99 protein-coding genes, 2 tRNA genes, 1 pseudogene and 1 riboswitch are annotated in these 107399 nt (G+C 38.1%); of the genes and pseudogenes, 63 read left to right on the plus strand and 39 right to left on the minus strand.

Annotated features, from left to right (window positions below):
* Window positions 1–2403, plus strand: a 2403-nt coding sequence (locus tag F928_RS10835; RefSeq protein WP_005075185.1) for an ABSDF2314 family large adhesin, incomplete at its 5' end; no start/stop codon positions are given.
* A 218-nt stretch (window positions 2404–2621) separates the two neighbouring features.
* Complete coding sequence (locus F928_RS10840) at window positions 2622–3830, plus strand: IS256-like element ISAba26 family transposase (protein WP_004832869.1); 1209 nt, start codon at window positions 2622–2624, stop codon at window positions 3828–3830.
* Between the two features lie 32 nt (window positions 3831–3862).
* Here F928_RS10840 and F928_RS10845 read toward each other — a convergent pair whose 3' ends face one another.
* Genes F928_RS10845 through F928_RS10860 form a run of 4 tightly spaced genes read right to left on the minus strand, consistent with a single transcriptional unit; the run spans window position 3863 to window position 8938 of the window.
* Window positions 3863–4897 (minus strand): hypothetical protein, encoded by a 1035-nt coding sequence (locus F928_RS10845; RefSeq protein WP_005075188.1) that lies wholly within the window; start codon window positions 4895–4897, stop codon window positions 3863–3865.
* The gene (gene tagE / locus F928_RS10850) at window positions 4897–6438 is read right to left on the minus strand and encodes a glycosyltransferase (protein ID WP_002118332.1); all 1542 of its coding nucleotides are present in this window, start codon (window positions 6436–6438) and stop codon (window positions 4897–4899) included. Before tagE ends, F928_RS10845 begins: the two co-directional genes overlap by 1 nt.
* Before the next feature lie 47 nt (window positions 6439–6485).
* Window positions 6486–7235 (minus strand): CatB-related O-acetyltransferase, encoded by a 750-nt coding sequence (gene vat, locus F928_RS10855; protein WP_002118329.1) that lies wholly within the window; start codon window positions 7233–7235, stop codon window positions 6486–6488.
* Between the two features lie 44 nt (window positions 7236–7279).
* Entirely contained in the window at window positions 7280–8938 is a 1659-nt protein-coding gene (locus F928_RS10860) for a glycoside hydrolase family protein (RefSeq protein ID WP_005075191.1), read from the minus strand.
* 739 nt (window positions 8939–9677) lie between these two features.
* Between F928_RS10860 and F928_RS21950 the strand changes: the two are divergent.
* Window positions 9678–10302 (plus strand): annotated as a pseudogene (locus F928_RS21950) (hypothetical protein).
* Window positions 10303–10924: 622 nt separating this feature from the next.
* The gene (locus tag F928_RS10870) at window positions 10925–11332 is read left to right on the plus strand and encodes a hypothetical protein (protein WP_002117339.1); all 408 of its coding nucleotides are present in this window, start codon (window positions 10925–10927) and stop codon (window positions 11330–11332) included.
* A 76-nt stretch (window positions 11333–11408) separates the two neighbouring features.
* On the opposite strand, the gene F928_RS10875 is transcribed toward F928_RS10870, so the two are convergent.
* Window positions 11409–11795: a hypothetical protein gene (locus tag F928_RS10875; RefSeq protein ID WP_005075196.1), complete on the minus strand. Its 387-nt coding sequence runs from the start codon at window positions 11793–11795 to the stop codon at window positions 11409–11411.
* Between the two features lie 600 nt (window positions 11796–12395).
* Window positions 12396–12983: a recombinase family protein gene (locus F928_RS10880; protein ID WP_025469665.1), complete on the minus strand. Its 588-nt coding sequence runs from the start codon at window positions 12981–12983 to the stop codon at window positions 12396–12398.
* Between the two features lie 831 nt (window positions 12984–13814).
* Between F928_RS10880 and F928_RS10885 the strand changes: the two genes are divergently transcribed.
* Both F928_RS10885 and F928_RS10890 read left to right on the plus strand, forming a co-directional pair.
* Window positions 13815–14399: a recombinase family protein gene (locus F928_RS10885; RefSeq protein WP_005075201.1), complete on the plus strand. Its 585-nt coding sequence runs from the start codon at window positions 13815–13817 to the stop codon at window positions 14397–14399.
* A gap of 216 nt (window positions 14400–14615) precedes the next feature.
* A complete protein-coding gene (locus F928_RS10890; protein WP_002120070.1) occupies window positions 14616–14909 on the plus strand; it encodes a hypothetical protein in 294 nt (97 codons plus the stop codon).
* A 120-nt stretch (window positions 14910–15029) separates the two neighbouring features.
* Here the strand turns inward: F928_RS10890 and F928_RS10895 are convergent, their stop codons facing one another.
* The 3 genes from F928_RS10895 to nrdA form a co-directional block, all read right to left on the minus strand.
* Window positions 15030–16313 carry a ribonucleotide-diphosphate reductase subunit beta gene (locus F928_RS10895; RefSeq protein WP_005075203.1) on the minus strand — a complete coding sequence of 428 codons (1284 nt, stop codon included), beginning with the start codon at window positions 16311–16313 and terminating at the stop codon, window positions 15030–15032.
* A gap of 138 nt (window positions 16314–16451) precedes the next feature.
* Window positions 16452–16586, minus strand: a complete 135-nt coding sequence (locus tag F928_RS10900; protein WP_002120013.1) for a hypothetical protein — start codon at window positions 16584–16586, stop codon at window positions 16452–16454.
* A gap of 56 nt (window positions 16587–16642) precedes the next feature.
* The gene (nrdA, locus tag F928_RS10905) at window positions 16643–19477 is read right to left on the minus strand and encodes a ribonucleoside-diphosphate reductase subunit alpha (RefSeq protein WP_002120003.1); all 2835 of its coding nucleotides are present in this window, start codon (window positions 19475–19477) and stop codon (window positions 16643–16645) included.
* Between the two features lie 353 nt (window positions 19478–19830).
* On the opposite strand from nrdA, the gene F928_RS22620 reads away from it, so the two are divergent.
* The 3 genes from F928_RS22620 to bfmS are packed head-to-tail and all read left to right on the plus strand — an operon-like array spanning window position 19831 to window position 22408.
* Window positions 19831–20013, plus strand: a complete 183-nt coding sequence (locus F928_RS22620) for a hypothetical protein (RefSeq protein WP_031944149.1) — start codon at window positions 19831–19833, stop codon at window positions 20011–20013.
* The gene (gene bfmR, locus F928_RS10910; RefSeq protein ID WP_000076440.1) at window positions 20010–20726 is read left to right on the plus strand and encodes a response regulator transcription factor BfmR; all 717 of its coding nucleotides are present in this window, start codon (window positions 20010–20012) and stop codon (window positions 20724–20726) included. Before F928_RS22620 ends, bfmR begins: the two co-directional genes overlap by 4 nt.
* A gap of 32 nt (window positions 20727–20758) precedes the next feature.
* Entirely contained in the window at window positions 20759–22408 is a 1650-nt protein-coding gene (bfmS, locus tag F928_RS10915) for a sensor histidine kinase BfmS (RefSeq protein ID WP_002120020.1), read from the plus strand.
* A 21-nt stretch (window positions 22409–22429) separates the two neighbouring features.
* On the opposite strand, the gene F928_RS10920 is transcribed toward bfmS, so the two are convergent.
* Window positions 22430–22783: a hypothetical protein gene (locus F928_RS10920; protein ID WP_002120022.1), complete on the minus strand. Its 354-nt coding sequence runs from the start codon at window positions 22781–22783 to the stop codon at window positions 22430–22432.
* Window positions 22784–22875: 92 nt separating this feature from the next.
* Window positions 22876–24294: a sensor domain-containing diguanylate cyclase gene (locus F928_RS10925; RefSeq protein WP_002120054.1), complete on the minus strand. Its 1419-nt coding sequence runs from the start codon at window positions 24292–24294 to the stop codon at window positions 22876–22878.
* Window positions 24295–24719: 425 nt separating this feature from the next.
* Here F928_RS10925 and ndhC point away from each other — a divergent pair, with 425 nt between their 5' ends.
* From ndhC to F928_RS11000, 15 genes are all read left to right on the plus strand, one after another.
* Window positions 24720–25271, plus strand: coding sequence for an NADH-quinone oxidoreductase subunit A (gene ndhC, locus F928_RS10930; protein ID WP_002120061.1), 552 nt, complete (start codon window positions 24720–24722; stop codon window positions 25269–25271).
* Between the two features lie 6 nt (window positions 25272–25277).
* Complete coding sequence (gene nuoB / locus F928_RS10935) at window positions 25278–25955, plus strand: NuoB/complex I 20 kDa subunit family protein (protein ID WP_002120034.1); 678 nt, start codon at window positions 25278–25280, stop codon at window positions 25953–25955.
* 84 nt (window positions 25956–26039) lie between these two features.
* A complete protein-coding gene (gene nuoC, locus F928_RS10940; protein WP_002120052.1) occupies window positions 26040–27827 on the plus strand; it encodes an NADH-quinone oxidoreductase subunit C/D in 1788 nt (595 codons plus the stop codon).
* Between the two features lie 13 nt (window positions 27828–27840).
* Window positions 27841–28350 (plus strand): NADH-quinone oxidoreductase subunit NuoE, encoded by a 510-nt coding sequence (gene nuoE / locus F928_RS10945; RefSeq protein WP_002120040.1) that lies wholly within the window; start codon window positions 27841–27843, stop codon window positions 28348–28350.
* Complete coding sequence (gene nuoF, locus F928_RS10950; protein ID WP_002120030.1) at window positions 28347–29678, plus strand: NADH-quinone oxidoreductase subunit NuoF; 1332 nt, start codon at window positions 28347–28349, stop codon at window positions 29676–29678. Before nuoE ends, nuoF begins: the two co-directional genes overlap by 4 nt.
* 11 nt (window positions 29679–29689) lie before the next feature.
* A complete protein-coding gene (gene nuoG / locus F928_RS10955) occupies window positions 29690–32374 on the plus strand; it encodes an NADH-quinone oxidoreductase subunit NuoG (RefSeq protein WP_002120017.1) in 2685 nt (894 codons plus the stop codon).
* 3 nt (window positions 32375–32377) lie between these two features.
* The gene (nuoH, locus tag F928_RS10960; protein ID WP_002120063.1) at window positions 32378–33394 is read left to right on the plus strand and encodes an NADH-quinone oxidoreductase subunit NuoH; all 1017 of its coding nucleotides are present in this window, start codon (window positions 32378–32380) and stop codon (window positions 33392–33394) included.
* A gap of 18 nt (window positions 33395–33412) precedes the next feature.
* Window positions 33413–33955 (plus strand): NADH-quinone oxidoreductase subunit NuoI, encoded by a 543-nt coding sequence (gene nuoI / locus F928_RS10965; RefSeq protein WP_002120012.1) that lies wholly within the window; start codon window positions 33413–33415, stop codon window positions 33953–33955.
* Window positions 33955–34473: an NADH-quinone oxidoreductase subunit J gene (nuoJ, locus tag F928_RS10970; RefSeq protein WP_014205902.1), complete on the plus strand. Its 519-nt coding sequence runs from the start codon at window positions 33955–33957 to the stop codon at window positions 34471–34473. The genes nuoI and nuoJ overlap by 1 nt, the downstream gene beginning before the upstream one ends.
* Window positions 34473–34781, plus strand: coding sequence for an NADH-quinone oxidoreductase subunit NuoK (gene nuoK, locus F928_RS10975; protein WP_000529822.1), 309 nt, complete (start codon window positions 34473–34475; stop codon window positions 34779–34781). Before nuoJ ends, nuoK begins: the two co-directional genes overlap by 1 nt.
* Window positions 34778–36667 (plus strand): NADH-quinone oxidoreductase subunit L, encoded by a 1890-nt coding sequence (gene nuoL / locus F928_RS10980; RefSeq protein ID WP_002120008.1) that lies wholly within the window; start codon window positions 34778–34780, stop codon window positions 36665–36667. The genes nuoK and nuoL overlap by 4 nt, the downstream gene beginning before the upstream one ends.
* Window position 36668: 1 nt before the next feature.
* Window positions 36669–38267, plus strand: coding sequence for an NADH-quinone oxidoreductase subunit M (gene nuoM / locus F928_RS10985; RefSeq protein ID WP_002120006.1), 1599 nt, complete (start codon window positions 36669–36671; stop codon window positions 38265–38267).
* Window positions 38268–38269: 2 nt separating this feature from the next.
* Window positions 38270–39763 carry an NADH-quinone oxidoreductase subunit NuoN gene (nuoN, locus tag F928_RS10990; RefSeq protein WP_002120035.1) on the plus strand — a complete coding sequence of 498 codons (1494 nt, stop codon included), beginning with the start codon at window positions 38270–38272 and terminating at the stop codon, window positions 39761–39763.
* 100 nt (window positions 39764–39863) lie between these two features.
* A complete protein-coding gene (gene upp, locus F928_RS10995) occupies window positions 39864–40499 on the plus strand; it encodes a uracil phosphoribosyltransferase (RefSeq protein WP_002120045.1) in 636 nt (211 codons plus the stop codon).
* 115 nt (window positions 40500–40614) lie between these two features.
* Window positions 40615–40908 carry a cold shock domain-containing protein gene (locus tag F928_RS11000; protein WP_002120026.1) on the plus strand — a complete coding sequence of 98 codons (294 nt, stop codon included), beginning with the start codon at window positions 40615–40617 and terminating at the stop codon, window positions 40906–40908.
* A 19-nt stretch (window positions 40909–40927) separates the two neighbouring features.
* On the opposite strand, the gene gigC is transcribed toward F928_RS11000, so the two are convergent.
* Complete coding sequence (gene gigC / locus F928_RS11005; RefSeq protein ID WP_002120024.1) at window positions 40928–41812, minus strand: LysR family transcriptional regulator GigC; 885 nt, start codon at window positions 41810–41812, stop codon at window positions 40928–40930.
* 86 nt (window positions 41813–41898) lie between these two features.
* On the opposite strand from gigC, the gene F928_RS11010 reads away from it, so the two are divergent.
* Window positions 41899–42660: a ferredoxin--NADP reductase gene (locus F928_RS11010; RefSeq protein ID WP_002120057.1), complete on the plus strand. Its 762-nt coding sequence runs from the start codon at window positions 41899–41901 to the stop codon at window positions 42658–42660.
* Between the two features lie 48 nt (window positions 42661–42708).
* Here the strand turns inward: F928_RS11010 and F928_RS11015 are convergent, their stop codons facing one another.
* Window positions 42709–43128 (minus strand): hypothetical protein, encoded by a 420-nt coding sequence (locus F928_RS11015; protein WP_014205905.1) that lies wholly within the window; start codon window positions 43126–43128, stop codon window positions 42709–42711.
* 290 nt (window positions 43129–43418) lie between these two features.
* On the opposite strand from F928_RS11015, the gene F928_RS11020 reads away from it, so the two are divergent.
* From F928_RS11020 to F928_RS11030, 3 genes are all read left to right on the plus strand, one after another.
* Window positions 43419–43646: a hypothetical protein gene (locus F928_RS11020; RefSeq protein ID WP_002120072.1), complete on the plus strand. Its 228-nt coding sequence runs from the start codon at window positions 43419–43421 to the stop codon at window positions 43644–43646.
* Between the two features lie 225 nt (window positions 43647–43871).
* On the plus strand, window positions 43872–45575 hold the full coding sequence (locus F928_RS11025; RefSeq protein WP_002120042.1) for a mechanosensitive ion channel: 1704 nt from the start codon (window positions 43872–43874) through the stop codon (window positions 45573–45575).
* Between the two features lie 126 nt (window positions 45576–45701).
* Window positions 45702–45872, plus strand: coding sequence for a hypothetical protein (locus F928_RS11030; protein ID WP_002120038.1), 171 nt, complete (start codon window positions 45702–45704; stop codon window positions 45870–45872).
* A gap of 12 nt (window positions 45873–45884) precedes the next feature.
* Here F928_RS11030 and F928_RS11035 read toward each other — a convergent pair whose 3' ends face one another.
* From F928_RS11035 to F928_RS11055, 5 genes are all read right to left on the minus strand, one after another.
* Entirely contained in the window at window positions 45885–47084 is a 1200-nt protein-coding gene (locus F928_RS11035; RefSeq protein ID WP_002120047.1) for a BaiN/RdsA family NAD(P)/FAD-dependent oxidoreductase, read from the minus strand.
* A gap of 117 nt (window positions 47085–47201) precedes the next feature.
* Window positions 47202–48083 (minus strand): 1-aminocyclopropane-1-carboxylate deaminase/D-cysteine desulfhydrase, encoded by an 882-nt coding sequence (gene dcyD / locus F928_RS11040; protein WP_002120010.1) that lies wholly within the window; start codon window positions 48081–48083, stop codon window positions 47202–47204.
* 65 nt (window positions 48084–48148) lie between these two features.
* Window positions 48149–49267 carry an HlyD family secretion protein gene (gene hlyD / locus F928_RS11045; protein ID WP_005075213.1) on the minus strand — a complete coding sequence of 373 codons (1119 nt, stop codon included), beginning with the start codon at window positions 49265–49267 and terminating at the stop codon, window positions 48149–48151.
* A 39-nt stretch (window positions 49268–49306) separates the two neighbouring features.
* Complete coding sequence (gene emrB, locus F928_RS11050; protein ID WP_005075215.1) at window positions 49307–50950, minus strand: MFS transporter; 1644 nt, start codon at window positions 50948–50950, stop codon at window positions 49307–49309.
* Window positions 50947–51516 carry a TetR/AcrR family transcriptional regulator gene (locus F928_RS11055; RefSeq protein WP_016806050.1) on the minus strand — a complete coding sequence of 190 codons (570 nt, stop codon included), beginning with the start codon at window positions 51514–51516 and terminating at the stop codon, window positions 50947–50949. Before F928_RS11055 ends, emrB begins: the two co-directional genes overlap by 4 nt.
* 179 nt (window positions 51517–51695) lie before the next feature.
* On the opposite strand from F928_RS11055, the gene F928_RS11060 reads away from it, so the two are divergent.
* The 3 genes from F928_RS11060 to F928_RS11070 all read left to right on the plus strand — a co-directional run bounded on the left by F928_RS11060 (window position 51696) and on the right by F928_RS11070 (window position 52986).
* Window positions 51696–52319 (plus strand): LysE family translocator, encoded by a 624-nt coding sequence (locus F928_RS11060; protein WP_005075218.1) that lies wholly within the window; start codon window positions 51696–51698, stop codon window positions 52317–52319.
* Window positions 52320–52481: 162 nt separating this feature from the next.
* A complete protein-coding gene (locus F928_RS22515; RefSeq protein ID WP_005075219.1) occupies window positions 52482–52670 on the plus strand; it encodes an NF038215 family lipoprotein in 189 nt (62 codons plus the stop codon).
* Window positions 52651–52986, plus strand: coding sequence for a CREC-EF hand family protein (locus tag F928_RS11070; RefSeq protein ID WP_005075220.1), 336 nt, complete (start codon window positions 52651–52653; stop codon window positions 52984–52986). Before F928_RS22515 ends, F928_RS11070 begins: the two co-directional genes overlap by 20 nt.
* Before the next feature lie 82 nt (window positions 52987–53068).
* Here F928_RS11070 and metG read toward each other — a convergent pair whose 3' ends face one another.
* On the minus strand, window positions 53069–55135 hold the full coding sequence (gene metG, locus F928_RS11075) for a methionine--tRNA ligase (protein WP_005075221.1): 2067 nt from the start codon (window positions 55133–55135) through the stop codon (window positions 53069–53071).
* A 284-nt stretch (window positions 55136–55419) separates the two neighbouring features.
* On the opposite strand from metG, the gene F928_RS11080 reads away from it, so the two are divergent.
* The 3 genes from F928_RS11080 to F928_RS11090 all read left to right on the plus strand — a co-directional run bounded on the left by F928_RS11080 (window position 55420) and on the right by F928_RS11090 (window position 58272).
* Complete coding sequence (locus F928_RS11080; RefSeq protein ID WP_002120385.1) at window positions 55420–55920, plus strand: hypothetical protein; 501 nt, start codon at window positions 55420–55422, stop codon at window positions 55918–55920.
* A gap of 145 nt (window positions 55921–56065) precedes the next feature.
* Window positions 56066–57256 carry an iron-sulfur cluster carrier protein ApbC gene (gene apbC / locus F928_RS11085; RefSeq protein ID WP_002120320.1) on the plus strand — a complete coding sequence of 397 codons (1191 nt, stop codon included), beginning with the start codon at window positions 56066–56068 and terminating at the stop codon, window positions 57254–57256.
* A 143-nt stretch (window positions 57257–57399) separates the two neighbouring features.
* Window positions 57400–58272: a 5'-methylthioadenosine/S-adenosylhomocysteine nucleosidase gene (locus F928_RS11090; protein ID WP_002120400.1), complete on the plus strand. Its 873-nt coding sequence runs from the start codon at window positions 57400–57402 to the stop codon at window positions 58270–58272.
* Window positions 58273–58304: 32 nt separating this feature from the next.
* On the opposite strand, the gene F928_RS11095 is transcribed toward F928_RS11090, so the two are convergent.
* On the minus strand, window positions 58305–58871 hold the full coding sequence (locus F928_RS11095) for a DUF2062 domain-containing protein (RefSeq protein ID WP_016802582.1): 567 nt from the start codon (window positions 58869–58871) through the stop codon (window positions 58305–58307).
* Between the two features lie 362 nt (window positions 58872–59233).
* On the opposite strand from F928_RS11095, the gene F928_RS11100 reads away from it, so the two are divergent.
* From F928_RS11100 to F928_RS11130, 7 genes are all read left to right on the plus strand, one after another.
* Window positions 59234–59827, plus strand: coding sequence for a LysE family translocator (locus F928_RS11100; protein ID WP_005071033.1), 594 nt, complete (start codon window positions 59234–59236; stop codon window positions 59825–59827).
* 114 nt (window positions 59828–59941) lie between these two features.
* Window positions 59942–60511 carry a dCTP deaminase gene (gene dcd, locus F928_RS11105; protein WP_002120290.1) on the plus strand — a complete coding sequence of 190 codons (570 nt, stop codon included), beginning with the start codon at window positions 59942–59944 and terminating at the stop codon, window positions 60509–60511.
* A gap of 301 nt (window positions 60512–60812) precedes the next feature.
* The gene (locus F928_RS11110) at window positions 60813–62111 is read left to right on the plus strand and encodes a type 2 periplasmic-binding domain-containing protein (protein ID WP_005071030.1); all 1299 of its coding nucleotides are present in this window, start codon (window positions 60813–60815) and stop codon (window positions 62109–62111) included.
* 213 nt (window positions 62112–62324) lie between these two features.
* Window positions 62325–64457, plus strand: a complete 2133-nt coding sequence (locus F928_RS11115; protein ID WP_002120326.1) for a hypothetical protein — start codon at window positions 62325–62327, stop codon at window positions 64455–64457.
* Window positions 64458–64472: 15 nt separating this feature from the next.
* Window positions 64473–65198 carry a DUF6160 family protein gene (locus tag F928_RS11120; protein WP_002120383.1) on the plus strand — a complete coding sequence of 242 codons (726 nt, stop codon included), beginning with the start codon at window positions 64473–64475 and terminating at the stop codon, window positions 65196–65198.
* A 32-nt stretch (window positions 65199–65230) separates the two neighbouring features.
* Entirely contained in the window at window positions 65231–67642 is a 2412-nt protein-coding gene (locus F928_RS11125) for a DUF6160 family protein (protein ID WP_002120386.1), read from the plus strand.
* Between the two features lie 162 nt (window positions 67643–67804).
* Complete coding sequence (locus F928_RS11130) at window positions 67805–68758, plus strand: DUF6160 family protein (RefSeq protein ID WP_002120416.1); 954 nt, start codon at window positions 67805–67807, stop codon at window positions 68756–68758.
* Between the two features lie 83 nt (window positions 68759–68841).
* Here the strand turns inward: F928_RS11130 and dusC are convergent, their stop codons facing one another.
* Window positions 68842–69786 carry a tRNA dihydrouridine synthase gene (gene dusC / locus F928_RS11135; protein WP_002120273.1) on the minus strand — a complete coding sequence of 315 codons (945 nt, stop codon included), beginning with the start codon at window positions 69784–69786 and terminating at the stop codon, window positions 68842–68844.
* A gap of 85 nt (window positions 69787–69871) precedes the next feature.
* Window positions 69872–70681 carry a cytochrome C assembly family protein gene (locus F928_RS11140; RefSeq protein WP_002120294.1) on the minus strand — a complete coding sequence of 270 codons (810 nt, stop codon included), beginning with the start codon at window positions 70679–70681 and terminating at the stop codon, window positions 69872–69874.
* A 140-nt stretch (window positions 70682–70821) separates the two neighbouring features.
* Between F928_RS11140 and ffh the strand changes: the two genes are divergently transcribed.
* The gene (ffh, locus tag F928_RS11145) at window positions 70822–72234 is read left to right on the plus strand and encodes a signal recognition particle protein (protein WP_002120334.1); all 1413 of its coding nucleotides are present in this window, start codon (window positions 70822–70824) and stop codon (window positions 72232–72234) included.
* A 49-nt stretch (window positions 72235–72283) separates the two neighbouring features.
* Here the strand turns inward: ffh and coaX are convergent, their stop codons facing one another.
* Together coaX and birA are read right to left on the minus strand one after the other, a co-directional pair.
* Complete coding sequence (gene coaX / locus F928_RS11150) at window positions 72284–73018, minus strand: pantothenate kinase (RefSeq protein WP_002120277.1); 735 nt, start codon at window positions 73016–73018, stop codon at window positions 72284–72286.
* A gap of 14 nt (window positions 73019–73032) precedes the next feature.
* A complete protein-coding gene (birA, locus tag F928_RS11155) occupies window positions 73033–73785 on the minus strand; it encodes a biotin--[acetyl-CoA-carboxylase] ligase (RefSeq protein ID WP_002120285.1) in 753 nt (250 codons plus the stop codon).
* Between the two features lie 30 nt (window positions 73786–73815).
* On the opposite strand from birA, the gene F928_RS11160 reads away from it, so the two are divergent.
* The 7 genes from F928_RS11160 to F928_RS11190 all read left to right on the plus strand — a co-directional run bounded on the left by F928_RS11160 (window position 73816) and on the right by F928_RS11190 (window position 84413).
* Window positions 73816–74619 (plus strand): sulfite exporter TauE/SafE family protein, encoded by an 804-nt coding sequence (locus tag F928_RS11160; protein ID WP_005075226.1) that lies wholly within the window; start codon window positions 73816–73818, stop codon window positions 74617–74619.
* Between the two features lie 257 nt (window positions 74620–74876).
* On the plus strand, window positions 74877–75572 hold the full coding sequence (locus F928_RS11165; protein WP_002120391.1) for a GntR family transcriptional regulator: 696 nt from the start codon (window positions 74877–74879) through the stop codon (window positions 75570–75572).
* Window positions 75573–75582: 10 nt separating this feature from the next.
* The gene (gene smc, locus F928_RS11170; protein WP_002120402.1) at window positions 75583–79032 is read left to right on the plus strand and encodes a chromosome segregation protein SMC; all 3450 of its coding nucleotides are present in this window, start codon (window positions 75583–75585) and stop codon (window positions 79030–79032) included.
* Window position 79033: 1 nt separating this feature from the next.
* Window positions 79034–80080, plus strand: a complete 1047-nt coding sequence (gene zipA / locus F928_RS11175) for a cell division protein ZipA C-terminal FtsZ-binding domain-containing protein (RefSeq protein WP_005075227.1) — start codon at window positions 79034–79036, stop codon at window positions 80078–80080.
* 94 nt (window positions 80081–80174) lie between these two features.
* Complete coding sequence (gene ligA / locus F928_RS11180; RefSeq protein WP_002120428.1) at window positions 80175–82214, plus strand: NAD-dependent DNA ligase LigA; 2040 nt, start codon at window positions 80175–80177, stop codon at window positions 82212–82214.
* A 252-nt stretch (window positions 82215–82466) separates the two neighbouring features.
* Window positions 82467–82931: a heteropolymeric bacterioferritin subunit Ftn gene (gene ftn / locus F928_RS11185; protein ID WP_001214863.1), complete on the plus strand. Its 465-nt coding sequence runs from the start codon at window positions 82467–82469 to the stop codon at window positions 82929–82931.
* 288 nt (window positions 82932–83219) lie between these two features.
* Window positions 83220–84413, plus strand: coding sequence for an MFS transporter (locus F928_RS11190; RefSeq protein WP_078225478.1), 1194 nt, complete (start codon window positions 83220–83222; stop codon window positions 84411–84413).
* Window positions 84414–84482: 69 nt separating this feature from the next.
* Here F928_RS11190 and otsA read toward each other — a convergent pair whose 3' ends face one another.
* Window positions 84483–85916 (minus strand): alpha,alpha-trehalose-phosphate synthase (UDP-forming), encoded by a 1434-nt coding sequence (otsA, locus tag F928_RS11195; protein ID WP_005075229.1) that lies wholly within the window; start codon window positions 85914–85916, stop codon window positions 84483–84485.
* Window positions 85904–86755, minus strand: coding sequence for a trehalose-phosphatase (gene otsB, locus F928_RS11200; RefSeq protein ID WP_002120404.1), 852 nt, complete (start codon window positions 86753–86755; stop codon window positions 85904–85906). Before otsB ends, otsA begins: the two co-directional genes overlap by 13 nt.
* Before the next feature lie 357 nt (window positions 86756–87112).
* Between otsB and F928_RS11205 the strand changes: the two genes are divergently transcribed.
* From F928_RS11205 to bioD, 5 genes are all read left to right on the plus strand, one after another.
* Window positions 87113–87844: an alpha/beta fold hydrolase gene (locus tag F928_RS11205; protein ID WP_002120439.1), complete on the plus strand. Its 732-nt coding sequence runs from the start codon at window positions 87113–87115 to the stop codon at window positions 87842–87844.
* A gap of 93 nt (window positions 87845–87937) precedes the next feature.
* Complete coding sequence (gene bioA / locus F928_RS11210) at window positions 87938–89218, plus strand: adenosylmethionine--8-amino-7-oxononanoate transaminase (RefSeq protein WP_002120314.1); 1281 nt, start codon at window positions 87938–87940, stop codon at window positions 89216–89218.
* A 1-nt stretch (window position 89219) separates the two neighbouring features.
* The gene (gene bioF / locus F928_RS11215; RefSeq protein ID WP_002120274.1) at window positions 89220–90377 is read left to right on the plus strand and encodes an 8-amino-7-oxononanoate synthase; all 1158 of its coding nucleotides are present in this window, start codon (window positions 89220–89222) and stop codon (window positions 90375–90377) included.
* The gene (bioC, locus tag F928_RS11220; RefSeq protein WP_005075234.1) at window positions 90374–91123 is read left to right on the plus strand and encodes a malonyl-ACP O-methyltransferase BioC; all 750 of its coding nucleotides are present in this window, start codon (window positions 90374–90376) and stop codon (window positions 91121–91123) included. The genes bioF and bioC overlap by 4 nt, the downstream gene beginning before the upstream one ends.
* Complete coding sequence (gene bioD, locus F928_RS11225) at window positions 91124–91768, plus strand: dethiobiotin synthase (protein ID WP_002120369.1); 645 nt, start codon at window positions 91124–91126, stop codon at window positions 91766–91768.
* Window positions 91769–91828: 60 nt separating this feature from the next.
* On the opposite strand, the gene rluB is transcribed toward bioD, so the two are convergent.
* From rluB to F928_RS11250, 5 genes are all read right to left on the minus strand, one after another.
* Window positions 91829–92752 (minus strand): 23S rRNA pseudouridine(2605) synthase RluB, encoded by a 924-nt coding sequence (rluB, locus tag F928_RS11230; RefSeq protein ID WP_002120431.1) that lies wholly within the window; start codon window positions 92750–92752, stop codon window positions 91829–91831.
* 41 nt (window positions 92753–92793) lie between these two features.
* Window positions 92794–93390 carry an SMC-Scp complex subunit ScpB gene (gene scpB / locus F928_RS11235; protein WP_002120355.1) on the minus strand — a complete coding sequence of 199 codons (597 nt, stop codon included), beginning with the start codon at window positions 93388–93390 and terminating at the stop codon, window positions 92794–92796.
* Window positions 93387–94178: a segregation and condensation protein A gene (locus F928_RS11240; RefSeq protein ID WP_002120271.1), complete on the minus strand. Its 792-nt coding sequence runs from the start codon at window positions 94176–94178 to the stop codon at window positions 93387–93389. The genes scpB and F928_RS11240 overlap by 4 nt, the downstream gene beginning before the upstream one ends.
* 223 nt (window positions 94179–94401) lie before the next feature.
* Window positions 94402–95019: an L-threonylcarbamoyladenylate synthase gene (locus F928_RS11245; RefSeq protein ID WP_002120255.1), complete on the minus strand. Its 618-nt coding sequence runs from the start codon at window positions 95017–95019 to the stop codon at window positions 94402–94404.
* A gap of 90 nt (window positions 95020–95109) precedes the next feature.
* Window positions 95110–95772 carry an elongation factor P hydroxylase gene (locus tag F928_RS11250; RefSeq protein ID WP_002120452.1) on the minus strand — a complete coding sequence of 221 codons (663 nt, stop codon included), beginning with the start codon at window positions 95770–95772 and terminating at the stop codon, window positions 95110–95112.
* A 96-nt stretch (window positions 95773–95868) separates the two neighbouring features.
* Between F928_RS11250 and F928_RS11255 the strand changes: the two genes are divergently transcribed.
* The 6 genes from F928_RS11255 (at window position 95869) to lysM (ending at window position 99539) form a co-directional block, all read left to right on the plus strand.
* Window positions 95869–96429 (plus strand): YceD family protein, encoded by a 561-nt coding sequence (locus tag F928_RS11255; RefSeq protein ID WP_002120393.1) that lies wholly within the window; start codon window positions 95869–95871, stop codon window positions 96427–96429.
* Between the two features lie 74 nt (window positions 96430–96503).
* Window positions 96504–96689 (plus strand): 50S ribosomal protein L32, encoded by a 186-nt coding sequence (gene rpmF / locus F928_RS11260; protein ID WP_000290730.1) that lies wholly within the window; start codon window positions 96504–96506, stop codon window positions 96687–96689.
* Between the two features lie 151 nt (window positions 96690–96840).
* Complete coding sequence (fabD, locus tag F928_RS11265) at window positions 96841–97827, plus strand: ACP S-malonyltransferase (protein WP_002120357.1); 987 nt, start codon at window positions 96841–96843, stop codon at window positions 97825–97827.
* Entirely contained in the window at window positions 97824–98558 is a 735-nt protein-coding gene (gene fabG, locus F928_RS11270; protein WP_005075243.1) for a 3-oxoacyl-ACP reductase FabG, read from the plus strand. Before fabD ends, fabG begins: the two co-directional genes overlap by 4 nt.
* Window positions 98559–98642: 84 nt before the next feature.
* Entirely contained in the window at window positions 98643–98879 is a 237-nt protein-coding gene (gene acpP / locus F928_RS11275; RefSeq protein ID WP_001279871.1) for an acyl carrier protein, read from the plus strand.
* Between the two features lie 186 nt (window positions 98880–99065).
* Window positions 99066–99539, plus strand: a complete 474-nt coding sequence (gene lysM / locus F928_RS11280) for a peptidoglycan-binding protein LysM (RefSeq protein WP_002120434.1) — start codon at window positions 99066–99068, stop codon at window positions 99537–99539.
* Window positions 99540–99583: 44 nt separating this feature from the next.
* On the opposite strand, the gene F928_RS11285 is transcribed toward lysM, so the two are convergent.
* Window positions 99584–100351, minus strand: a complete 768-nt coding sequence (locus tag F928_RS11285; protein WP_005075247.1) for a hydroxymethylpyrimidine/phosphomethylpyrimidine kinase — start codon at window positions 100349–100351, stop codon at window positions 99584–99586.
* A gap of 97 nt (window positions 100352–100448) precedes the next feature.
* On the opposite strand from F928_RS11285, the gene F928_RS11290 reads away from it, so the two are divergent.
* Complete coding sequence (locus tag F928_RS11290) at window positions 100449–101123, plus strand: HAD-IA family hydrolase (protein WP_002120346.1); 675 nt, start codon at window positions 100449–100451, stop codon at window positions 101121–101123.
* A gap of 58 nt (window positions 101124–101181) precedes the next feature.
* Here F928_RS11290 and ribB read toward each other — a convergent pair whose 3' ends face one another.
* Entirely contained in the window at window positions 101182–101841 is a 660-nt protein-coding gene (gene ribB / locus F928_RS11295; RefSeq protein WP_005070969.1) for a 3,4-dihydroxy-2-butanone-4-phosphate synthase, read from the minus strand.
* A 90-nt stretch (window positions 101842–101931) separates the two neighbouring features.
* Window positions 101932–102082, minus strand: a riboswitch (FMN riboswitch).
* Window positions 102083–102258: 176 nt separating this feature from the next.
* Here ribB and F928_RS11300 point away from each other — a divergent pair.
* Both F928_RS11300 and F928_RS11305 read left to right on the plus strand, forming a co-directional pair.
* A complete protein-coding gene (locus tag F928_RS11300) occupies window positions 102259–104043 on the plus strand; it encodes a DUF2157 domain-containing protein (protein ID WP_005075251.1) in 1785 nt (594 codons plus the stop codon).
* Window positions 104040–104600, plus strand: coding sequence for a GDYXXLXY domain-containing protein (locus F928_RS11305; protein WP_005075256.1), 561 nt, complete (start codon window positions 104040–104042; stop codon window positions 104598–104600). The genes F928_RS11300 and F928_RS11305 overlap by 4 nt, the downstream gene beginning before the upstream one ends.
* A gap of 45 nt (window positions 104601–104645) precedes the next feature.
* Here F928_RS11305 and panD read toward each other — a convergent pair whose 3' ends face one another.
* From panD to F928_RS11335, 6 genes are all read right to left on the minus strand, one after another.
* Window positions 104646–105026 (minus strand): aspartate 1-decarboxylase, encoded by a 381-nt coding sequence (gene panD, locus F928_RS11310; protein WP_002120296.1) that lies wholly within the window; start codon window positions 105024–105026, stop codon window positions 104646–104648.
* 131 nt (window positions 105027–105157) lie between these two features.
* A complete protein-coding gene (gene pth, locus F928_RS11315; RefSeq protein WP_002120328.1) occupies window positions 105158–105739 on the minus strand; it encodes an aminoacyl-tRNA hydrolase in 582 nt (193 codons plus the stop codon).
* Window positions 105740–105759: 20 nt separating this feature from the next.
* Window positions 105760–106056 carry a 50S ribosomal protein L25 gene (gene rplY / locus F928_RS11320; protein ID WP_002120443.1) on the minus strand — a complete coding sequence of 99 codons (297 nt, stop codon included), beginning with the start codon at window positions 106054–106056 and terminating at the stop codon, window positions 105760–105762.
* Between the two features lie 96 nt (window positions 106057–106152).
* Window positions 106153–107103, minus strand: coding sequence for a ribose-phosphate pyrophosphokinase (locus F928_RS11325; RefSeq protein ID WP_002120445.1), 951 nt, complete (start codon window positions 107101–107103; stop codon window positions 106153–106155).
* A 36-nt stretch (window positions 107104–107139) separates the two neighbouring features.
* Window positions 107140–107214: transfer RNA gene (locus F928_RS11330), tRNA-Gln, on the minus strand.
* 91 nt (window positions 107215–107305) lie between these two features.
* Window positions 107306–107380 (minus strand) — tRNA-Gln (locus F928_RS11335).
* Window positions 107381–107399 lie beyond the last annotated feature (19 nt).

Consider the following 107399-nt stretch of genomic DNA (forward strand, 5'->3'; position numbering starts at 1 on the left):
ACAGTTGTTGCAGGTACAGATGGAAGCTGGACAGTACCGAACCCAGGCTTGAATAATGGCGATGTTGTAACAGCAACAGCGACAGATGCAGCAGGTAATGAATCAGTACCGGCAACAGAAGTTGTAGATACTGTACCTCCAGTAATTGCTATTGATGAATTGGATGATGTTGATCCGATCACAGGTACGGCAGAACCAGGTTCAACAGTAACTGTAACCTTCCCAGATGGTAGTACCATTACTACTACTACAGAAGGTGATGGTACTTGGTCTGTAGCTAATCCTGGCACATTAGTAACTGGCGATGTTGTCACAGCAACAGCGACAGATGCAGCAGGTAATACTTCATTACCAGTCACATCTATAGTTCCAGTTTTCATTGATGCTATTGATGATATTGCTACGGTATTAAGTGAGGTTAATCCTGTAGTAACTCATCCTGATATTCCGGGTGGTGCGTTAGTAACCTTCCCATCATTATCATTGATTGGGCCAATTATTGACTTGAAAGGTCAAACACCAATTACAGTGACTGTACCTGAAGGTGGAATTGCATCGTTTGATGTATCTTTTGGTGGAGTTCTAATAGGTGGTGGTATTGGTTCTTATGACCTTAATATTCTTCGTTATAACGAGAATACGGGTGGATATGAGCTCTATAATAAAATAGATAATGCTGGATCCATGCTTGGAGTTGGTTTAGGCGTCATGGGAGGTGGAGCATCCATCAGTAATCTACCTGAAGGACAATATGCACTTGTATTAACTCCAGGTGAGGGCGTACAAGTTACAGGAATTGGTATCGCTTCAATTTCTGTTACCAACGAGGTGTTGAGTGATTATGGTGATGTCGTTGCAAAAGGTAATGTGATTACAGCAAATAATCCTGAAAATCCAACGGACGTTGCTGATGTGATTCATGCTGGTGAAACAGCAACGGTTATCAGTGTTGCTAATGAAGATGGTGTGATAACTGCTCTACCACAAGACAGTGAAGCATTTACTCGTATTCAAGGTGAATATGGTGAGTTGTTTATTGATAAGAATGGTAATTATGAATACATCCGTGATTTCACCATTCCAAATAGTTTAGGTAAAGTAGATAGTTTCACTTACACCATTCAGGATAGTGACGGGCATCAAGATACAGCGACTTTAAATGTTCGCATTGATACAAATGATCTTGATATCACATGGCCAGAAGATCCAACTCAAGATGGTGTCGTAGAGTTGACGGCAACTGATAATACAGCAGCAGCTGCGATTACATTAGTTCCATCAACCAATACAACTGTTGATACGGGTAGTATGGCTGCAAGTAGTACGAAACCGTTATTTGGCGCTGCTACTTCAGTTGCTGGTAGTGATACGAGCGATGTGATTAATGTCGCTGCAAATACTGCCGCATCGCTTAATTTCTCTGTAACTACACAAGGTGGTATCCTCGATAGCTCTGCTAATGGTGATACTTTCAGTTATCAAGTGCAAAAACTTGTGAATGGTGTTTGGACAACTCAACCTGGAGCATCAGCTTCTGTTGTACATTCATCACCAATCTTAGGTGATGCTGGCGGTACTGTGTTGATCAGTGGCTCTTATCAGGTTTCTGCATCAGACACTGCTAGTCAATGGCGTGTCGTGTTTGGTAGCACAGAATCTAATATTCCTCTGATTGCTGGAACGAATACAACTACTGTCAACACTACTGTAAATGCTACTTTCACACATTATGACCAATTCGTTGGTAATGGCACGACGGTAACTGCTACGGGTAACTTGTTAACAGATGATTCTGGTAATGGTGTAGATGTAACGGGTGGAGCAAGTACAAAAGTATTTGTAGAAACTTCGCCTGGTACATATGTACAAGCGAATGGTCAAACAATCACGGTTGAGGATGGTACATTCGTTGTTTCGGCAAATGGAACATATACGTTCACAGCAAATAGTTCTGCTACTTCTGGTGATGTCGCTACATTGAACTATAAACTGGTTGCTGCAACAGGTGATGAAAGTACACCTGCAACTTTGACCGTGAATATTGGTAGTGAGACCATCAGTACCGCTAGCCACGACATTATTACTACTGGAGCTGGTGCAGATACAGTTGTCTATAACTTACTGAACGCTGCTGATGCAACAGGTGGCAATGGTAAGGATGAATGGACTGACTTTAATTTGGCACAAGGTGATAAAGTTGATATTAGTTCATTGTTAAATGGTGCTAATGCAAGCAATATCTCTAATTATGTGTCTGTTACTTCTGACGGTGCGGGTAATACTTTGATTAGTATTGATCGAGATGGTACTGGAAATACATATAACTCAACTGATCTCATTGTATTGAAAAATACAGATACAACATTGGATGAGTTATTGAATAATAATCAGTTGTTGTTTTAATTGATTGTTGTTGATAGAAAACTGTAAATAGAAGAGAAGGCATAAGTGCCTTCTCTTTTTTTATTTAAAAATAGTTTTTAAAAGCATTAGTCGCAGTAAATGGCTTATTTAATATTTTTGAAAGTAAAATTAACTAGATTTTTGGGACTGTTCTAAATTTTGTGTAAGTACTTAATTTTCATTTATCCTTCAGAGGATAATTACAAAAGGTACTTCACATGGATGAAGCAACAATCAAAAGTATGGCTGCCGAATTGGCTAAAGGTCTAAAAACACCAGAAGACTTAAACCAAATGACAGCAGTCTTTAAAAAATTCATGATTGAAACTGCACTCAATACTGAACTTTCAGACCATCTCGGTTATGAAAAGCATCAGCCCAAGAAAGGCTCAAATAGCCGTAATGGGTTTAGTTCTAAAACCATTACAACTCAAGATGGACAACTGGCTTTAGATATTCCCCGTGATCGAGAAGGTTCATTTGAGCCACAAATTATAAAAAAGCACCAAACACGCATCACCAGTATGGATGACCAAATCCTCTCACTGTATGCAAAAGGAATGACTAATAGGGAAATTGTAGCCTTCTTCAAAGAAATGTACGATGCCGATGTGTCAGCATCTCTCATCAGCAAAGTTACCGATGCTGTGATTGAGCAAGTGACTGAGTGGCAAAATAGAGCCTTAGATAGCCTTTATCCTGTTGTCTATCTTGACTGTATTGTTGTCAAAGTCCGTCAGCACTCCAATGTGATTAACAAGTCCGTATACCTTGCTTTAGGCATCAATATGGATGGGCAAAAAGAATTACTGGGTATGTGGATTGCTCAGACAGAAGGTGCCAAATTCTGGCTGTCAGTCATGACAGAGCTAAAAAATCGAGGAGTACAGGACATTCTTGTTGCCTGTGTAGATGGATTAAAAGGCTTCCCTGACGCGATAACCTCTGTTTACCCTCATACTGATATTCAACTGTGTATCGTGCATGTTGTACGCAATAGCCTGAGATTTGTAAGCTGGAAAGACTACAAAGCTGTTACGTCGGGTCTGAAAGCGATTTATCAGGCAAGTACAGAGGAAAATGCTTTAAAATCCCTAGACATCTTCTGTGATCAATGGAATCACCAGTATCCCAAAATTGGAGAATCCTGGCGGGCCAATTGGGAAAATATCCGAACGATCTTTAGCTATCCAGCCGAAATACGTCATGCAATTTATACAACAAATGCGATTGAGTCGTTGAATAGCGTAATACGCCATTCAACGAAGAAAAGGAAAATCTTTTCATCTGATGACTCAGTAAAGAAGGTCATTTACTTAGCAACATCAAATGCTGCGAAGAAATGGACGATGCCAATTCAAAATTGGCGTTTAGCAATGAATTGGTTTACGATTCAGTTCGATGATCGATTAAAAGATCATTTATAAAAAATGGAACTTACACAAAATAATTTACAGGCTCAGATTTTTTTATTTTTAATAACTTTTTTTAAGAGACTTTTAAATTCATTTTTCTCTATATTACGTTCGTTCTTGCTTTCTAGAGTTATCAATAATGTATCTAAAATTTGTGTGTTGAAATGAGCTGAATTTTGATCAATTTCTTTCCAATGATATAAATTCCAATTATTTAAAATAGAAATTTGTTGATCTTGTCTTCTAAGATTTTCAAGAAACTTTTTCATAAAGACGGTTCCTTTTAAATATTGATCTTGAAAAACAGGTTGCCCATCAGTGTATCTCTGTTTTATGAGAGAAGAGGGTAAAAATAGTTTTCCATCAGATGTATCTACAAGTGTAGAAAGACGGTTCCATAATTGAGATGTCCTATAAGTTCTTTGCAAGATGTATTTGTCGAAATCTTCTTCATTTTTCGGCAAATTTCTTTGTCCATATGTACCAAACTTATCTTTTCTGATAATCCCTTCTGACCAAGCTGCCAAGCTTTCTGTCAGCCAAGGTTGCTTAAACATCGTATAACCATAGGTGTAAAGATGAAATAATTCATGTGCTATTAATGAAGAGTCAGTAGTTAGATTTGGAATATTATTGCTAATAAGAATAATTAGAGCACAAGCATTTTTTTTTAATGGATTATTGGAATGTCGATGGGGTTCATCATAAGCTAGTCCGAGTCCATCAAGCTTCTGTATTTGTATATCAATATATTGGACGTTATTTTTATAGCGTGGACTATTCAAAGGATCTTGGTAGCCTAAAACGGACCAAGCTTTTCGTGTGGTATTTGCTTGAATAGCAATATTTTCTACATAGTCTGGAACATGATTTAGATTTTTATCCTGCTGAAATATTAAAGCATTATCACCAGAAGTAGTGTAAAAAATACGCAGATTATTCATGCCATAATAGACTTGATCAAGTTGTTTAACAACAGGAGGGCTACTTGAATAACAATCAGTTTTTGCATGAATATAAGTAGATACACAAAATGTAGAGAATAATAAAACCAAAGTTTTTTTATGCATAAAAAACATTACTGAATAGCCTGGAAAAGCTCTTGCCATTTTAGGGCAAATTGTTTTTGATCTGTGAGTCGACTACATGCATATGCATTTTCACTAAGTTTAAGCCGTTTGTGTTCATCTTTTAATAAAGAAACTACTTTCTGTGCAAATAATTCTTCATCTTGAAAAGTAACTAAATAGCCATTTTCATCATGATTAATCATGTCTGATGGTCCGTAATCGATGTCATAACTCACGACAGGGCAGCCATGGCATAGGGCTTCTAAAACTGCCATACCGAAACCTTCAGATCGGCTAGAAAAAAGGAATAAGCTTGCCTTATTATATAAAGCATCAGTATTCTCATTATAGCCCATCAATTTAATATGGTTATTTAACTGATGTTCATCAATTTGACTTTGTAAGAAGTTATGCTCACTTCCAAAACCATAAATGTTTAAATAAGCATTGGGGATTACTTCTACAACTTTTTTAAAAATTCTAATTAAGCTATCTAAATTTTTCGCTTTATCATATCTAGCAATAGTTAAGCAAAACATTGGGTCTCTGTTTGAAAAATTGACATGGTCAATAGATTTTTCATATATATGTGGAATAACAAATAATTTCTCTTCCATTCCAAAGCGCTGTTGAATATGTTGTTTTTGGCGTTCAGTTAAGATTACTAGTGCATCTAATTCATTACTATATTTAAAATAGCTACGATAATGACGATTAATTGTAGAATTTTGAATATCATGACCATTTAGATGGGTAGCATGAATTGTCCCAATAAATCGCATGTTTTCTTGTTTTATCTCTCTAAGTGGTTCATAGAAATGAATTGCACGGTCGATAAGAATATACATCAGATCATTTTTATAAAGTTGAGAGATTTTTAGGAACCAATACTGAATGAGCTGAGATTCAGTATCAAAAACCTCATTAATAACACCTTGTTTATTAAATAAAAAAATATTTGAAACAATGTTTTTATTCTTTTCGTTGAGTTGGTAGTTTTTTATAATAACTGGATAACCTTCTGTATGATAATAAGTTTCAGTTATTATCATTTGATTTTCTGGGTTGATGACTTGAATACAACTAAGATAACCATAAGAGTCATAAATAATTCGTCCTGTTTTTACACCTTTTTTGAAAGTATTCACATAACTTAAAGTAGGAGAGTCATTTTGCCGTATTTCGTACAAATAGTTTTTATTATTTTTATCATGAAAACGTTGATTGTAGGTGAAAGGAATTATAGTTTTTAAAATGTTACTGTTAAACATTTCTACCATAGGGCTATGAATTTTTTTATTAGCTAGTTTTAGATGAGTTCCTTGAAAATCACCATATAAATTGAGATATCCAATAGAAGGAGGAGCTAAGTTTGTAGATATAAGGCTCCAATAATTTTCTGCAAGTGAGCGATCATATTCAGTAGTAATAATTGTGGGGCTAATACCTAATTGTTCATTTAGTATTTTTGCGCGCTTTAAAAGAGCAAAAACCAATCCATTTTTCTTTTGGTCAATTTTTGGAAATAGAAAAAAATATTGAGATTTCATAATAAATAACCATTTTATAAGTTATACAACATAAAAGATTTGTTTGCTTAAGATGCTTTCAGTAAATCATTTTTTGTAAAAATTGGTGGGTGGTATTCATTTAATCTTTCTATATAAATTCTTTTTTCTAAATTATTTATGAAATCAGATGGATCTGTAAAATTTAGACCTTTTAAATCATTTTTATGAAATCTCCACCATTTTAAGCGCATTAATTCTTTAATGACTGTATCTTCGAATCTTTTACGAATTAATTTGGCAGGATTACCACCCACAATAGTATATGGTTCTACATTCTTGGTAATAACACTATTAGAAGCAATTATTGCTCCATCACCAATTGTAATATTATTTTTTAAAACAACATCAGCTCCAATCCAAACATCATTTCCGATAGTAACATTACGCCGACTTCTATAATTATGGGTGACTAATGCTGGATCAGTATCATGATAGTCCTCACTATAAAAGTGAGGTGAAGTAGAAATCCACTCGGGGAAGTGGTGAGCACCCATAATTTTGATATTACTTGCTAGACTACAATAGCGGCCAATAGATACCCCATAGTTAAGATTAGAAGATGAGTAAGAGAAGGCACCAATTGTACAAAGGCTTAGAACAGAATTATAAAAATTATTATGTCCTTCAAGTTTCAAATCATTATTTAGTGTAATAAGCTTATGTGGATTTTTTTTAAGGAAAAACATATTTATATTAAGTCGACTAAGACACTTTTCAATTTTAAAAAACTCAACATTTGTAGTTTCATTTGATAAAGTAAATATTTCATTATTCATAAAAAAACCTTTAATTACATTATTAAATAATTTTGGATTTGAAACTAATCTTTGAAGTGTAAATAATAAGCAATGTAACCTGATAAATTATGTTCTTGATCATCAATTCGAGCACGAAAACGATCATGTCTTACATAAAAAGAATTTAATATAGACTTGGGGGTTTTCATATACATGGCAACTTCTGGATAGAAGAAACCTGTGCGTTGAAATTCAGCACGTAACTGAATAAGAGATTTTAATTCTTCAAATTTAGAAGATTTAAATAGATTTTCATGACCTTGTATATTTAGACGTTTTACCATTTTATAAGCAGACATCATCATCTCAAGGAAAGTAGCATATACTGTTTTACGATTTTTAATGAAGTCCATGTGATTTAAATAGTTGTTTATACCAAATTGGTAGTATTTAACTTCTGGACATACTACTGTTAATTCATTCGTACAATAACTTAACCAATGATCATGATATTTTTCATATGAATTAGATATGAAGTTATCAAACATTAATTTAACAGTATCTAAAAGAACTTTATTATTATTTAACTGATAAAGCCTTAATAGTGCTAATGCAGCTTCACCATCATAATAAACAATTCTAAATTTTTCTTTAATAGACAAGGAAGGATATTCCAAAACATGAGTTGTTTTTCCTGTTTTATCAATCATTTGTAGAATTCCATTTGCTATTTTTTCTGCATATTCTAGATACTTTTTATTTTTAGTAATTTCCTGATATTTTGTTAACATTAAAATAGCAGCTGCATTCGCACCAAGCTTGATCTCATGATTATTGTCATTTCCATCAATCATATGAGCAGTATCTTCATCTATTAGCTTAAAAAAATTTTTGATGCTGTACTCAATAGCTAAATGAATTTTAGGCCAATATTGATTATTCTCTTCAATCTCAAAAGTTTCTAAAAGAGAATAAATTGAAGTGCAATGCCGTATTGTATTGTAGCTTTTAATTTCATTATCAAAGGCAGGGAAATAGCCATAGATAAATTTCCCATCTTCTAAAAGTTGATTGGATAGAAATTTAGCATTTTTATTAATTATTTCTTTAATATGAGATTTATCATTTCTATCAATAAATCTAACCCCATTTTCACAACCGCCACTTTGAAGTTTAATAAATTTCCCATTTTCGTAAAATACACTTTTAGTTTCAAAAAGCCAAACATCTTTAATTTTACTAATTTCTAGTTCTTTTTTAATAGAAGGATATTTTTTCTTGATTGCATTATTTAAATTATTCTGGTCAATGAAATTTTTTTGATCATATGAAATTCCTCGTATGATTGCATTCCCATAAATTTCTTGCTCTAAAAAACATATATTAAAATCTTTATCAAAACTAATACCTTTCCTAAAATGATTATTATGCTTTTGATTAGATATATCATTGGTAACATCAGTCCAACTGTTTTTTTCTATCTGAGTTACAATATCAAGTTTTATATAGGCTAGATAACGTTTATCTTTAAGAAAAATTTTTTCTAAAAAGTTATTTATTTTTTTTTGCAACTTTTGTATGTCAGCACTAGCGATTGAAAAAACTTTACAACGTTGATCTAGGCAACCATATGAGATAAAGACTATTTTTTTATCAGAGTCAGTCTGATTATATAGTGATATCCATTCACTGATCTGATTCTTTAAATTACTTAAATCTAAATATTTCAATTGATGTAGCATATTATGACCTAATTAAGTTAATCTTGACTAGAAAACAATTAAATTGTTTTAATCCCTTTCTTAAAAAATAATAGAGTGATATTTAATTCTGTTTGTTATTGTATTTGTTTTTTTGTGGTACTAGAAGTGATTTTAAGGCTTGAGTTGTGTTTAAAATTATTAAAAATTTAATTCATGTGTTTTAATTTAAGTGTAGTTTAAAACATAATTTATATTTTTAATTTTAATGTGATCTATCTTATTTTTTTGATAAAAATAAATGAATTATATGGTTTTTAATATTTCTTTTTTGTTGTTGTGTTAACTAATCTTGGTTGTTAATTTAATTATCTAAAGTTTATCTAAATGAAAAAGGTTAATTATGAAAAAATTAATTTCTTTATTGATGTTGCTAGCTACTAATCATATTTTTGCTGAAACAGTTAGTATTGATTTAACAAATGGAAATTTTATTGGAGATGATGCATATAAAGTTGTTACTTCGACGCAATCACAATGTATACAATTAGACAATTCTGGAATCGGAAGAACAGTTTGGGTTGAAGTGAATTTAAATGGTTACTCCTATAAAGAATGCATACGATATTATTCTGCCGGATTACTCGAAAATCAAATTAATAATAGAGCAATTGCGTATTTTTCTGGTGATGTAGCAATTGTAGGAGGAGTAGCACCTTTATCATATACTAACAAAAAACCACAGGACAAAGTTAATGAAGCAGTCGTTTGGTCCACAGAGTTGTATAATTTCCCATATATTTTTGTAGCTCGTCCAGGGATTTATGGATCATCTGGTGTGCATAATGGTGCTAGAAAGCCATTAGAATCTTTATTAATGTCTGAAGCATTAAATAAAATTAAGCAAAGACATCAAATTCTTAACTATGTGTTAGTTGGGCATAGTGGTGGTGGCCATATTGTATCTGCCTTATTATCAAAAAGGACTGATATATTATGTGCTGTTCCAAGTTCAGCTCCTTCATCACCAAAAATACAGGCTGAAGCATTGGGGAAGACATCTGATCCAAGACTATTTGAAACTGTAGATGCAATAACAGCACTTACACCCAAGCACCCAGCGAATAGAGTATTTGTTGTGGGGGATTTAAATGACAGTATTGTGCCTTGGGTTTCTCAAAAAGTACTTCATGACAAGTTGATTCAATTATCTTGGGCATCAAATATCATAAATTTACAAGCGGCTGACAGGGATCATCATAATTTGGCTGAGAAAGCTACTAAGATCGCAGGGATGTGTGCAAGGGGAATGCCAACCTTAAATATTCTTGACCAAGCTGGAAATCTATAAGCGTACTTTTTATTTGCATAGAACAATAAAAAAGTACTATTGCTATCATTCATAGGAATCACTTTTATGCGGATATTAAAAGATTAGCTTGCTTTGAATCTATAAAATGATCTATTTAATTGTTTATTACTTAAATATAAGTTTTATAAACGAAATGAAAGTTGAGATGAAAATTAATATAGATGTAAAAACTATAAATTCTGGACAATAAATTTTGAAAGCATTCTATCTTTAATTATTTTTATAATGTTTGAAATTTAAGTATTTAAAACATGATTTTAAAACATTTTTTTGATGGAGGTGATCTTAGTGTATGTAAAATAAAGATAATTTTTTAATAAAAAAATTATTTTTGAAATTAATTGATTTGTAATTGATACAAATGGAGGCTTATGTGAATATAATTTTGAGGATTTTTATTATGCAACTATCCTCGTATTTCAGGTTTGAGTGATATTCACTAAGTCCACAGCCTTTTAGGGTGTGGACTCTTCTTAATTAATAAAGAACTTAAAGTTATATTGATTTCTTTTATTCCAATTTAAGAATGCAAGGTTAAATTTCACTTAAATGTATTGGGGTATATCTATTGTTAATAATTCCAACTCTCTAAATTTTAATTTAAGATGGGATTTATAAAATGGATTTTTATATATTTAACATGAGGATTAAAATTAATGAAGAATTTAATTCTAACTCAAATCGTATTTTCATTAACACTAATCTTTTCTGGTTGTGTGAATCAACCATATGGACATCAATCGGTTTATTCACCACCTTCTATCAATACAATTGTGAATCATAAATTGTACTTAATAGCAGAAAAATCAGCCCATCCTAGCTTTGGTACAGGTGAGGTTACAGCAGATAAAGCTGCTCAATATGCAAATAATCATAAGAAGACAGTGATTTGTGATAAACATCATTACTATGCTGCGAGTAATACTATTAGTGAGTTGAAGCAGACAAAGATTACTTTAGTAAGTGGCGAGGAAGTTAATGTCCCTAAATCGTGTTGGGTCGAAGATGCGAACCCACAAAACTCAATTTATGTTTCCAAATCATCTGTAAGCCACGGTTTTTGATAATTAAGTACATAGTGGAGATTAAGCTCGAATAGCTTAATCTCCACTATAATTTATTTAAACAATTTTTAAAATATTAGTTATTTAAATCAAAATAATTGATTGAAACGATAGCCTGAAAATAATTTTTATATAATTCTATATTTAGATCTAGAAAACTATTTTTTTCAATTTTTATTAAATATATATTATTATTTACTTCTTTTCGATTTGAAATATATTCTATAGCAGAACCTATTTCATTAATTTTATAATTGCTTGATTGGTTTAAATTTAATGAAACTAAAAAAGAGAGAAAACCTATTTCTTTCATTTTTTCTGCATAGAAAGTAGCGTAAGTTTTAGTGCTTTTTATTGATCCTGTATCAAACATAATTATGCCTGGAAAGGGCCCAAGTCCTTTGGGAATATAAATCTCACCTGTTGCTGAGCCTAGTGAGGAATTCCAAAAAAGATCATTCATATTAAGTGTTTATCAAAATTAAAAATAAATAAATTTTCATAATAATGGCTTGAAAGCATTAAACTATTTGATTCAAAACTCAAAATTATGAATTTTAAAAGATTAAACTATTAAGCTAACGTTTGAAATTTTTTAACACTGTCAAGATTAACTTAAAAGTTTGATTAAGTTATTTCATTGAAAACAACTTTACTTTGTAAATATAATATAATCAATAGTAAATATATATAAATTATATATTTGCGCAAATTAATTTCATAATCAATTGAAAATAAAGTTTATTTTATGGTGTATAACTAATTAATCCTGATTTTATAGAGAAGAGTCAAAAGAAAAAAGTAATTTAAAATTGTAAGGAAAAAGTAAATTAATATAGAGCCATTATAAATTATCATTAATAAAAAATAAATTTAAAATATAATAATATTTTAAATATGTTTATATATATCAATGTCTTATCGAATTTTCTTAAAATTCAATATTTCCTATAATTTATATTGTGTAAAGGATTAAATTTTACTAATGAAATATATTTCATTACGATTCCCTTTTATATCATTCCATATGCATTTAATGGGTTTTTAATTAAAATTTAAATAATTACAATGTGTTACTTTTTGAAGCATTGTTTAAAATTCTTTGGATTACAGTTCTTGTAACTGAAAACTCTTTAGCGAGTGAATACACACTATAGCCTTTTTTGAACAACTCAATCACTCTATTTTTTTGTTCATTATTCAATATTTCAGGCCTACCAACTTTTCTTGCAGGTTTGTGATCTTTGAATTTTTTGTTGTCAGATTTGAACAATTTTTCAAATTCAGCAGATAATTTTAGAAAATGAAGGAAGAAAATTTTCAAGTCACCATTAATTTCATTTTTAGAATAATCCAAGCATATCAGTCGGATTTTTTTTTGATCAATTTTATCAACTATACTTAAAATTTCTTCAAAACTATTACCCAAGCAATCCATGCTTTTTATCACTAAAATATCACCTTCTTCTAATGAATAACTTATTAAGTTAAGAAATTTATCTCTATAAATAATAGATTTATCAACAGATACTTCTTCTACTACTAATCTATTCTTTTGAATTTTATAACCATACTCACTAAAAAAAGAGATATATCTAGAAAATTCAAATTGCAAATTAGGCTCTATTCTAACATAGGCATATGTACGCATATTAAAAACACCAAAATTAAACAAAAACAAAACAAATCTTAGCATCTTATTTTTTTAAAAAAAACATGAACTAAATCACAAAAGTGTACTATACACTGTTTAAAACACATTAATTAAATGCATAGATTGAGCTTCACTGTTTATCACATTTTTAATCATTGTTATTATATTAGTTAATAATTTTATTGGGCTTTTCTGGGTATTTCTTTTCATCTTTAATTACCTTGTTGCTTAAGTCTTTCTAAATTTAATATTAATCTAATATTAAAATCTAGTTTTATTTTTTTAATAGAATGATTTGAATATACATAACAAAACAAAATATCATATAGGAAATCAGAAGATTTTTGATATTTTATATATCTTTTTGATATAAAAGTATTTTTTTAATATATTGGTTTGATTTATAACTATGTGTTTAAATTTGTTAAAAATAAAAAACATGGTTTTAAAACAATTCTGTAAAATAATTTATGAAAATTATAAATTTATATTTTTTATTAATATTTAAAATATATATAGTTTTAATATTTGACTATATTTATAATTTTCTTATGCTGTTTTGTAAGTTTTAAATATAAAAATTAAAGTAATTTTCAGGCAATTATTTAATCTTTATATAATATCTTAACATATTATATTTTTGTTGTTGTGATCATTGGAATTTTAAAATAGTAGAAATATGGTAATAATTACACTACTATAAAATTATGAAATTAATAAACTAATCATATAACAATCAATAAGTGAAGATCTAAAAGTATTTTTTGATTTTAATTTACTTTATTAGACATACTTCACATCACTCTAAGGGATAGAGGGGGGATGACTATGCGTATTTATGCATATATACGAATAAATTCAAATATTGATGATTTGCAAAAAGAAAAAGAATCTTTTATTTCTTTACTAGCAAGCTTTGATCATAAAGTTCATCCTAAGAGAGTCATTTTTGAATTAGTATCAGTAGATAAACCTATTACTTTACGAACTATTTTTCTTAATTTAATTAACTATTCTTTAGAAGAAGATGATTTTTTAATAGTTAAAGGTATTGATTGCTTGGGTAGTAGTTTTACGGAGATATTATCATCTATTAAGTTAATTGAAAGAAAGAAGATTAAATTAATTATATTGGATTATTTTAATTGTGAATTTAAAGATGATATTAAAAATAATTTTATCCACTTTATGGAAATTTGCATTAATTTTGAAAAACTTTTTTTAATTGATTGTGTTGGACAAAAAAAATCTAGTTTATCCAGAAAAGGGGGTAGACCTGAAAAATTATCCAACGATCAAAAACAGGATGTTATTAATAAATTTAAGAAAGGTTTTAGTGTGTATTCGTTAGCTAAGGACCTTGCTGTCTCAAGGACAGTGATACAAAGAATAATTAAAAAATCTGACAATTAAGATATGAAAAATTTTGCTTTTAATAAGTATTAAATCATGTTTTAAACTTTTATTTAATACTTATTAAATTAATATTTAAATTTTAAAATTTAATTCATATTGATATTTTAATATTTCTATTGATATTGTTGTATAGGCCTTTAGTTATATCTTAACTTATTAAAAGTTATATTTATTAACTTAAGGTTTATTTATATAATTTTGGTAGCTCGAAATATGGATATGAGTATTGATTTAATCAAATGGAAGTGTTCTATATGTGAAGGTTTTATAGTGGTTGATCATTCAAAAATACAAAAAGAAGATTTAGTACAATTTGTATTTAGACGCATAAATAAGAATGATTCTTTTTATTTTATTTATAAAGTTGGTTTAGTTATTGATCGAAAAGAAGAATTATTGATCATCAAATATAAGAATAGAACCTATAAGGTTTTCGAAAAAGATACTTATCCTGCAAGAGCGCCAACTCACCTTATCTATAATATGTTTTGGGTATGTACCTGTTAATTTTTATATTTTGATTTTAATATCTTTTATGTGTAATAAATCTTTGATTTGCTAATTCTCTATATATTCAATAAAAAAGCCACTCGAGTAGAGCGGCTCTTTTGATTTGATAAGTTAGACTTACCAGCTTAACGCACCACCAGTTTGGTAGTCAGTTACGCGAGTTTCGAAGAAGTTCTTCTCTTTACGTAAGTCCATCATCTCAGACATCCACGCAAATGGATTCGTTACACCAGCAAATTGCTCTGGTAAACCTAACTGAGATAAACGGCGGTTACAGATGAATTTCAAATATTCTTCCATCATGCTTGCGTTCATACCCAATACACCGCGTGGCATCGTGTCACGTGCATATTCGATTTCAAGCATCGTACCTTCAACAATCATTTGAACCACTTCTTGTTGGAACTCAGCAGTCCAAAGGTGAGGGTTCTCAATCTTGATTTGGTTAATCATGTCGATACCAAAGTTCAAGTGCATAGATTCATCACGCAAGATGTATTGGAATTGCTCAGCAACACCGTTCATCTTGTTACGACGACCCATACTCAAAATTTGAGTAAAGCCACAGTAGAAGAAGATCCCTTCAAGTACACAGTAGAATGCGATCAGGTTACGAAGTAAACGCTGGTCGTTTTCAGGCGTACCTGTGTGGAAATTAGGATCAGTTAAAGATTGAGTATATTTCAAGCCCCAAGCTGCTTTACGTGCAACAGATGGAACTTCACGATACATGTTGAAGACTTCGCCTTCGTCCATGCCTAAAGATTCGATACAGTATTGGTAAGCGTGAGTGTGAATCGCTTCTTCAAACGCTTGACGCAAGATGTACTGACGGCATTCAGGGTTAGTAATGTGACGGTAAATCGCCAATACCAAGTTGTTTGCAACCAAAGAGTCCGCAGTCGAGAAGAAACCTAAAGAACGCATAACAATAGTACGCTCATCTTCGGTCAAGCCATTTTCAGACTTCCAAAGCGCGATGTCATGGTTCATGTTAACTTCTTGAGGCATCCAGTGGTTTGCACACCCGTCAAGATATTTCTGCCAAGCCCATTCATATTTAAATGGTACAAGTTGGTTCAAGTCCGCACGACAGTTAATCATGGCTTTGTCGTCAACTTGAACACGTTGAGCACCCATTTCTAGCTCTTCAAGGCCAGGGGCAACGTCTAAATGTTCTAGGGCTTGAGCGGCTCTAGCCACTGTATCGGAGGCAACTGTTGGTCGCACGGAATGGGTTCCAGCGGATTGTGGAGCTGCCACGCTCGGCGATGATGGCTGCGCAGTAGATACATTCTGCGAATCTGACGCTTTTTCCGATTGGACGGGCGTAGACTTGTGTTCAGGTGTAGTCGGTTTTTGCGAATCATCTTCAAAATCGTCCCAACTAAGGATAGACATTTTTGTTCTCTCTTCGTTGTATATATCTATATTTGACATCTCTTAAACGAAGATGTCCCTACTATACGCTTTTAATGTGTAAACAAAATTAAGTTTTATTGATGCATGACCAAATTTTGGGCCTTTGGTCTCTACTCACTACAACTTATTTTGTTTACGCTGTTGCTTACGTATTGTGATAAATGCGTAAACCATCGGCATATAAAAGAAAATAAAGGCAAAGATTAAAACTCCAACACCAAGCATATAGTTATGGCTGAGATGAGAAAGCATAATCTTTACCTCTTTTAAGATTGCTCCTTAGTGAAAAAGAGCAATCTTATTAAATGTTATTGGCAAGCTTCACAATCAGGGTTGTCGATTGAACAAGCCATTGGTACAGGAGCTGCTTGAGTAAAGCCTTCTTCTTCAACTGCTGCTTCTGGCTTCTTCGCTTCTACAACAGGGGCAGCAACTGCCGCTGCTTCAACAGTCGCAGGTTTAACTGCGTTTAAAGCACCTGTGTTGATTGTAGATTTTTCAGCAGAAGTTGCACCTAAAGCTCGGAGGTAATAAGTCGTCTTAAGACCACGTAACCATGCCATCTTGTAAGTGATGTCAAGTTTCTTACCGTTTGCACCAGAGATGTAAAGGTTAAGCGACTGAGCTTGATCAATCCATTTTTGACGGCGTGATGCAGCATCAACGATCCAACGTGTATCTACTTCAAACGCAGTAGCAAAGATTGCTTTTAATTCTTCAGGAATACGAGCAATTTTTTGTACTGAACCTTCAAAGTGTTTAAGGTCGTTAACCATTACTGTGTCCCAAAGACCACGTTCTTTTAATGCACGAACAAGGTATGGGTTAATAACAGTGAACTCACCAGACAAGTTAGATTTCACATATAAGTTTTGGAATGTTGGTTCAATAGACTGAGAAACACCACAAATATTAGAGATGGTTGCAGTTGGAGCAATCGCCATCACGTTTGAGTTACGCATACCGTCTTTTTGAACTTTGGCACGTAAAGTGTCCCAGTCTAAACGTTGAGTACGGTCAACTTCGAACATGCGCTCTGGACGAGATTTCGCAACAATTTCTAAAGAGTCGATTGGAAGGATGCCTTGATCCCACAATGAACCTTTGAATGTTGAGTAAGCACCACGTTCAACAGCCAAGTTGCTTGAAGTTTCAATTGCGTAGTAGCTAATTACTTCCATTGATTCATCAGCAAAATCAACAGCAGCGTCTGAACCGTAAGCAATACCCATTTCATATAGAGCATCTTGGAAGCCCATGATACCCATACCGACAGGGCGGTGCTTCAAGTTAGAGTTTTTCGCTTGTGGTACAGCGTAGTAGTTAATGTCGATAACGTTATCGAGCATACGTACTGCTGTTTTAATAGTGCGAGCTAACTTTTCACGGTCTAACACACCACCTTGAACGTGTTGTACAAGGTTGATCGAACCCAAGTTACATACTGCAATTTCGTCTTGATTTGTGTTCAAGGTAATTTCAGTACATAAGTTAGATGAGTGAACTACACCAACGTGTTGTTGTGGTGAACGTAAGTTACATACATCTTTGAATGTGATCCATGGGTGACCAGTTTCAAACAACATAGAAAGCATTTTGCGCCATAAGTCTTTAGCACGTACTTTCTTGTGTAGCATGTTAGTTTCTTTCGCTACAGACTCATAGTAAGCATAACGCTCAGCAAATTCAGCACCAGTTAAGTCGTGCAAGTCTGGAGTTTCAGAAGGGGTAAATAATGTCCATTCACCATCTTCAAATACACGTTGCATAAACAAGTCTGGAACCCAGTTCGCAGTGTTCATGTCGTGAGTACGGCGACGGTCATCACCTGTGTTTTTACGAAGCTCTAAGAACTCTTCGATGTCTAAGTGCCAAGTTTCTAGGTAAGCACACACAGCACCTTTACGCTTACCACCTTGGTTTACTGCAACAGCTGTATCGTTCGCAACTTTCAAGAATGGAACAACACCCTGAGACTTACCATTAGTACCTTTAATATAAGAGTTCAAGGCACGAACAGGTGTCCAGTCATTACCTAAACCACCAGCCCATTTAGAAAGCATCGCGTTGTCACGCATTGCGCCATAAATGTCATAAAGGTCATCGCCAATTGTTGTTAAGTAACAACTTGAAAGCTGTGGACGTAATGTACCTGAGTTAAACAGGGTAGGCGTAGAAGCCATGTAGTCAAAGCTAGACAATAAGTTATAGAACTCAATTGCACGCTCTTCTTTATCTTGCTCATTGAGTGCAAGACCCATCGACACACGCATGAAGAATAATTGTGGTAATTCGAAGCGAACGCCGTTTGAGTGAATGAAGTAACGGTCAAATAAAGTCTGTAAACCTAAATAGGTGAACTGATTAGAACGTTCTGGCTGAATTGCTGCTGATAGTTTTTCTAAGTCGAAGTCAAGCAAGTCAGGTGAAAGCAAATCAAGCTCAACACCTTTTTTCAAGAATGCTTCAAGTGCATTGTTTTCAGGTGTATCTGTTGATAAGCCTAAGAACGTTAAACCAGTGCTCACTAATTCGTTACAAAGCAAACGTGCAGTCACGTAAGTGTAGTTTGGTTCTTGTTCAATACGGGTACGTGTTGCCATCATCATTGTAGTGGCAATATCACTTTCTTTTACGCCGTTATATAAGTTTTTAACGGTTTCATCGACAATGGCTTGAACATCAATACCTTCCAAACCTTCAGCTGCCTTAGAAACAGTTGCTTGCAATGCACTTAAATCAAGTGGCTGAAGCTGACCGTTTTTGTCGGTAACTTGTAAAGTAGGGTGGTGGTTTGAGTTCGTTTGCTGACGAGCGCTAGCACGTTGTTCACGGTAAATCACATAAGCGCGGGCAACCTTTTGTTCCCCAGTACGCATTAAAGCAAGTTCTACTTGATCTTGAATTTCTTCAATATGGATCGTACCGCCCGATGGTAAACGGCGAGTAAAAGTATTTAAGACCATTTCCGTCAACTGGGTAATACGGTCGTGAATACGGCTAGAATCCGAACTCTGTTGACCTTCCACAGCAAGAAAAGCTTTACCAATCGCAACTGAAATTTTCTCTGCATCAAATGCAGCAACATCTCCAGTGCGCTTAATCACCTGAATTTGACCGGGAGTCGAAGTAATTACGCTCATGCCAGCATAGCTCCATTGTCACTTTTGTTATGTTCATAGACCGTTTGAACCGAGCAAAAAACATGCCACGATATTTGAGGGATAAACACAAGACTTAGTAGTTAAAGTTTATTTTCAACACAAGATACGGGATTTTTCATAGCAGATCAATCTTGACTTTTTAGTAATTTTTTATCTGTATGATTTGATGGGAGATAGCATAGCAAAGCTGTTAAAAAACACTTATAGATAACTTTGTGGATAACTCAAAAAACAAACACTTAAATAAATTCAAACTAAACAGAGAAATAATTTGTTTAATATTCATACATTGGAAATATGAATAGAATATGAAATTTAATAACAATAAATAAATCTTAAAAACACGTGAAAATTCAAAGGCTAATAAAATGCAACAAAATACGATGGTCATGTATCAGTTTGGTGAACGCCTACTTGTTTACAATGTAAACGTGTGTATATTGCAAATGATAAACGAATGTATCTGCAAGATTTTTAAGATGCATGAAACGAGATTTATAGGGGCAATGATATGAGCCAAGAAGAAAAGTTACCAAAGATTCTGATCGTTGAAGATGACGAGCGCTTAGCGCGATTAACTCAAGAATATTTAATTCGCAACGGCTTGGAAGTTGGTGTAGAAACTGATGGTAACCGTGCAATTCGTCGTATTATTAGTGAACAACCAGATCTAGTGGTTTTGGATGTCATGTTGCCGGGTGCCGATGGCTTAACAGTTTGCCGTGAAGTTCGTCCACATTACCATCAACCGATTTTGATGTTGACTGCACGTACAGAAGACATGGATCAGGTACTTGGTCTGGAAATGGGCGCAGATGACTATGTTGCTAAACCAGTTCAACCACGTGTTCTTTTAGCGCGTATCCGTGCACTATTACGTCGCACAGATAAAACCGTAGAAGATGAAGTTGCACAGCGTATCGAGTTTGATGACCTTGTAATTGATAATGGCGGTCGTTCTGTCACGCTAAATGGTGAACTTGTTGACTTCACTAGCGCAGAATATGACCTATTATGGTTGCTTGCATCAAATGCTGGTCGTATCTTATCGCGTGAAGATATCTTCGAACGTTTACGTGGTATCGAATACGATGGTCAGGATCGTTCAATCGACGTCCGTATTTCACGTATTCGTCCAAAAATTGGTGATGATCCTGAAAATCCAAAACGTATTAAAACAGTACGTAGTAAAGGTTACTTGTTCGTTAAAGAAACCAACGGGTTATAAGGTCTGAATAAACTTCCTATAAGGTTGGTCGAGTGTTTAAACACAGTATATTCCTGCGAATATATGCGGGACTGGTAATTCTTGTTGTTCTGGTTGCTGTCTTTGGTTATTTGCTTGTACAAATTATCAATTATCAACGGGCACAAGAATATCGAGAATCTTTAACCGATGGTATTTCTTATGTCATTAGTGAGGGAGTCGCTCGACAGCCTGGGAAGCAACAGAAAATAGACTGGGTTTCAGATGCGTCAGATTTATTGGAACTTCCAATTTACTATACTGATGCAAGCAAGGTTGAGTTATCTCGTACCGAGAAAAAACGAATCGAAGCTCAAAAATCTGTTGTCCGTTACGATGCCAGTAATAGTATTGCGTATATCATTATTGGCTTACGTGATGATCCTCAGCACTTTTTATCTATAAAAGTCGACAAAATTACTGAGCGCCAAATGAAGGCTCTCCCTATTTTTGTACTGGATTATTTAATGTTTTATCCGGGGCAAGAACAAGAATATCTTGCCAAGATTCAAAAGCATTTCTCTTACCCAATTAATATCTACAATATTCAAGATATTAATCTGGACTCTGAACAAATTGGTCGTTTACGCCAAGATCAAAGCGTCATGTTGTACAAAGACAGTGCGACAGTACGCGGAACAACTATTTCAATCGTCTCTCCAATTCCGAATCAGCCTACACGGGTTCTCGTGCTTGGACCAGTTCCGATGTTTAACTGGATGCCTTTGCAGCTTTCAGCAGGGATTACTTTATTTAGCTTATTTTTGCTGAGTCTAGGTGTCTATGGGTTGATCTTGCCGCTAGAGCGTAAAATTCGCCAAGTACGTTATGCATTAAATCGCATGAAGTCTGGTGATTTGTCATTGCGTGTTCCTATTGAAGGAAGTGACGAAATGGCAAACTTGGCATCAAGTTATAACAACATGTCTGATCATATTCAGCGCTTAATCGAGGCTCAGCGTGAGTTAATGAGAGCCGTATCTCATGAGCTTAGAACGCCTGTTGCCCGTATTCGCTTTGGTACAGAAATGTTGGCGGAAGAAGATGATTACAACCATCGTATGCATCAGGTCGATATGATTGATAAAGATATTGAAGCACTCAATACCTTAATTGATGAAATCATGACTTATGCAAAACTAGAGCAGGGTACACCTTCACTCGATTTTGATGAAATTACTTTATTTGATGTGTTAGATCAGGTTGCGGTCGAAACCGAAGCTTTAAAAACGCAAAAAGAAATTGAACTTGTTGCTCCTCCACTTTATGTAAAAGTAGATGCTGAGCGTCGTTACTTACATCGTGTTGTTCAAAACTTGGTGGGTAATGCGGTTCGTTATTGCGATAATAAAGTTCGGATTACCGGTGGTATCCACAGCGATGGTATGGCCTTTGTTTGTGTTGAAGATGACGGCGCAGGTATTCCTGAACAAGACCGTAAAAGAGTATTTGAAGCTTTTGCCCGTCTAGACGATAGTCGTACACGTGCGTCGGGCGGTTATGGTTTAGGGTTGTCTATCGTAAGCCGTATTGCCTACTGGTTTGGCGGTGAAATTAAAGTGGATGAAAGCCCGACATTGGGTGGCGCTCGCTTTATCATGACATGGCCAGCAAAACGCTTTAAACAGCCTCCTTTAAAAGCCAATAAAAAAGCACCTTCATAAGGTGCTTTTTTATTGATCTATTTATAGTTGAGTCGCATCTGGTTCCAAAATAGGTTTTCCGCTTCTTAAGCTGGTTAACGCATCGGAATTAAAATCGATCAGTAACGAATTATTTTTTGCATCAATCTGGTATTTTTGAATAAGAGGTTGATCTCCATTAAGCGTTTCTATTTTATATTCATCTGCAATATGCAAAATACCTTCTAGGTTTGTTGTCGTTGACGCAAAATCCTGTCTAAATATTTCATAGACATCCCTCAAGTCAAAAATTGCATTGTTGGCATCTGGATGTTTGTGAATATAGCTTTCTATATGTCGCACCAGTAATTGTGCAAACAAGTAGTAGTTTGGTTTATGCGTATATTCTAGAGTCATGCATTTTTCTCCTTATTATCTGTTATTAGCATACATGGCAAAACACAGGTTATTGTATAAAATTCATTACACTAGATGATGAAATGAAAAAGTTATAAAGAGATAAACACTCGATTACGTCCTTGGCGTTTTGCTTGATATAAAGCGTCATCTGCTTCTTTAAATAAACTTTCAATAGCTCGATGGGACGATGGCGAATATAAGCTTATGCCAATACTCACCTGTATAAAAATTGGTAATTTTCCATAAATATAAATTGGTTGCTGACTAATTTTAATTCGAATTTGTTCAGCCAGTTCAAATGCACTTTCTTTAGTGGTATCTGCAATAAAAATGGCAAACTCTTCACCTCCAAAGCGACCTAATAAATCATGAGGATGTAAAATATTCTGAATCGTGGTGACACAAGTTTGTAGCGCCCGATCACCGATTTGATGACCATAGTTGTCGTTAACTTGCTTAAAGTGGTCGACATCAAGCATGAAAAAAGCTGAGGTCTTATTTTCTTTTTGTACTTTTTCTTGAAGTAATCTGACCGACTGTAAAAACTGGCGTCGAGTCAGACTTGAAGTTAGTTCATCATGTGCAATGGCATGTTGAAGCTTTTGAATTAACTCTGAATGCAAAACACTAATACTAGAAACCGTAAGTGGGGCAATCGTCATCATAATTAACCCAATTCGGATTGAGACCGTATTGCTGAAATATTCGTTTGGATAGAGCAAAAGGTAATGTCCAGAGACATGATAAATAATATAAGCACTGGTAAAGCTAGTAATGAGTGCAACAACAATAGGTTTGTAGCGAATGGCACACCAGATCAGGGCAGCAATCGGGTAGAGCAGCGAACCCGGACCAGAGTCATAATAGCTAGCAGCAATCGAAATAAGCACAGCGCCAAAAGGTAAAAGGTCGGTTGGTTGTAGGCCACGATTTCTTGAAAAGTAATGTTTAACCTGACTATATTGAGGGATGTTCAATATGATAGGTAAAAGAAGCAAGGCATTTTGCAGTTCTGAAGTGAACCAGTAACCAAACTCATCCAACAAGCCACCAATCATAAATTTGGTATTAAACATAGGCACGAAAGTTGCTGCAAACAATGCACCTACTACGCTACCTATTCCGCATAATCCAAATAAGAAAAGGTAGGAATAACCGCGATAGGCCGCCTTAATATATTGATTAAAAAACATATAGAGCGCAAACGTAGTAACAACATAAAGAAAGTTTGATGTTGTTAAAACAAGTGTGAGAGCAAATGGAGTGCCCTGAAATAAGTCAGCAATCACATATCCTATATAGGCACCTAAAAATGCGCTTGGTCGGCGTGTGATTGGAAAACGAATAAGCAATCCGAGCAAAACCGAATTGGCAGGCCAAAAGAATGCAAGAAAACTTAAAGGGCGAGATGCAATGCCAATGAAACAACATGTCGCAATAATGAAGCTAAATAGGAGAAAAAATTTAAAAAAGGAGAGAAATGAAAATTCACGAAGTGAGTATGGCATCAGCTGCCCTTAATGATAAATACTCTTATCCAAGAGTAATAAAATATTATGCATGATTAAACATTCATCATAATTCAGAGGAGAAGCTGAATACAATAAAAAACAAACTAATATTATAAAAAAGTAAGTTATAAAAAGTTAATAAGCGCTTCAACTGTGTAAATATTCTAAAATTAAAAAATGAAAAAAATCATCATAAATAAAGAAACAATTAAATAAACCGATTATGTGCTGTGAAACCCCCCTTACAACACATAGAAGAATAGTTTTGTCTAGAAAATCATCCGAAAGACTAAGACGCTTCAACTAGCATGGGAAATTAGAAATCAGGTACAATTGGCGGGATTAATTTTGTGTTTGGTGTATTTGAAGGCCAATACATACATTCTTTGTTAAATAATAGGCCTGCCAGGAGTTATCCCCGCATGAGTGCCATTACTCCATACGACTGGGCGATTATCGCCTTCGTGATCGGCGTTACATTTCTTTGCGTCTTTATGCTCACAGTTCCCTTACTCCTCGGGGGAAAATCGTGGGGACGTGCTAAGCAAGAGCAGTTTGAATCAGGTGTCGTGAGTGCTGGTGGCGCTCGCATTCGCCTGTCTGCAAAGTTCTATTTAGTTGCAATTTTCTTTGTTGTCTTCGACTTAGAGGCGCTTTACCTCTATGCATGGTCTACTTCTGTGCGTGAAGTAGGGTGGTTGGGATATACCACTGTAGTGATCTTTGTCGTTGATTTATTGATTGCGCTTGTTTATGCCTTCTCTGTAGGTGCTTTAAGTTGGTCACCAGCAGATCGCCGTAAATCAGCAGGTGAGGCGGTTAAAATCGGTTCACCAACAATGAACATTGCTGAAATTACACGCTTTAATTCTATTGAAGAGCTCGTAACTGACCCTACAGGTCAGATTCCAGCTCAATCATCAGGTCGTGTTAAGTCAAAAACTACACCTGCATTGTCATCTGAAAAGGAGTAAGTCGGGATGAAATATACTCTGACCCGCGCGAATCCGGATGCTGATCAATACCCATTGCAAGAACGTCAAATTGTGACGGATCCGCTTGAAGAGGAAGTGAATAAAAACGTATTCATGACTCGTTTAGAGGATGTCTTGCATACAGCAGTAAACTGGGGACGTAAAAACTCTTTGTGGCCATTTAACTTTGGTACCTCATGTTGTTACGTCGAATATGCAACGACCTTAACAGGTGTGCATGACTTGTCACGTTTCGGTGCAGAGGTTATCCGTGCTTCACCTCGTCAGGCTGACTTGATGATTGTTGCAGGTACCTGTTTCGTAAAAATGGCACCAGTTATTCAGCGTCTGTATGAACAGATGTTAGAGCCTAAATGGGTCATTTCGATGGGTGCTTGTGCAAACTCTGGAGGTATGTACGACATCTATTCAGTAGTACAAGGTGTAGACAAAATTATTCCTGTTGACGTGTACGTCCCAGGTTGTCCGCCTCGTCCTGAAGCATTAATTCAAGCTTTAATGCTTTTACAAGACCAGATTCAATTAGAGCGACGCCCGCTTTCTGCCGTGATCGGTGATGATCTTCAGCCAGTATATAAGCCAAAGATGATGCCAGAACGTGACCGTAAGAATGCAGAGCGTATTGCCGTTAAAAACTTACGCTCTATGGATGAGATTAAATAATTTTTTGACGGTGTTTTGACATATCTAACTGATATGTTCATCGAGAAAATTGACAGAATTTGTATTAAATAGGAAGCCAAGCCAATGGCTGAAACTGACATTGCTATGCCAGAGTCAACAGCAGTTGATTCACGCCCAGCATTTGCAATCGTAGAAGAGCTCAAAACCAAATTTGGTGAGAACTTTTACGTGCAGGCGACTTTTGAAGAGTTTCCAACAGTCTGGGTCGAGCGCGCACGCGTGCAAGAAGTCCTTATGTTCCTGCGTAAAGTGGAACGTCCGTATGTAATGCTGTTTGACTTATCTGCGATGGATGAACGTTTACGTGTTCATCGTGATGGTTTACCAGCATCTGACTTCACTGTGTTCTATCATTTATTATCGCTTGAGCGTAATAGTGACATTCGTATCAAGGTTGCCTTGAACGAAAATGACCTAAACATTCCGACAGCGACAAATATCTGGCCAAATGCCAACTGGTATGAACGTGAAGCTTACGATATGTTCGGTATCAATTTCGAAGGGCATCCAATGCTCCGTCGTATTTTGTTGCCAACCTATTGGGAAGGTCATCCGCTTCGTAAAGAATATTCAGCACGTGCGACAGAATATACGCCGTACATGCAAGACAAAGCGAAACAAGACTTTGAACAAGAGCACTTACGTTTTGTACCTGAAGACTGGGGTCTTAAGCGTGGTAACGCTGATGAAGACTTCATGTTCTTGAACTTGGGTCCTAACCATCCATCTGCACATGGTGCGTTCCGTGTTGTATTGCAGTTAGATGGCGAAGAAGTGAAGGACTGTGTACCTGATATCGGTTATCACCACCGTGGTGTGGAAAAGATGGCTGAACGTCAAACATGGCATTCTTTCATTCCTTATACTGACCGTGTTGACTACTTAGGTGGTTGTGCTCAAAACATGCCGTATGTGATGGCTGTAGAGCAAATGGCAGGTATTAAAGTTCCTGAGCGTGCGCAAGTGATTCGTGTCATGTTGAACGAATTGTTCCGTATTAATAACCACTTGTTATTCTGTGGTACGGCAATTCAGGATGCTGGTGGTATGACACCAGTATTCTATATGTTCGCAGACCGTCAAAAAGTTTACGACATTGTCGAAGCAATCACGGGTTACCGTATGCATCCAGCATGGTTCCGTATTGGCGGTACAGCACACGATCTTCCAAACAACTGGCAAAAGCTTGTTAAAGAATTGCTAGAGTGGATGCCTAAACGCTTAAACGAATACTACACAGCGGCATTGAAAAACTCTGTGTTTATTGGACGTACGCGTAATGTTGCACAATACGATGCCAAATCTGCACTCGCATGGGGTGTAACTGGTACTGGTTTACGTGCAACAGGTATCGATTTTGACGTACGTAAATATCGTCCATACAGCGGCTATGAAAACTTCGATTTTGATGTGCCGGTTGAGTATGAAGGCGATGCATACGCACGTGTGCTTGTTCACTTCCGTGAAATTACCGAGTCGCTAAAAATTATTCAACAGTGTTTGGATAACATGCCTTCTGGTCCATACAAAGCGGATCATCCATTGGCTGTTCCACCACCGAAAGATAAGACATTACAAGATATTGAAACCTTGATTACGCACTTCTTGAGCGTTTCATGGGGTCCTGTCATGCCAGCGGGCGAGTCATCATTTATGACTGAAGTGGTTAAAGGTGCAAGTACTTATTACTTGACTTCAGATAAAGCGACTATGAGTTATCGTACTCGTATTCGTACACCGACGTTTACTCACTTACAGCAAATGCCTTCAGTGATTAACGGAAGTTTAGTATCTGACTTAATCATTTATCTGGCGACCATTGACGTGGTTATGGCTGACGTGGATCGCTAAGAGGTAACACATAATGATGATTTTGACTGATAAAAAACCACGTGTGAATGTCGAAGGGATTTTGACTGCGGAAGAAATTCACGAAATCGAACATCACATTGGTCACTATCCATACCCTCGTGCAGCCTCTTTAGATGCATTGAAGTGTGTACAGCGCCGTAATGGTTGGGTAGATGACGCTCAAATGAATGCCATCGCACAGTTGTTGTCGATGAGTGTTGCTGATTTGGAAGGCGTTGCAACATTTTACAACCGTATCTATCGCCATCCGGTAGGTCGTCACGTAATTTTACTTTGCGACTCAATTGCTTGCTTCTTAATGGGTGCAGAAACTCTTGCTGAAGCATTCCAGCGTGAATTAGGAATTCAGTATGGTCAAACGACACCAGATGGTCGTTTTACATTGCTTCCAATTTGCTGCCTAGGCAACTGCGACAAAGGCCCAACTTTAATGATTGATGAAGATACTCACGGTTTAGTCGAAGTGACATCAATTAAACAGTTATTGGAGAAGTATGTATGAATACTGAACCAAAACCAATTTATGGCGACGGTAATCCGGAAACTCATCCGCTCACTTGGCGTTTAAGCAAACAAGAAGCGGTACGTAGTGCTGATGATTACGAAGCACTTGAAGGCTATGCGGGCTTTAAAAAAGCTTTAGGCATGAAACCTGCTGAAGTGTTAGACGTCATTAAAGCTGCAACTGTAAAAGGTCGTGGTGGTGCGGGTTTCCCTGCGGGTATTAAATGGTCATTGATGGCACCAAATGATGGTGGTCCACGTTACTTGATCTGTAATGCCGACGAAATGGAACCAGGTACCTTTAAAGACCGTTTGTTGATGGAAAAACTTCCACATCAATTGATCGAAGGGATGTTAATTGCGGGTTATACCTTAGAAGCAACTCAAGGTTATATCTTTATCCGTGGTGAATACATCGAGGCTGCTCAATATCTAAATGAAGCGTTAGAACAGATTCGTGCTAAAGGTTATTTAGGCGAAAACATCTTAGGTTCTGGCTGGAATTTTGATCTGCATGTACATACGGGTGCAGGGCGTTATATCTGTGGTGAAGAAACTGCATTGATTAACTCGCTTGAAGGCCGTCGTGCTAACCCACGTACTAAGCCACCGTTCCCGCAAGTTGCAGGAGCATGGGGCCGTCCGACGATTGTGAACAACGTTGAAACTTATAACAACTTGCCAGCAATCATGCTTCGTGGACCAGAGTGGTATATCGGTTTATCAGCGGGTAAATCAAAAGATCCAGGCACTAAAATTTATGGTGCATCGGGTAAAGTTAAATTCCCGGGTCTTTGGGAATTGCCATTTGGTACAACTGCGCGTGAAGTGATTGAAGATCATGCAGGTGGTATGCGTGAGGGCTTAAAGCTCAAAGCATGGTTACCGGGCGGTGCTTCAACTGACTTTTTGCCAGCAGATACCATTGATTTACCAATGGATGCAGACACGATTATGAAAGCAGGTTCTCGTTTGGGAACATGTTTGTTAATGGTGGTAGATGAAACCCAATGTATGGTATCGCTCACTCGTAACTTAGAAGAGTTCTTTGCGCGTGAATCATGTGGTTTCTGTACACCATGTCGTGATGGTTTGCCATGGGCTGTTAAAGCGCTTAAAGCACTTGAAGCAGGCGAAGGTAAGAAAGAAGATATCGACCATTTACAAGAATTAACTCGTAAATTATGGATTGGTAAAACTTTCTGTGCCCACGCACCAGGTGCGATGGAGCCGCTTATGGGCGCACTCAAACATTTCCGTGGTGAGTTTGAAGCGAAAGTGACGAATCGTCCTGTCGTGCAAACCAGCAACGTAGAACAAGCTTAAGGAATTCGACTATGGCTACAATTCATGTCGATGGAAAATCGTATGAAGTCAACGGCTCGGAAAACTTGCTACAAGCATGTTTGAGTCTGGGCATCGACATCCCATATTTTTGTTGGCATCCATCCTTAGGTTCGGTTGGTTCTTGCCGTCAATGTGCTGTTACGCAATATGCGAATCCAGAAGATACGCGTGGTCGTTTAGTCATGTCTTGCATGACACCAGCATCTGACAATACCTATATCTCAATTGAAGACAAAGAAGCAACGGATTTCCGTGCATCTATTGTTGAATTTTTGATGACCAACCACCCGCACGACTGTCCAGTCTGTGAAGAGGGTGGTCACTGTCATTTACAAGATATGACTGTAATGACGGGTCATGACCGTCGTCGCTACCGTTTTACAAAACGTACGCATTACAACCAAGAACTCGGCTCATTCATTGCGCATGAAATGAACCGCTGTATTGCTTGTTACCGTTGTGTTCGTTACTACAAAGACTATGCGGGCGGTACAGACTTTGGCGTATATGCCAATGCATCTCGTGTTTACTTTGGTCGTCCGGAATCAGGTACTTTAGAGTCTGAATTCTCTGGTAACTTGACTGAAGTATGTCCAACAGGTGTATTTACTGATAAGACTCATTCAGAGCGTTATAACCGTAAGTGGGACATGCAGTATGCACCAAGCGTGTGTCAAGGCTGTTCTTCTGGTTGTAACATTTCTCCGGGTGAACGTTATGGTGAAATCCGTCGTGTAGAAAACCGTTTTAATGGTTCGGTTAACCAATACTTCCTTTGTGACAAAGGTCGTTTTGGCACAGGTTATGTAAACCGTGCAGACCGTCCACGTCAGCCTCAGTTCCGTAATGGTGAAACTGTTGCAACTGTTTCTGTCGACCAAGCTCTAGATCAAGCGATTGCTAAGCTTCAAGGCAAAAAAGTTTTGGGTATTGGTTCTCCTCGCGCAAGTTTGGAATCGAACTATGCATTACGTGAGCTTGTAGGTCAGGCAAATTATTCAACTGGTATTGCACAAAAAGAGCAAAAGCTTGTTGAACTTGCTGCATCTATCATGCAAACCGAGGGTATCTACAACCCGAATATGCGTGAAATTGAAAGCTATGATGCTGTTCTGATCTTAGGTGAAGACCTAACTCAAACTGCACCTCGTATGGCATTGTCTGTTCGCCAAGCTGCGAAAAACAAAGCGCGTGAAATGGCTGCAAAAACACGTACACCAGATTGGTTAGCTGAGCCTGTACAACGTATTGGCCAAGAAGCAAAATCTCCGGTTTACATTTTAGCTGCAACTCAAACTCGTCTTGCTGACATTGCAACTGGTGAAGTGGTTGCTTCTCCAAATGACATCGCACGTTTAGGCTTTGCAGTTGCTGCGGCAGTAAATGGTGAAGTTGTAGGTGGTTTAGATGAAGATGCAAAAGCATTTGCTCAAACCATTGCCGACACTCTAAAAGCAGCAAACAAACCATTAATTATTGCGGGTACAAGCTTGCAAGATGCTTCTATTATGGAAGCTGCTGCACAGTTAACTCAGAACTTAGGTTCTAAAGCTGGTTTAAGTCTTGTAGTTCCTGAAGTGAACTCTATGGGCTTGGCATTGTTCGGTGGTTTAAGCCTTGAACAAGCATTTGCTCAAGACTACGACACACTTGTTATTGTTGAAAATGATTTGTTCCGTCGCTTACCAGCTGCTCAAGTAAAAGCTGCATTAGATAAAGCTGAAACAGTAATCGTGCTTGATCACAGTGAAACTGAAACTGTGAAACAGGCTGATATCGTTCTTTCAGCAGCAAGCTTTGCAGAGGGTGATGGTACTGTTGTAAGTCAAGAAGGTCGTGCACAGCGTTTCTATCAAGTTTACGATCCAAGTTACTACAAACCTGAATATGCAATTAAAGAATCATGGCGTTGGTTACATGCCATTGAAACTGGCATTAAAGGTAAGGCTGTAGATTGGACATTGCTTGACGATGTAATTGAAAGCATCGTGAAAAATGTACCAGTACTTGAAGCTATCCAAGATGTTGCGCCTGATGCAGGTTACCGTGTACATGGCTTGAAAATCGCGCGTGAACCACGTCGTTATTCAGGTCGTACAGCAATGCGTGCGCCGTTATCGGTTCATGAGCCTAAACAACCTACCGATCCAGATTCAGCATTAACATTCTCAATGGAAGGTTATGTTGGTCCGCAAAAAGCGTCATCATTAGTACCATTTGCATGGGCTCCGGGTTGGAACTCTCCACAATCTTGGAATAAATACCAAGATGAAGTTGGTGGTCACTTAAAAGGTGGTGATTCTGGTGTTCGTTTATTCGATCGCTTGGCAAAACGTCCTGCACGTAGCTACGTTGCTCCAGTGCCAGTAGTTGCAAATCCTGAAAGTTTCCGCTTAGTTCCAATGCACCATATTTTTGGTTCTGGCGAATTCACGATTAAAACACCTGCAATGGAAACTCGTATTCCTGAAGCTGTGTTTGCAGTGGGCGAACAAGATGCAACTCGTTTGAACCTTCAAGAAGGTCAACGCATTACAGTAAAAGCAGGTGAAACAACTGTAAGCTTGCCTGTACAAGTAATTGAATATTTACCTACAGGTTATATTGGTTACCCAGTTGGTTTAGCACCAATGGTGTCACTAGCTGAGCCTGTTTCAGTGGCTTTAGGAGTGTAATTCATGAATCAAGAAATTATACGTCAAACGCCACTTTGGGCTGAGAACTGGCCGATTGCTTATGCTGTCGTTCAAGCAGTTGTAATTTTGCTTGTTGTGGTTTTAGTTGCAGCGTTGATGTCTTTTATTGAGCGTCGTTTACTTGCTTGGTGGCAAGACCGTTATGGTCCAAACCGTGTTGGTCCTGGTGGTATGTTCCAGATCGTTGCCGACATGCTCAAGATCATGTTCAAAGAAGACTGGACACCAAAGTTTGCTGACAAACTTACATTCCGTTTAGCACCAGCTGTTGCAATGGCAACAGCGGTTCTTTCGTTCATGGTAATCCCAGTGAGTCCTTCACTGGGTGTTGCCGACATGAGTATCGGTTTGTTGTTCTTCATGGCAATGGCTGGTATTGCAGTCTATGCGGTTTTATTTGGTGGCTGGGCTTCAAATAACAAATACTCATTGCTTGGTGGTTTACGTTCAGCAGCTCAAACCATTTCTTATGAAGTGTTCTTGGGTATTTCATTGATGGGTGTGGTTGCAATTGCAGGCTCATTTAACCTTCGTGAAATTGTTGAAGCACAACGTGATGTTTGGTTTGTCATTCCACAATTCTTAGGTTTCTTGATTTTCGTAGTTGCTGGTGTTGCGGTAACTCACCGTCATCCATTTGACCAACCAGAAGCAGAGCAAGAATTGGCAGAAGGTTACCATGTTGAATATGGCGGTATGAAATGGGGTATGTTCTTCGTTGCTGAATATGTCAACGTAGTACTGATCTCTGCATTGATCGTGACTTTATTCTTTGGTGGCTGGTTAACGCCATTCAATTTAGAAATTCCATTTGTTCCACCAGTATTCTGGTTTGTGATTAAAACAGCATTCTTTGTAATGATGTTTGTATTGGCACGTGGTTCTTTAATGCGTCCGCGTTATGACCAAGTCATGAACTTTGGTTGGAAAATTTGTTTGCCATTGGCGTTGGTCAACTTGTTAGTGACTGGTGCTGTGATTCTGATGAATCAGGCCTAGGACAGCAGGGAGTACAAAATGTATAAATTTCTAGCTGGATTCGGATCAATTGTACGTACGTTACTCATGGTGTTTAGCCATGCAACGCGTAAACGTGACACGATTTTATATCCAGAAGTTCCGGCTGAACAGATTGTGCCGCCACGCTTTCGTGGTCGTATCGTATTAACGCGTGACCCTGATGGGGAAGAGCGTTGCGTAGCATGTAACCTATGTGCGGTTGCATGTCCGGTTGGCTGTATCTCACTACAAAAAGCAGAAACAGAAGATGGTCGTTGGTACCCGGAGTTTTTCCGTATTAACTTCTCACGTTGTATTTTCTGCGGTATGTGTGAAGAAGCTTGTCCAACAACTGCGATTCAGCTCACACCAGACTTCGAGTTAGGCGAATATGTACGTCAAGACCTTGTTTATGAGAAAGAAAACTTACTCATTTCAGGTCCGGGCAAATACCCAGATTACAACTTCTACCGTGTAACGGGTATGGCAATTAACGGTAAAGAGAAAGGTCAAGCACAAAAAGAAAGTGCACCAATCGATGTACGGAGTCTATTACCATGATGTGGCCGTTTTATTTGATGGCACTCGTGGCCATCGTTTCTACGGTTCGTGTAGTGACTAACACGAACCCTGTACACGCTCTACTTAGTCTAATTGTTTCATTGCTTGCTGTTGCTGGTATTTTCATGATCGTGGGGGCGCCTTTTGCAGGTGCTCTTGAAATCATCGTTTATGCCGGAGCAATTATGGTTCTATTTGTCTTCGTGGTGATGATGCTTAACTTAGGTCAACACACCGTTGAACAAGAACGCAAATGGCTTTCTTCAGATGCTTGGGCATATCCAGCACTCATGAGTTTCTTACTCGGCTTGCTTTTAGTTTGGATGCTTGGTGGTGAATACACCACTATTTCAGCACCACTTGGGGCACAAGTGATTGGACCAAAAGTAGTTGGTCAAGCACTCTTTACTCACTATTTATTATTGGTTGAAGTTGCCGCGATGTTATTGCTAGCAGCCCTTGTTGCAGCATACCACTTAGGTAAACGTGAACCAGGTGCAGAAGAGGAAAAAGAATAATGGGCCAGATTCCTTTAGAACATGGTTTGATTGTTGCAACCATCCTTTTTGCACTCGGTTTTTACGGTGTAATGGTGCGACGCAACCTATTATTTATGTTAATGAGCCTTGAAATCATGATGAATGCTGCAGCATTGGCATTTGTTCTTGCGGGTAGCGTATGGGCACAACCAGATGGGCAAGTGATGTTCATCTTGATTTTGACCCTTGCAGCAGCAGAGGCATGTATCGGTCTTGCGATTGTCCTTCAGTTCTATCATCGCTTCCATCATTTGGATGTGGATGCTGCTAGTGAGATGCGCGGATGAGTTATTTATATTTAACAGTATTATTTCCGCTAATCGGTTTTATTTTATTGGCGGCAGGACGAGACAAACTCTCTGAAAATGTTGCAGCAGTTATTGGCGTAGGTTCTGTAGGTTTATCTGCATTATTTGCACTCATTGCTGGAATGGCATTTACTACGAGTGGTCAGCAAGTTTTTGTTCAAAACTTGTGGACATGGTTCAATGTTGGCGGTTTTGCGCCGGGCATTAGCTTACATTTAGATGGCTTATCTTTACTCATGATGGGCATGATCACGGGTGTTGGTTTCTTAATCCACATCTTTGCATCATGGTACATGCGTGGTGAAGAGGGTTATGCGCGTTTCTTCTCTTATTTCAACCTGTTTGTTGCAAGCATGCTTGTGCTTGTATTGGGTGACAACTTGGCGTTGTTATTCTTGGGTTGGGAAGGCGTAGGTCTTTGCTCTTACTTGCTAATCGGTTTCTATTATGCAAACCCTGCAAATGGTTGGGCTGCGATCAAAGCGTTTACAGTGACCCGCGTTGGTGACGTATTCTTACTTATTGCTTTATTCTTGCTTTACCAACAATTTGGTACGTTGAATACTCAGTACATCGTTGAACACGCAGCAGAAGTAATGACGAAGAGTTCGTCTCTTACGATCTGGACTGCATTAATGTTGTTCTTGGGTGCTGCTGGTAAATCTGCGCAAATTCCATTGCAAACATGGTTAGCAGATGCAATGGCAGGTCCAACACCTGTTTCTGCATTAATCCACGCTGCAACAATGGTAACGGCTGGTGTGTACTTATGCTGCCGTCTATTCAGCGTATTTGAACTTGCTCCTGAAGTGATGCAATTCATTTCGGTAACTGGCGCGGTAACTTTGTTAGTTGCAGGTTTTGCTGCACTTGTGCAAACGGACATCAAACGTATCTTGGCTTACTCAACAATGAGTCAGCTTGGCTATATGTTTATGGCTGTAGGTGCGGAAGCTTATCAAGCTGGCTTGTTCCACATGTTGGCTCACGCATTCTTTAAGGCATTATTATTCTTGTCTTCTGGTGCGGTGATTCTGGCTTATCACCACGAGCAAAACATTTTCAAAATGGGTGGTTTGTTCAAACGTAACAAATTCCTGTTTGCTTGTTTCGCGATTGGTGGCGGTGCATTAGCAGCTATTCCATTCTTGACTATTGGCTTCTTCTCTAAAGATGCGATTCTTGGTGAAGTTTGGGTACAAGGTCAATCAGTTGCTTTATATCACACCTTATATTGGGTGGGTGTAGCAGGTGCATTCCTGACTTCAATCTATACATTCCGTTTAATCTGGGTTGTATTCTTTGGTCAAGAAAACACGCCTTACCATGAGATTAAAGGTGCAACTTACTGGGCTCCATTGGGTATTTTAGCTGTATTGTCTACTTTTGTTGGTGCGGTATTAAAAGCACCGGTAGCAGGTATTCTGAATACTGCAAAAATCCCTGAATTCCATGTCGCTGAACAATTTGTAGAAGGCATGCATGGGGCAGAGCACTTAGCAGTAGGTATTGCACTAGTTGGTCTAGTTGTTGGTATAGCATTATTTACATTTGCTTATGGTGCAGTGAAATCATTCGCTCAAACAAGTTTGGGTTCAGGTTTGGCACATATTTGCCGTACCGCTTTTGGTTTTGATGCATTGTATGACATCGTTTTTGTTAAACCTTATTTATTCTTCGCCAAAATCTTTGGCCGTGATCCGATTGACGGTTTGTGGTTAGTTCTTCCTGCACTCGTGAAAGGCGGAAATAGTTTTACAAGCTCACGTCAAACAGGTTCATTGCGTGAATACGCATCAAGCATGTCACTCGGTGTAGTGGTGTTATTGATGATCTTGATCGTTATTCAGGTAGTGGGGAAATAAAATGGAAAACAATTTAATTTTACCCGCGCTGATCCTTGTTCCGTTCATTGCCGGTTTTATTTGTTGGTTAGTCGATAAGCTCGACAAAACTTTGCCACGCTGGATTGCCTTAATTGGTATGCTCATTACTTTGGGCTTAGGTCTTGCACTTTGGCAAAGTGGAACTTATAGCTACGAGTTGGGTTCTAAAATCCCAACTTGGTCTGCTGAGTTCTATTTACCTTGGATTCAATCACTCGGTATTGGCATTCACTTAGCTGTGGATGGCTTATCTTTACTTATGGTGTTATTAACAGCGTTACTTGGTGTACTTGCTGTTGGTTGTTCATGGGGCGAGATTCAAAAGAACGTTGGTTTCTTCCACTTAAACCTATTATGGAGTTTAGGTGGCGTTATCGGTGTATTCTTAGCGATTGACTTGTTCTTGTTCTTCTTCTTCTGGGAGATGATGCTTGTACCAATCTACTTCTTGATTGCGTTATGGGGTCATAAAGGTTCAAACGGTCGTTCACGTGTTTACGCTGCTACTAAGTTCTTCCTTTACACGCAGATTGCTGGTCTAGTGATGTTAATCGGTATCTTAGGTCTTGTAGTTTACGGCTACATGATGACAGGCATGATCGGTTTTGATTACAACTATTTATTAGCTGTAGCTAACCACTTACCTGCAGGCTTAGCGTACGGTTTCATGATCTGTTTCTTCATCGGTTTTGCGGTGAAGTTACCAGTATTCCCATTACATGGTTGGTTACCAGATGCGCATGCTCAAGCTCCTACAGCAGGTTCTGTAGACTTAGCGGGTATCTTGATTAAAACAGCTGCGTATGGCTTGCTTCGTTTTGTTATTCCATTCTTCCCGACAGCTTCTGCACAGTTTGCAGACATTGCGATTATTTTCGGTTTGATTGGTATTTTCTACGGCGCATGGTGTGCTTACCAGCAAACTGACATGAAACGTTTACTTGCGTATACGTCGATTTCACACATGGGCTTTATCTTACTTGCAATCTATGCAGGTAATATTTTGACCTTCCAAGGTCTAATGATCATGATGTTGGCACATGGTTTGTCATCAGCTGCATTGTTCATTATGTCGGGTCAAATCTATGAACGTTTACATACACGTGATTTACGTTTAATGGGTGGTCTTCGTGGCCAGCTTCAGTACTTGCCATTTTTCTTGATGTTCTTCGTTGCTGCTCTTGTAGGTGTACCAGGTTTAGGTAACTTTATTGGTGAATTCCTGATTTTGATGGGTTCATTTAATAAATATCCTGTCTTTACGATTCTTGCTTCTATCAGCCTTGTATTTGCAGGTTTATATGGCTTGATCTTGATTCACCGTGCTTTATTTGGTGAACCAAATCCTGAACAAAAGCAACATTACACTAGTCCATTGAAAGACTTATCTGCTCGTGAAGTTGGTATTTTGATGATTTGTGCGATTGGTCTCGTTTGGCTTGGTATCTACCCACAAACATTCTTGGATGTATCTCATTCAAGCATGCAGTGGTTGGTCAATAGTTATGTGCCAGTACAAGAAGTCGTTGAAACTGTTCAGCAAACAGCTACTCAACTTGACCATGTGGAGATCCAATAATCATGAACTTCACAGTATCATTCTCTACGCTTATGCCTTTAGCTCCGGTGATGATTGTTGCTTTGACAACAATCGTCGTCATGTTGTTAATTTCAATTAAGCGTAATCATAATTTAATCGCAACAGCTTCTGTTGTTGGTTTAAACCTTGCTGCACTTTATATTTTATTTGCAGTATTTGGCGGTAAGTTTGTACCGGCAAATGTGATGGGCATGTTTATGGTTGATCCATTTACCATGTTCTATCAATTTATGATTTTGATTGCGGCATTGGCATGTTGTACTTTGTCTCATGCTTACATTGAAACGTATAAAGACAACCGCGAAGAGTTATATCTTTTGTTACTTGCTTCAGTAGCAGGTGCAATGTTGATGGTTGCAAGCTCTCACTATGCATCGTTCTTCATTAGCCTTGAGTTAATGTCGATTCCTGTATATGGCTTACTTGCTTATACTTATCAACGTAGTAACTCACTTGAAGCGGGTATTAAATACCTTGTACTTTCAGCGACAGCTTCGGCAATGTTGTTGATGGGTATGGCATATATCTATGCATATACAGGTTCGCTTTCATTCTATGATTCTGTACAAGCATTATTTGAAGCAATCAAACAGCCAATGGTGTTATTAGGTTTAGCACTTATTATCTTTGCTGTTGCATTTAAATTATCGCTTGCGCCGTTCCATAAATGGACACCGGATGTATATGCAGGTGCACCAGCGCCAATGGCAACTTTCTTAGCGACTGCTGCTAAAGTTGCAACAATTGGTTTGTTCGTGCGCTATATGCTTGCTTCAGGCGCAATGATGGTGAACTCATTAGTAACTATTTTGACGATCATTGCTGTATTGTCGATTTTAGTTGGTAACTTACTCGCTGTTCGTCAAGTTAACTTAAAACGTATTCTTGGTTATTCATCTATTGCTCACTTTGGTTATTTGTTAATTGCTTTAATTAGCATGACTTATGCGAGCTTGGGTAGCGTAACTGTATATGTGGTGTCTTATGTATTAACAACTATTGGTGCCTTTGGTGCAGTAGCGTTAATGTCTAGCCCATATAACAACGTAGATGAAGCACAAAGCCTTGCAGACTACCGTGGTTTGTTCTGGCGTCGTCCAGTACTTACAGCAACTTTAACAGTCATGATGTTGTCTTTGGCTGGTATTCCATTAACAGCAGGCTTCATTGGTAAGTTCTTGGTGGTAATGGCTGCTGTAACAACTCAACACTGGTTCTTAGCTGCAATGATTATTGTGGGTAGTGGTATCGGTTTGTACTATTACTTACGTGTGATGGTTGTAATGTATATGACACCACCAGAAACTCCTCGTATTGATGCAGATGCTCATTGGGGACAAAAAGTGGGTGGTTTAATGGTATTAGCTGCTGCTGCATTAGTTATTATTTTGGGTGTCTACCCAGATCCAATGATTAATTTGGCACTAAAAGCAGAAATTTTATCTCCATTACATTTCATGCTTTCACAACAGTAATTCTGGTGTACAAAAAAGCCTCCAAATCTGGAGGCTTTTTTTTATTGAGCGTTAAAAAAAGATTATAATAAATACGTTTTTATATTTTTAGGTAACATCTGTGGCCATTCAAGAAATTCGTCACCCACTTATTCGTCATAAATTAGGCTTGTTACGCCGTGCTGACATCAGTACTAAGAATTTCCGTGAGCTTGCTCAGGAAGTGACTATGTTGTTGACTTATGAAGCAACAAAAGATTTACCAGTTGTGGATTGTGAAATTGATGGATGGGCTGGAACTGTTACTACTCAGCGTATTGCTGGTAAAAAAATAACGATTGTGCCGATTTTACGTGCCGGAATTGGTATGTTGGATGGCGTACTTAACCTGATTCCAAGCGCAAAAGTGAGTGTTTTGGGTCTTGAGCGTAATGAAGAAACATTAGAAGTTCGCACGTATTATAAAAAATTAGTTCCGGATGTCGCTAATCGTCTTGCGATGATTATTGACCCAATGCTAGCAACGGGTAATTCGTTAGTTGCTGCTATTGATGTGTTAAAGGCGAGTGGTTGTAAAGATATTCGTGTTATGGTGTTAGTTGCCGCTCCAGAAGGTGTTGCTAAAGTTGAAGCAGCTCATCCAGATGTGCAAATTTATACAGCATCTATTGATAATGGCTTAAATGAACAAGGTTATATTGTTCCTGGCTTGGGCGATGCTGGCGATAAAATTTTTGGTAGTGTACAAAAAGATTAATTTTTTGAAATCGCATTAAAAAGAGACTTCATTAAACCGTATAATTTTAAAACGGAATCGTGAGTCTCTTTTTTATTTACCGCAACAACTGGATTGGAAAAGTAGGGGAAAGATCATGAAGCAAGAGTATTATACTGGATGGGTAAAACAATATAACGCTGATAAAGGGTTTGGTTTTATTGAAACTAGTGAAGGAGATATTTTCTTTCATATTTCTGATTTCCCTGCATCAGAGGGCGAACCGAAAAGAAATGAAAAAGTGAAGTTTCTTGCCGCAGATAATCAGGGCAAATTTAAAGCGATCAAAATTGAGCGTGTTGACCCGAATCCTGCGAAAACCAAGAAAAATAAAATTGCGGATCACAATAAAGCGATCACAAGCGAATTGCTATCAAATTTTCGACGCTAATCAATGAAAAGATCAGGTTTTAAACCTGATCTTCACAGAATTGTAAGAATGCTTTGAGACCTGGCCCCTGATACTTTTGACGGTGTACCAGCATATAAAGCGGACGGGTAAGCTGCCAGAATGGTGTATCTAAAATTACTAATTGTCCCTTTTCAATTAAAGGTTCAATGGCTAGTTTAGAAATACATGACATACCTAAACCACCAGCAACGATTTTTAAAATTGCTTCATTGTGACCTAGGGTTAAGCGAATATTCGCGTCTGGCAGATCTTGCAATATCGCATTATCAAACACTTCACGAGTTCCTGAGCCTTCTTCACGTAAAATCCATTCGACTTGAAGAAAATCATGCGCTGTTAGAGGTCTATTTAAACGTGCTAACGGGTGATTTGGGGCACAGCAAACCGCAAGCTCATCATCACGCCAATGAATACATTGGAGTTGAGGTAAATGACATGATCCCTCAATTAAAGCTAAATCAAGTTGGAATTGATTGACTGCTTCAATCATTTGGCGTGTATTGCCCACTTGTAATTGCAAATGTGCTTTAGGATGATGCTGTAAAAAGTTTGCCATTAAATCTGGCATGAGGTAATCACTAATCGTTAAAGTGGCCCCAATACGTAAATCAATACTTTGCAATTCACCTTTTGCAGCTTGCTCAAAAGCTTCACAGCGACCTAATATCTCTAAGGCTTGTGGCAATAGAAAACGACCTAAATCATTAAGTTGTAATCGTTTACCTAAACGATCAAAGAGAGGAGCACCAAGGCCATCCTCTAAATCAGCTAAAGCCATACTTGCTGCACTTTGCGTCAGTCTGACCGCATCGCTGGCTTTGGTGACAGTTCCTTCTTGAGCGACTGCTACAAAAACAGCCAACTGGCGTAATGTCATGCGCATGTTTAAAAAGCCTTAACGTTTAAAAGTATTCATTATTTCGGCTGTCATGCTAACATGAGCGCACTATTTCATGCCACGTTGAAATCATGTCAATTGAAAAATTTAGCGTAGAAAAAGTTTTATCTGTACACCGCTGGACTCCAACTCTTTTTAGTTTCACCATGACCCGCCCTGCACATTTTAAATTTACTGCTGGGCAATTCGCACGTATTGGGCTAAAAGTTGGAGAGGAACTCGTTGTTCGTGCTTATTCGGTAGTCTCATCACCATTTGATGAAACGCTTGAGTTTTTTTCGATTGTAGTACCAGACGGTGCATTTACGTCAAATCTTCAACATTTAAAGGTAGGAGATGAGCTGTATTTAGAAAAAATACCTTATGGTTATTTGACTTTAGCTCGCTATCAACAACCTTTACCCCATGATTTATGGTTATTGGCAACGGGTACAGGATTAGCTCCATTTTTATCGATGCTACAAGACTTCGATACATGGTCTAAATATCAAAAAATTAATTTGGTCTACAGTGTCCGTACCGCAGCTGAGTTAGCTTACGTTGATCGTATTCAAGAGATTGCTGAAACTTTTGGGGAAGGACATAACGGATTTAAATTTATTCCGATTATTACTCGAGATCCATCTGCGCCATTGCATGATCGTTTGCCGATTCTAATTGAAAATGGTGAATTAGAAAAATCTGCTGGTATAGAGCTGAATCCTGCCACAAGCCACGTCATGCTTTGCGGAAATCCGCAAATGGTAGATGACACGAAAGAGGCTTTAAAACGCCGTGGTTTGACGATGAACCGTCGAGGTGAGGGAAATATTGCGGTAGAAAATTACTGGTAATAAATTGCGGTGAAAACAACTTTATAATTAATTTTATGGATATGTTTATTAGTGGACAAACATATCCATAAATTCGCGAATTTCTGAAATTGCGCTGTCTACATCGGTTGAAAGCCAAGTTGGCTCAAAAAGACCTGCATAATGTTCCAAACGATCTTGTGGAACGACTAAGCGAACAGGACAGTCTTCTTCTAGTAAGCGCCAAGGTAAAATCGGAACATCATTGTCTAGAAAAATATTGATATTACGAATATCAACAATCATGGCATTAATGCAGTCAGGAAATGGCATGACGGAAAATTCTTCAGTACGGCGACGAAAATACTCTAAATCACCCCATTTGAGTTCATAACTTGGTTTATTAAATTCAATAATACCAATGAGATGTTCGTCTCTCGTCTGATGTATATAACATTGATGTGTGACGTCAGTGTCGAGATCAAGTGTTACGTTTTGCTGACGATACATCATAAAATAGAGCAGCTTTAAAACAAGGGGGCTTATTATAGCCTATTTTATAAAAAGTAAGCGCTAAAACATATTGTATTACAAATAGAACCTTAAAGAAGCTCGAGCATAACTTGTCATTATTTTTTAATGGCTAAATATTTTTGCCTAAATTTTATACTGTTTTTATTATTTTAATAGTAGAGTTTTGCAAACACAGACACCTTAGCATAATGCTTTTTCACACAATGCAACAAACCAAATTGCTATGATGATTATAAAGTTAATGATAAAAGAAGAGGGGAAAGAAGATGCATGATTTTTCAAAACCACCTCATGTGACGAGTCCTGAAGAAACTGCGAAAAAAAGAAGATTGCCAGTTTACATTTTAATTATTGTTGGGCTTTTTCTTATTGCACTCATCGTCTACATGGTTGCTGATCACAGCAAAACACCTAAAGAAGAAGCCGCTTTTCAACATGAGGTCACACCACATGTCATTAAGAGTACTTCAGATTTGAATATCTATAAAGGGTAATAAGCTAACCAGTATATCTTTATAGAAAGCCTTTGGGATGTGACCTGAAGGCTTTTTTTGCAACCTTTTGCATCAATTTGTTGTATTTATGCAGAAGTGTGTTGATTAGAAAATATTCAAAACATAAGGTGAGATAGACCGCATTTATCGTCATTTTTAACAACGAAAAGTGTTTTTCATAATTGATGGCACTGAAAAGAACATAACAATTGAGGACATAACAATATGAATGAATTTTTTGATGGGCCTCGCGGCGCTCAGTTTGATGCGATGTATTACTGGGATCAGTTTCATCCTATTTTAGCTGCAATCGTCATCTTACTGGTTGGCTGGATAATCGCTTTAATAGTTGCGGCAGGTGTAAAAAAACTTCTGCAAAAAGTAAATACCAATGCAAAATTATCTTCAGCAACTGGGCGTGCTCCAAACATAGAAGGTCTTATTTCAAAAGTCGTATTCTGGTTTATTCTAATCTTAGCTGTTGTCGCAGCTCTCAATGTACTTAACATTAGTGGAGTGAGTGGCCCGTTCAGCAATATGGTGAATCAGGTACTCGTCTATATTCCAAATATTATTGCTGCTGTTGTGGTGGGTTTTATTGGTTGGATCGTTGCTCGACTGATACGAGCGGGGGTGACCAATGTTTTATCCCGAACTCAACTTGACGATAAGTTAAGCAGTGAAGTGGGTGTAGGTGGAATTAGCCAGAATATTGGTGAAATTCTTTACTGGCTTGTATTGTTACTTTTCCTTCCGATTGTTCTTTCAATATTAGGATTAACAGGCTTACTGATTCCAGTTCAAAATATGGTAAATGATGCCGTAGCATTCTTACCAAATATCTTTATTGCTGGTGTTATCATTTTTGTTGGTTATATCTTGGCAAAAATTGTACGCGGTATTGTTGAAGGTTTAGTAAATAGCTTAGGTGTTCAGGCTCAAGCTGAAAAAATTGGTCTTTTCAAAAGCTCTAACGTAGGCAAATTCTTAGGTTCATTTGTTTTCGCAATCATCATTATTACAACATTGATTGTAGCGTTTGAAGCTTTAGGCATTGAGACAATTTCTCAGCCAGCAACAGCTATGCTTAATGAAATCTTGCAGGCGATTCCAAACATTATTGCTGCTGGTTTAATTTTACTGGTTGCTTATATTGTTTCTCGTTTTGTTGGCCGCTTAGTTGCTGAATTAATTGCAGGTACAGGTGTTGATGAAATTCCTGCAAAGTTAGATGTACAACGCTTTTTAGGTCAAACTAAAGTTTCTAACGCAGTTGGCTGGTTAATTGTATTCTTTACTATGCTATTTGCAGTTTCTGAAGCTGCGGATCGTCTTGGTTTCGATCAAATTAGTGGTCTAATTGCAATGTTTATCCATTTCGGTGCAAACATTCTATTGGGCGCTGTAATCTTGGTTATTGGTTTCTGGCTTGCCAATGTTGTGGCGAACGTGGTTCAACGCGGCGAATATAATAGCTCGCGTTGGTTAGGTAGTTTAGTTCGTGTGTTAATTATTGGTCTTGTACTTGCGCTTGGTTTAAGAGCGATGGGTATTGCAGATTCAATCGTTAATCTTGCTTTTGGTTTGACTCTAGGCGCAGTTGCAGTTGCTTTCGCTCTTGCATTTGGTTTAGGTGGTCGCCAACCAGCAGAAAGACTGTTGAGTGATTTGTTAGATAAAGCTAAAAAAGAAGCGAATGAACCGAATCCGCTTTATCAACCACCGTCTACTACCACAACGAGCAGCCCATCTGCTGGTAGCTCATCTGCAACTACGAGTTCGTCAACATCTACAGTTGCACCAACGACTACAACCTCACCATCAACTGTTTCATCTGATGCAAAACCAGCTGATTCTGCACAAGTAAATCCAGCAGAACCACCAGTAAATAAACCGTTTGGATCTACTGGAGAAAATGACGAAATTTAGTAAGTAAAACTAATTTTCAGATAAACCGTACAAAAAATCTTTGATTTTTGTGATAAGTTCGACCACTCTATATTGAGTGGTCGTTCTTTTTAAGCGTTATAAAAACAAATAAGTGAGGAAAATACGATGAAGAAACCAGGTCGTTTTTTAGCACCGATTGTCATTGCGGGAATTACGGTAGGTTTTTTAGCAAGTGCTTATAAATTTGTGTTTAACAAATCTAATTCATCAAAACAGGCAACAACTCATACACGTAATTCTGAAAAATCTTCAAATGATTCGAAAGCTTCAAATTAGCTTATTCATCATTTAAACGTATTGTGCTGCTGCATAAGCGGAAGACCAAGCCCATTGGAAGTTATAGCCTCCTAAATGCCCAGTCACATCAAGTACTTCGCCAATAAAAAACAATCCTTTTTGCTTTTTACTTTCCATGGTTTTGGAAGATACTTCACTTGTATCAATTCCCCCTAAAGTAACTTCGGCAGTACGATACCCTTCTGTACCTGATGGTTTGACAGTAAAGCCGTGTAACTGTTCGGCAATATGGTCTAGCTGTGCATCACTGATATTACCAATCGCTGTTTCGCTCTGCTCTGACCATATAAGTTGTTGTAGCTCTTGGATAATACTTTTCGCAGTAAACTCACTAAGAAGGGTGCGCAATAAAACTTTAGGTTGGGCTTTCTTTTTATCTTTTAAATAAGTTGCTAAAGCTTGGCTCGGGAAAAAGTCAATTTTAAAACTTTCACCAGTATTCCAATAGTTTGAAAGCTGTAAAGAACTTGGACCACTCAAACCACGATGCGTAAACAATAATGCTTCAGTAAAGCTATTCTTCGAGTTACTTAGAGTCACATCTAAAGCATTACCACTTAGGCGTGTAGTGACTTCTTTAATATGATCTGAAAAAGTAAATGGGACTAACCCTGCGCGAGTTGGGAAAACCGTATGTCCAAATTTTTGTGCCAGTTCATAGCCAAATCCAGAACCACCCAAAGTTGGAATGGATAAACCACCTGTAGCAACCACTAATGACTCACAGCTAAATCGGCCTTGGTTTGTGTGTACAGTAAAACCGCCTTTTTCTAATGGATCAATCTGTACAGCTTCACATTGAGTTTGGATATCAACGTTATTGGTTTTATCACATTCACTCACTAGCATCTCTAAAATTTCTTTAGCACCGTTTAGCGTGAATAATTGCCCGTGTTTTCGTTCTTCATAAGCAATTTTATAATCACATACCAAACCGATAAAGTCCCAGTTGCTGTAGCGTGATAGGGCAGAAATAACGAAGTGTGGATTATGAGAAATATAGTTGTCAGGCTCTACATACAGGTTGGTAAAGTTACACTTACCACCGCCTGACATTAAAATCTTTTTACCAATTTTATTGGCTTTTTCTAAAATTAAAACCGAGCGTCCTCGTTTAGCAGCATGTGCAGCCAACATGAGTCCAGAAGCACCTGCACCTAAGACAATGACATCAACATGACTGTTAGACATAAGAGATTCTCGATTAATCGTGAAAATTTAAAAGGGGCATATACTATCATGCCGAGCCTTAGTCATGTTAAAGACATTTACTGCTATGCGAAGTAATGTGCACTAAAAACTAATTAGTTATTGATGTGATTTATTTCTTATATCTGCCTGTAAACCACCAGAATGAATTGCCAGAATGCGAGTTCCTTCAGAAAAGTAATTATTCTTTATAAGATCAAACAGACCAAACATCATCTTTCCCGTATAGATCGGTTCAAGTGGTACCGCATGCTGCTCTTCAAAACTTTCTATAAATGCCAATAACTCGGGTGAAGTTTTTGCATACCCACCACAGCAGTATGCATCTGTCACAGACCAGTTCTGTTTTTTGGTCCACTGCCGAATTTCTTGTTGTAAAAAGTTACCTTTTAAAGCCGAAAATCCTAAGACTTTTTGGTGTAGTCCACTGCTTTCAATGAGCCCCGAAATCGTTCCGCCAGTTCCTACTGCACAGCAAATCACATCATATTGATTTAAATCACTTTGGCTCAGAATTTCCTGACAACCTTGAACAGCCAATTCATTGGTGCCGCCTTCAGGAATAATGAAAGTTTCAGGAAATTGATGACGTAATTGTTGAAGATAGTTTGCATCATCTCGTAAGCGATATTCATTGCGTGAGACAAAATGTAGATACATTCCTAAACTTTGAGCTTTTGCTAAGGTTGGATTAAGAGGCTTATCAGCTAACTCTTCACCACGAATAATTCCAATACTTTTTAAGCCAAAAAGATGAGCGGCATAGGCAGTCGCGGCAATATGATTTGAATAGGCCCCTCCAAAAGTCAAAATGCTCGATAAACCTTGTTGTTTTGCGACAAGCAGATTGTATTTTAGTTTGAAAAATTTATTGCCTGAAATTTGGGGATGAACTAAATCTAATCGCTTAATGTCGAGATGAACTAAAGAGGGGGGGGCAATGTGCTGATAGGAAACAGGTTGGGCAATGTGATCAAACATTAGAAATTGAGAAAAATAATGATTGATCACATTGTAGCTTTTTAAATAGAGCTTTAAAAAGCTGTTTACGAACTTGTATCGACAGATGTAATCACTGACATGCCAGGACGTAAGTGTTCTATTCCTTCTTGATTTGGATCAATGGTAATGCGTACGGCAATTCGTTGAACCACTTTGGTAAAGTTTCCTGTTGCATTGTCAGGCTTTAATACACTGAACTCAGAACCCGCAGCAGGTGAGATCTGCTCAACATGCCCTGTAAATTTTTTGTGTTTCATCGCATCGACTGTAAACCATGCTTTTTGCCCAATTCGCATATTGGCAATTTGGGTTTCTTTAAAGTTGGCAATCACCCAAGTTTGCTGTGGAATGAGGTAGAGTAATTGTGACCCTGCTGCTACATATTGCCCAACACGAGGGTTCACCTCACCAAGTTGTCCATCCATTGGAGCAACAATGACACTATAGTCTTTGGTAGTTTGTGCCTGATCTAGTTGTGCTTTAGCACTGGAAACTTGTGCTTCTAAGCCAGCTTCCGCGACCTGCGCCGTTTTAAGTGCTTCTTTGGCAACTAAAACATTGGCTTCTGCCTGCTTCAGTGCTGCAAGGTTATTTTCAGCATCTGCTGCGGCTTTATCTTGCTCAGATTTAGAAGCTGCTCCACTATTACCTAACTGTTGATATCGTCTAAGCTGTGCTAAAGAAAGTTCATATTGAGCTTTAACTTGATCTACTTTTGCTTGTGCAGCCACAATATCAGCTTGTTTTTGAGCAATAGACTGTGTCTGATTGGCTAAAGTATTTTTAGCTTGTTCAACTCCAGAAGCCGCTTGCGTTACTTTTTGGTCGTAGGTGGTTGCATCAATATGCATTAATACTTGACCCTTTTTAACGTGGTCAAAGTCCTTAACTAATACATCTTTAACATAGCCATTAATTTGCGACGATAAAATCGTTGTTTTACCTTTAACATAACTATTGTCAGTTTGCTGAACGCTCGTTGCGAAGGGTCCGATTCTCCATGCCCACAAAATCACTAAAATACCGACAATGAGCACAACTAGCATCCATAATAAAGTTGAGCGTTTTGTTGGAATCAGTTTGCTCGCAGGTGCCGGTTCGTTAGATGGAGCGGGAGCTGCTTGAGGTGGAGCTTGTTCCGGTTTGTTTTGATCATCTGACATATATCAATCTCAATTTCTATTTCATCAATAAAGAAGCCGTTAAGGACGGCTAATTCCTCTACGTTGTAGATATTTACTTCGTGCAATATTAAAACCACCCCACAAGAGTAGTGCGACAGCAAAAATACCGTTTAATGCAATAACGTCATTGTAGGCACGCACTTGCGCTTCACGAGTGACCACTTGATTAAGTGAGCGCATGGATTGGGCTGTTTGTAATGCTGGGTCAGTAGTCGTAACTGATGCACTGCGTTGATATGTAGAGAGCCTTTGAGCAACTAGAGGATCTGCTTGTTCCAAATCTTTAATAATCTCGACTTGATAGTTTTGTGTGCGGTGTTGTTGATAGGTCGAGAAGAATGAAGACCCGACAAGGCCGCCAAATGTTTGAGTTGCAGAGAACAGCACAATAAAAGTCACCACATACGAAGGACCTTTAGCCAAAGTTTGCGCAAAGCCAATCAGGAGCAATGGCCCAATAAATAAACCACCTGCAAAGCCTACTAAAAACTGACTTGCAAAGAAGTTCACAGGTCGGACATCACTGGTTAAGTGATAATCTAGTCCACATGCGACTAAAATTAAAAATTCTGCAAAAAGTAAGTGGAAGATAATCCGTTCGCGTGAAAAAGTCAGTGCACTAAAAAGTGTTCCGCTTAAAATCCCTATCAATATGACCACATAGAGTGGAACAAATTGGTCTGGACCCATCCCCATTGTTTTTAAGAAGTTAACAGCTGCGTAGCTTTGTTCTGACATTAAAAGTCGAATAGCAAAAGCACCAAAAATGAAGCGTAGGGTCGAAGCGGCGCCTAACCAGCGTGTCATAATTAATGGATTGGCACGATAGTGCTCATAGAGCAAACCAAGAACAACTAAACTAAAACCTGCAATTAAGACGTAAGCAAGCCATTCACTGTTGAACCACCATAAAATTGGACCTTGCGTGAGCACAATACACAAGCAGGCAAAACCTGGAGCCAATAAAGCAAATGTAAAGAAATCCTGCTTCTCAAAAACATAAATTCTTAAGCTACGTGGTAACTTCAATGAAACGACCATGGCTAAACAACAAAGTGCTAAGCCGAGCTCAAAGGTATATAGAACAGACCAACTATCTGTATTTACGAGAAATGGAGAAATAATCCAAGCTAACGGCACGCCAAGTTGCTGAAAACCAAAGGCAATATATATACCTTTTGCCATGTCTGCTTTTTTAAAAGCTTGCATGGTGTAATACATACCTAAAGAGCTTAATGGCGCACCAGCTAAACCAGCTACAACCCGCGCAAATAGGGCCATTTCATAAGTATGCACAAAAATATGCAATACCAGAACTGCAATAAAAATCACGAGTCCTATTTCCGAAAATACTCTCAGGCCATACTGTTGCCGGGCTTTAAATAAAATCAGGTTTGAACTGACATTTGCCATGACATAAGCAGCAGGTAACCAAGCCGCTTCGGAAGGAGTTAGTCCATACTCACCTTGGATTAAAGGTAAATTTGCCGTAATAAAACCATTACTTAAGCTTGCCGAAAGGGCGATAAATAAACCAATAAAAAAGTAAATAAACCGCTTAGGTACAGAGTGTGCAATAGCTGCTGGTGAACCAGGTAAAGTCGGTTGCTCTTCTGGGGTCCAGTCGGGTGGTGTTTCCAAATAACGAGGCGTTTTACTCATTCTATCCCTCGAATTTTTTGTATTTGAATACCATGAAATAGTAATTCAATTGCTCGTTTTGCTAAGCGAGTCTGTTCTTCTGGCTCATGTCCTTGAAATGAAGAACCCAACATTGCTGTGACCATTGCATAGTCATCGGCGGTCAGATCAGCTCGGCACAATTTTTGTTCTATCGCATTTTCAATCAGTGGGTTAAGTGCATTATTTCGCCGTTCATAAATTTTTAACATAATTGGATCTTGTCGATCAATCACTCTCCAAAAATCTTGCAAAATTGCGAGTTTGGGAAGTTGTCCAATATGTCCTTCAATTAAACGAAATAAACCATCTTCGAATTGTTGAAAATGAGCTGCTTTTTGCTCTAGCTGTGTAATCGCGCGTTCTAAAAGTGCACTAATTAAAGCTTTTCGATCACAAAAGTTGCGGTAAAAAGTTGCTCTGCCGACCTCAGCGTGGTCAATCACAACTTGTAAGGGAACATTAATACCATGAATACGAAAACATTCTTCGGCTGCATTGAGTAATTCATCCCGATTATGGGCTGCAATTTTTTGACGTTTACTCATGTCATCGGTTTGGGGAGTTCTAAAGGTTATATATTTAACGGACATTTTTGTCCGTTGTGAAGATTTAAATTGTAAAAACATGAAAATTCAATTTTCATCATTTATATCTTCGCCATTTTTATATGTGTCATAAAAAGCTGTTAGAATACCGCGCAATTGCATGATGCTAGGTCAATACAATGTTTGAGTCCCTTATTCCTCTTTTTTCAATTGCGATGGCATTGATGTTTGGAGCAATAAGTCCTGGGCCAAGCTTTATTTATGTTGCACAAAATTCAATTTCTAAATCACGTAAACATGGGTTGTTTACCGCTTTAGGGACGGGGACAGGCGCAGCGCTTTTTGGTCTATTAGCAGTTATGGGATTGCAAGCAGTTTTATTGGCGGTGCCTTCTGCTTATCTAATTTTAAAAATTGGTGGTGGGCTATATTTGCTTTGGCTGGCTTTTAAAATTATTAAACATGCTAAAGAACCAATTGCGATGGAAAACGATGGCAAATCGAAAATGACCTATAAGCAGGCATATCGATATGGCTTAATTACCCAGTTAAGTAATCCAAAAATCGCAGTTGTATTGGCCAGCGTATTTACGGCTTTACTGCCAAAAGAAATCCCTAATTATTACTATGTCGCATTACCAGTGATTTGTTTTATGATTGATGCGGGTTGGTACTCATGTGTGGCAATGCTGCTCTCTTCAGAGAAGCCTAGAACAATGTACTTAAAAGCAAAAACTGCCGTTGACCGAGTAGCTGGAAGTATTGTGAGTGTATTAGGCTTAAAGTTAATTTTCTTCAAATGATAAGTCTTTAATTAAAATATCTAAAAAATCCAAAGCCAGCTATTTATAGTCTGGCTTTATTTTTGCGTAAAATATATACAAATTGAAATATCTTTTTTAGCACTTAAACACTTTAAAAGTGGTAACTTAATAAATAAAACAAAAAGAAATGAGGATCACGTTATGAAAAAACTAATGGTGAGCATTTCTGTAGTTTTTCTCATCTTAACTACAGGATGTGAGATGAGAACGATGAGTAAGCAACAACCGGCAAATGAGCGGGCCATGAGTATTGCTGGTTCTCCAGTTCACGAAAAGGACTATAAAATTTCCGATATACAAGTGAATAATCATGAGCAATCTAACTATTAAGTTACTTGCTGGATGTGCAACTTACTGTGTTTTGAATATGGTAAGTGCATGTGAGCCTGCTTCTTTAGATTGGGAGCTTTTTCAGGAAAAATATGATTTAAATCATGATGGCATGTATAGCCAAAAAGAATTTCAACGGGTTGAAGACTTTTATCCTTATAACTGGCCGAGTGATAAGCGTTTTCAAAGTGAAAACAAACAGACAGAGCTATTTCATTATTTAGATGAAAATAAGAATGGCTATTTAACAAATGAAGAGTTGGGAAATATACACGTTTTATTTAATAACCCTTGCGAAGGGTGGCCGTGGTCCTAATTTAGTAAGCCTCTTTTAAACCTATTCAAAGCCCTTAAAAATAAAAAAGCTCCCAATTTAGGGAGCTTTTTTTGAAAGCAGATTAAGAAACTTTATCGCCAGGTTTCGCACCGCTGTCTGGAGAAATAATGAAAATACCTTCACCATTTCCGGCAGCAAGTACCATACCGTTTGAAATACCAAAACGCATTTTTCGTGGTGCAAGGTTAGCAACCATAACAACCAATTTACCTTTTAGGTCTTCTGGTGCGTATTGGCTACGAATGCCACTGAATACATTGCGTGGTTCAGCTTCACCAACGTCTAAAGTAAGTTGTAGTAGTTTATCTGAACCTTCAACTGTACCTGCTTCAACGACCTGAGCAACACGTAAGTCAACTTTTAAGAAATCTTCAATACCGATAATTTCAGCTTCACCAACTGCTGGAGTAGGGGCTGCTTTTTTCTCAGCTGCTTTGTCTTTTTTCGTTGCCGCTTTTGCTGCTTCTGGAGCAGGAGCACCTAAAGACTCTTTAGATGCATCAACCATAGCTGCAACAGCTTTTGGATCAACACGCTGCATAAGCGGTTGGAACTGCGCAATCTCATGGCTTACAAGAATTTGTTTGCGTGACTCGAAATCGAAGCTGTCAAGTTTTAAGAAATCTTGAACTTGTTGAGCTAAAGTTGGTAGAACTGGAGCTAAGTACACTGCGAGTTGACGGAATAAGTTGATACCCACAGAGCAGACGTCAAGAACTTGTTGCTCTTGACCTTCTTGTTTAGCAAGTGCCCAAGGCTTTTTCTCATCAATATATTGGTTTGCACGGTCAGCTAGCGCCATGATTTCACGGATCGCCGTAGAGAATTCACGTGCTTCATATGCAGCAGCGATTGAATCGCCAGCATCAATAAAACTTTGTACTAAATCAGTTTCTGCACATTGAGCAGATAACGTATTGTTAAAGCTGCTGTTGATAAATTTCGCACAACGACTAGCAATATTAACGACTTTACCGACTAAGTCTGAATTTACTTTCTGAACAAAGTCATCAAGGTTCAAGTCAGAGTCTTCAACTTTATCTGAAAGCTTAGATGCAAAGTAGTAGCGTAAATATTCTGGGTTTAAATGCTGTAAATACGTCTCGGCCTTAATGAAAGTACCGCGAGACTTAGACATTTTTTGTCCATTTACAGTTAAGAAACCATTTACAAAAAGACCAGTTGGAGTGCGATAGTTCGCACCTTCAAGCATTGCAGGCCAGAATAAAGCATGGAAATAAACAATGTCTTTCCCAATAAAATGATAAACATCGTTTTGGCTGTCTTTTTTCCAGAAATCATCAAAGTTTAAATCTGGGCGTTTAGTTTTGATGTAGTTTTCAAAACTAGACATATAACCAATTGGGGCATCTACCCATACGTAGAAATATTTATTTGGTGCGTCTGGAATTTCAAAGCCAAAATATGGTGCATCACGAGAGATATCCCAATCTGCTAAACCAGCTTCAAACCATTCATCTAACTTGTTTGCAATTGAAAGAGGTAAACGTCCTTCGTCACGCGTCCATTTTTGTAAATATTCAGAGAAGTTTGGAAGCTTGAAGAAATAGTGATCTGATGATTTTTCAACTGGTGTTGCGCCACTTAATGTTGAACGTGGATTAAGTAACTCAGTTGCATTATAAGTCGTACCACACACTTCACATGAGTCGCCGTATTGATCTTCTGACTTACATTTTGGGCATGTACCTTTAATGAAACGGTCAGACAAGAACATCCCTTTTTCTGGGTCAAATAACTGAGTTACAGGACGAACTGCAATATTTCCAGCTTCACGGTTTTTAATATAGATATCTGTTGAACGTGCTTTGTTTGCATCGCTATGCGTTGAATCGTAATGATCGAAATGTACGCCAAAACCGTCAAAATCACGGATATGTTCTTTTTGAACATTCGCAATTTGCTCTTCTGGGCTAATACCGTTTGCTTCGGCACGTAGCATAATTGCTGTACCGTGAGCATCATCCGCACATACATACGTCACATCATGACCCATTGCTCGCATGGCACGAACCCAGATATCTGCCTGGATGTAACCGAGTAAATGACCCATATGAATTGGACCATTAGCATAAGGGAGGGCATTAGTGACTAAAATTTTACGCACGGATTTCATTCTCTCATTCGTATTTATAAGGTGGAAGATTTTAACTGATGCACGGAGATAAGCAAAGATTAATAATCTCCAGCTTGGCATAAGCGATTTCTATTAAAATGGATTTTGGTCAGGCATGGTTTCTCTTTAGAACAGATAAACAAATCAAAAAATATTTGAATCTTCCTGTATTGTCTTTGTTTCAAATTGCAGTTACGGTCAGAAAATAAGCCATAACGATGTATAACTAATAACTTATTCAGGTAATTTTTTAATTAACTATGAGGATAACAACGATGACTACAGAAAATAAATTAGATGAATTAAAGGCAAAAGCGGCTGATGCAAAAGTACAAGGTGAAAAAGCTTTGGACGATTTAAAGGAAAATGTAAAAGAGAAGCAAGCTGCTGGTAAAGAAGCAGTTGAAGATAAGGTAGACCAATTAAAGGCAAAAGCAGCTGATGCAAAAGTACAAGGCGAAAAAACTTTGGACGATTTAAAGGAAAATGTAAAAGAGAAACAAGCTTCTGGTAAAGAGGCTCTTGAAGAAAAAGCAACTGATTTAAAAGGTAAACTTGAGGATGCTCAGCATAGTCTACAAGATAAGTTTGATCACTTGCGTACAGAAGCAGCTCATAAACTTGACGATGCGAAAGCCAAAGCTGCGGAATTAAAGGAAGAGGCTGCTACAAAATTGGATGAGTTGAAAACGCAAGCAACCGCAAAACTTGATGAGTTGAAGAAAACTGCGACCGATAAACTCAACAAATTAAAGAACCATGATTCTGCTGAATAAGCTGATTTAAACTAAAATCTGCACTCCTTACCTAAAAGATGAGATGTGAAGTTAGTAATTATTCATCCCAAGGTGAGCGAGTGCGGAGCAATACTGTTACACTATCTCCATTAAGCTGTAATGATCTGTTTTTGGAGTAAACAATATGTCTTGGCTTTCTTCATTAAAGTCTGTTTTTTCACCCGCACAAGAGGTGAAAGAAGATGAAATCCAAACCGTACTCCAAAATTATTTATTACCGCATTCAAAAGATGCTTTAAAGGAGCGCATTAGTCAGCTTCAAGTTCAAGGTCGTGTATTACAACTTACGATTAATACATTTCCTGATGAAAAAGAGCATTTGCAGCAAATCCATGATGATTTAGCGGGTGCATTAGAAAAGTGCGGTATTGAAGAACTTAATTTACACGTGGTTCAACAAAAGCGCCCTACACAAGAAAGTTCAAATTTACCTCCTGTGCTTGATGCCTCACCTAAATCAGAACCAGATCCAAATAATCCACCGATTCAAAAAGCCGCTCCGCAACAAAGAGATGTTCCACTTCACCCTCGCATTAAGAATGTTATTTTAGTTTCATCTGGAAAGGGTGGTGTTGGTAAATCGACAACTACCGTCAATTTGGCACTTGCCTTGCAAAAAATGGGTCTTAAGGTTGGGGTATTAGATGCTGACATCTATGGTCCAAGTATTCCCACAATGCTAGGAAACGCTGGCAAAACTCCACTTATTGAAAGTGAAAATTTTGTACCTTTAGATGCTTATGGTATGGCTGTGCTTTCTATTGGACATTTAACTGGTGATAACAACACACCTGTCGCGTGGCGTGGACCAAAGGCAACAGGCGCTCTAATGCAATTGTTTAATCAAACACTTTGGCCTGATTTAGATGTACTCATGATTGATATGCCACCAGGTACTGGTGATATTCAGCTTACGCTTGCACAGCGTATTCCGGTTACAGGCTCCATCATTGTGACCACTCCACAAAATGTTGCCTTGCTTGATGCGACCAAAGGAATTGAATTATTTAATAAAGTGGGTATTCCAGTATTAGGTGTTGTCGAAAACATGTCGACTCATATTTGCTCAAACTGTGGTCATGAAGAGCAAATTTTTGGTATCGGTGGTGGTGATAAGCTTTCCGAGCAATACCATATTCCATTGTTAGGCCGTTTGCCTCTAAATGCTCAAATACGTGAACATGCTGATCAGGGTAAACCGAGTGTTGTGGCAATGGATGATGCGGCTGATAGTTATATTGAGATTGCTAAATCAGTCTGGCAGCAGATTGAAAAAATCCCTCAACGCACACGTGATGATAAGCGTATTTTCTAATTTATTAAAACCCGGCTTTAAGTCGGGTTTTTTATCATGTGATTAAAATAAAAAATTAAATTACTGATTCCTAATAACAAAGCTGAACTTGAAATTGGCATGTAGATTGCTACCTTACACTTTTTAAAAAGAAAGGTTAAAAAATGCAATTTAAGTATAGTTTGGGCGTAATCAGTTTATGTAGCGCTTTATTTTTAGTTGGATGTAACGATGACAACTCATCTGCTTCACAAACACCAACAGTTCAGGAACAAAAACAGAAGTTACAGCCGATCATTATTCAGGGTGCTTTACCTGTAGAGTCGGAAAGAATGGCTTCAAAATTAGAAAATAAGACTGTTGAAACCATTGGAGGATGGACCTTTTGGAAAGGTACCTATAATGGTTATCCAATGATTATTTCTAAAACCCGCATGGGTATGAGTAACTCTGCTGCAGCAACTGCTCTAGCGATTGAACGCTATAAACCAATTGCGATCATCAATCAGGGAACCTCAGGTGGACATGATCCTGACTTGCATGTATATGATATTGTTTTAGGAAAATATACAACCAATATTGGTGCATTTAGAACACCTAAACAGCCAGTGGGTGGTGGTTCAAACTCACTCACATGGGTTGAGGCTTTTGATGTGTTACCAACAGATGAATCTGACCCAGAGCCGATTGCAATACGCAAATTTGAAGGTGACCAAGAGTTGTTAATGGCGGCACATAAAGTCCGTTATGATAAAGGTGATGTGGTTGAAGGAACGATTGGTTCAGCAGATGTCTGGAATAATGAACTTGACCGTATTCAATTTTTCCACCAGCGTTATGGTACTTCTGTTGAAGAAATGGAAGCGGCTTCTGTTGCACAAATTGCAAGCCAGTTTAATGTTCCTTTCCTAGGCATTCGAATCTTATCTAATAATATTACCAATAACGGAGCTTATGACCCTGGTACAGGAGAGGCTTGCCAAGAATATGTGCTTAATGTGGCCGAAGAATATATGAAATCAAAACTACCGAAATAATGATTTAAACTTATGCAAGAAGAGTGAAGCTTTTATAAAACCTCTTCTTGCTTCTTTTGATGATGTCTACTTTTCCAGTTTTTAACAACCATCCAGCGCCAGAAAATTTCTGTGCATATATATAAAATAACAGCAAATACAAAAGCTTCTACAACAAGTCCAGTCATCAAGATTTTCGCAAGACTAAAATCAATGTGGCCATGGCCGAAATGAGTAATCCAACGAGAAATCTGATGCAATACACCTAGCAGCATTTCTTTGTTAATCATATGCACATGAAAAATGTGTGCACCGAACCAAAAACCAATATATAGAATAGGAACTAATGTAAGCGGGTTACTTAACCAAGCGAGCATCAAGCTAATTGGTAAATTTACTTCGAATAGTAATACAGCCATCACAATAAATACGCTGTGAAAAGGAATAGGCAGTAAACCAAAAAAAGTTCCGACAAAAACAGCTCGGGTAATTGATTTTCGATTGACATACCAAAGCACAGGATTAAGAGTCTTTTTACCAAAAATCCTTAGAAATTTCATATTTGAAACTTTCTCGGGGGAGGGAAGCCAAGATTGAAAAAAATGCTTTGCCATAATCATTAAGGGTAGTAAAGCGCGATGCTCTATATAAAAAATCAGAAACAATATATGAATTGAAACTTATTAAAAGCTTAAAATTTAAACTTACCAGTGCTATATATTTTTTATTATAAAGACTTTTGATGGAAAAATAGACTTAAAATAAAAATAGTTATGTTACTTAACTCAGAATCTATTTGAAAAGTATAACAACTGACCGTAAAGTTTTCTTCTCGACTTTATGTGGTAATTTTATAAATATTTGTTTTTATATACTTTATTTTTATTTTGAAAATAACTTGAAATACTTTGTCTTACAATTACCTTTTGCCTTGTGACAGGATATCTATTAATCTGAGATGACTATATTGTGAGGTCATTCAATGATTTCATGGCTTTTTATTGGCTTAGTAGCCACAATTTTACTTACTCCAGGCCCAACCAATACTCTGCTCGCTTCTTCAGGAGTACAAGTGGGTTTAAGGAAGTCAGTAAAACTTATTCCAGCAGAAGTTTTGGGTTATGTAATCTCTATTTCTGCATGGGGAATGCTGATTGGAAAAGTGTCTAGCACACTACCAATGCTGCCGCCTATTCTAAAGCTATTGAGCGCTTGCTATATTATTTTCTTAGCCATCAAGTTATGGCATACGGCAAATCAAGAAGTTGAATTAAATCAGCCAACGATTCGTGCTCGTGAGTTATTCTGCGCCACTTTATTAAACCCAAAAGCCTTACTCTTTGCCTCAGCAATTTTCCCGGTAGCTGCATGGAGTAATTTTCATATTTATTTAATTCATATGATGGCTTATTTAGCGCTTATTACCCCAATTGCATTGTTCTGGATTTTCTTGGGATCGGTTTTAGCTTCTAAGAAAGTGGGTTGGTTAAATCAAACTAACTTGCAAAAAACCGCTTCACTTGTATTGGTCAGCTTTTCAATTCCAATTAGTTATTCTGCTTTACTGAACCTTTAAACGTACTGCTGAGCTATTCTTATTTATTTGAGTAGCTCTGTGTTGTTTTCATAATTGGTTTTTTAAGTTAAAGTACGTCGAAATCAATGAATTTACCTTTTGGATAGAAAATACATGGCCATTAAGTCTGATCGTTGGATTCGCGAGATGAGCGAAAAACACGGCATGATTGAACCTTATGCAGAGAATCAAGTCCGTTTTGATAAAAATGGTGAAAAGTTGATTTCCTACGGGGTCTCTAGCTATGGTTATGATGTACGCTGTGCCCGTGAATTCAAGGTTTTTACAAACGTACATTCTGCAATTGTCGATCCAAAGAATTTTGATGACAAAAGTTTTATCGATATTGAGTCTGACGTTTGTATTATTCCGCCAAACTCATTTGCTCTAGCGCGTACAATTGAATATTTCCGTATACCTCGCAATGTGTTAACAGTGTGCTTAGGTAAATCGACCTACGCTCGTTGCGGTATTATTGTAAATGTGACTCCATTAGAACCTGAATGGGAAGGTCACGTTACGTTAGAATTTTCAAATACGACAAATTTACCTGCACGTATTTATGCTGGGGAAGGCGTAGCACAAATGCTATTCTTTGAAAGTGATGAAGTATGTGAAACCTCTTATAAAGACCGTGGTGGTAAATACCAAGGTCAAACAGGTGTTACGCTTCCTAAAACTTAATCTTTCCTCGATGAAAAGATTTTAAAAATAATGGGTCACTTAGGTGGCCCAATTTTATAAATAAAATTTTTTTGAGAAGCGTTTATCGGAATTATGATAAACGACAGTTTCCTTTTGTAAAAAATGATATAATATGATCAATAATTGATTTGTTTTTTGTTCTGCATCACAGAATTTAAAGGCAAATGTGGTTGATATAGGCTCTCTTTGATAATGTTTAGTTAAATATTTATCAAATGCAGATAGGCCAAATAAAAAGAAATTAAATAGGATTATGCCCCCACGGATACGGAGGTCGGCCATGCGACAGTTTACGTCTCTTCGAGTAGCACTTTTAACTCTCGGAAGCTTATGTTTTTCTTCAGCTTACGCTGCTTCTACACTAGTCCCTATGTCAGATGCTGAACTATCAGCAACTCGTGGCCAAGCTTTAATGGGTATGTCTTATATTGCGCCTACAGATTCTGCAAGTAACTCAAGTTCAAATGGAAATATGGGGTTTTACCGACTTGCATTAGATGCCCAATTAGAACTTAATGCCAATATTAAAAAATTACAGTTAGGTTGTGGTGGGGTAAATGGCGCTGGTGCCTGTGACATCGATATTGATTATTTGAGTTTAAGTGGTGGCACGGTAGATAGTACTAGTACTGAGCGTGCTTCTTCTTCCGCTATTATTACCAATCCATTTTTAGAATTTGCTGTTAAAAATCCAGATTCAGCTTCTACACGTGAGATCCAAGGTTTTCGGTTAAGTGCTAAGTCACTTTCGGGTTTACTTACTTTTGGTTTAGAAAATGGTGATGCTGCTAGTGGTATTAATTCATTAAGTGGATATATGGTAACTAAACCAACTGGAGGTACGGTAACTACGAATCCTTACTATGGTATTACCCAAGATGAAACCGGAACTGCAATTACAGGACGGGCAGAATTTATAGGTAACATAGCAACACTTCCATTTACATCTACGGCCTATAATCTAAATTTAGGTGCAGGTAGTGGAACATTGTCTATGGGGCAACAAATTATTACGGGTAAGCGTATTAATACAGCTAATTTGAATGCAACAGCAAGGGTTGGAGGGATTGCAGTTACGGGGACTTTAGATGCAACTGCTTCAGTGCTGGGTATTCCTGTTCCGATTTCGGGTGATGTAACTGGAACAGTAAATAATCTTGATGTAAATGTGGCAATTAAACAAAGTCTGGGTTATTTCCATGCTGCTCAACTGAATGGCTCTGCTGGTTATCTCTCCGTACAGGGTGTAAATATATTATGGCCAGAGGCAGCCTCAACGGCACAAACAGGATGGTGGCTAGAGCTTACAAACCCAATTGATATTGGACAAATTACTCCTACGGGAAATGTTGATATTGCATTAGCTACAATTACTGATGCCTTGGGACAAGTTAGTTCTTATCTAGAAACACATCCTGTTAAATGTGGAGCATTAGCATTAAACTGTTTAGCAGGTAATCTTCCTATTGGAACTGTTGATTTAACAGGGAAAACACCAGCTTCTATGGCCTTAACTAATGTAGTGCTTCAAAAACAAAACTTCTCAGCTAACTGTTATGGTTCTTTAAAATTCTGTTAAATGCATCTCTTATTTCTCGTTTATCGGAAAAATGAGTTTTTATTTATTTAATTTTGCATTTGAGTAAATATTCAGCATAATGGAAATGTGGAAAGGTTGGCAATTTTTAAAAGTTTGCCCCTTGTGAGATGAAAAAGGAAATAATCTCACATCAAGGACTGTTAAAGAAAAAGAAATATGGTGCGTGGCATCGTATAAAACAGGAAGGTCACGATGACTACACTTAATTATACGGTAAGGTTTCAAAAAACCGTTTTAGCAAGTTTAATTGGACTTTTTTTAAGTCAGTCAAGCTTTGCTCTTGAAGAACTTTCTGATGCTGGTTTAAGTGAAACTACAGGCGAAGGTATTGCAATATTACCACAAAATACATTCATGGTATTTCGTGGCGCTGGTCCAAATGAATCTGTAAATCAAATTATTACCGATCGTAGTAAAGATACAGGTTATATTAACTATGTACCCGTAGGGCCTTTGAGTGTTGGTGCGGCTGATACAAGTGGTAATGGCACTGTTGGACCAGAAGACCGCGCAGTAGGTAAAGCAGACATATTTCTTTATGGATTAGCATTATCTAAGTCAGATGGCGATGCAAATTCGCGTATTGCTAACACCTCAGCTGCAGCAGCGATTTCAAGTTGGGGCACAGGAGCCAATCCATGGATATTTAAAGTAAAAACTGCGACCAATGTTCCTAATTTTAGTACAACAGATAGCGGTGTTTACCCAGTAACGTATTTATCTTTAGAAGCTCCTCTATATCAACCATTAATTGATGGGGCAGAGGGAGCTGATGCATATAATTTAAAATTAGGGCTATGGGCTGATGCATTTGTACGTAATCCCAATGTTGTCGCTACAACAAATGGCTCTCTAGCCCAATTTCAATATGGTAATAATAACGGGTTAATTGGTACCAGTATTGATACAACTCGTGCTAACCGATTACGTTTGCAAGGCATTCTAAATGGCTTTAGTTTAAATGGTAGCCAGATTAGTATGTTCCAAACATTAGGTGGTGCAACTACGGCTGGAGGAATGAGTCCTTTTTATAATAATACGTTAGGAATGTCTGGACTAGTTCGCTTAAATACGGGTGATAGCAAAAATACCAGTATTGTGACTGAAAATGTTACGAGTCAAACGCAGACATACGCTACAAGTAGTAATAATGGATGGCAAACAGTACATGCGGGTGCAAACTCAACTTTAAGTGCAAGTAGTACTGGAGACTGTGGTAACAGTGGCACAGGGAGTTTTAGTACCTCTCGTGGATGCCGTTACTATGTAGAAAATCGAACTAGAACAGATACAAAAACATCGAATAAAACACGAATTGCCTTTAATGATACAAATAAGGTATTGCGATTTAGTACCCGTGAAACTTCAGACTCACCAAATGCATCAAACAATTTATATACACCTGCATTTGACTCTGCAGGCGCTGTAGCACCGAAGTTTGCTGATAGTGAAGGCTTATATCTCTACAATCCAAATATTAATTTAGTATTAGGTAATTTATATCAACCGCTTATTTTAGGTTCCGACGGCAAAAACTTTAGTATTGAAATTGCTCGAATTGCAAATAAACCAGAAATATATAAACAGATTTATACTGATTACACTGGTGCTGACACGACTTACAAAGGTTCTACGTGTAACGTTTATTCATGTGTTAACCCTACGCATAGTAGTATTACGATTGGTACCGTATATAGTCCTGATAATGGAAAAACCTTGTTAGCAAATACCGGCGAAGGTGCAATTGGCGTTTCCTTTGGGCGTTTAATTTCAACAGGTACGCAAGTTTCTGGGACTTCTGCCGGTAGTTTGGTATCAATGACTAATTCAGTATCTGGTACTACTTCCGCCACAATGACAGAGGTCCGTTTTAAACAAAGACAACAGAATACCCAGACATGGAAACAAGAATATAGTTGTGGTTTGTTTAATTCTAACTGTGGTTATAAAACATTAGGATATTTATATCAATGGGAATATAGCAAAGGAACTGGTGCGTGGGTTATTACAAATCCAACGCCAAAACCAGCTGATGCAACAACTTGTTCTGGTGCTTTAGGATGTACGAGTACATCGGGTTCGACGCCAATGTATGGAGCTACTTCGAATCGTGATTGGACTAACTCTGCTATTCCATGGTTGACTTCAAGAAATGCTGTCGTCAACGATTTAATTGGTAGTAGTAATGGCACAACTGGATACGTTATTCCTACAGCTAATCAAGCTCCAGCTTTGTCTAACATTAGTCCTTTAAATAACTTGGGATCCGCTTCAATCGACGGTGTTTTAATCCAACACTTGAAACTGACAACTAAAGGTCTATAAGAGGAGGAGAATGCTATGAAAAAAATAAGTACTTTAATCCTCGCTCTTTGTGCAACGGTCACTCATGCAGAGCTACAAACTTTAGACAATGAAGCATTACAGGCGATTAATGGTCAAGCTGGTGCTGATTTATCTTTAATGCTCAATTTAAACCAAACAGCTAACGGTGTATTTGACAATGGTAGTGGTGGTGTCTGTGAGAACGTAGAGTTTTGCCATATCGGCTTGGCAATTAATAAGCGTTTTGTACAAGCAGATGCAACGAAACCAAGTGGTTGGGCCGAAAATAGTGATAGTGGTAATAAACTTTGGCTCGTATTTAAAGGCGTACAAGGTACTTTAAATATTCAAAAGATGGGTTTGGATGGCGCTGATTTAAAGTATTTGGATAAAAATAATACTGAAATGATTAAGCCTGCTATTCAGCTTAGTTTTAGTGCGGCACAGCCAATTTTAATTCGTAACTTTGGTTTTAATGCTTTATCAATTGAGCAAGATAACTTTACCAGCTCAACAACAGCGCAAGGGTCGAGTGCAAATATGTATGATTATGCATATTTCAAAAAGCCAACTTATGCGGCCACTGCTAATAGTGCAAACCAGCAAGTTGCTACTGCAACACCATCGGCGTATGACCATGGACGTGAAACTGGTTTTATGGGCTTGATGATGAATGGGAATTTGGCTATCCAAGGAAAAGTCATGGTCTTTAGCTGTGATGGCAGCCATCCTCGTTGTTAAGGGTTAATGTAGATTTCAAAGGAACTGAAGTGATGAAAAAAAATAAAGAAAATCACAGCTCAAAGTTTATTTTAAACGCATTAACAACCAGCATGTTGTTAGTGAGCGGACATGCTTTTGCTTTAGAAGCTTTAACAGATGCTGACATGAGTGCTGTTAATGGGCAAGATGGGATTTCGATTCAAACGACGTTTAATGAAATCAATATTGATAATGCTTACTGGGATGATCATGCAGGTACACCTAGTAGTGCAGATCAGGTCTTAAGAGCTCAAGCGAGCGGGATAAAAGTTCAAAAAAGTAATGCATCTAGTCAGCCTTTAAGTACAAATTACCGTTTAGATGTAGGGAGTAACCCAACTACGGGTAAAACTGGACTCGACTTTTCTATGCAAAGCAGTCCATCACTTATTACCGTAAATAGCGTTAAAGTTTGTAATAGTTCAGCTACATGCTCGCCAACTTTAGGGCAGTTAGCTATTCAAACGACCTCGCCTTTAAATTTGGCACTTACAACCCAAGATGGTCTATTTAATGCAAATAGTCAGTCAAGCATGACGCTTGGTATTAATAATGCCAATATTTATTTAGGGCAATTAGATGCTCGTAGTCAGCTAAATCAGTTAATTTTAAGAAATTTTAACTTTAATTTTGTCGGTAAAGGAGCCATGCTGATTGACCCAATTCGTGGCTTGGTTTTACAGACAAATACTGGAACTAATGTCGCTGGTGTAGGACAAACCCCAAATAGTACCTATGGCTATGTTGATTTTAATCGTGTAGCAGATTCAGCTTCTGGTCTAACAGCAGGCACATATGTAGACAGTAGTGGAAAAGTAACTAATTCAGGCCTGAATATTGAGGTCATGTTAAGTTCTAATGTCGATAAAACTAACCCTTATGCTTTAGATGCAACCAATAGTCCCCAAAATGCGAAAGGCTTGATTCGTTTAGGTGCTAGCGGACGTATGGTAAATAGTTATTTACAAGTCCGTGGTATGGATGGTACGTCAGATACAACAATATTAGGTACAGCAAATACCGCTGCGGGTACGGGCTCAAGTAATAGTATTTTAGGTAATTCTGGAATTGCCTTTCGTATGAAAGGTGAATTCACTAAAGATAATGACTCAATGCTAGGCTCAGATGGCAAAGCAACCACTTTAGAAATTGGTGGAGCAGGTCTGAATGCTTATGGTTTCGAATTTGGTAATTTAACAGGCCTTAACTCAGCTACGCGTGGTTATTTTGATAGCGGAAATATTTATTTAAATCTTGCTGATACAAAAACGTTATTAATGCCAAACAACGCGACTTTAAATGCAATTCGTTTAGGGTCGGGTACTTTAACAACAACTGCTGATTATCAACATAACATTCACCGTGATACGGTCACTAATCCGTTTAGCTTAATTCTTGCGATGCGTGGAGCAGAGTTTCAAGCATTTTCAAGACGCGGTCGTTTTACGACAAGTGCAAATGTTGCTGCTGCCAATCAGTTTGCAGACAATGGTGCAAATAACCAGTGGGGCTTAGCATTACCTTTTTATAATTTAAATGCTAACGCTGCTGTATATGGTTTAGATGCACCAGCAAATAGTGCTTATTACTATACCAAAGATGCAAATGGTAAGCCTATTCGAAATGTTGTGGCTACATCTGGAACGACTTCGCGTTTAGGTTTTGGTATTGCTGCTGGAACTACGGGACGTGATGCGACTGGAACTAAAACAACTTCAATTTTATTAATTGATGGTTCTCCAAATGCTAATAATGGTGGTAGTCCTACTGATTATTACATGGGCTTACGTAATATCGATATGTTCCTCAAAGGCAATGGAAGTATTGGTTTAGAAAATGGCAGTCTTAATATTAGTTTAAAAGAGATGCTACTTGCTTTATCAACAGAAATTGCAGCTGGTTATTTACCAGGGGCTAAATATAAAACTTGTCCAGCGACGGGTTCATGTACTTCACCTATAGATAATTTTGCCAAAAATAATGATGTCTTATTTGGTCTAAAACTCCGTTTAGGTGGCGATCTTAACTTATCAATTGTGCCAAATAGTTCAATTGCAGATGGTAGTGCTTTAACTGTACTAGGCGATTTCACAGTGCCTGCGACAGCAACTGGAAATACGGTTCAAATTAGTGATCCGATTGATGGTTCTGCAATTGGTTTTGACAATATTACAGGAAAGCTAGCGTTTAATACCGCTTTGGTTGTGGGTAAAGATACAACAAGTGGTTTAGGTAAAGTTGGGGTAAATACAGCGGTTTATTTCAACCCTGATAAGAGTATTGACGGCGCGTTACGTGTTAAAGATATTAATTTCTATCCGCCTTCAACAGGAGCGGGAGCACGTTTAGGTGAGCTTGCAATTACGGGTGGACGTTTAAATAGTAGCTTTAGTATTGTGCCTAGAAATGGGGCCTTTAACTAATATAAAAAAAGTGACGATTATCGTCACTTTTTTATATAAATTTTATTTTAGTGTGATTGGATTTGCATTCGTCGGGTTATAGAGATAATTGCTTTGTACTTGAATATTATTCTGATAGTCTGAACAAATAATAAGCGTTTGTCTCTTAAGGATTAGAGCGACATGAAGAATAAAAATATAGGGTTCTGGCTGCTACTTGCCAGTAGTTCAAGTGTATTTGCAATGCAACCTTTGGATGATCAAAGCCTTGCAGCAGCGACGGGTCAAAATGGCTTAACTTTAGGAATTCAGGCCGATAAAGTTAAATTTAATCAAGTCGCACTTATTGATACTAACGGTATTGCTTCAACTTCTTATAACAGTAAAGCTGGTTTTGTCATTGCTGGAAACTCTACTAACCCAGTTCCTGGTATAGAGTTTATTAAAGCTGCTGTATCGGGTAATCCTTCTTTTAATATTGCAATGGATACCGATGCTGGGGGGGGAAATCCTTTTTTAAATTTAGCTATATCTATGGGGAATGATGTAAACGGAATTCGACTTCTACCTTTTTCAGTTTATTTAGCCCCAAGTACATCTTTATCTAGTCCATCCGATTATGCATTAACAAGTTATGCACCAAAATCAATTTTTAGTTCGGGAACGACAGTAAATACGGGTGTAAAAGAAATTATTCGTTCTACTGGAAATCTAGATATTAACTTTGTACAAACCAATAAACCCCGTTTAAACATTCAACTGGGTCATGCTGCCCAGTCCGTTATGGTTAAATTTGGTGGGGCAATTCAATCTATTTGTTCTGCTGCGTCTGGTTGTCCAATTACTTTAGTGTCCGATAATACGGGAGCTACATTTGGGTTTAAGTTTGGAGGAACAAATACCTCAACTGGTTTTGTATTAGATGGTTTTTATGCAGGAGTTGATCCAACTGGATTAACTTTTGGGAATACAGGCGCATCTAGTAAATTTGATGCTTCACTTAATAATGTCACATTAGGGAATATGAGTACTCAAAATACAACAACGTTTAATAATTTACCTAATGGCTCAATGGGGAGTTTTGGTGTCACTGGCGTTTCTGTAACTGACTTTAAAATGAAAGTAAGCGGCTTTTAAAAAAGAATAATAGCTTAACCTGAAATACGAAAGAGGGCAGTTGTGAAAACAAGTGCCCTCTTTTTTTTAAAGGCTATGCCGAGTTAAATAGTATCTGATCTGGTGTGTTCTAATTGTTGAACAATTTCATCTAAAGCTTTAATACGTTTCACTTGGTCCCATAATTCTTTCGCTTGAGGATAGGCTTTGGTCATCATGCCTAACCACTGCTTATAACGACCAACCATCCCAATTTCTGTTTTTGCTTGACCGTTTAAAAAGCGAATTTGTAAGTCAACGAGTTGTTCCCAATTAAATAATGCTTCATTCATATTTTGGCGAATACATTGGGTTAAATCTGGAGTCGTTACCGCACCACGGCCAATCATTAAGTCTTCACAGCCAGATTGTTGTTGACAGGCTCTAGCATCAGCATTGGTCCAGATTTCACCGTTAGCAATGACATTAATTTTTAAAGCTTCTTTAATAGGTAGAATTTTTTCCCAATAAGCTGGTGGTGTATAGCCATCTGCTTTAGTTCGAGCGTGTACAGTTAACCAGCTTGCACCTGCATCTTCGACAGCGTGGGCATTTTCCATTGTATGGTTTTCATCGAGGTAACCTAAACGCATTTTTGCTGAAACAGGAATATGAGCAGGTACAGCATCTCTCACTGCTTTAATCAGCAGATGTACCACGTCTGGTTCATCAAGAAGGACTGAACCACCACGATGTCGATTAACGGTTTTTGCAGGGCAACCAAAATTAAGGTCGATTGCAGGTGCACCCAATTCAACAACTTTTGCTGCATTTGCTGCCAGCATATCTGGGTTATTACCTAGGAATTGAACGTGAACAGGTGTACCGGCTGCCGTTTTACCGTCATTTTTTAGTTCAGGACAAAAACTATAATAGATGTGGTCTGGCAAAATACTGTCTGTAACGCGAATAAACTCGGTCACACACCAGTCGAAATCACCAACAGATGTGAGTGTATCCCGCATGATCGGGTCAGTTAAACCTTCCATTGGAGCGAGTATGAGTTTCACAGTCTGTGTCACCTGAGTAAAACGAAAAACAGCGTTATACGGGATATGCATAACGCTGTCTAGTATCGATTAAATTTTAATTTCTCTAGCGCCCTAAGATCATCTCAAGCACAAATTTACTGCCGATAAATCCAATCGCTAAAAGTACAAAACCCATTAAGGTAAAACGAATTGCTTTTTGGCCTCTCCAGCCAAGTTTGTAATGGCCAATCAGTAATGAGCCATAGATAAACCAAGAAATAATACTAAATACGGTTTTATGAGCGAGATGCTGAGCAAAGAAGCTATCAATTGTTAAAAAACCAAATGTAAGCGCAATTGTTAATAAAATGAAACCTGTAATGATTAGGTCAAATAATAAAGATTCCATCGCCTGAATTGGCGGGAGTAAGTTGACCCAGAAACGTTTTTTTTGTTTCTTTTTGAGTTCACGATTTTGGAACCACATTAAGATCGCATGTATGGTTGCCATCAGTAAAACTGCATAGGCAGAAAGCGAAAGAATGATATGAGTATCAAGTCCTAACGAATGCTGTTCAATAAATTGATCTGGTCGACTAAAGGCAAACCCTAAAATAAGACCAATAGCTGCGACAGGAATGCCTAACAAGTTTAACGGCAGAATAGGGCGGAAAGTACTAAAAATTAAGCTTAACAATAACATAAGCCCCGATGTAAAAGACATCAGGTTAAATACATCGTAGTTAATTCCTGCTGGTGTAAGCATGGCATCGCATAAAACTGTGCCGTGCAGTACTAATGCCAAGATAGTAACAAAAGCAAATAACCATGAGTTTGGTTCACGTTTTGACATTAAACGAATAAACAGATACCAGAAAGAAGTGGTATATGCGATGAGTGCCAAAATTGTATAAACCAAGGGGAGGCTAATCATGTCAAACCTTTTTCAGGATTAATTCATCTATATAAGATATAAATTCGCTGCGAACTAAAGTATCCTATAGCATTCTATGCATAAATTTTCTATTTCGAGAAAGATTTTTTTGCAACTAGCCATTTTAAGCGGATTTTGCAATGTTTGATACCTTAACAGAACGACTCACACAGAGTTTAAGAAATGTTACTGGCTCAGGGCAGCTGACCGAAGACAATATTAAAGATACCTTACGTGAAGTACGTATGGCACTTCTTGAAGCCGATGTCGCGTTACCTGTAACTCGTGAATTTATCGCGAAAGTTAAGGAAGAGGCATTGGGCCAAGAAGTGATGACCCAGTTATCACCAGGCCAGGCATTTGTAAAAATTGTCTATGACGAACTCACCAAGATGATGGGTGAGGCGAATGAAACACTTGATTTAAGTGCGAAACCTCCTGTTGTAGTATTACTTGCTGGTTTACAAGGTGCAGGTAAAACCACAACTGCTGCCAAGCTGGCACGTTTCTTAAAAGAACGTCAAAAGAAAAAAGTAATGACTGTTTCTGCCGACGTTTACCGTCCGGCAGCAATTAAACAGTTAGAAACTGTTTCAAATGAAGTTGGTGCAGGCTTTATTCCTTCAGATCCTTCTGAAAAGCCAATTGATATTGTTAATCGTGCAATTGAACAGGCAAAAATCCAGTTTGCTGATGTATTGATTGTCGATACGGCAGGCCGTTTACATGTCGATGCAGACATGATGGACGAAATTAAAGAATTACATGCAGCAGTTAAGCCGACTGAAACTTTGTTTGTGGTTGATGCCATGACAGGTCAGGATGCTGCAAATACAGCAAAAGCATTTAATGATGCTTTAGCTCTTACAGGTGTGATTCTTACTAAAACTGATGGTGATGCACGTGGTGGTGCAGCGCTTTCTGTGCGCGCCATTACTGGTAAGCCAATCAAGTTCTTGGGTATGGGTGAGAAGCTTGACGCTTTAGAACCATTCCATCCGGATCGTGTTGCTCAACGTATTTTAGGCATGGGTGACGTACTTTCTTTAGTCGAAGAAGTTGAACGTAAAATCGACAAAGAAAAAGCCGAAAAAATGGCGAAAAAATTGCAAAAAGGCGGTAGCTTCAACTTTGAAGATATGCTGATGCAATTTGAGCAAATGAAAAAAATGGGCGGCATGATGGGCTTCTTAGACAAGTTGCCCGGCATGAGCGGTGCAGGAATTCAGCAAGCGATTGAGCAAGCGAACCCTGAAAAACAAGTCAAGAAGATGGAAGCGATTATCCAGTCAATGACTGTTAAAGAGCGCCGTAATCCGGACTTAATGAACCCAAGTCGTAAAAAACGTATTGCGGCAGGTTGTGGTATGGATGTTGCTGAAGTGAACAAACTCATTAAGCAACAAGCGCAAATGGCTAAAATGATGAAGAAATTTGCGAATCCATCTGGTATGAGCAAAATGATGCGTTCATTAGGCAATATGCAAAAGCAATTTGGCGGCGGCGGTGGCGGAATGGGCCCACTCTTTGGTAATAATGACCAAAAGAAATAAATCCATAAAATAAAAGGCGCATATAGCGCCTTTTATTTTGTTGTGTATTTTAGTCTTTAGGATAATGGGCAATATATTGCTGTAATCCTTTGAGTAAAAGATCGGTTTCTACCACAGGCTCATATTTTTGTAAGAACTTGGCAAATAGTGTTGCATCACCACCAGTCAGCAGTAGCTTTTTAGGAGATTGCTGCATAATATTTTCAATGGTACTAATGAGGCCTAATAAAATACCGTGATGTACTGCATCTACAGTGTTATTGCCCGGATTTAGGTTATCAAAAGCTGAGTCTGGAATTTTAATACCCTTGGTATTTTGAATAAGAGCATCTCGCTGCAAATACAAATTAGGCAGGATGTAACCTCCTAAATGCTGTTTACCTTGAGTTAGGTCAATTGTGAGCGCTGTTCCGCAACCAATAATGCAATAGTTTTCATCTGCTTGAGCTACAGCGAGTACTTGTAGCCAACGGTCGATCCCGAGCTGACTCGGAACTTCATAGCCGCACTTTAACTCAGCATATTCAGCATGCACTTTGGCAAAAATAACAGGAATTTCAAGCCATTTTAAAATCTGCTGAATACGTTGGTTGTTTTCAGTATCGAGTACTGAGGAAATCCCAATGCGATGCAGACCTTGATGTTTAAAGTGTTGAATTAAACCCAATAATAAATCGGCAGGGGACTGTAAATGTAGCTCAGCTGCATGTTCAATAATTTGCTGATTTTCAGTAATCCAATACTTTAAACGGGTGTTCCCGATATCAAGCCATAAACTTTTCATGGAAGAACACCTGTTTATTGATTCACTTGCGGTCTTAAGCGACCTTGATAAAACTGCTGAGGTTCAGGAGTTTCAAGAATTACTGCGCCTTCGTTGGATATTCCAACAAAACGACCATGAACCAGCCCCTGACTATGTTCGAATTGCACCAACTGATTAAGCCATGCAGCGTGGTGGTTAAAACGTCCTGCTAAATTGTAGCAGCCATGATCAAACCAGCGAGCAGCATTTTGAATCGCAATATAAAGTTCTGAAATTAACTCAAGACGACCCATTTGCTCTAGACCTAAATCCTCTAGAGACGTAATCGGTTGGTCACTATCAGTCACTGGTGGTGTTTTTAAATTAATGCCTACGCCCACGATAGCTTGATGCTGGGAAAGCGGTTCGACCAAAATTCCACCCCATTTTCCATGCGTACTATACAAATCATTTGGCCATTTCACTTGCAAATTCAGCGCTTGTAACTGCGGGATTTGCAAAATATTCAGAGCAACTTCAAGTGCTAAGCGACCATCTAAGGGTGTTCGAGTTTGCACCAATGTGCTTAAATAAATGTTTCCTTCAGGTGAAATCCATTGCCGTTGATGTTGACCTCGCCCTTGAGTTTGTTGAGCACTGCAAACCAAGCCCGTTGTAATGCCTTTTTGGGCAATTTCACGAATATCATCATTGGTCGAAGTTGTGGTTGCTTTTAATAAAACCACTTCTGGAAGCTGGTTTTTTGCGCTTAAAAGTTGTTGTAGTTGGCGAGTCTCTAAATCCATGTTGAATATGAGCAGAGTGGTAAAACATTTATGGAGTTAATCATATATTTACTCATTGGCGCAATTGCTGGTTTTACTGCCGGATTGTTTGGAGTTGGTGGTGGACTAATTATTGTACCAATCCTCTATGTCGTTTTTACCCAATTGCACTACGATCCCGCGGTAATCATGCATATTGCAGTCGGAACATCGCTTGCAACCATTATTGTGACGTCTTTTAGTTCTGTTACAGCTCATCATAAAAAGGGTGCAGTACTTTGGCCTGTTTTTCGTAATTTAGCGCCTGGACTGGTGTTGGGCTCATTTTTAGGGGCGGGTATTGCTGACCTGATGTCTGGTCAGCATTTGCAACTTCTTATTGGTATTTTTGCGGTTGTGATGGCCTATCGGATGTTTAAAGGAGCATATGTAATTGTTGATCCAACGCGTCAGCTCCCTTCAACCCCTATGCAATTCATGGCGGGTGGAGGCATTGGTATTGCCTCTGCAATTTTTGGAATTGGGGGAGGAAGTTTAACCGTTCCATATTTAAACCGTCATGGCGTGATCATGCAAAAAGCAGTCGCGACTTCTGCCGCTTGCGGTTTACCAATTGCAGTTGCTGGAGCGATTGGCTTTATGTGGTTTGGTGCAAAAGAACAAATCTCAGTGCCTAACACGATTGGTTATGTACATATCTATGCGTTTATTGGCATTAGTGTCATGAGTTTTGTCACAGCGAAGTTTGGAGCAAAGGTTGCTCATGCGTTGTCGCCGCAGATGTTAAAAAAATGTTTTGCTTGCCTGTTAGTGGTGGTAGGCAGTTATTTTATTTATAAAGGCATTATGCACTAGAGACTAAAATCTTAAATTTATAAGACAGTGGTGTAAAAGCTTGAATTTTTAGGAATTCGAGCTTTTTTTTATTCATAGAATATAAGAGCGCTCCAAGCTTTTATTCATCTGATTTTGGTGTTGTTTTTAAATGAGTTGGCTTAAAATGCAATAAAATTGTCAGACAATGACATAGTTTTTAATCGATGGGATCAGTTAAAAACAAGGATGCGAAAGAAAAGCATGGATTAATGCATATAAAAAGTAGCGGGTGATTTATGAATCTCGAAGACACAGAAAGTCTTTCTGAGCAAATTGTCAAATATATTAGCGAACAGATCATTAGTGGCGAGCTAGTAGAAGGTGAACGTATTCAAGAACTACGTATTGCCAAAGAACTTGACGTTAGCCGAGGATCAGTTCGTGAAGCATTGTTATTATTAGAGCGTACTCATTTAATTGAGATTTTTCCACGCCGTGGGGCAATTGTTTCAGAAATGTCTGCACAACAAGTTAAAGCGTTGTTTGATACAAATATGATGTTACTGGGGCATATTGTACAACGCATGAGCGAAACATGGCGTGCGCATGAAGCAGATCAATTACAGTTGCTATTAGAGCAACTTCTTGAGCATGTCAAAGCAGGTGATATCGAAAAATTTTATGATGGGGTCTTCCAATATCTAGCTGAACAGCAAGATATGGTGGGTAATCCTTATCTAATGAAATTTTATAAAGAGTTATTACCATCATTACGTCGTAGTTATTTTTTGACCTTAAATACCTCTAAGCGGGAACTACAAGAAGCATTTGCATTATTTAAACTCGTGACTGATGCAATTTTAATCCGAAAATCACAACAAGCCGCTTTATTTATGGAAGATTTTTGTCGACACTTACGTAACCTTGTGTTGGAATCGCTGACACGAATGAAACAGATTGAATTGGCTTGGGCAAGACGCTCACGCCGCTAGTTAGGGCATTATGCGTTTAAGCAGTTTAAAACTTTCCGGCTTTAAATCTTTTGCAGATAGTACAACCTTAAATTTTAAGGCTAACCGCACAGCAGTGGTTGGCCCAAATGGTTGTGGCAAATCCAATGTAATCGATGCAATCCGCTGGGTGATGGGTGAGTCAAACGCTCGTCAGCTCCGTGGTGGTAGCATGCAAGATGTTATTTTTACAGGGACTTCCAAACGTAAGCCCGTTGGTGTGGCCAGTGTTGAGCTACGCTTTGATAATACTTATGGAAAGTTGGGCGGATCGTATAATGCTTATAATGAGTTAGCTGTTCGCCGTCAGGTCACTCGTGAAGGTAAGTCAGAATATTTCTTGAATGGTACACGTTGTCGCCGCCGTGATATTACCGATATTTTCTTAGGAACAGGCTTAGGACCACGCTCATATGCGGTCATTGAGCAAGGCATGATTAACCGCTTGGTTGATGCCAAGCCTGAAGAAATGCGTGTGTTCATTGAGGAAGCCGCGGGTGTTTCTCGTTATCAGGCTCGTCGCCGTGAAACTTTGCAGCATCTTGAACATACAGAGCAAAACCTTTCACGCTTAGACGATATTGCACTAGAGTTAAAATCGCAGCTTAAAACGCTTAAGCGTCAGTCGGAAGCAGCGGTTCAATATAAAACTTTAGAAAGCCAGATTCGTACGCTCAAAATTGAAATTTTGTCTTTTCAGGCAGAGAAAAGTGTACGCCTACAAGAAGAATATACCGTTCAAATGAATGAATTGGGTGAAACCTTTAAATTGGTTCGCTCAGAATTAAGCACGATTGAACATGATTTAGAAGCAACCAGTGCTTTGTTTCAGCGACTTATTCAGCAATCTTCACCGCTACAACAAGAATGGCAACAAGCTGAAAAGAAACTATCTGAACTTAAAATGACTCTTGAACAAAAACAGAGTCTATACCAGCAAAATAGTACGACTCTCGTTCAGTTAGAGCAGCAAAGATTCCAAACTAAAGAACGTTTACAGCTTTCTGAATTGCAACTCGAAACACTGAATAATCAGCTAGAAGAACAAACAGAAGCTTTAACTGGAGTTGAGCATACAGCGACGGAGGCTGAACAAAACTTTGCTGATTTACAATCTCAGCAGAAACAAGCACAACAACAGTTTGAGCAAGTAAAAGCTCAGGTTGAAAAACAACAGCAGCAAAAAATGCAGATGTCAGCTCAAATTGAACAGTTGGGTAAAAATGTTCAGCGCATTGAGCAGCAAAAAGAAACGCTGCAACATCAAGCAAACCAAATTCAATCGCATGTTCATGAAGATGAGCAGGGCGAGCTTGAGCAACTGCAACAGAAATTACTGGGCGAAATCGCGTCGCTTGAAACTGAAATTGAGCAACAATTACTGCATTTAGAGCAATCTCAACAGCAACACCAGTCAAGTAAAAATCAGCAGCAAACTCTGAAAACAGAAATCCAAGTTTTATTATCAGAGCAGAAAAACTTAAGCCAGCTTATTGCTAAACAAAGTCCAAAGCAAAACCAAGATACGCTACGTTTAATGCAAGCTCTAGAGTTAACAGAGCAAGGTAAACCACATGCGCAGATTGTTGAGAAGTTTTTAGCAAAATGGTTACAAGCTCATATTCTTGAGACCGAACAAGTCTTTCAAGAAGGAGTTGCTCGCCAGCTAAAACCTTCAGAGCAAACAAATAAATTTAAAGGAAACTTGGTTTGTTTGAATGAGTGGATTGCATCGCCACAGCTATCAATCTTTTCAAATGTAGCGATTGCACAAGATTTGACTCAAGCTTTAAATGAGCAAAAGCAGTTGCAACATGGCCAGTCTGTTTTGACTTTAGATGGCTATCATGTCGGGCAGGATTGGGCGATTGCCCTTATGTATGATGACGAAAGTCAAAGTGCACAAGGTATGCTGAGCCACCGTATTCGTCTAGACGAAATTGAACAAGTTCTTGAAAAGCAGCAACCAGAATTACAAGTATTAGATCAAATTGTAGTTCAGCAAAAAGATGAGTTAGCGCAATTACAATCAGGTGTGCAGCACAAACAGCAGATTGTGAAACAAAAACAAAAAGACTTACAACAGCTTGATGTACAAATTGCCAAGCAACAAACCGCAGCACAAGCATTTTTACTGCAAAAACAGCAATTAAAAGATCAACTTGGTCAGTTAGATATGCAGCTTGAAGAAGATGCAATGCAAAAAGATGATCTTGAAATTGATTTGCATGCATTAGCAATTAAGCTCGAAACCATTTTACCTGACTATAAAACTTTGCAATTTCGGGTAGAAGAATTAACAGAGCAGTTAGACGAGCAGCAACAAGCCTTGCAACATCAGCAACAAGAACGTGAAATTTTACGCCGTAATAGCACGCAGACAACTCAACAGATTGAGTTGCTTGAAAAAGATATCTCATTCTTGCAAAGCCAATATCAACAAATTGCAGTTCAAATGGAGCAAGCGAAAAAGTTTGTTGACCCTATTCAATTGGAGTTACCAAATCTTGAGTCAGAGTTTCAGCAACAATTTGCTCAAACTGAAAAGTTGCAAAAGAACTGGAATGAATGGCAGCTTGAACTCAATAGTGTGCAGGAAAAACAGCAGACTTTGACCGATCAGCGTCATCAATATCAACAAAAAGATGAGCAGCTTAGAGAACAACTTGAAGCGAAACGATTGGCATGGCAAGCAGCCAAGTCAGATCGTGAGCATTATCAAGAGCAGCTTAAAGAGCTAAATGCCGAACTCCAAAAAGGCTTACAAATAGATTTAGCCGAGCACCAGCAAAAACTGGAAAAAGTACAGAAACAGTTTGAAAAAATTGGAGCGGTTAACCTTGCCGCTTCACAAGAGTTTGAAGAAGTTTCTCAGCGTTTTGATGAGCTGAGTCACCAGATTCAAGATTTGGAAAATACGGTAACTCAATTAAAAGATGCGATGAAAAGCATTGACCAAGAAACCCGTAAGCTGTTTATGACAACTTTTGATCAGATCAATCAGGAGTTGCAAAACCTGTTTCCAAAGGTTTTTAATGGTGGTGAGGCGAGTTTAAGTCTTGAAGATGACTGGCAATCTGGTGTTAAACTGATGGCAAGGCCACCGGGTAAGAAAAATAGTTCTCTAGCATTACTTTCCGGTGGAGAAAAGGCTTTAACAGCGTTAGCATTAGTATTTGCGATTTTTAGATTAAATCCGGCACCGTTTTGTGTACTAGATGAAGTGGACGCACCACTTGATGATGCGAATGTTCAGAGATATTGTAATTTGGTAAAAGAACTTTCTGAACATGTACAATTCATTTACATTACACATAATAAGCTGGCGATGACCATGGCAACTGATTTGTTGGGTGTGACCATGCCTGAACCGGGTACATCAAAATTAGTCACTGTCGATTTAGAACAGGCAAAAGAATACGGGTTAGTTTCGGAGTCATAGAATGGAAATCAATACGATTATTGGCATCGTTGTTGCCATTATAATTATGCTAATTGGCTTAAAAATGATTTTAAAAAAGCCAAACCATGCTGAACCCTCATTAGACAGTGATTTGCATATCAATCCTGATAGTAATCAACCGGTTATACCTAGGCACGTGAGAGATCAGCTTGAGAAAACTGAAGCTGAATCTGTAGCGGTGACTAGTGCAGAGCGAGTAGAACCAACTTTAAGCGAAGCTGCGTCGTCACAAGTACCTGAAACAAAACAGTCAGAAATTGAGACCGTAGAACCCGCTAAAGCAATTCAAACTGAACAAACTCAAGCAGTTGTTGAAAACGCTTCTGTAGAAGAAATTAAATCTGAAGAAACAGTACCAAGCTCTACCATTCATAAAGATGGTTCAGTTGAGTTGGTTGATACAGTTTCTGTTAAACCGGAAGCTGAAGCTTTAGCAAAAGAAAATCTGGAAGCTGAAAGCGAAAAAGCTGAGCCTGAGTTGAGTTTAAATCCGAATATTGAAACTGCCGAAATTGCTGAGTTTGAAGGCGAGAGTAATATTCTGGATGTGCATTTACATGAACAGCAACGTTATGATGATGAAAGTGCATTAGCGATGGCTGAACAGATTATTGCGCTAAATGTTTATCCAAACCCTCGTCGTGCATTGTCTGGCGATAAAGCGCTTAAAGTGCTGTTGAAATATGGTTTACGCTACGGCGAAATGTCGTGCTTCCATCGTTATGAAAATACCGATGAGCCGAGTGTACTCATGTTCTCTGTATTGCGTATGACAGACAATGGACCAGCTGGTTTTGATCTTGAAACTCTATCTACTGAACAAGTTCAAGGGTTAGCATTTTTCCTTGCGCTTCCAAACAGTAAAGCTGTGACTGGTTTTGACATGATGGCGAGTATTGCAGGTTTAATTGCTCGCGAAATTGATGGCAAAGTTTACGATGAGAATAATCTTGAATTTACGCCACAGTTAAAAGAGCATTGGCGTCATCATGTGATTGATTATCGTCCGGCACAGGCAACCGCCTAGTTTTAATTTTTTACGTTCGTTGCGATAATTGCAACATATCTAGTCGCAGCTCAGGGTGGAGAAATTTCCACCCTTTTTTATGGTGAATAACATAATGGCAACAACTTCCGTGATCGAACAGATGCGTCAGCTTATTCAACTGATTGCAAAGCATAACCATGCCTACTATGTCATGGATCAGCCGACAATCTCGGACAGTGAATATGATCATTTATTTCGCCAGTTAAAAGCTTTAGAAGAGCAATATCCTGACCTTGTTCAATCAGATTCACCGACTACAAAAGTAGGTGGACAAGCACTCTCTAAATTTCAAAGTGTGACTCATGTAGTTCCGATGCTTTCTTTGGGGAACGTTTTTAATCAGGAAGACTTATTCGCATTTGCACGCCGTGTTGAAGAGCGTTTACCTAATCAAAAAGTACAATATGAAGTTGAACTAAAACTTGATGGTCTTGCGATTTCTCTCTGGTATGAAAATGGTGTGTTAATACGTGGCGTTACACGTGGTGACGGAGAAACTGGGGAGGACATTACGCAGAACGTTAAAACGATTCGTAATTTGCCTAAAGTGTTACATTCAGATCACTTTGAAATTCCACGTTTGCTGGAAGTTCGTGGTGAAGTACTTATGCCAAAGTCTGGTTTTGAAAAACTCAATGCTGAACAGGAAGCCAAAGGCGATAAAACATTTGCCAACCCGCGTAATGCCGCAGCTGGTAGTTTAAGACAACTTGATCCTAATATTGCTGCGGCTCGACCTTTAGCATTTTATGCTTACGGCATCGCGCAATGTGAACCTAATCATGGCTTAACTACCATGCATGACAGCCTGCAATGGCTCACAAAACTTGGATTTGAAATTGCTGAACGTCAATATCTGTGTAATTCAATTCAAGAAGTACAGCAACGTTATGAGCAAATTCAGCAAGAACGTTTAGATTTACAAGTTGAAATTGATGGGATGGTTGTAAAGGTTGATGACTTAAAGCAACAGCAACAACTTGGTTTTTTAAGTCGTGAACCACGTTGGGCAACTGCTTATAAATTCCCTGCACAAGCTGCATTAACTACAGTTGATCAGATTGACTGGCAAGTAGGACGTACAGGTACTTTGACTCCTGTAGCGCGTTTAAACCCTGTATTTGTGGGAGGAGTTACAGTTTCCAATGTAACTTTACACAACATTGGTGAGATCCATCGCCTAGATGTACGTGTTGGTGACACGGTGAGTGTTTATCGTACAGGCGATGTTATCCCTAAAGTAGAAAAAGTCTGGCCAGAGTTCCGTCCTGTTGATGCTGAAATTGTACATTTACCTGAAAACTGTCCTGTTTGTGCTTCACCAGTTGTAATGCCTGAAGGGGAAGCTTTAGCACGTTGTTCTGGTGGACTGTACTGTGCTGCACAGCGTATTGAAGCGATTCGTCACTTCGTATCACGTAAAGCTCTGGATATTGAAGGCCTAGGCGATCGTTGGGTAGAGTCTTTATTACATCTCGATTTGCTCAAAGATGTTGCCGATATTTATCATTTGCACGAACACCGAGAAACTTTACTCGGGATTGAAAAAATGGGCGAGAAATCGGTACAAAATCTGATTGATGCCATTGAAGCCAGTAAGAAGACAACGCTTGCGCGTTTTATTTATGCTTTAGGAATTCGTGGGGTAGGTGAAACAACAGCTAGAATGTTAGCCAATACTTTCCAAACTTTAGAAGCGCTTAAAGCTGCTGATGTTGAAGCTTTAAAGAAAACGCCAGATGTTGGTGATATTACTGCCGAGTGGATTGCTGACTTTTTCTTGGCACCGCACAACATTGAAGTGCTTGATCGCTTAATTGCCGCAGGAATTCATTGGGATGCACCGACTGCACCAACACGCCAGCCATTAAATGGTGAAAGCTGGGTGTTAACGGGCACATTAGAGCAAATGACCCGTGATCAGGCAACTCAAATGCTACAAGCATTAGGTGCGCGCGTAAGCGGTAGTGTATCGAGTAAAACCAAATGTGTTGTTGCGGGTGAGAAGGCTGGTTCGAAATTAGAAAAAGCAGCAAAACTAGGTATTGCTGTTATGAATGAGACTGATTTCTTATCACTTATGGCGAGCTACGGGCAGACTTTAAGCGAATAGATCTACCGAAATAAGAACCATTGATTTTAGTTACAAATTTATAAATTGATGGTTTGAGCCATATTTTAACGCTTGTCTGAACTTATAAATTGGACAAGCGTTTCTTTTTGCAGAGGAAATTTAAATAACTTAAACTGCAAATGCGTATGTTTCTCATTTTAATTTGATAAAAATCATAAACTTAACCATTTTTTGTTTTGCAATCACTTTTAAGATTGCCCATAATAGTTCTCATACGATAGGAGATTTATTATGCGTGGCAATCCAGAAGTCATAGACTATTTAAATATGCTCATTGGCGGAGAATTGGCTGCCCGTGATCAATATCTAATCCATTCTCGTATGTATGAAGATTGGGGTTTAAATAAAATTTATGAACGTATTGATCATGAGATGCAAGAAGAAGCTTCTCATGCTGATGCGATCATTCGCCGTGTATTGTTTTTAGGTGCTAAACCAAACATGCACCGTGAAGATATCAATGTTGGTACAGACGTTGTATCTTGTTTAAAAGCTGATTTGGCGCTTGAATATCATGTTCGTGAAAAATTAGCGACAGGTATCAAACTTTGCGAAGAGAAGGGCGATTACATAAGTCGTGATATGTTGCGTCAACAATTATCAGATACTGAAGAAGACCATACATACTGGTTAGAAAAGCAATTACGTTTAATTGAGTTAATTGGCTTACAAAACTATATTCAATCTCAAATTTAATAAAAAACCCAGCTAAGGCTGGGTTTTTTATTGGCTCATTTTAATAAAATGAAGTCTTAACTTAGATGTTGATTTTGTCAAATTGAACATATTCAAAGCCTTACTATATAAGGCTTTGGCAGTTACAAAAAAGTCAGAAAAATTGTATCACACCCCCTGTTTTTTTTATGAAATTGTTTATAATTTCGCCAACAAAACCCTTGCCTAGAAATTTAATGAGGCAAGGGTTTTTCTATGGAAAATCGGTTGGTATGGATCGCCAATGATTTTATGGTGAGTTCGCGAAATATGTTATTTACCAAACCTGCTGTTTTAGATACAGCTACTCTCCTAAGCACACAGCGTCTTGCAACACGACTAAGCTTTTTTAGCTTAGGTTTTGCGACTGCAGCTTGGGCACCTCTTATTCCTTTTGCACAGCAGCGTTTAAACCTAAATCATGCCGATTTTGGTTTACTTTTGCTGTGTATGGGTATTGGTTCAATGATTGCTATGCCTGCCACTGGTGCTTTAGTCAAGCGCTGGGGATGTCGTCCGTTAATTGCTTTGGCATTGATGTTGTTAATGGTTTTATTGCCTAGCCTTACGATGTGGAGCAGCATTGTGACGATGGCTGTAGCATTGTTTATTTTTGGATCGGCAGCAGGATGTCTTGGAGTAGCTATCAATTTACAAGCAGTAGTTGTTGAAAAACATAGTGTGCGAGCTCTTATGTCTAGCTTCCATGGAATGTGCAGTCTTGGTGGCTTAACAGGCGCTATGCTTGTGACAGCACTATTGGCAGTAGGGCTTTCACCCTTAATGAGTACTTTATCAGTCGTTATGATTTTGCTTGTTATTGGGGGTGTTGCTATTCCTTCTTGTTTAACGTCTTTTGAACAGGATGAAAAGCCACATGAAGATACAACTCAAGCACCGAAAAAACTTTATCGTCCTGATGGCATTATTCTGCTTATTGGTATGATGTGTTTTATCGCCTTTTTATCAGAAGGTGCTGCGATGGATTGGGGTGGTATTTATTTAACAAGTAAATATCAACTTAATCCTGCTTTTGCTGGTTTAGCTTACACTTTCTTTGCGCTTAGCATGACGACTGGTCGTTTTGCAGGTCATATCTTGCTTAAGCAATGGGGTGAAAAAAATATTGTGACTTATAGTGCAATTGGAGCTGCTATTGGTATGGCTGTTATTGTAACGGCACCAGTGTGGCAAGTGGTTGTATTAGGTTATGCACTATTAGGATTAGGTTGTTCTAATATTGTACCAGTGATGTTTTCTCGTGTTGGTCGACAAAACAATATGCCTAAAGCAGCAGCACTTTCTTTAGTATCAACAATTGCCTATACCGGTTCATTAAGTGGACCAGCTTTAATCGGTTTAATTGGGGAATGGACTGGTTTAAGTACAGTTTTAACAGGCGTCGCTGTATTACTATTTATTATTGCTTTACTTAACCGCTTTACATTAGTAAAGACAAATTAATTTATAAATAATAATCACCAAATAGCGAACATCGAGAAATTGAATTTCTCGATGTTCTTTTATTTAGATTTATAAAACCTGATAAATAGATTGATAATTATCTTGTAATAATCGCTGAGGCTTCATTAGTAAAGTTGGTGTCTTTTCTAAATCATCTAAGAAATTATTTCGCCAATTGGTAAGATCAGATGATGTTAATCCCTCTATCAATTGTTGATAACGATTAATACGCTCAGCTTTAGACATTTCTAAAGCCATTTTTAAAGCATCCATCATTGCCGCTCTATCTTGTGGGTCAACAATCAAGGCTTGAGACATCTGCTCAGCAGCACCAGCATATTTAGATAAAATGAGCACACCTGGATTTTCAGGGTCTTGTGCCGCAATATATTCTTTAGCCACTAGATTCATCCCATCACGTAGTGAACTGATCCAGCAAATATCTGAATGACGATAAATGTGCATGAGATTATGGTGCTGTACCGTGTCATAGCAGCAATCTACAGGTCTCCAGTCTTCATGCGCAAACTCTTCGTTAATTAACTCCAGCTTGGTTTTAAAACGTTGATATAAGCGTTGATAAGCTGGAATATCGGTACGAGAAGGGATCGCCACTTGAAGATGTCGAACTAAGCCATGATATTCAGGGCTGGTTTCCAAAAACGTTGCAAATGCATTAAATCTTTCAAGTAAACCTTTTGAATAATCAATACGATCAACTCCAATAATAGTTTTTTGACGTGGTATTTCTTCAAAATTAAACACCGAAGAGGTCGCCAAATCTTGTTGGGCTTGCTTTTGTATAAGTTCTGGTTGAACGCCAATTGGGTACGATTTAATTAATATTTGACGTTTTTTATAGCTAATACTGTTGCTTTGAATTTTTTGAGCTTCGAGTAAATTCAGGCAAGTCTGCATGCAGGCATTTTGGTCAATCTGAGTTTGTAAGCCAATAACATCATATTGGCTCAAGTCTTGAATTAACTCACGGGCTACCGGAATTTTGTGCCAGATATTCAGACTGGCAAAAGGAATATGTAAGAAGAAACCAATTTTGTTTTGCATGCCTAATTCACGGCAGTAACGCGCTACACTAAAAAAGTGATAATCGTGTATCCAAATAAGATCTTCAGGTTGAGCAAGCTGTTTTAACTTTTCAGCAAACAAACGGTTGACCTTTTGGTAGGTGCTATATTCTTGCGCATCATATTCAATTAGATCTTCGCGACTATGCATGGCTGGCCAAAGAACCTTATTTGCAAAACCACAGTAATATTGCGCATATTGTTGATGAGTAAGAGGGCAGGTAATGTAATCAATCCCTTGAGAAGAGGCTTGTTCAAACTCTGGCGCTTCGCTATCGGTAATTTGCTGACCATTCCAGCCTAACCAAATACCATTACTATCATTCAAAGCGTCTTGTACAGCCACGGCGAGGCCACCAGCTGAAGCTTTACCTGATGGCATACTTATCCGGTTCGATAATACGATTAATTTAGACATATTTTTTCTCCATTCTGATTTTGGCTATTTTTGACATATAAGCTTTTTATTTTGTTTTGAAATAAAAAAAGAAAATTCGCGACATTATCAATATCTTTTAATCTATATTTAGCTTGTGTTTCACCGGAACCCACTTTAATCGTGAGGCCAGATTGCTGATTAATAAATACAAAACCTGATTCATCTGTTAAATCATCGCCTATAAAAATAGGTAATACGGAAGGTAAATTAAGATGATTTAATATGGTTTTTATTGCTTTACCTTTATCAGCTTGATTTGGAATTAACTCAATAACAAATTTTCCTTTATTTAATTTTAATTGAGGATAATTAGAGCTAATCTGTTGCATAATATTAATAGCATGATTTTCTAAATCAGGATTTTTACGATAATGTAAAGCAATAGAATAATTCTTATCCTCAATTAATAACTCAGGATATTTCTCGCAAGATTTTTGAATATCTTGTTTTAATTTTTTAAAATTAATTTGACTTAAATCTGGTCGAATATAATTGTCTGAATCAAGACAAATATCTAAACCATGTAAACCAGCAATTGGAACTTCAATAGGATGTAGTAGTTTGCTTGCTGTATCTACATCACGGCCTGTTACAGCAATAACAGGTATATTTAATTTAATAATTTTTTTTATAATTTCTAATGTAGTTTGTGGAATAAAACTATGCTCAGGGTTAATTTGAAAGGGTGCGAGTGTGCCATCAATATCCAAAAATAAGCAGTAATTTTTATCTAAAGATAAGTTGTTTATAATATCATTGGGTGTAACAAAAGATGTATTTTTTTCTCTCCCATCAGATATTGTGTTTTGACTGTTCATATTAGCCTTCCTAATACTTTTTGATCAATAATTAATCTTCTAACATTAAAATGAATTGGTGAGTCATTTTTTTTTAATAAAAAAACATAAGTATTAACATTAATTACATTGCATAATGGATTTATAGACGAAGTGTGGAGTATGTTGTTTTCTGATTGGCTTCAATGTTTAGATAATTAAATTTTTGTATATTTACTATGAATAATGCGGGTCTTACTTATCAATATATTTCAGAATATTAACTCATTATAAATGCTTAATCTTATGCTCTAAAATTTACTCTTTATATTGATTTTAAAAGATATTTTAAATCGATATTATTATATAATCTTTATAAAATCGGCTTTGGACAGGCATATGAAGTTACAAAATAAAATTTTATTAATTACAGGTTGGGGAGTAGGAGTGGAGCCTTTGCAGTCCCTTAAATTGCAATTGGAAAAAGCTGGCTATCAAACACAACTTATTAATATTTTTAATATTTTAGATACTAACTATTGTGCCCAACTTGATTTAGTTGCTGAGGTTGATGTAGTAATAGGTTGGTCTTTAGGTGGACAGTTAGCAACTCAACTGGTTAATACTTTTTATGAACAAACAGGGCAAACTAAAACTTTAATTACGCTCGCTTCAAATCCTTGTTTTGTTACCAACGATAATTGGCAGACTGCTATGCCTGCTGATATGTTTAGTCAATTTAAAACTTCTTTTTTACAAAACCCGCAAGCCACTTTAAAGCGTTTTTATTATTTAATTACACTCGGTTCATCTCAGGCTAAACAAGATTGGATAAGCATGCAAAACATAGCAAATCCGCCTTCAAGTGAATTGCTATCAGAAGGTTTGCAAATGCTTGAGCAACTAAATTTGGTAAATAACTTAAAAAACTATCTAGGTCCGCAGCTTCATGTGTTTGCCGAGCAAGATAATGTCATTCCTTGCAAAATTAGTGAAAATTTCAAGGATATCGCGACAGAAAACATGAGTTATAAAGTATTAGAAGGCGCTACTCATGCTTTTCCATACCTAGAAGTAGATCGAACAATTGAAGAAATCTGCCAATTTTTAACAATTCATCAGCAAAGTTAATAAGCTTTGGTTGATCTCGCAATTTTCTTTCATTCTTAACAGGTTTAACATGTGCTAAATGAAAGATTTAATTGCTGTAAAAGGGTATAGAGGATGACCGATAATTTTGATTTGGAACATATTTGGCATCCATATACCTCAATGACCCAACCTTTACCAACGTTTAAAGTTAAACGTGCCTATGGGGCAACGATTGAACTAGATGATGGTAAGACTTTAATTGATGGTATGTCGTCATGGTGGTGTGCAATTCACGGCTATAACCACCCTGAACTCAATCAGGCAGTGACAGATCAATTACAGAACATGTCGCATATCATGTTTGGTGGTTTAACTCATGATCCTGCCATTGAACTTGGAAAAATTCTTTTAAAAATTACGTCGCCAAGTCTCGATAAAATTTTCTATGCAGATTCAGGTTCGGTTGCCGTTGAAGTTGCATTGAAAATGGCTGTGCAATTCTGGACAGCACAAGGCCAACCGCAAAAAACAAATTTTATTACTACACGTTCTGGTTATCACGGTGATACATGGAATGCGATGTCTGTGTGTGATCCAGTGACAGGCATGCATCAGATTTTTGGTACAAGTTTACCGAACCGTCTTTTTGTAGCAGCACCGCAAACCAAATTTCATGAAGAGTGGAACCAAGAAGATATTGCCGAGCTAGAAGAAGCTATTCAGCAAAATCATGAAAACCTTGCTGCACTCATTATCGAACCAATTGTTCAAGGTGCCGGGGGGATGCGTTTTTATCATCCTGAATATTTACGTCAGGCGAAAGCACTTTGTGAACAATATAATCTGTTATTAATTTTTGATGAAATTGCGACTGGTTTTGGTCGCACAGGTAAGCTTTTTGCTTGGGAGCATGCACAAGTTGAGCCAGATATTATGTGCATAGGTAAAGGGCTAACAGGCGGCTACATGACGTTATCTGCTACCTTAACGACAAAGCATGTTGCAGAAACCATTAGTCGCGGTGAGGCTGGGGTGTTTATGCACGGCCCAACCTTTATGGCCAATCCACTTGCTTGCGCGGTCGCTTTAAAAAGTACTCAATTATTAATTGAGCAAGATTGGCAGGCTAATATTGAGCGAATTGAACAACAGCTTAGCCAATATTTAAAGCCTTTAAGTCAGCTTGATTATGTTGCCGATGTGCGAGTGCTGGGTGCAATTGGTGTAGTAGAACTCACCTTTAATGTTGATATGAAAACTTTACAGCAACAATTTGTAGACCGCGGAATCTGGATCCGTCCTTTTGGAAAATTGGTTTATGTGATGCCACCGTATGTCATCACGCATCAAGAGTTAAGCGATTTGCTCGAACAATTAGTTGAAGTTGTTCAAACGATGCAGGGAGCGAATTAAGATGTCTTTACTCGATCATTTTTCTACCGAATTAGATGAGTTAAAGCAACAAGGTAACTTTAGACAATTTACCCAAAATGTGCAGCACGGACGTTTTATTATGATCCAAAATAAAACGATGCTCAACTTAGCTTCAAATGATTATCTTGGGTTGGCTGCTGATATCAATTTTCGTCAAGAGTTTTTAGATAGCTTTCCAATCGAGCGTAGCTATTTTAGTTCATCATCTTCACGTCTATTAACGGGCAATTTTGATGAATATGAACAATTAGAAAATAGCCTAAGCCAAGCATTTGGTGGTCGCGCGGCACTATTATTTAATAGTGGCTACCATATGAATATTGGTATTTTGCCAGCTGTTGCTGATAGTAAAACTTTAATATTGGCGGATAAGTTAGTTCATGCCAGTATGATTGACGGTATACGTTTATCTGGTGCTCAGTATGTGCGTTATCGACATAACGATTTACAACACTTGGAACAACTCCTCCAAAAATATCATGAGGATGACAAGATTGAACGAATCATTGTGGTCACAGAAAGTATTTTTAGTATGGACGGTGATGAGACGGATTTAGCCGCTTTAGTTCAGCTAAAAAAACGGTTTGCTAAAACTATGTTATATGTTGATGAAGCGCATTCAATTGGCGTTCGTGGTCAGCAAGGCTTAGGATGTGCTGAACAATATAATGTGATTCAGGAAATTGATTTTCTGGTCGGTACATTAGGCAAAGCATTAGCAGCAGTCGGTGGTTACATTATTTGTGATCCAATTATTAAAGATTATCTCATTAATAAAATGCGCCCACTTATTTTTAGTACTGCACAGCCTCCGATTGTTATGGCATGGGCAAACTTTGTTTTTCAAAAAGTATTAATCGCTCAATCTCAGCGTGAACATTTAAAAAGTATTAGCCAATATCTTCAACAAGCTGTTGTGCAAAAGGGTTATGTAAGCCCATCGACCAGCCATATTATTCCAGTCATTGTTGGAGAAAGTCAGGCTGCGATCGATAAAGCGAAATACGTTCATGAAAGTGGTTTTTATGCTATGCCTGTGCGTCCACCAACAGTACCTAAAAACAGTTCGCGTTTGCGTATTTCTTTAACGTCAATGGTGCAGCAACATGAACTTGAAGAATTGGTGAGTTTTCTGTGAGTTTGAATAAAAACTTAGTTGCCCAGCGTTTTGCCAAAGCAGGGCAAAGCTATTCAGAGCATGCAATTGTTCAAAAACAGATTTGCCAAAATTTAACAGGTTTAGTTCAGCAGTTCTGCCCGACTACGATGTCGCGTGTCTTTGAAATTGGTTGTGGTTCTGGCAATTTAACTCGTCTTCTTGCTACATCTTTTCAGTTTGAAGAGTTAATTTTGAATGATCTATATGCAGATGTGCAGCAGCACTTTAGTCATCAAGAAAATTTAAAATGGTTGATTGGGGATATTGAAACTTTAGATTTCCCTCAGCAGCTCGATATGATTGTTTCAGGTTCAGCTTTACAGTGGATGCAAGATTTACCGCATTTGCTCGAACGTTCTAATGAGGCTTTAACTGAGCGAGGTTGGTTATGCTTTTCAACCTTTGGTTCTAAAAACTTATTAGAGATTAAAGAATTAACAGGACAGGGTTTAAGTTACTGGTCAGTTGAAAATTGGAGTAGTGCCTTAACTCAGGCTGGTTTTGAGATTTTGCATTTGTCGGAATCAGAAACTCAACTCTATTTCGATTCACCTAAAGCTGTGTTGCAACATTTAAAAGCAACAGGTGTAACAGCAACGGCGCAGCATCGTTGGACTAAGCAAACTTTACAACAGTTTTATCAAGATTATGATCGGTTTAAGTATGCCGAAGGATATTCCCTAACATATCATCCGATTTATTGTATTGCCCGGAGAATGAAGTAAATGAGTGGCCAGATCTATTTTGTGAGTGGGATTGATACCGAAATTGGTAAAACCTACGCGACAGGTTTCTTAGCAAAATTATGGACTGAGCAGGGTAAAAAAGTGATTACCCAAAAACTCATTCAAACAGGTAACGCTGATATTTCTGAGGATATTGAAAAGCATCGTGAAATTATGGGGCAGGGTTGGTTTCAAGAAGATCATGACAAGCTAACCATGCCTGAAATCTTCAGTTATCCTGCTTCACCTCATCTTGCAACACGTCTTGATAACCGAGAAATTGATTTTCAAAAAATTGAAGATGCGACTCAAACATTGGCGGAGCGTTTTGAAATCGTATTGTTGGAAGGTGCCGGAGGCTTAATGGTGCCATTAACCACTAGTCTGCTGACCATTGATTATGTCGCTCAGCATCAGTTTCCTGTTATTTTAGTAACATCGGGCCGTTTAGGAAGTATTAACCATACTTTGCTTAGTCTTGAAGCACTTAAGTCTCGTGGGCTGAAGTTGCATGCCTTGGTTTATAATCTAAAAGATGAATCAAAAGATCCATTAATTTCTCAAGATACTTCAAATTATTTGAAAGATTATTTAGCTATTCATTTTCCTGAAGCTGAATGGATTGAACTGGCAAAAATGAATTAAGTTAAACGGCTATAAAAAACCGCTCTAATTTGAGCGGTCTTTTTACATCTTTTTAATAGCTTAGAATTTCTTCGAACCGCGGTTAAAACCAGTCGATTTACGTTGATTCCCTGTGTTAACAGGAGCTTCTTTTTCATCATCACGACGTTGTTGACGTAAGTATCCGCCACGACGTGCTGCCATTGGTTTTTCAGTCATACGATCAGTACGACGTTTTGCCATACCAAATAAACCTGTACCTTGACGTGGTTTTAACTCAACCGATTTGGCTAAGTTGTCGATGTCAGTTTTGTCGAGTTCCATCCAACGACCAGTACGTAATTCGCGCGGTAAAATAACTGTGCCGTAGCGTGTACGTAATAAACGGCTTACTTTAAGATCTTGCGATTCAAAAATACGACGTACTTCGCGGTTACGACCTTCTTTTACTACAACTTGGTACCAGCGGTTAATACCTTCACCACCAATTTCAGAGAATGATTCGAATTTGGCAGGGCCATCTTCGAGCTCTACTCCATTAACCATGTTTTGGCGTAGTTTTGGCGTTACTTCACCCATTACTCGAACAGCATATTCACGTTCGATTTCATTAGATGGGTGCATTAAGCGGTTAGCAAGTTCACCATCATTTGTGAATAGTAATAAACCAGTACTGTTAATATCCAGACGACCTACCATTACCCAGCGGTCATTGGCAATTTGTGGTAAATGATCAAATACGGTTGGGCGTTTTTCAGGATCATTACGTGAACAGATTTCACCCTCAGGTTTATAATAAATCAGTACGCGACGACGAATTTCGTCTTCAATCTGAAACTGAACTTTACGGCCATCAATGCGTAATTCATCGCCTGGTTCAATGCGCTCACCCACTTGGGCAACACGACCGTTTACACTCACGCGTCCTGCGGCAATAACCTCTTCCATATATCGGCGGGAACCTAATCCGATTCGCGCTAATACTTTTTGCAATTTTTCACTCATGACAGCACAACCTTAGACATAATGATCAACAGTCCACCTCTTTATGATTTCGGTGCATTTGCATCGAGAGCCATAAAGGCTTCCTTGGCGTTCTGTAGGGGAGGCAATTGGCCTAGAGAGGCTAGACCAAAAGCATTCAGAAACTGAGGCGTTGTAATTAGCAACGCAGGTCTTCCGGGTAAATCTCTAAAACCGGCTTCTTTAATCCAGTTCCAGTCAAATAGTGTTCTAAGAATCTGACTATTATTAGATACACCACGAATTTGTTCAATATCAGCTCGGGTAACCGGTTGATGATAAGCAATGACAGCCAGGGTTTCTAGTAATGAAGGCGACAGTTTTGTTGGTCGCTCTGGCCAAATTTGCGCAATAATACTACGATATTTAGATCTTACCTGAAAGCGAAACCCTTGTGCTGTTTCAATCAGCTCAATAGATCGACCATGTTGTAATAGCGCGAGCTGTTGCAAGAGCTGACGAAGCTGTTGTTTATTATATTGATTGTTAAATGCTTCTTTTAAGCGGGCAATTGAAACAGGCGCTTCACTGGCAAAGATAATTGCTTCAAGTTGTAATAAGACTTCATGATGTATGTCAGCTAATGACAAATCACTATTATTTTGTTCAAAACTACTCATATTGAAGATCCTTGAATTGCTAACGGGGCTTCAATACCAGTGGCAATAATTTTAATTTTCTGTTGGCGAGTCAATTCTAAAACTGCCATAAAAGTAACAACCATTCCCATACGACCTTGCTGGGGATTGAGTAATTCTTTAAAACTTAACACGTCACCAGACTCTAATTTCTCTTCAATATATGCAATACGTTCTTCGAGTAAAACAGGTTCTTGAGTGACAACATGGGTAATAGGTTCGGGGCGATTAAATACACAGAACAACGCATCATGTAGCGCTGAGATATCGTAACCTTCATAAACAGGAGAGATATGCCCTAAGCTTACATTGGCACTAAATGTATCGCGCTCAAGAATTGGCATTTGACCTAAACGCTCAGCTGCTTGCTTAATGCGTAGATAGGTTTCAAGACGATCAATAAGCTCCTGCTTAGGATCTTTTTCAATACTTATAATTGTAGGTTTTGGTAGAAGTAGGCGAGACTTCAAGTCAGCCAATAAAGCAGCCATCACCATATAATCTGCTGTCAACTCGATATTTAAAGATTTCATGCTATCCATATAGGCCAAATATTGAGTCGCTATAGGAGCAATATCGAGTTGAATTAAATCGAAACCGTTTTTCTGAATCAGATAAATTAAAAAATCTAATGGACCTTCAAACCGCTCGAGCAAAATCTCAAATGCAGCTGGAGGTATATAGAGATCTTCTGGAATTTTGTCATGCCACTCATCTAAAACACGGATGTGTGGAGCGTCTTCCATGGATTGATGAAGTGATTGATTCATTACGATTATAAGCCACGCGAATTTTCAAAAGCATGAGACTTGTTATTCAAGTCCTAGACAGCTGTAAGTAGAAGAACAGCAGATAGTGAAAATCATTCTAAATGAATTGTGTCTTTTAATAAATTACTTAACGACTAAAGTGTAAAAAAAATCCAAAATAAATAAAGAGTATTTTTTTGAGTGATAATACTTTTTTTTAAACTATTGGTAAAAAAGTAAGTGCTTATTCAAAAGCACTTACATCGCCAACACCACGGCGGATAATTTCAGGATGTTCGCCCGATAAATCAACGATACTTGTACTGGTCAAGGTACCAAAACCTCCGTCAATAAATACATCAATTCGTTTATCTAACTGATTTTCAATATCGTAAGGATCATCTAGAGGGTCTTCTTGCCCTGGTAAAATTAATGTACTGGTGAGTAGAGGTTCGCCAAGCTCCTGTAATAAAGCCTGACAAATTGGATTACTCGGAATACGTAAGCCAATCGTTTTCTTTTTAGGGTGCATCAATCTACGAGGAACTTCACTTGTTGCAGGTAAAATGAATGTAGTAATAGCTGGTGTATTTGCTTTCAATAAACGATATGTCGCATTATCAACTTTTGCATAAGTTGCAATATCAGATAAGTCACAGCACATAATGGCATATTGATGTTTAGGCCCTAAGCCACGAATCTGTGCAATACGTTCCATGGCATTTTTATTACCGATTTGACACCCAATTGCATAGGCAGCATCGGTAGGGTAGACCACAACATCTCCTGCTCGGATACGTTCAACCGCTTGGGCAATGAGGCGTTGCTGTGGATTTTCAGGATGTACATGTAAATGCATCATATTTTAGAGACTCCATCACGCCAGTGTTAAAAATAATTATTAGGCTTTTTAAATGGCCTAGGCAAGCAATTAACGTAGCTTTTTTGTCAATTAATCAAGGAGTTCACGTTTAAATTCATTTAATTGTAAAGGTGTACCCGAACGTGTACATTGGCAAATAAAACCAATAAATGCTGCTGCATCACGTGGCAACTTAGCTTCACCCGAAAAGTAACGTTGCACTTGAGCATAAACGTTATCTTTAAATAGTTTGCCATCACCGCTATCACCTGTAAGGTTATCGAGTGAAACTCTAAATTTTCGGCCAAAAGATTGCGCAAATAACCATTCAATTGCTTGTGGCTTAATTTCTACTTGTTCAAATAAACTTTGCTGTTCTTGGGTGCGACCATCAGGTGCATACCAATAACCTAAATCTGGTAATAGACGTCTTTTTTCACCTGCAATAGACCAGTGACTAATTTCATGCAAAGCACTATTAAAGAAACCGTGAGCAAATTGGATCTTGGCTGGTTCTTTATTTGTCGCTGGAAAATATTCAGGTTCAAAATCACCACGAACTAATGTCACATTATGGTGGGAAAACCAGTGATTAAAGTGTAAAATAAGCCAATCAACTTGCTCAGACTCCGATTTTGAGCTTGACCATGGTGAGAGTTGCACTAGGTCAGGTACAAGAGTGTTCTGATGAGTTGAATGGGTGCAAACGAGTAATGAAGTGTTAACTTCAGGTTGCGGCTGCAACAGGTGCATTGCTTAATTTACCCCGAGTTCTGTCTAAAGAAGTGCAAAATTGTATCTTAATCTTTGACAGAGTACCGATGAATTTGTAGAATTGCCGCCTTAATTATGTCAGCAAATACCTTTCCGGCACAGATTGAGCCGTTTAAATGGGCTGAACAAGGCTTTACATGGTCAGGTCAACTGCCCTTGTCTCGCTTTGCTCGTATCGCTCGTGAAGCTGTTGGATCAATTGATAACCAATTGATCAACATAGACTGTAAGCTATCAATGGATGCATATCATCGCATTGTGTGGATGGACGGTCACATGGACACGAAAGTTCCAATGGAGTGCCAACGTTGTTTGGAACCTGTTGAAATGCCTCTTGTCTTGGACTTCCATATTGCATTAGTGGATGATGAGTCACTGATAGAGCGCTTGGATGAGGATGCTGATTTCATCGTTTTAGGTGAAAGTGAGTCTTCGACGAAAGGCGATTATGATACGCCTGCCTCGATTAACTTACTCGCATTACTAGAAGATGAACTGTTATTGTTGATGCCTTTATCTCCCAAGCATGATGCTTGTGAACATAAACATCAACCTACCATTCAGAATGTTGTCGAAGAAAAACGGGATAATCCGTTTGATGTTTTGGCAGGTTTGAAGGGTAAACTTAACTCATAATTTGTGTTATAATTGTGAGATAAGACAACTGAATTTGTTCTGATCCATTTTTTCGATCTTTGTAAGGAGCCATCATGGCCGTTCAGCAAAACCGTAAAAGTCGCTCTCGCCGTGACATGCGCCGTTCACATGACGCTTTAACCGAGAATGCATTAACAGTAGACCAAGCAACTGGTGAAACTCATCGTCGTCACCACGTGACTAAAGACGGTTTCTACCGTGGTCGTCAATTATTCGCTAAAGCAGCTGATGCTGAATAATTGCATGATATGCATTAAGCGTGATGCTTAAGTATAGAAAAAATGGGAGCGAAAGCTCCCTTTTTTTGTTGTTTTTCGCAATTATAAATATATAAATAACATGTTAAATTTCCGCTCCAGAAATGAGTGAAAACCCAAAAAAGGATTTCTTATGTCTGCTAAACGTCTTGAACAAGTAGCTTTAGCCACAAAAACTGCATTTGTGTTTCCTGGTCAAGGTTCACAAAAAGTCGGTATGCTTGCTGAACTAGCAGAACAGTTTAGTGGGGTCGGGCAAACTTTTGCAGAAGCTTCAGATGCTCTTGGATTTGATCTTTGGCATATTGCGCAAAGTGGCGAAGGTCTCGACCAAACAGAAAATACCCAACCTGTGTTATTAACTGCCAGTATCGCTTTATGGCGTGTATGGCTTGATTTAGGTGGTCTGGCACCTAAATACCTTGCAGGACATTCACTAGGTGAATACAGTGCATTGGTAGCTGCAGGCTCTATGAGCTTGGCGGATGCAGTTAAATTAGTTAACTTGCGTGGCAAGCTCATGCAAAGTGCTGTACCTCAGGGTCAAGGGGCTATGGCTGCAATCCTTGGTTTGGCTGATGAAAAAGTAGTTGAACTTTGTCAAACCGTGAGTGCGTCAGGTGAAGGTTCTGTAGAAGCTGCAAACTATAATTCACAAGGTCAAGTTGTGATTGCAGGAAGTACAGCTTCTGTACAAGAAGTTATGGCTTTGGCAAAAGAGCAGTCAGCTAAAGCAATTGCTTTACCAGTGTCAGTTCCTTCTCATTGTTCGCTGATGAAACCTGCCGCTGAGAAATTTGCAGAAGCTTTGGAACAAACTGCCATTGAGCTACCTACCATTCCTGTAATACAAAATGTCAACGCGGGAATAGCTACCGATGTTGCTCAATTGCGTCAGGCATTAACTGCACAATTGTACCAATCAGTACAATGGACACGTACCATGCAGTCTCTACAAGACCAAGGTATTCAATACATTGTTGAGTGTGGTCCAGGTACAGTATTGAGTAACCTCGCAAAGCGTTTACCAAATATTGAAAAAGCTTTTTCTATTGATAGTAAGAGCAAAATGGAAGATGCCCTAAATGCTGTTTTAGTGGCAGAAGGAAAAATTGCATGACACAAGAACGCAAAGTTGCATTAGTGACGGGCGCGAGTCGGGGTATTGGCTCTGCCATTGCCCAGCAACTTATTCAAGACGGTTATTTTGTTGTAGGTACTGCGACTTCTGAATCTGGTGCACAAAAGTTAAGTGATAGCTTTGGTGAACAAGGTGCAGGTTTGGCACTCGACGTGCGTAATCTCGATGAGATTGAAGCAGTCGTTTCTCATATTGAACAGAACTATGGTCCTGTACTTGTTCTAGTTAACAATGCAGGTATTACGAAAGACAATTTGTTGCTTCGTATGTCTGAAGATGATTGGGATGACATTCTCAACATTCACCTTAAAGCAGTTTATCGTTTATCTAAACGTGTGCTTAAGGGTATGACGAAGGCACGTTTTGGTCGAATTATTAATATCAGTTCTGTTGTAGCTCACTTTGCAAACCCAGGCCAAGCGAACTATTCTGCTGCTAAAGCAGGTATTGAAGCATTCAGCCGTAGCCTTGCAAAAGAGATGGGTAGCCGCCAAATTACTGTAAACAGTGTGGCGCCAGGCTTTATTGCAACAGAAATGACGGATGCACTTAGTGAAGACATTCGCAAAAAAATGAGTGATCAAGTGGCTTTAAATCGATTAGGTGAGCCACAAGATATCGCAAATGCGGTGAGTTTCCTTGCAAGTGATAAAGCAGGTTACATTACCGGTACGGTATTACATGTAAATGGTGGTTTATACATGGCCTAACGCCGATGTATAAACTTTTAAAAATTTTTATATTCAATTAAACTAGTGGCAAATTAAACGCCACAAGCAATGAGGAGAATTCCTGTGAGCGATATCGAACAACGCGTTAAACAAGCGGTTGCAGAACAACTTGGTCTTAAAGCTGAAGAGATTAAAAACGAAGCATCTTTTATGGATGACTTAGGTGCTGACTCTTTAGATTTAGTTGAACTTGTTATGTCTTTCGAAAACGACTTCGACATCACTATCCCTGATGAAGATTCTAACGAAATCACTACAGTTCAATCTGCAATTGACTATGTAACTAAAAAACTTGGTTAATTCGCATATTGCTGAATAAAAAGAAGGCCACCGCAAGGTGGCTTTTTTTATTTTAGAAAAAATTTAAGAGATACATATTTTTACAAGATCAACCTCAATTGATAGCAGAGGTATAACTTTTTTGAAGTATAACAATAAAGGTCAGTTTAATGACTTTACTATAAACAATAATATGAGGACTAAAAGATGGGTCTTTTTGATTTTGTAAAAGGTATTGGCAAGAAAAATACCGCACCAGCAGAACCACAACCAGCTCCAGCAACACCAGCAGAACCTTCTGCACAAGAAGTTGCAAATAAATTATTAGGTTTAATTAAAAGTTTGGGCTTAGGGGTAGAAGGCTTATCTGTAACCTATAACGGTACTACTGATACCGCAATTATTAAAGGGCAGGTAAAAAGCCAAGCAGATAAAGAGAAAATTATTCTTATTGTTGGAAACATTGATCATGTGGCTCAAGTAGATGACCAGATGACAGTGGCAACTCCTGAACCAGAAAGTAAATTTTATACAGTGAAATCTGGTGACAACCTTTCAAAAATTGCGAAAGAAGTTTACGGTGATGCAAATCAATATCCAAAAATCTTTGAAGCAAATAAACCAATGTTAAAAGATCCTGATGAGATTTTCCCAGGACAAGTTTTACGTATTCCTCAATAATTAAGATTAATAAAAAAGGCGCTTTAAGCGCCTTTTTTGTGCTTTTAAAAACGCTTTGGAATCTTTTGTCCGTTTGGTACAGGGGTGTCTGCATTTTTTAAAACACCGAATAACCATGTTTCAGCATGCTGTACTGCAATTTTTAAAGAATCACCTAAAGCTAAACGGCCAGCGATAAAGCTAGCTAAAGAACAACCTGAGCCGTGATATTCACCTTCAAGGCGAGGACAGCTACTACTCGCTGCTAGTTCACCATTTATGTATAAACTATTTTTAATATGATCTGGTGTATCTTCATGTCCACCTTTCACTAGAACAGCTTTAGCACCCATTTCAAAAAGCTTTTGAGTGGCTTGATCTAAATCAGTAATACCTGTTAGAGCACGTAATTCAACGGTATTTGGAGTAATAATTGTGGCTAGAGGAATAAGTTCAACGAACGCTTTAACGAGAGTTGCCTGATCACCTAAAGAGCCGCCACTGTTTGCGACTAAAACAGGATCAAGTACATATTGATAGTCAGGATGAGCACGTAAAAATTCAGCTAGTGCCGCAATATTATCTGTCGTGCCAAGCATGCCTGACTTAACACATTTAATGGGTAGGTCACCTACAACTGCATTTGCTTGTGCTAATAAGAGTTCTTTTGAGGTTGCTTCGAAGCCAAATACTTGTTGTGAGTTCTGAATGGTGAGGGCAGTACATGCAATTGCTGCATGGGCACCACTTTGTCCAATTGCTTCGATATCGGCTTGTAAACCTGCACCACCTGAAGGGTCTAAACCCGAGAAACAAAGTACGGTTGGACGCACGGTTATTTCCTTTTCAATTTAAATTTACGTTAGTATAAGAGAGTTTGATTAAACTCTCGACCAATTGAATTAAATACTTTACTGGGTTAATGATTGAATGGCTATAAAACATATTTTGATTGATTTGGATGGAACCTTAACAGACCCAAAAGTTGGAATCCATACTTCAATTCGCTATGCAATGGAGAAATTAGGCTATCCATTGGCTGCTGATTTAGATATTGATTGGACAATTGGCCCACCATTAAAGCCATCACTTGCAAAATTATTAGCTACTCAAGATGATGCTTTAGCTGAACAAGCTTTACTTGCTTATCGCGAGCGTTTTTCGGTGGTTGGCCTGTTCGAAAATGAAGTGTATCCATCTGTTGCCAAAACGCTTAGCGCTTTAAAAAAAGAAGGATATCGTTTATTTGTCGCAACTGCTAAACCAACGATTTATGCAAAACGTATCTTGGATCATTTTGAATTAAGTCAATACTTTGTACATATCTATGGGAGTGAGTTAACGGGTGAGCGGACTAATAAAGCTGACCTTATCCATTATATTTTGGAACATGAGCAATTAAACCCAGAAGAGTGTTTAATGGTCGGTGACCGCCAATATGACGTTTTGGGTGCTCGTCATAACGGTATTGAGGCGGTAGCGGTGACTTATGGTTACGGAACAGCAGAGGAACTTGCTCAAGCACAGCCAAAAGCAATGATTAAGCAGTTTTCTGAGCTTTTGGACTATGTTGAAGAACTGGCAGCACAAAAGAAAGTTTCTTAAATATTATTAAATTTTAATTTGAAGGTTTGGCTTTGATCTAAAGCCAAACCTTTTTTATTTAAATACCGTGTTGCTGGCGGTATTGAACAAGTTCTTCAATCGTAATCACCGTTAAGTGATGAGTTTGAGCATATGCTAAAACTTGAATGCCCGATGCCATCGTGCCATCTGGATTGGTTAATTCACATAACACACCAGCAGGTTTTAAACCGGCTAATCTTGCTAGATCAATTGTTCCCTCGGTATGACCTCGACGAGTAAGGACTCCACCATTACGTGCACGTAATGGGAAAACGTGACCCGGACGATTTAAGTCACTTGCAACAGCGCCATCTTTAATAGCAGTTTGAATAGTTGTTACACGGTCTTTAGCAGAAACACCAGTGGTAACGCCTTGAGCTGCCTCAATGGTCACTGTAAAAGCGGTATGAAACTGGCTTGAGTTTTGAGAAACCATTGGAGGGAGTTCTAGATGATCTGCTAGCTCTTCTGTAAGGCATAAACATACAATCCCTGAACCATCACGAATCATACGTGCCATTGTTTCTACCGTTAAAGTTTCGGCTGCAACAATTAAATCTGCTTCATTTTCGCGATCAAAGTCGTCCATAACCAAGACAGGCTTGCCTTGACGGATATCTTCTAATGCTTGTTGAATGCGTTGCTCAGCAGGAGAGAGGGCTGAGAAAAAAAGTTCTGGTTGAATTAAGCTAGACATAATGAAACGCTCTCGTAAAAATACGGTTGAACATTTCAGGACTGATGTAAAAACAGGCTGGCACTGAAATAAAACGGATTTATCCCAGTTCGTCGTCTTCTTTCATCCGGACTATACCGTCGGCTTTGGAGTTTCACCAAATCTGCTCAAATTACACAATTTAAGCTCGTGGGCTTGTTAATCTATTTATAAAAATTAACTCTACCACCGGTGGGGAATTACACCCCGCCCTGAAGCGATGGGTTTTATTATAGCGCGCTTGATAAAATTGGCTAGATGCTTTTATAGAATGCTAAGTTTCTTTATGAATAAGCATTTTCATAAATCGAAATAGGCTTTTTAACAAGAGCTTACTTGTTGATATGAAAATGGAATGCTATGTTTTTTATAGAAAATTATAAATAAAATAGGTGTTTCATGCAGATAAGAGACTATTATCCTCTGACCAATAGCTCGTTTATTCAGCATCTCCATATTTTCAGTTATGTATTTATGGCGGTAAGTATTCTGTATTTAATTGCTGCCAACTGGTTGATGCTTCCAGACAGTATTCAACTCGCTATCCCGCCCGTTATATTACTTGTAACAGCATGGTTCAGCACAAAAGATACTTTAAGCGATGGGGTTAGGCAGACCTTACATAGCGTTTGTGGTTTGATGATAGGTTTAAGCTTGGCTGTTATTGGACAGGTTTATCAAACTGGTGCAGACAGTTATTTGCTTTTTTTAATTTGGACATTGCTTTTACTGCCGTGGTTATATCGACCGAATATTGGAATCTTTGCTTTAATTTGTATTACCAGTCAACTTACACTTTTTTTATTTTTTAAACAGACTTTCTGGTCTGAAAAGTTTCCTTATTTATATTTAATCGCTCTAAATTTATTAAGCCTTATTGAGTTTTGGGTATGTATAAAGAAATATCGTGCTTTACGATTTGTCTTTATCGCTTGGTTCGCCGTTATTTCGATTATTGGAATGATTCAATATTTATCGAATGAGAATATTCCTTATCTAATTTCTGCCTTCTTTTCCGGAATAGTCGTTTTTTATTATTTCTTCAAAAAAGATGATCAGCTATATGCTAGTTTGATGGCAGCTGTTCTTGGTGTGACTGCAACTATATGGCTTGTAGATGGGATTAATAACTTATTTAAAGACTCTAATGAGTTCATATTTTTATTGATTGCAGGCATTATTTTTATTTGGTTTGCGCTGATTAGCTATCTTTTAATAAAAATTTTTCGTCAAAGCCGCTTTTATGTCATTCCATTGGCAATTGGTGCTTGGCTTGCTGGCTTGGCACTTGCAGCTTTTACGCTGATGTTTTGGGAGACTATTTCTTTAGTTATTGGAGTTGTTTTTGTTGGATTGGCGTTTATTCTTTTAAAGAAATCACAAAGCTATTTCTTTCGGCAATTTGCCTATTGTTTGTTTATCAGTGGGCAGACCGCTTTCTTGTTTCATCTTGGTTCAGAAACAGATCAAATTCTATGGGTTTTAATTGCACAGATTTTTATTCTATGTATTAGTTATTTTCTTAAACCACATTGGTTCTTCATTTTAATTCAAATGCTTGCTACGTATGGCATAGCTTTTATCTATTTGCTACAACTGGACCATTCATTGTGGTCACAACATTCTACTCAGACTTATTTAAATTTAACTTTGCTCAGTTACTTGGTTTTTAGTTTAGTGCTCTTACCTAAGAGAAAATCAATAGCTCTATATGAGCGTAGTATTTTTTTATGTGTGCTGGTCGTAATAGTAGTAGCTTCATTTTTTGATACTTTTATGGGGTTGGTACCAGAAAATTCGATAGATCAGCAGTTATGGGTTTTATATTTGCTACCTGTTGTCTGGTTACTTTGCTTTAGTGTTCTTCATTTATATCGACAACTTAAGGCACTCACTTTTTTCGCCTTTTTAATATTTGGTGTATTACTTATTGTGTTGGGATATTTTGAAATTTTCATCCTGCTTATTATTTTAACGTGGGCATTAAAAAAGAAAGATTATATTGTGTATGGAGTGAGCTTAACAGTATTCGTTTTTGTGTTCTGGCAGCTCTATTACAACCTACAAATAACTTTTCTAGCTAAGAGTGCATCTATTTTTATTTCGGGTATTGTTTTGTTGGCTCTGTCTTGGTTACTTCAACGTGAAAATAAAAATGATCTTGTTAAAGGAGAGAAAGAATGAAAAAGTATTTTTCTCTTATTCTTGCCTTTATTGCGCTATTATTTTTTGCAGGTTTAGTGGCGAAAAATGAATGGCATCTGCACCATAGTAAAAGTATTTTTATTGAGCTTAAACCAGTTGATCCTCGTTCAATTTTACAAGGTGACTATATGGCACTGGCTTATGAACTACATTTACAATCTCTTAAAGCTCTTGCAGGGAGTGAAGGTGAGGCTCTGGAACAGGTGATTTTTAATCGCTCTTCCGTTCCTGCAAAAGTTATTTTGGATTCACAAAATCGCGTAGTTCGTACCGTTTTAGATATCAATAATTCATTTGCTGGGCAGAGGTTAATTTTAAAAAATCCTGAAAATCGTTTGCAGGCTTTATATCCTGCATCTCGCAGTTTCTTGTTTGCAGAAGGCTTGGCTCACTGTTATGAAAAAGCCAAATATGCTGAATTTAAGGTAAATCCTAAAGGAGAGGCGATACTGTTCGAATTACGAGGAGAACAGCTTCAACCATTAAATTGTGAAAAACAAAAGAACTGGTGGGAAGGAACTATTAAGGATTTATAAAATAATAAAAGCCCGTCAATGCGGGCTTTTTATTCTTAAAATAAATTAGGCAACTTGAACAGGAATGCAATTCGCTGTGTGGTTGACTGTATTATTTGGATTAGCATATACCAAACGTGGTTTATGAATATTTGCTTCAGCTTCAGTAAAATCACCAAATGTAGCAATAATTACTAAATCGCCAACGTCTGCTTGATGTGCAGCACCGCCGTTTACTGAAATAATTCCAGAGTTATCTTCACCACGAATCGCATAAGTTGTGAAGCGTTTGCCATTGGTTACATTCCAAACATGAATTTCTTCATATTCACGAATACCAGCTAAGTCCATCAATACGCCATCAATTGCACAAGAACCTTCATAGTGAAGTTCAGCATGGGTTACAACTGCACGGTGAATTTTGCATTTTAATAAACGAGATAGCATGGCTAGCGTCTCCTGAGTAGACCTAAGATGTAGATCTTATGGTGAAATCTTTAGCTTTTGCGGTTGGCAAAGTGGCTGATGCGCATTTTGCTCCTAAAAAAGCAAGATAGCAAGCATGATTGTTCAACAATTTAAGTGGGTTTATATGCATTAATTTGATTCATGGCCTGTGGAACTTGTCCTTGAACAAGTAGCTTCACTTTAGAAAGGGCATGATCAATTGCTGCATCCATCAGACTTTGTTCACTACTTGGTGCTTTTCCAAGTACGTGACCTGAAACTTTCTCTTTCGAGCCAGGATGTCCGATACCAATACGTAAACGGTGAAAATTTGGACCAATATGAGGGACAATGTCACGTAAACCGTTATGACCACCGTGTCCACCGCCTGTTTTAAGACGAATTACACCTGGGTTCATATCAAGTTCATCATGAGCAATCAAAATTGCTTCGGGAGCAATTTGATAAAATTTTGCAAATGGAACTACACTTTGTCCAGAACGGTTCATAAATGTAGTGGGTAGAAGTAGACGGACATCGTGTCCTTCTATATTACCACGTCCACTGATTCCGTGAAATTTCGGATCATTTTTTAATGTAATGCCATATTTGTCTGCAAGCTGTTCAATGAACCAAAAACCTGCATTATGGCGGGTTTGGGCATATTCTGAACCAGGATTGCCCAAACCAACAATTAGCGAAATATTTGACACTAATCTACGCCTTTAAACACTTATGCGCGTTTGAAGTCAGCGTGCATAGGAGTGTTTTTAGATGGGTGACGTTGTAACGCTTGGATTTTAACGTTTTCAACTTTGTCGCCCACTTTGATTTCTACAACTTCTTCAAAGAAAGCATTGCTTTCTAAAGCTTTTACAAGCTCACGAAGTTCTAAAGTAACAGTTACAGGCTCAGCGTTGCCACCATAAATGATAGCTGGAATTAAAGCTTCGCGACGAAGGCGGCGGCTCGCACCTTTCCCTTGTTTGTCTTCAGCACGCGCTTGAGCGTTTAATACGAAGTTTGCCATGAGTAAATCCTCATTAAAGTTTAAAAGACTAAACTTGCGACCAGTTTAGTGATAGAAAACCCCAGCCAAGGCTAGGGTTTATAAAAAGCTGCAATATTATAAACTATCGAACATTGCACTGATAGACTCTTCGTTATTAATACGACGAATCGTTTCAGCAACCATGCTAGCAACAGAAACCTGACGGATCTTGCCTAAGGTCAATGCTTCTTCAGAAAGAGGAATGGTATCAGTCACAACCAGTTCATCAATAACTGAATTACGTAAGTTTTCAATAGCCTTACCTGATAGTACAGGGTGAGTTGCGTACGCAACTACACGACGTGCACCAAATTGCTTAAGCGCATCAGCTGCTTTACATAATGTACCAGCAGTATCGACCATATCGTCTACGATAACGCAATCACGATCTTTTACGTCACCAATTAAGTGCATAACTTGCGACTCATTGGCTTTTTGACGACGTTTATCAATAATTGCTAAATCGATGTCACCCATCTGTTTGGCAACAGCACGAGCACGTACTACACCACCAACGTCAGGAGAAACCACCATAAGGTTGTCATGTTGTTGTTGACGTAAGTCAGCAAGCAAAGCAGGAGTACCGTAGATGTTGTCGACTGGAATATCGAAGAAACCTTGAATTTGGTCAGCATGTAAGTCGATCATCACGACACGGTCAATACCAACAGTGGTAAGCATGTCTGCGACAACTTTAGCTGTAATCGGCACACGTGCAGAACGTGGACGACGGTCTTGGCGAGCATAACCAAAATAAGGGATAACAGCGGTAATACGACCAGCACTTGCACGACGCAAAGCATCTGCCATAACCAAGATTTCCATAAGGTTATCATTGGTAGGGGCACAAGTAGGCTGAACGATAAATACGTCTTTACCACGAACATTTTCAGTAATTTCTACTGAAATTTCTCCATCAGAAAAGTGACCGACTGATGCAGCACCTAGAGGGATATGTAAGTGACTTACGACTTTTTGAGCGAACTGTGGATGAGCATTTCCACTAAAAACGACAAGATTGGGCATGAAGCACCCTTGGCGGTTGGTATGTAATGAAATAGATGGCAGGGGCGGCTGGATTCGAACCAACGGATGCCGAGATCAAAACCCGGTGCCTTACCACTTGGCGACGCCCCTAATGCGGCAGAACTTTAATATTTTTGCAATGCAATGTCAAGATTAATCAACAAAAAGCATAGCAATTAAGTCTGTCTTTAAAATAAGAGAATGGCAGGGGCGGCTGGATTCGAACCAACGGATGCCGAGATCAAAACCCGGTGCCTTACCACTTGGCGACGCCCCTAAATTCGATGATATATATG

The organism is Acinetobacter pittii ATCC 19004 = CIP 70.29 (assembly GCF_000369045.1).
Lineage (GTDB): Bacteria > Pseudomonadota > Gammaproteobacteria > Pseudomonadales > Moraxellaceae > Acinetobacter > Acinetobacter pittii.

Excerpts from the sequence above, each read along its gene's own strand:
- F928_RS10840 (WP_004832869.1), top strand. The coding sequence starts at position 2,622 with ATGGATGAAGCAACAATCAAAAGTATGGCTGCCGAATTGGCTAAAGGT.
- F928_RS10845 (WP_005075188.1), bottom strand. The coding sequence starts at position 4,897 with ATGTTTTTTATGCATAAAAAAACTTTGGTTTTATTATTCTCTACATTT.
- tagE (WP_002118332.1), bottom strand. The coding sequence starts at position 6,438 with ATGAAATCTCAATATTTTTTTCTATTTCCAAAAATTGACCAAAAGAAA.
- vat (WP_002118329.1), bottom strand. The coding sequence starts at position 7,235 with ATGAATAATGAAATATTTACTTTATCAAATGAAACTACAAATGTTGAG.
- F928_RS10860 (WP_005075191.1), bottom strand. The coding sequence starts at position 8,938 with ATGCTACATCAATTGAAATATTTAGATTTAAGTAATTTAAAGAATCAG.
- F928_RS10870 (WP_002117339.1), top strand. The coding sequence starts at position 10,925 with ATGAAGAATTTAATTCTAACTCAAATCGTATTTTCATTAACACTAATC.
- F928_RS10875 (WP_005075196.1), bottom strand. The coding sequence starts at position 11,795 with ATGAATGATCTTTTTTGGAATTCCTCACTAGGCTCAGCAACAGGTGAG.
- F928_RS10880 (WP_025469665.1), bottom strand. The coding sequence starts at position 12,983 with ATGCGTACATATGCCTATGTTAGAATAGAGCCTAATTTGCAATTTGAA.
- F928_RS10885 (WP_005075201.1), top strand. The coding sequence starts at position 13,815 with ATGCGTATTTATGCATATATACGAATAAATTCAAATATTGATGATTTG.
- F928_RS10890 (WP_002120070.1), top strand. The coding sequence starts at position 14,616 with ATGGATATGAGTATTGATTTAATCAAATGGAAGTGTTCTATATGTGAA.
- F928_RS10895 (WP_005075203.1), bottom strand. The coding sequence starts at position 16,313 with ATGTCTATCCTTAGTTGGGACGATTTTGAAGATGATTCGCAAAAACCG.
- F928_RS10900 (WP_002120013.1), bottom strand. The coding sequence starts at position 16,586 with ATGCTTTCTCATCTCAGCCATAACTATATGCTTGGTGTTGGAGTTTTA.
- nrdA (WP_002120003.1), bottom strand. The coding sequence starts at position 19,477 with ATGAGCGTAATTACTTCGACTCCCGGTCAAATTCAGGTGATTAAGCGC.
- bfmR (WP_000076440.1), top strand. The coding sequence starts at position 20,010 with ATGAGCCAAGAAGAAAAGTTACCAAAGATTCTGATCGTTGAAGATGAC.
- F928_RS10920 (WP_002120022.1), bottom strand. The coding sequence starts at position 22,783 with ATGACTCTAGAATATACGCATAAACCAAACTACTACTTGTTTGCACAA.
- F928_RS10925 (WP_002120054.1), bottom strand. The coding sequence starts at position 24,294 with ATGCCATACTCACTTCGTGAATTTTCATTTCTCTCCTTTTTTAAATTT.
- ndhC (WP_002120061.1), top strand. The coding sequence starts at position 24,720 with ATGAGTGCCATTACTCCATACGACTGGGCGATTATCGCCTTCGTGATC.
- nuoB (WP_002120034.1), top strand. The coding sequence starts at position 25,278 with ATGAAATATACTCTGACCCGCGCGAATCCGGATGCTGATCAATACCCA.
- nuoC (WP_002120052.1), top strand. The coding sequence starts at position 26,040 with ATGGCTGAAACTGACATTGCTATGCCAGAGTCAACAGCAGTTGATTCA.
- nuoE (WP_002120040.1), top strand. The coding sequence starts at position 27,841 with ATGATGATTTTGACTGATAAAAAACCACGTGTGAATGTCGAAGGGATT.
- nuoF (WP_002120030.1), top strand. The coding sequence starts at position 28,347 with ATGAATACTGAACCAAAACCAATTTATGGCGACGGTAATCCGGAAACT.
- nuoG (WP_002120017.1), top strand. The coding sequence starts at position 29,690 with ATGGCTACAATTCATGTCGATGGAAAATCGTATGAAGTCAACGGCTCG.
- nuoH (WP_002120063.1), top strand. The coding sequence starts at position 32,378 with ATGAATCAAGAAATTATACGTCAAACGCCACTTTGGGCTGAGAACTGG.
- nuoI (WP_002120012.1), top strand. The coding sequence starts at position 33,413 with ATGTATAAATTTCTAGCTGGATTCGGATCAATTGTACGTACGTTACTC.
- nuoJ (WP_014205902.1), top strand. The coding sequence starts at position 33,955 with ATGTGGCCGTTTTATTTGATGGCACTCGTGGCCATCGTTTCTACGGTT.
- nuoK (WP_000529822.1), top strand. The coding sequence starts at position 34,473 with ATGGGCCAGATTCCTTTAGAACATGGTTTGATTGTTGCAACCATCCTT.
- nuoL (WP_002120008.1), top strand. The coding sequence starts at position 34,778 with ATGAGTTATTTATATTTAACAGTATTATTTCCGCTAATCGGTTTTATT.
- nuoM (WP_002120006.1), top strand. The coding sequence starts at position 36,669 with ATGGAAAACAATTTAATTTTACCCGCGCTGATCCTTGTTCCGTTCATT.
- nuoN (WP_002120035.1), top strand. The coding sequence starts at position 38,270 with ATGAACTTCACAGTATCATTCTCTACGCTTATGCCTTTAGCTCCGGTG.
- F928_RS11000 (WP_002120026.1), top strand. The coding sequence starts at position 40,615 with ATGAAGCAAGAGTATTATACTGGATGGGTAAAACAATATAACGCTGAT.
- gigC (WP_002120024.1), bottom strand. The coding sequence starts at position 41,812 with ATGCGCATGACATTACGCCAGTTGGCTGTTTTTGTAGCAGTCGCTCAA.
- F928_RS11010 (WP_002120057.1), top strand. The coding sequence starts at position 41,899 with ATGTCAATTGAAAAATTTAGCGTAGAAAAAGTTTTATCTGTACACCGC.
- F928_RS11015 (WP_014205905.1), bottom strand. The coding sequence starts at position 43,128 with ATGTATCGTCAGCAAAACGTAACACTTGATCTCGACACTGACGTCACA.
- F928_RS11020 (WP_002120072.1), top strand. The coding sequence starts at position 43,419 with ATGCATGATTTTTCAAAACCACCTCATGTGACGAGTCCTGAAGAAACT.
- F928_RS11025 (WP_002120042.1), top strand. The coding sequence starts at position 43,872 with ATGAATGAATTTTTTGATGGGCCTCGCGGCGCTCAGTTTGATGCGATG.
- F928_RS11030 (WP_002120038.1), top strand. The coding sequence starts at position 45,702 with ATGAAGAAACCAGGTCGTTTTTTAGCACCGATTGTCATTGCGGGAATT.
- F928_RS11035 (WP_002120047.1), bottom strand. The coding sequence starts at position 47,084 with ATGTCTAACAGTCATGTTGATGTCATTGTCTTAGGTGCAGGTGCTTCT.
- dcyD (WP_002120010.1), bottom strand. The coding sequence starts at position 48,083 with ATGTTTGATCACATTGCCCAACCTGTTTCCTATCAGCACATTGCCCCC.
- hlyD (WP_005075213.1), bottom strand. The coding sequence starts at position 49,267 with ATGTCAGATGATCAAAACAAACCGGAACAAGCTCCACCTCAAGCAGCT.
- emrB (WP_005075215.1), bottom strand. The coding sequence starts at position 50,950 with ATGAGTAAAACGCCTCGTTATTTGGAAACACCACCCGACTGGACCCCA.
- F928_RS11055 (WP_016806050.1), bottom strand. The coding sequence starts at position 51,516 with ATGAGTAAACGTCAAAAAATTGCAGCCCATAATCGGGATGAATTACTC.
- F928_RS11060 (WP_005075218.1), top strand. The coding sequence starts at position 51,696 with ATGTTTGAGTCCCTTATTCCTCTTTTTTCAATTGCGATGGCATTGATG.
- F928_RS22515 (WP_005075219.1), top strand. The coding sequence starts at position 52,482 with ATGAAAAAACTAATGGTGAGCATTTCTGTAGTTTTTCTCATCTTAACT.
- F928_RS11070 (WP_005075220.1), top strand. The coding sequence starts at position 52,651 with ATGAGCAATCTAACTATTAAGTTACTTGCTGGATGTGCAACTTACTGT.
- F928_RS11080 (WP_002120385.1), top strand. The coding sequence starts at position 55,420 with ATGACTACAGAAAATAAATTAGATGAATTAAAGGCAAAAGCGGCTGAT.
- apbC (WP_002120320.1), top strand. The coding sequence starts at position 56,066 with ATGTCTTGGCTTTCTTCATTAAAGTCTGTTTTTTCACCCGCACAAGAG.
- F928_RS11090 (WP_002120400.1), top strand. The coding sequence starts at position 57,400 with ATGCAATTTAAGTATAGTTTGGGCGTAATCAGTTTATGTAGCGCTTTA.
- F928_RS11095 (WP_016802582.1), bottom strand. The coding sequence starts at position 58,871 with ATGATTATGGCAAAGCATTTTTTTCAATCTTGGCTTCCCTCCCCCGAG.
- F928_RS11100 (WP_005071033.1), top strand. The coding sequence starts at position 59,234 with ATGATTTCATGGCTTTTTATTGGCTTAGTAGCCACAATTTTACTTACT.
- dcd (WP_002120290.1), top strand. The coding sequence starts at position 59,942 with ATGGCCATTAAGTCTGATCGTTGGATTCGCGAGATGAGCGAAAAACAC.
- F928_RS11110 (WP_005071030.1), top strand. The coding sequence starts at position 60,813 with ATGCGACAGTTTACGTCTCTTCGAGTAGCACTTTTAACTCTCGGAAGC.
- F928_RS11115 (WP_002120326.1), top strand. The coding sequence starts at position 62,325 with ATGACTACACTTAATTATACGGTAAGGTTTCAAAAAACCGTTTTAGCA.
- F928_RS11120 (WP_002120383.1), top strand. The coding sequence starts at position 64,473 with ATGAAAAAAATAAGTACTTTAATCCTCGCTCTTTGTGCAACGGTCACT.
- F928_RS11125 (WP_002120386.1), top strand. The coding sequence starts at position 65,231 with ATGAAAAAAAATAAAGAAAATCACAGCTCAAAGTTTATTTTAAACGCA.
- F928_RS11130 (WP_002120416.1), top strand. The coding sequence starts at position 67,805 with ATGAAGAATAAAAATATAGGGTTCTGGCTGCTACTTGCCAGTAGTTCA.
- F928_RS11140 (WP_002120294.1), bottom strand. The coding sequence starts at position 70,681 with ATGATTAGCCTCCCCTTGGTTTATACAATTTTGGCACTCATCGCATAT.
- ffh (WP_002120334.1), top strand. The coding sequence starts at position 70,822 with ATGTTTGATACCTTAACAGAACGACTCACACAGAGTTTAAGAAATGTT.
- coaX (WP_002120277.1), bottom strand. The coding sequence starts at position 73,018 with ATGAAAAGTTTATGGCTTGATATCGGGAACACCCGTTTAAAGTATTGG.
- birA (WP_002120285.1), bottom strand. The coding sequence starts at position 73,785 with ATGGATTTAGAGACTCGCCAACTACAACAACTTTTAAGCGCAAAAAAC.
- F928_RS11160 (WP_005075226.1), top strand. The coding sequence starts at position 73,816 with ATGGAGTTAATCATATATTTACTCATTGGCGCAATTGCTGGTTTTACT.
- F928_RS11165 (WP_002120391.1), top strand. The coding sequence starts at position 74,877 with ATGAATCTCGAAGACACAGAAAGTCTTTCTGAGCAAATTGTCAAATAT.
- smc (WP_002120402.1), top strand. The coding sequence starts at position 75,583 with ATGCGTTTAAGCAGTTTAAAACTTTCCGGCTTTAAATCTTTTGCAGAT.
- zipA (WP_005075227.1), top strand. The coding sequence starts at position 79,034 with ATGGAAATCAATACGATTATTGGCATCGTTGTTGCCATTATAATTATG.
- ligA (WP_002120428.1), top strand. The coding sequence starts at position 80,175 with ATGGCAACAACTTCCGTGATCGAACAGATGCGTCAGCTTATTCAACTG.
- ftn (WP_001214863.1), top strand. The coding sequence starts at position 82,467 with ATGCGTGGCAATCCAGAAGTCATAGACTATTTAAATATGCTCATTGGC.
- F928_RS11190 (WP_078225478.1), top strand. The coding sequence starts at position 83,220 with ATGTTATTTACCAAACCTGCTGTTTTAGATACAGCTACTCTCCTAAGC.
- otsA (WP_005075229.1), bottom strand. The coding sequence starts at position 85,916 with ATGTCTAAATTAATCGTATTATCGAACCGGATAAGTATGCCATCAGGT.
- otsB (WP_002120404.1), bottom strand. The coding sequence starts at position 86,755 with ATGAACAGTCAAAACACAATATCTGATGGGAGAGAAAAAAATACATCT.
- F928_RS11205 (WP_002120439.1), top strand. The coding sequence starts at position 87,113 with ATGAAGTTACAAAATAAAATTTTATTAATTACAGGTTGGGGAGTAGGA.
- bioA (WP_002120314.1), top strand. The coding sequence starts at position 87,938 with ATGACCGATAATTTTGATTTGGAACATATTTGGCATCCATATACCTCA.
- bioF (WP_002120274.1), top strand. The coding sequence starts at position 89,220 with ATGTCTTTACTCGATCATTTTTCTACCGAATTAGATGAGTTAAAGCAA.
- bioD (WP_002120369.1), top strand. The coding sequence starts at position 91,124 with ATGAGTGGCCAGATCTATTTTGTGAGTGGGATTGATACCGAAATTGGT.
- rluB (WP_002120431.1), bottom strand. The coding sequence starts at position 92,752 with ATGAGTGAAAAATTGCAAAAAGTATTAGCGCGAATCGGATTAGGTTCC.
- scpB (WP_002120355.1), bottom strand. The coding sequence starts at position 93,390 with ATGAGTAGTTTTGAACAAAATAATAGTGATTTGTCATTAGCTGACATA.
- F928_RS11240 (WP_002120271.1), bottom strand. The coding sequence starts at position 94,178 with ATGAATCAATCACTTCATCAATCCATGGAAGACGCTCCACACATCCGT.
- F928_RS11245 (WP_002120255.1), bottom strand. The coding sequence starts at position 95,019 with ATGATGCATTTACATGTACATCCTGAAAATCCACAGCAACGCCTCATT.
- F928_RS11250 (WP_002120452.1), bottom strand. The coding sequence starts at position 95,772 with ATGCACCTGTTGCAGCCGCAACCTGAAGTTAACACTTCATTACTCGTT.
- F928_RS11255 (WP_002120393.1), top strand. The coding sequence starts at position 95,869 with ATGTCAGCAAATACCTTTCCGGCACAGATTGAGCCGTTTAAATGGGCT.
- rpmF (WP_000290730.1), top strand. The coding sequence starts at position 96,504 with ATGGCCGTTCAGCAAAACCGTAAAAGTCGCTCTCGCCGTGACATGCGC.
- fabD (WP_002120357.1), top strand. The coding sequence starts at position 96,841 with ATGTCTGCTAAACGTCTTGAACAAGTAGCTTTAGCCACAAAAACTGCA.
- fabG (WP_005075243.1), top strand. The coding sequence starts at position 97,824 with ATGACACAAGAACGCAAAGTTGCATTAGTGACGGGCGCGAGTCGGGGT.
- lysM (WP_002120434.1), top strand. The coding sequence starts at position 99,066 with ATGGGTCTTTTTGATTTTGTAAAAGGTATTGGCAAGAAAAATACCGCA.
- F928_RS11290 (WP_002120346.1), top strand. The coding sequence starts at position 100,449 with ATGGCTATAAAACATATTTTGATTGATTTGGATGGAACCTTAACAGAC.
- ribB (WP_005070969.1), bottom strand. The coding sequence starts at position 101,841 with ATGTCTAGCTTAATTCAACCAGAACTTTTTTTCTCAGCCCTCTCTCCT.
- F928_RS11300 (WP_005075251.1), top strand. The coding sequence starts at position 102,259 with ATGCAGATAAGAGACTATTATCCTCTGACCAATAGCTCGTTTATTCAG.
- F928_RS11305 (WP_005075256.1), top strand. The coding sequence starts at position 104,040 with ATGAAAAAGTATTTTTCTCTTATTCTTGCCTTTATTGCGCTATTATTT.
- panD (WP_002120296.1), bottom strand. The coding sequence starts at position 105,026 with ATGCTATCTCGTTTATTAAAATGCAAAATTCACCGTGCAGTTGTAACC.
- rplY (WP_002120443.1), bottom strand. The coding sequence starts at position 106,056 with ATGGCAAACTTCGTATTAAACGCTCAAGCGCGTGCTGAAGACAAACAA.
- F928_RS11325 (WP_002120445.1), bottom strand. The coding sequence starts at position 107,103 with ATGCCCAATCTTGTCGTTTTTAGTGGAAATGCTCATCCACAGTTCGCT.